Raw genomic sequence first — 109,867 nt, 5'->3', positions numbered from 1 at the left:
CCGGCACGGTCTTCATCGAGTGCGACAGGCAGTAGAAGGCGATGGCGTAGCCGATGCTGGTGACGATCGACGGGACCCAGCGACTGAAGCCGTCCGACGCCTTCAGGGCCGAGGTGGCGATGACTTCCGCCACGATGGCGATGCCGAGCCAAGCGTAGCCGTTCATGCAGCCTCCGGATTTCGCTGAAGCGAACACGATGGCTTGTTTTGGCGTCCGCGGCCAAGCCTTGCGTATCGGTTCGGGCGGGTGGAAGCATAGCGAGGTCGGGGTCACATGCGCCCGCTCCCAAGAGGCGGGCGCCTCAGAGCTCGGGAGGGCCTGCAAATGGGCAGACCAGGTTCCGGTACCGCCCGCGCCATCGCCATCGTCGGCGCGGCGGGATCCGGCAAGACAACCCTCATGGAAGCCATGCTGTTCGCCGCCGGCGCGATACCGCGCCAGGGCGAGGTGGGCGCCGCCAGCGTCGGCGACGCCACCCCGGAGGCCCGGCATCGAGGCCAGTCCATAGAATTCAATATCGCCGGCTTCGAGTTCATGGGCGACCGCTACGCGGTCATCGACTGCCCTGGCTCCCCGGAGTTCTCCGGCACGGAGGACTTTGTGCTGCCGGCGGTCGATCTGGCGATCATCGTCGTCGACCCCAATCCGACGCGGGCGGGCCTGCTGCAGCCGATCTTCAAGGAGCTGGAGGCGCGGCGCGTGCCGCACGCGGTGTTCGTCAACAAGATCGACCAGGCGCACGGCGGGCTCGACGAACTGCTGGAGGCCCTGGCGCCGGCGTCGGGCAATCGGCTGGTGGCTCGGCAGATCCCGTTGATCGACAAGGAGCACGTCACCGGCTTCGTCGACCTGGCGCTGGAGCGGGCCTATGTCTACCGGCCCGGGCAGCCGTCGCAGCAGATCGACCTGCCGCAGGACGTCGCCGCGCTGGAGGCGGACGCCAGGTTCCACATGCTGGAGCAATTGGCCGACTTCGACGACGAGCTGATGGAGCAGCTGCTCTCCGACCTCAACCCCAGCCAGGACGCGGTGTTCGGCGACCTGGTGGCCGACCTGGCGCAGGGACTGATCACCCCGGTGTTCTTCGGCTCGGCTTCAAATGGGTTCGGCGTCCGGCGGCTGCTGAAGGCGCTGCGCCACGAGACGCCGGACGTCGTGGCGGCGGCCGCTCGGATGGGCCTGGACGGGCCCAGCGCCTATGTCTTCAAGACCTCCTATGCCGGCCAAGCGGGCAAGATCGCCTATGCGCGGGTGATGCAGGGGGAGCTGGCCGACGGGCAGGAGCTGACGCTCAGTGAAGGCGACAAGAGCCGGGCCGGAGGGCTGGTCAGCTTCACCACGCCGACCGGCAAGAAGTCCGACAAGGCCGGGACCGGCGAGGTGGTCGCCATCGGCAAGCTGGAAGCGGCGATGCCGGGCATGGTGATCTCGATGGACGGCAAGGCGCGAAGCCTGGCCGAGCCGGCCTTCCCGCCGCAGACGCTATTTTCGATGTCGATCTCGGCCAAGGACCGCAAAGACGACGTGCGGCTGTCGGCGGCGCTGAACAAGCTGGCCGAGGAGGACCCAGCCATCGTCATCGCCCTGGACCCGACGACCCAGGAGACCATCGTCTCCGGCCGCGGCGAGGCGCACCTGCACGTGCTGCTGGAGCGCTTGAAGCGGCGGTTCAACGTCGAGGCGGCGACCAGCCGGCCGAAGGTCTCCTACCAGGAATCGTTGCGCAAGCCGGTCACCCAGCGCGGCCGGCACAAGAAGCAGACCGGCGGTCACGGCCAGTTCGGCGACGTGGTGCTGGAGATCAAGCCGCGGGCGCGCGGCGAGGGCTTCGCCTTCTCGCAGAAGATCACCGGCGGGGTGGTGCCCAAGCAGTGGATCCCCTCGGTCGAGCAGGGCGTGCGCGACGCCATGGAGCGCGGGGCCTTCGGGTTCCCGGTGACGGATGTGGAGGTGGTGCTGGTCGACGGCTCTTATCACAGCGTCGACTCATCGGAGATGAGCTTCCGGGCGGCCGGTCGGCTGGCGATGAGCGAGGGCCTGCGGGCCGGCGCGCCCTATCTACTGGAGCCGGTCGAGAAGCTGACCATCCACGCGCCGCAGGCCTCGACCTCGAGGATCACCCAGGCGGTGTCGGCCCGGCGCGGGCAGATCCTCGGCTTCCATCCGCGCGAGGGCTGGAATGGCTGGGACGAGATCGAGGTGTGTCTACCGCGGGCCGAGCGACAGGACCTCATCGTCGAGCTGCGCGGCCTGACCCAGGGACTGGGCGAGTTCACCGCCGAGTTCGATCACATGGCCGAGCTGCCCGGGCGATTGGCCGAGCAGGTGACCAAGGGCGAGCAGCCGGCGGCTTAGGGGAAAAAGCAGATCCTCCCCTTCTGGGGGAGCATCTTAGCTCGGCTAGTGCTTGCCGCGGTCGCGGCCGAAGTTGGGCTCGGCGCTTTCCTGGCCGGCGGCGATGATGCCGCGGCGGATTTCGCGGGTGCGGGTGAAGAGCTCGAACAGCTTGTCGGCCTCGCCCCAGCGGATGGCGCGCGATAGCGCCTGGAGGTCCTCGGTGAAGCGGCCGAGGATCTCCAGCACCGCGTCCTTGTTGGCCACGAACACGTCGCGCCACATGGTCGGATCGGAGGCGGCGATGCGGGTGAAGTCGCGGAAGCCGCCCGCCGAGAACTTCATCACCTCGGCCTGGGTGACTTCCTCCATGTCGGCCGCGGTGCCGACGATGTTGTAGGCGATCAGGTGGGGCAGGTGGCTGGTGACGGCCAGGACCAGGTCGTGGTGCCCGGCGTCCATCTGTTCGACATTGGCGCCGAGCGCGCGCCAGAACTCGGCCAGCCGGCCGACGGCCTCGACATAGGCGTCGTCCTGGCGGGCTTGCGGCGTGAGGATCACCCAGCGGTTCTGGAACAGCTCGGCCAGGCCCGCGTCGGGGCCGGAGTGCTCGGTGCCGGCGATCGGGTGGCCGGGGATGATGAAAGCGTCAGCCGGCAGCGCCTTGGCCAGGGCGTCGGAGACGCTGCCCTTGACCGAGCCGACGTCGGTGACGGTGGCGCCCGGCCTCAGCGCGCTGGCGGCGGCCTGGGCGGCCTCGCCCATGGCCAGCACCGGAACCGCCAGGACTACGAGGTCGGCGTCCTGGACCGCCTCGGCGATGTCGCCGGTGACCTCGTCGGCGTAGCCGAGCTCAACGATACGCTGGCGGTGGGCTTCGCTGGCGTCGGCGACGACGACAGTCTCGACGGCGCCGGCCTCGCGGGCGGCGCGGATCACCGACGAGCCGATCAGACCGCAGCCGATCACCGCCATGCGCGGATAGATGACGCTCACGCGGCAGGTCCCTTCATGAACTCGGTTAGGGCCTCGACCACGGCGCGGTTGTGCTCTTCGCGGCCGATGGTGATGCGCAGGTGGTTGGGCAGTCCGTAGCCGGCCACGTATCGCACGATCAGGCCCCGCGCGCTCAGGAAGGCGTCGGCCTCGGCGGCGGTCCTGCCGGGCGTCGTCGGGAAGCCGACCAGCACGAAATTGGCCGCCGAGGGCAGTGGCTCGAGGCCGAGGCCGCCGAGCTGCTGGGCGAGCCAGGGCCGCCACTGGTTCACCAAGACCAACGAGCGCCGCTGGAAGTCGTCGTCGCCGAGCGCGGCGACCGCGGCCAGCTGGGCCGGAATGTTGACGTTGAACGGCAGGCGGATGCGGTCGATGGCGCCAGCCATCTCCGGCGGCATGTAGGCCCAGCCGACCCGCAGCGCGGCCAGTCCGTGCAGCTTGGAGAAGGTGCGGGTGACCACGACGTTCTCGAACTCGCGGACCATCGCCATGCCGTCTTCGTAGGCCGGGTCGTCGCAGAACTCGGCATAGGCGCCGTCCAGGCAGAGCACGACGCCGGGCGGCAGGGCCGCATGCAGGCGGCGGATCTCCTCCGCCGAGTTCCAGGTGCCGGTTGGGTTGGCCGGGTTGGCTACGAAGACGATCCGAGTGCGCGCGTCGACCAGCTTGAGCAGCTCGTCGACGTCGATGCGGTAGTTGGGTTCGGGGGCCATGCGGACCTGCGCCTGGCAGGCGCGTGCGCCGATGGCGTAGGCGCCGAAGCCGAACTCGCCCTGGACGATGTTGTCGCCGGGCTCGAGGAAGGTCTGGTTGATCAGCTGGAAGATCTCGTCCGAGCCGCAGCCGAACAGCAGGCGCTCGGGTTCCAGGCCGTACGTGGCGGCGAGCGCCTCGCGCAGGATGGTCGAGCGGCCGTCGGGATACATCTGCAGCTGGTCGAAGGCCGTGGAGAACGCCTCACGCGCCGCTGGACTGGAGCCCAGGATGTTCTCGTTGGCCGACAGCTTCAGCGGATGCTCGACCCCGTCGATCTTCGACTTGCCCGGCACATAGGGAGCGATGTCCATGATCCCGGGCTTGGGAACCGGACGCGAGGCGGTGGCGCGATCGAAGGTGATGTCGGACATAGGCTCGCGGCTTGCGGAGGAACGGCCTGCTCTTACACGTCGAGCGGCGCCGGCGCAGCCCCGATGACCCCGGTCAGCCGCCCAGGCGCGCGGGCCAGGCGTTCGTCGCCGGCCTGATAGAAGCCCATCAGGGCGTAGAGCTTGAGGCCGCCGGTTTCGGCGATCAGGTCGCCTGCGACGCCGTCGCGGCCGAGGGCGTCCTCGATCGCCTGGGCCGAGCCGCCCGCGTCGGTCACCCAGTAGGTGACGTCGGCGCCGGTGGGCTCCACCTCGACTTCGGCGACGGCCAGGGCGCTGAGCGGGCCCCAGGCCGACAGGCATGGCAGGGCGGCGAACACCTTGAGTTTCGGCTCGGCCAGCAGGCGGCCCCACCAGGGAGTTTCGGAGGTCAGCGACAGGATGGCCACGCCGCCGGGGGTCTTGGCCGCGGCGATGGCGTCCTCGGGTTTGGCGACCTGGCGCAGGGCCGGGGCGGCGCCGAAGCGCAGGCGCGCGCCCTCGACCGCGCGGCCGCTGTCGCGTCCGCCGAACACGGACAGATGGAACGGTCCCTGACGCGAGAGGCTGTCGCCGATCAGTTCGCGCCAGATGCGGACCACTAGGCTGGGGCGGGCGGACTTGCGGCTGCTGTCGAGCAGGCGGCGCAGGAGCTGGGCCTCGCGGCCGGGGCGCAGGGCGAACTTGTCGGCGTCGCCGGCCGCCGCCTTGGCGGCGGCGACCTGCACGGCCAGGCCCGCCCGCTCGTCCACCAGGGCCAGCAGCTGGGCGTCGATCGCATCGATACGCGCGCGGACGGCCTCGAGGCTGGGCGCGGCGGTCTTGGGATCGGCCTGGGCCATACTTTCCCCCGAAAACGAAGGTTCGGCGCATAGGTCATTGCGGACGAAGGCGCAATAGGCCCCTTCGCCGCAAAAAAGTTGCATCCGATACCGGTTGTCGCCGGAGGCTTGGCGGCCGGTTACTTCGGCTTACGGAAGACCAAGGTGAACTGGTCGGTCTTGCCGCGGATGGAAGGGTCGAAGACGCTGGCCGTGTGCGGATCGGCCGGGTCGGCGAGCAGCTTGCTCTCGGACTCCAGCTTGAAACCGGCCGCCTGCAGATCCTTCTTCGCCGCAGCGATGTCGATGCGGTGCAGGCTGCTGGTGGCGCTGATCCCGGTGTCCGGCAGGGCTGCGTGATCGACCACCAGCAGGACCCCGCCCGGCTTCAGCGACTTGAACAGCTCGGCGTTGACCTTGGCGGCCGTGTCGGCCGGAAAGCCCTTCAGATAGAGGTCGTGGTAGTTCTGGACGGTGATGATCGCATCGAGGCCGTCGGGCAGGTCCAGCGCCCCGAAGCTGGCGTCCAGCGGGGTGACGTTCTTGTATTCGCCGGCCACCTTCTTGAGGTTCTCGCCGTAGGACGCCTGGAACTTGATGAACTCGTCCGGCTGATAGGCGTAGACGTGGCCGTTCGGCCCGACCGCCGCCGAGAGGATGCGGGTGAAGTAGCCGCCGCCGATCACGAAGTCGGCCACCTTGTCGCCCGGCTTCACGCCGGTCATGGCCAGCAGTTCGCCCGGCTTGCGGGCGGCGTCGCGCGAAACGTCCGTGGCCGGACGAGCCGGATCGGCGAGCGCGGCGGTGATATTGGCCGGTGTGGCGGCCTGGGCGGCGCCGGCGATCAGGGCGGCCAGGGCGAGCCCGGCCATAAGGCCCTTGCGCTGAATCATTGGGGTATTCCTCCTTATTCTGGGCGGCAACCTAGCGGCGCCAGCGCTGCCGTGAAATATCAAGGGTCGCTGCGGCGACGAGGGCGGGGAAAATGACGATCAATCGGCGGGGTCTGCTGTCCGGTGCTGCCGGGGCGGGGATTGTCCTGGCCGGCGGCGCGTCGGTCTTCGCCCAAACGAAGGAGCTTGCCTCGATCACGCGCGGGGCTGTCCCGATTTCGCAGGCCGAGCGGCTGGCGCGGGTGGCGAAGGCCCAGCGGCTGATGAAGGCGCAGGGACTCTCGGCCCTGGTCATCGAGCCAGACGCCTCGCTGACCTACTTCACTGGCGTACGCTGGTGGCGCAGCGAGCGGGTGACGGCGGCGATCATTCCGGTCGAGGGCGAGCTGCTGATCGTCACCCCGCACTTCGAGGAGCCCTCGGTGCGCGAGAGCCTGGCGGTCCCCGGAGAGGTGCGGGTCTGGCAGGAGGACGAGGACCCGGCCGCCGTGGTGGCCGGCTGGCTGAAGGAGAAGAAGCTGGCGGCGGGGAAGATCGGCGTCGAGGAGACGGTGCGCTTCTTCGTCAGCGACGGCCTGGCCAAGCACTTGCCGGACGCCAGGTTCGTCTCCGGCGCTCCGGTGGTGCGGGGCTGCCGGATGATCAAGTCGCCCGCCGAGATCGCCCTGATGCAGGCGGCGGCGGACGTGACGGTCGCCGCCTATCGCTACACCCACGGGAAGATCGAACGGGGCATGACGCCGTCGGACATCGGCGCGATCATGAACAAGGCGACTCGCGCGCTGGGCGGGCAGCCGGAATTCGAGCTGATCCTGCTGGGCGAGGCGGCCGCCTATCCGCACGGCTCGGAGAAGCCGCAGGCGGTGCGCGACGGCGAAGTGGTGCTGATGGACTGCGGGTGCACGGTGGAGGGCTATCAGTCCGACATTTCGCGCACCTTCGTGTTCGGCGAAGCGACGGCGGCCCAGCGCAAGGTCTGGGGCGAGGTGGCCAAGGGTCAGCAGATCGCCTTCGAGACCGCCAAGGTCGGGACGCCCGCGGGAGCGGTCGACGACGCCGTGCGCCGCTACTACGAGGGCCTTGGCTATGGTCCTCGCTACAAGCTCCCGGGCCTTTCGCACCGCACCGGCCACGGCATCGGCCTGGACGGGCACGAGCCGATCAACTTCGTTCACGGCGAGGCTACCAAGTTGGCGCCGGGCATGTGCCTCTCCAACGAGCCGGGGATCTATCTGCCCGGCCAGTTCGGCGTGCGGTTGGAGGACTGCCTCTACATGACCGAGGCCGGGCCGCGATGGTTCTCCAAGCCGCCGCCGTCGATCGACCAGCCGTTCGGATGATCTGCTGACAGGTTCTGGCGCCAGGGGCGTTGATGATGCGTTTTGTCATCGCCGATCGGGAGCACGCACATGGGCAAGCACATCGCTTTTATCGTCATCGACAGCTTCGCCGACTGGGAGCACGCGCATCTCAGCTCGGCGGTGCGGACCTATTTCGACGGATCGACCTCGTTCCACACGCCTGGCGGCAAGCCGGTGACCTCGATGGGCGGCATGACCATCGATCCGGGCGCGGCCATCGAGGACCTCAAGCCGGCCGACTACGACGCCCTGGTGGTGATCGGTTCGGAGGTTTGGATGAGCCCCGAGGCGCCCGACGTCTCGGCGGTGCTGCAGGCGGCGGACAAGGCGGGCAAGGTGGTCGGCGCGATCTGCGCCGGCACGCTGGCGGCCGAACGAGCGGGGCTGCTGGATAGTCGCCGCCACACCTCGAACGGGCTCGACTTCATCCAGGGCAACGCCAAGGCCTATGGCGCGACCGCCACCTACGTCGATACGCCCGCCGCGGTGCGCGACGGCAATCTGGTCACCGCCGCCGGCTCGGCGCCGGTCACCTTCACGGTGGAGGTGCTCAGCGCCCTGCATCCCAAGCACGTCGAAGGCCTGGCCGAGTTCAAGGCGATGTGCGCGGCCGAGCTGGCGGCTTAGTAGACCCGCGGCGCGGGGCCGATGGCGACCGGACCGAGCGTGGTCTGGCCGGCCTGGAAGGTGACGCTGGCGCGGGCCGCGTCGCCGGCTCCCTGGCGGGCGGCGGCGACCGCAGAGGCCGCCATCGCCGCTTCGGGACGGATGACCCCGGTCTCGGCCATCGCGCCCAACGCCTTGGGCGCTTCACGCAAGGTGACATCTAGAGAGCCGCTCAGCCGGCCGTCATAGCCGACGCCGAGCGTGCCGGCCTGGGCGCCGATCACCGCCTCGCCGGCGGTGATCCCGGCCTGGCGCACGGTCATCTGACCGCCCGCGGCCGACCAGTTGCGCACCGATGTCGGCCAGTCTGAGCCTTTGAAGCTGCCGATCTTCGAGAGGATCGAGTCCCAGGTGATCGAGATCGGTTTGTCGCCAGCCAGGCGGGCGAACAGCCCTGAAAGCCGCGCCTTGCCGGCGTCGACCTTGAAGAACACGGCGGCCTGATCGTCAGGGCCGGGCCGGAAATGGAACTCGACCTTGTCGGCGGCCGATAGCGCGAAGGGCTGGGCCCCGGCGGCCGGGGCGAAGGTCAGCTTGGTCCCTTCAAACGAGAGATTGGGCAGCGGCTGGTCGAGCTTGGTCAGGCTGGCGTGGATGACGTCGCCCTTGACGTTGACGGCCCCGCCGATCGGCCGCGTGAAGGTGAGGCCCTGCGGCGTGGCCACCACCCAGCTGGTCAGGCCATGCATGAAGGCCTGGCCCTCCAGCACCGGCGCGGTCAGCGCCCACCCGGACGGCTCGCGGATGCGGGCGTCGGCCATGCTGACATTCAGTCGGAACGGGTAGCCAGTGATCCGCCGCTCACTCCACGAAAGCTCGTATCCGGCGCTGCGCAATTGCTCGGCGGCGGCGTCGATACGACGACCGGCCTCGCCCCGCGCATGGATCCAGAGGCCGCTCCAGGCCACGGCCGCGACGCCCGCCAGGGCGAACGGAATGATCAGGCCGGCGCGGCGGGGTTTGCGGTGGTGCGCGGGATCGGGCACACGGGGAGCAGAGGGAGCGGATTTTTCGCGGCGGGCCATGTCGATTGAGCGTTGGGTCTTCGGTTACGGGTCGCTGATGTGGCGTCCGGGCTTTAAGTACGTCGAGCGCCAGGCGGCCACCCTACACGGGCGTCGCCGCGCCTTCTGCATCTATTCAGTGCACCACCGCGGCACCTATCAGCGGCCGGGCCTGGTGTTGGGCCTTGCGCCCGGCGGCGCGGTGCGCGGCGCGGCCTATCGAGTCTCCGAAGAGCACTGGGAGGAGGCCTACGCCTATCTCCGCGAGCGCGAGCAGCCGACCGAGACCTATATCGAGGCGCGCGCCAACATCCGGCTGGCCCACGGGCATCGGGTCGAGACCCTGGTCTTCCTGTCCGACGTCCATCACCCGCAGTGGGCCGGCGCCCTTAGCCTGGAGCGGCAGGCCGAGCTGATCGCGGGCGCTACGGGCCTGTCGGGACGCAATGTCGACTATCTGCGCGACTTGGTCGTGCACCTGCGCGAGCAGGGGGTGCACGACGCTTCGATGGAGAAGCTGCTGGGCATGGTCGAGGCCCGCGAGCTGGCGGGCGGCTAAGCTAGAGCGGCAGCAGGGCCGTGGAGGCGCTCTCCAGCCGATCCTGCAGCAGGCGCATGAACTCGGCGCGCTTGAGCCCCGGCTGGATGGGCTCGCAATATTCGAAGACGATGACGCCCGGCTTGCGCAGGAAGCCGTGCTTGGGCCAGTGGACGCCGGCGTTGGTGGCGACCGGGTGCACCGGCACGTCGATCTCGCGATAAAGGGCGGCGATGCCCGGCTTGTAGTCGGGGGCGGCGCCGGGCGCGGTGCGGGTGCCTTCCGGAGCGATCATCACCTGGCGGTTCTCGGCGAACCGCTCCTGGCTGTCCTTGACCAGCTTGCGCAGGGCGGCCGAATGGCCGGCGCGGTCGACGACGATCATCTTGGCTCTCATCGCGTACCAGCTGAAGAACGGGATCCACATCAGCTCCTTCTTCATGACGAAGCAGGCGTCAGGCATCAGGGCGAACTGGGCGAAGACGTCGAACATGCATTGGTGTTTGGGGGCCAGCAGGGCCGCGCCCGTCGGCATGTGCTCGCGGCCGCGCACCTCGACCTTGACGTCGCAAACCACCCGCAGCAGCCAGATGATGCCGTTGGCCCAGCCGCGCATCATCTCGGTCGTCCAGTTGCGCGGGGCGGGCAGGACGATGATGGCGCAGCCGACCGCGACCAGGACGGACCACAGATAGAACAGGGCCACGAAGAGCAGGGAGCGCAGGGCGGTCAAGCAGATCAGCCTTTCTTGGCGGCGGCAGGTTCGTCATCGGCGCGAGGGCCCAGGGCCAACAGCGCCTCCCGGCCGAGAATGGCCAGATACTTGGAATACTCGATCACCATCAAGCGCGCCCCGCCGGTGGTGCGCCACCAGCGCCGGGCGTTCAGCACGCCGGTCGCCACCGGATAGGCGGTCAGGCGCTTGTTGGGCATGGCGCCGTGCAGCTCCAGCATGGCGCGGGGCATGTGGTAGTCGGCGGTGACGACGATCAGGCTGTTGAAGCGCATGGCCCGCGCCCATTCCTGGGTCTCACGGGCGTTGCCGACCGTGTTGGCGGCGTCGAAACCGAGATCGACACAGCAGTCGTAGAGGCGGCGGGCGGCGCGGCTGACGACCCGGATGTCTTCGCGGGAGGCCTCGCGGTTGACGCCGGAAACCAGCATCCGCCGGCCCTTGCCGTCTTCCAGCAGGCTCATCGCCGCGCCGATGCGGTCGTTGGAACCGGCGCCGGTCAGGGCGACGATGCCTTCGGCCGCGGCCGGCTCGTGCGCCGGGGTCGAGCGCTGGATGCGCTCGGCGAAGGCCAGCAGGCCGGCCGCCCAGATGACGGCCACGACGAGCAGGGCGGTCAGGCCTTTCACGCCAGCTCCCGGATCAGGGCCTGGGCGGTGAGGCGCGCGGCCACGGCGGCCACGGCGCCGGCGGCCAGCGGCGCGGGCAGCACGAACAGCAGGTCGGTCCAGGCGATGGGCAACACCGGCGTCAAACCCTGGCCTCCGCCAGCCAAGCGCAAAAGGGCGCCCATGATCGCCGCGCCGCCGGCTCCGAACAAGCCCGCGGTGGCGGCCATGCGGGCGAAGCGCACCTGGAACAGGCCGGCGATGAAGCCGTCCTCGGCGCCGGACAGGTGCAACACCTCGACCACCTCGCGCCGGGCGGCCAGGCCCGCGCGGGTGGCGAAGGCGACCACGGCGGCGGCGGCGATCGAGATCAGGCCGAAGACTCCGAGGCCGGCCCAGCGCGCCATCTGCGCAGCGCGCTGGATGTCGGCCATCCAGACCGAATGGTCGTCGACCACGGCGTCCAGGCCCTGGGCCTTCAGCGCCTGGTCGAGGGCCTTGGCGTCAGCGGGCGCCTCCCGGGTCAACTGAACGGCCACCAGCCGCGGCACCGGCAGGTCGGAGAGGTCGGCGTCGCCCAGCCAGGGGGCGACCAAGGCCTCGGCCTTTTCCCGCTCGAGGGCGCGGGCCTCGGCGACGCCGTCGACCCCGGCCAGGGTCTCGGCGGCGCGGGCGGCCGCGCCGTCGGGGGTTTCGTTGGCCTTGGGGCGGACGATGACGGTGGCCTGGCCTTCCAGCTGATCGGTCCAGTCGCTGGCGGCGCGGCCGGCGGCCAGCAGGGCCAGCAGGGTCAGGCAGGCCAGGAAGCACAGCACCGCGACGACGAAGGTCAGCGAGCCGTCGCGGGAGTCGGTCTCGGGCAGGAACGGCGCGGGGCGCCAGCGGGCGACGTCGAAATCGCTCATGGCCGCGGCCCCGGTCTCGTCAGCCGTCCAGCGTCCAGGTGGAGGACCGGCATGCCGGAACGGACCACGAGGTCCTGGTCATGTGTGGCGAACAGCACGGTGGTGCCCAGGCGGTTGAGCTCGACGAACAGCTTGAGGATGCGCAGGGCCATGTCGGGGTCGACATTGCCGGTCGGCTCGTCGGCGAGCAGGATCTCGGGCCGGTTGACCACGGCGCGGGCGATCGCCAGGCGCTGTTTCTCGCCGCCGGCCAGGGTGGCGGGCATGGCGTGCATGCGGTCCTTGAGGCCCACCCAGGCCAGCAGTTCGGCCACGTCGTCGCGGTAGGTGTCGGGCTTGCGGCCCTCGATGCGCAGCGGCAGGGCGGTGTTGTCGAACACGGACAGATGGTCGAGGAGCTTGAACTCCTGAAACACCACGCCGATGCGGCGGCGCAGGAAGGGCTGATTCTGGCGATCGACGATGGAGACGTCCTGGCCGAACAGGTGCACCAGTCCCTTGGACGGCTTGGCGGCCAGAAACAGCAGTTTCAGCAACGAAGTCTTGCCTGCGCCCGACGCACCGGTGACAAAGTGGAACGATCCCGGCGCGAGGGAGAAGGTAAGGTCTTTCAGGGTCTCGGGGGCACGGCCATAGCGCATCGACACATCATCGAAGCGGACAACGGCATGTTCGGCGTCAAGGGCGCCTGTGGCGTTCGCGTTTCTGGACATGGGGGCCGAAATCGGCGACCTCGGATGAGGTTGCTGGAGCGTCCGATTCGGCTGTCATGATACTGACCTGTCCAGACTGCGCCACCAGCTATTTCGTGGACGATTCGAAGATCCCCGCGGATGGCAGGGTGGTGAAATGCGCCAGTTGCGGCGCGCGCTGGACTGCGACTCCAGAGGTCTCGCTGGAACTGCAGACCTCCGAGGAGGAGGGCGCGGTCGCGGTCGAGCCGGCCGAGCCTGATCTCGACGACAAGCCGATCCGCGAACTGACCGGCGAGGACCTGCCGAAGGCCTTCCGCGCCAAGGCCGACACCGAACGGCGGGTGCGCGAGGCGGCGGCGACGGGCGTGATCTGGGCCGGCATGGCCGCGGCCCTGGTGTTGATGATCGCGCTGGCCATCATCTTCCGGGTCGACGTGGTGCGGTTGTGGCCGCGGACGGCCAGCGCCTATGCCGGCGTCGGCCTGCCGGTGAACAGCCTGGGCCTGGTGATCGAGGGCGTGCGGTTCGAACCCTCGCTGCAGGACGGCCATGCGGCGCTCTCGGTCTCGGGGATGATCCGCAACATCGAGAACGAGCCGGTGGTCACCCCGCCGCTGCGCATCAGCCTGCTGAACGCCGAGGGCAAGGCGGTGGCGACCAAGATCGCCCGCCCGGCCGACGCCCGCATCCCGCCCGGCGAGACGCGCCACTTCGCCATCGCCCTGCTCGACCCGCCGGCCAGCGCCAAGGAGCTGGAGGTGGCGTTCGCCCCGCGCGAGCCGGTGAACCTGAAGGTCAAGCAAGGCGACCCGCCCGCGGCGGCCCATCAGCCGGCGCCGCCCGCCCTGCGCTCGGCCGCCGAGCCCGCGGCCGCCCCCGCTCCGGTCGAAGCCCAGCCGCTGGCGCCGGGCAGCCCCGACGCCCTGCCTGCCCATGACTGAAGCCCAGAACAATCGCGCGCCGACCATCCTGCTGACCGAGCAGGAGGTGGCCGAGCGGGTCGAGGCCCTGGCGCTGGCCATCGCGCCGCAGATCGACGACGAGACAGTGGCGGTCTGCCTGCTGACCGGCGGTCTGTGGTTCGCCTCGGATCTGACCCGGGCGCTGGCGCGGGCCGGCCGCTATGTGCGGTTCGACGCCCTGTGGCTGGCCTCCTACGGTGACGAGCGCGCCAGCCTTGGCCGCTGCGAGGTGCGGGCCGATCTGCAACGGCCGCTGGCCGGGCGCACGGCGCTGGTGATCGACGACGTCATCGACACCGGGCTGTCGTTGTCGGAGGCGCATCGGCTGGTCAACGACGCCGGCGCCAAGCGGGTGCTGACCGCCGTGTTCGCCACCAAGCCGTGGCCCACGCCGCGGGCAATCGTCCCGGACTTCGTCGCCTGGGAGGCGCCGCCGCGGTTCCTGGTCGGCTACGGGATGGATGCGGCCGGGGCGCTGCGCGGCCTGCCGTTCATCGGAGCGCTGGACTAGGCCGCCGCCGCGGCGCGGATCGCCAGCATCTCGGCGCGGGCGCAGGCCCTGGCCACCGCCAGCATCAGGCCGGCCGGCTGGATCGGCTTGGGGTGCACGTCATCGAAGCCCAGGGCCAGCAGCCGGTCGCCTTCGCCGGACATCGCGTCGGCGGTGAGCGCCAGGACCGGCACGCCGCGCTCGCCCGCCTCGCCGGCGCGGATGCGGGCCAAGGCCTCGACCCCGTCCATGCGCGGCATGTGCACGTCCATCAGCACCGCGCCGAAGCCGCCCGCGTGGAGCTTGTCCAGGCAGTCGAGGCCGTCGTCGGCGGTTTCCACAATCGCGCCGGCGGCTTCCAGGATGGCCCGGGCCACGGCCTGGTTGACCTTGTTGTCGTCGACCACCAGCAGCCGGCGGTTCTCCAGGCTGACCACTTCGGCGGCGTGGCCCGTCTCGGCCGGCGCGTCGGCCTCGGCCAAGGGCAGGGTGACGCGGAAGGTCGAGCCTGAGCCTGGCTCGCTGACGACCGAGATCTCGCCGCCCATCATCCCGGCCAACTGGCGGCAAATGGAGAGGCCAAGCCCAGTGCCGCCGAACCGGCGGGTGGTCGAGGCCTCGGCCTGAGAGAAGGCCTGGAACAGCTTTTCCTGCTGGTCTTGGCGCATCCCGATGCCGGTGTCGGCGACGACGATCTCGAGGCCCTGGGGAGCCAGCGGCGCCAGGCGCACGCTGACGGAGCCCTGCTCGGTGAACTTCAGGGCGTTGGAGATCAGGTTGAGCAACACCTGGCGGACACGGACCGGATCGCCCGCGAGCCAGGCTGGAGTGTCCGGATCGATTTCCAGCACCAGTTCGAGGCCCTTCTGACGGGCGGTCTCGCTCCAGAGCAGATAGATCTGGCGGCCGAGCTTCTCGACGTCGAAGGCGACGCTCTCCAGCTCCAGCTTGCCGGCCTCGATCTTCGAGAGGTCGAGAATGTCGTTGAGGACGGCCATCAGGCCGTCGCCCGATTGGACGATCATGTCGAGGTAGTCGGCCTGCTGACGGCTGAGCGGCGTGGCGGCCAGGGCGTGGGCCATTCCGATGACGCCGTTCATCGGCGTGCGCAGTTCATGGCTCATCATGGCCAGGAAGGCCGACTTGGCGCGGCTGGCCTCGAGAGCCTCGGCTTGGGCCTTCTCCAGCGCCAGCGCGTTGAGGCGCAGATTACGGCTGACGTGCACGACGCAAATGCCCAGGGCGAGCAAGGCGCCGGCTACGAAGACCAAGCCGCGGCCGGTGAAGCCGCCGAACAGCAGCGGCGTGATCGCCAGCGCCGCTGCGGGGAAGGGCACGATGGCCAGGAACGCCGCGCGGCTGAGGGCGGCGTACTTCACGCCTTCAAGCAGGATGCCGAAGATCACCAGCACGGCGCCGAAGCGGGTGGCTTCCGAGCCGTAGATCCAGCAACCCGCGGCCATGCTGGTCCAGATGACACTGAAGGCCACCGCGGGCGACAGGCGCTCCCAGCGGGTCTTACTGCGATCGCTGCGAACATTGCGCGTGAAGCTGTAGTGGCTGGCGAACAGGACCAGTTCGAGGACGAGCGAAGCCGCGACCCAACCGGCCAGCGCCTTCCAGCCGAACTCCAGGGTCAGCAGCAGTCCGACGAGGCTGACCAGGATGAGGCGGCTGAAGCGGCTTCGCTTGCTCTGGGCGAGCGTGGCGCCGTCCCGCCCGTCATCGAGGATGTCCTTCAATGCCACGGTCGCCGCTCCCGAACTTCGAGTGCGACACTTTGGCCGATGGAAGTTCAGGAATGGTTAGCCGCCGAAAAACCTTACTGCCAGGGCGCCGGGGTCTCGCGGGCCAGCATGTCCTCGTAGGTCGGGCGCGGGCGCACCACTGCATAGGCGTCGCCGTTGACCAGGACTTCGGGGACCAGCAGGCGGCTGTTGTACTCGCTGGACATCACCGCGCCGTAGGCGCCGGCGCTGAGGAAGGCCACCAGGTCGCCGGCCGCCAGCGGCGGCATCGCCCGTTCGCGGGTGAAGGTGTCGCCGGTCTCGCAGATCGGGCCGACCACGTCATAGACCACCGGCTCGCCGGCGCGCGGCTTGACCGGGACGATCTCGTGATAGGCGTCGTACATCGCCGGGCGGATCAGGTCGTTCATGGCCGCGTCCAGCACTGCGAACTTCTTGCCTTCCGGCCGCTCGTGGATGTGCTGCACCTGGGCCAGCAGGACGCCGGCGTTGGCGGCGATCATGCGGCCAGGCTCAAAGGCGTAGCCGATGTCCAACCCGTTCATGGTCTTGGCGATCATCCGGGCGTAGTCGGCCGGCGAGGGCGGATCGGGCTGGTTGAAGTAGGGCACGCCCAGGCCGCCGCCCAGATCCAGCCGCTGCACCGAAAGCCCTTCGCCGCGCAGGCGCTCGACCAGGCCCCGCATCTTGGCGAAGGCCTGGGCCATCGGCTCGAGGTCGCTGATCTGGCTGCCGATGTGGCAGGTGACGCCGACCGGGTTCAGGCCTGCGTCGTTGGAGGCGTTGGCGTAGAGCCGCTCGGCCTCGGAGAACGAAACGCCGAACTTGTTGTCGGACTTGCCGGTGGAGATCTTCGCGTGGCCGCCGGCCGAGACGTCGGGATTGACGCGAATGGCGATGGTGGCGCGGGTGCCCAGCGACTGGGCGACCTGGCTGGCCAGTTTCATCTCCGGCTCGGACTCGACATTGATCTCGGCGACGCCGGCCTTCAGGGCGAAGGCGATCTCCTCGGCGGTCTTGCCGACCCCGGAGAAGACGATCTTGTCGGCCGGGACGCCGGCCGCCAGGGCGCGGCGGATCTCGCCTTCGGACACGGTGTCGGCCCCGGCCCCAAGCCGGGCCAGAGTGCGCAGGACCGCGAGGTTGGAGTTAGCCTTCACCGCAAAGGCGATCAGCGGATCGCCGCCGTGGTCGCCCCTTATGCCCTCTGAGACCAGGGCGTCGCGCAGGACTGTGAAATGCCGCTCCAGCGTGGCGCTGGAATACACATAGACTGGCGTGCCGACCGCAGCAGCGATGGCGGTCAGGGACACGCCTTCACAGAAGAGCTCGCCCCCCTTGAGCTCGAAGTGGTTCATCTCGGATTCGCGTACGGGTCGGGTAGGGCGCCTTGCGGGGCCGAAGCGGTGGGGTTCTGGGCGGAGTCGACCGGCAAGGTGCGCGGCGGGGCGGGAGCGTCAGTGCGGTTGCGCGGGTCGACAGTGCGCACGGCGCGGGCCGGGTCGGGACCGGCGTCGGCGCCGGATCCACCGGAGCCCCACATCGGACCGGGACGCTCAAGGGCGCCCATCTTGCCGCAGCCGCCGAGGGTCGCAGCGCCGATCAGAGCGATCGCGACGAGGGGACGAAGGGTCATCACAGCATCTCCTTCCAACGCGCGATCTGGGCGCGGACCTGATCCGGCGAGGTTCCGCCGTAGCTCTTTCGGCTGGCGGCGGAGGCTTCCGGCGTCAGCACGTCGTAGACCGCCGCGGTGATCCGCGGTTCGATGGCTTGCAGTTCGGCGAGCGGCAGGCCCGGCAGATCGCAGCCAAGGCTCTCGGCTTTCTTCACCGCCGCCCCAGTCACATGGTGGGCGTCGCGGAAGGGCATGTCCAGGGTGCGGACCAGCCAGTCGGCGAGGTCGGTGGCGGTGGAGAAACCGGCGCCGGCCGCCGCGGCCATGCGCTCGGTGACCGGCTCCAGATCAGAGACCATCCCGGCCATGGCGGCGAGCGACAGCTCCAGCGCGTCGAAGGCCTCGAAGGTCGGAACCTTGTCCTCCTGCATGTCCTTCGAATAGGTCATCGGCAGACCCTTCATGACCACGGTCAGCTGGGTCAGCGAGCCGAGCACCCGGCCGACCTTGGCGCGGATCAGCTCGGCGGCGTCCGGGTTCTTCTTCTGTGGCATGATCGACGAGCCGGTGGTGAAGGCGTCGGTCAGCTTCACGAAGCCGAACTGCGGCGTCATCCAGATGACGATCTCTTCGGCCAGGCGCGAGAGGTGGGTGGCGCAGATCGTGGCGGCCGCCAGGCTCTCCAGCGCGAAGTCGCGGTCGGCGACGCTGTCCAGCGAGTTGGCGGTGGGCGCCGCGAAGCCTAGCGCCTGAGCGGTCGCGTGGCGGTCGATGGGGAACGGCGAGCCGGCCAGGGCCGCCGCGCCCAAGGGGCATTCGTTCATCCGCGCCCGGGCGTCGGTGAACCGCGAGGCGTCGCGGCCGAACATCTCCACATAGGCCATCAGGTGGTGGCCGAAGGTCACCGGCTGGGCCGGCTGCAGGTGGGTGAAGCCCGGCATCAGGGTGGCGGCGTGCGGTTCGGCCTTGGCGACCAGCGCGCGCTGCAGGTTGCGGACCTGCTGGATGGTGCGGTCGCAGGCGTCGCGGACCCAGAGGCGGAAGTCCAGCGCCACCTGGTCGTTGCGCGAGCGGGCGGTGTGCAGGCGGCCGGCCGCCGGGCCGATCAGCTCGCGCAGCCGCGCCTCGACGTTCATGTGAATGTCTTCGTATTCGTCGCGGAACGGGAAGGTCCCGGCGGCGATCTCGGCCTCGATGGCGGCAAGCCCGCCCTGGATGGCCCCCTCGTCCTCGCTTGTAATCACGCCTTGCTTGAGCAACATCGCCGCGTGCGCACGGGACCCGGCCAGGTCCTGGGCCGCAAGCCGCTTGTCGAAGCCGATGGAGACGTTGATCGCCTGCATCAGTTCGGCCGGTTTGGACGAGAAGCGTCCACCCCACATGGCCTGGCCCCCGCCTTGGGGGTCTTGCGGCGGAACGCCGGAAGCAGTCGAGGAAGAGTTCGTCATATGACCGAGAAGTCTGGTGAAAAAGCCGCGGGCGAACCCAAGGCGTTTCCGTTGAAATGGGTGCTTCGGGGCGTCGCCTTGGCGGGCGTCGCCGCGGTTCTCTACATCATCGTCCAGGCTTCCATAAACCCCCAGGGCGAAAGCGACCTGAAGTCGGCCGCCAAGGGAGAGATGGCCAAGTTCGTGATCCCGGCCGAGGCCGCCCCGGCGCCGGCCACCAGCTTCAAGGACGCCGCAGGCCAGACCAAGCGCATCGCCGACTTCCGCGGCAAGGTGACGGTGGTCAATCTCTGGGCCACCTGGTGCGCGCCATGCGTGATCGAAATGCCGACCCTGGCCAAGCTGGCCGCCAGCTATGAGGGCAAACCCGTCCAGGTGGTGGCGATCAGCATCGACAAGGCTGAGGACGGCGAGAAGGCCAAGGCGTTCATCGCCAAGCATTCGCCGTTGACCTTCTACCATGACCCGGACATGGCGCTGCCGTTCGCCTTCAAGCCGCCGGCGGCAGGCATGCCAACGACGATCATCTATGGCGCGGACGGGGTGGAGCGGGGCCGGCTGTCGGGCGAAGCAGATTGGTCGGGCAAGGACGCCAAAGCCCTGATCGACAAGGTGCTGGCCGAAAATTGACCCGCGTTCTTGGTTGACCGTTCGGCTCAGCCGTGTGCAAAAATTTGCCCCGCAATCCGGACTTGGGCCTGCAGAAGTTCATCCCCCCCGCCTTTGCGGACCGAACCAGCCTTCCCAGATGACTGAGATTGTTTCAGGGCGCGCCCCCGCGCGTCCTCTTCGGAACGCTTGTTTCAGGGAGACAAACGCGCATGGCCACCGGGACGGTCAAGTGGTTCAACACCACCAAAGGTTACGGCTTCATTCAGCCTGACGACGGGGGGAAGGACGTCTTCGTCCACATCTCCGCGGTCGAACGTGCGGGCCTGCGCGCCCTCAACGAAGGTCAGAAGGTCGAATTCCAGGAACGCGAAGAGCGCGGCAAGGTCGCAGCTGTCGACCTGAAGCCGGTCTAGACTTCGCACTTCTACTGAGACATCGCGGGCGCCGGCTTCACCCTAGCCGTCGCCCGTTTTGTTTTTACGCCATTTCCCGCTGGCGCGACCGCTGACCGCCCTCAGGGTCGGTCATTACGCGCAGGAGACTGACCAGGGCCGACCTGGCTTCCTGCGGCAGTCGCTCGAAGGCGCTCAACAACTCAAGCGCGCCGGGCGTGCGCATGCGGCTCAGCAGATCGACATCCCCATCGCCCGCAGGCGTATCGAGGACGTCCATCAGGTCTACAACCCGGCATCGCAAGGCTCTTGCAATCTGGACGAGCCGGGAGAACGAGATCCGGTTGGCGCCGTTCTCGTACTTCTGAATCTGCTGGAAGCTTACGCCACACTGTTCGGCAAGGGCCTCCTGGGACATGCCGATCGTTCGCCGCCGAATCCTGACCGCGGCTCCGAGGGCCACGTCCATGGGGTCGGGGGTCTTGTTCGAAGGTTCAGCAGACATTGTGGTCTCCTCACCCAAACCGTCCGCCACGGAGTGAAGGCTCCGAGGTTCGCTTTGGATTCGAGCAAGTTAAGGCCCATAATTCTGCTTTGAAAAGAGTACTGATCGCTGAAACCCTACACAATGCTGAGCGCGCTCAACGAACGTGTTTGCCGACAGGCGAGTACTCGCGGGCCGAAAGCTTCACTCTGCGAATAAATCAGAAGCTGCGCAGGGGCTCAGGCGGGCGCGAGGGCCGTCCAGATGGCCCTTAGCGACCTGAGGTCGTCGGAGACGTCGCCTTTCAGGTTGTGGCGCCGGTTGAAACGCAGCCCGACCAGATCGCCCCGACGCCAGGTCACACTCGCGTCAAACGCGAGACCTTCGTTCACGTGCAGCAGGGTGAGGTCGCCGGGAAGCGGCTGCTGAGGCGGCAGGCGGACCTGGGCGCCGTGCTCCGAAAGGTTGCGAATCCCGCAGTCCACGCTGATCGAGTGGTGAGGGCCAAAGCAGAGCCGCGCGCGCAGTAAAGTCCGCTGCCGCAGTACGGCGCGTCGTTCGATCCCATTGGGCGTCGGCGGCTTCATACAGTGCAGCTTCGTTGCGATTGTTTGCCTTCCTGTAAATGCCGGGGCGGTGGTCTTCGCCGGGGCCGCGGGCCGACGACCGACCTGTCTGGGAAGAGCTGGCCCTGCGCGTGCTGCAGCGCCTGCGGCGAACAGAGCGAACTCTGGGCGCCGGGGTGGCGATCGCCTAGCGTTTCCGCATCCAGAACGAGGCGCCGTAGGGGTGCAGGCCCTTTAGCGGCGCGACATCCATCACGGCCTTGGCCTGGGCTGCAAGCTGCGGGTCCTGCCCTGCGAACCAGCAGGGGAACAGGATCTCGAACGTCTCGCCCCCGAACAGCAGGGCCGTGGCCAGTAGGTACTGCTCGTTCCAGATTCGCCCGACGTGACCGCTGATGTAGTCGTCTGGAAGGTACACGTCGTGGATCTGGACGATCACGCCGGGCTTCAGCCGAGGCAGGATGTCGAGGAAGAAGACCGTGACGTCCGAGCCCTGGAAGGCGCGGTGCGAGGAGTCGAGAAAGAAGATGTCGCCCGGCTCCAGCGCTTCGAACATCGCCAGATCGCAATCCTCCAGCGGCTGGCGAAGGACCTCATCGCAGAGCGTGTCGATCTCGTTGCGTGGCTGCGGGTCGATGGAGGTCAGGCGGGTCCGCAGGCCGTAGCGGCTCACCGCCCGGCGGGCGAACTTGGTGGACACCCCGGAACCGACCTCGACGAACCTGGCCGGATCGGAGCGCCGCAGCATCTGCGTCAGGATCATGGAATCCAGCGGCGGAAACCAGCCGTTCAGCCAGAACGGCGCCGCGTCCTGGTAGCTGCCGCCCCAGGGCACGTCGGCGAAGTCGCCGGCGATCTCGCCGAACTCGGCCAGCAGGGATGCATAGCGCTCGCGGCCGGCGGCGATCATGGCCTGGAGTCCGGGGTGTGACGGGCGGCCCGATCCATAGCGCACCGAGAACCGGTAGTCGTAGTCGACGACCTTCTGGGCGCGCTCAGCCTGATCGGTGGAGAACGGCGCGGCGGCGGCCGGGTTCTCGATCCGGCGCACGGCGGCGTCCAGATCGGCCTGGGCCGGCGCCCAGCCGCCCTCGGCGGCCCGGCGCAGCAGGGCGAGGGCTTCCTCGCGCCGCCCCAGCTTGAAGCAGGCGATTCCCAGATACTGCTGAGCCTGGCGATTGCCCGGCGCCGCAGCCAACACGCGCTGTAGCAGCAGTTCAGCATGGTTCAGGAAGTGCTCGCGAAGCCGCTGCACGGCGACCTGAAGGTCGCGCTCCTGTAGCGGCGCCAAGGCTTCGTCCGGCATATCCGCCCCCCATGCAGTCTGCGCCGGCAACCTAGCGCCACCAGCGCGCGTGGCTAGGGGGCCTGTGGTCAGCCGGTCTGCAATTGGGTGCGTTTGAACCACTGCTTGTAGATGGTCCCGATCAGGAGGCCGACGACCAGATAGAGCAGCACAGCGGCGGTCACCCGCTTGTCGCCGAAGGTGGTGTTGGCGATCAGAATGGCGATGCCGGGGTGGCGAACCGAGCTGGCCACCGCCAGGGTGGCGCGATCGACAGCGGCCGGCCCGCCTAGCATGTGCCCGCCGAACAGGGTGATCGCCGTGAGCAGCGCCATCGCCAGGATCGTCCCGTTGCCGATCAGGGTCATGAGCGCAGGCCAGACCACCGCCAGGATCGGCACGAAGACCGCGAGAACCAGCAGCATGGAGATCTTGTAGACGAGCGGCGCGGCGCGCTCGGCGAAGGCCGGCGCAATGCGCCTTATGACGACGCCGACCGCCAGGGGGATGAGGACCCCGGTGACCACGGTGGAAGCGATCAGCTTGATCGGGAGCGGGCGACCCCGCCCGAACAGGAACGAGGCCATGTCGTACACCAGCGGCACGGCGACGATGGTCAGCAGCGCGATCGCGACATAGACGCCATAGGCGTATTCCTTACGCGCCCCGACGCCGAGCTCCTGACCCGGGACCAGCGGCGGGACTGGCGAGATCGCCATCAGCATGATCCCAGCCTTCACGACCGGATCCAGCGGCAGGAACCAGATCAGCACGGCGGCGGCGGCGGGCGGAATGACCTGGACGGCCAGGATCGCCCGGGCGAGCAGGGTGGGCCGACGCAGAACGTACATCAGGTCGCCGGGATCGGCCTTCAGTCCCACGGTGAGCACCAGCGCGCCGAGACTTGTCGACAGCAGGAGCGGAAGGAGTTGTTTGACGGCTTCCATGGCGGGCGACCTCAGGGATGCGGGCTCAGATGCAGGTGCGCGAACACCCCCGCACGGGGCGCTGGGATCAGGGCAGGCTGCGGACCATGTCGGCGACGATGGCGTTCGCCTTGGCCTGATCGGAGTCCCCCTGGTCCATCCGCCGCTGCGAGGTGGCGCGCCAGGCAAGTTTGCCGCTGGCCCGGTCGATCAGGTCCAGCATCAGCGTGCCTTCGGTGTAGTTGATGGTGCGCACATCGACGTCCATCGGCGCGCCGTACATGCCCCAGCCGAAACCACCGATGCAGCCGCGGAGGCCGCAAGGCCCGACGCGGTTGGGGGCGCCGAAGCTGCTGACCTGGGTCTCGCTCCGGTTCTGCAGGCCAATGTGAAACTGCACCAGCAGGGTGGCGGAGGAGGGGTCTGCGGCCTGGGTGAAGCCGCGGCCCTGCAAGGCGGTGTCGACCGCGGTCTTGATGCGCCCCTGAACGATGTCGTTGTCGATTCGGGGATCGCCGGAGCCCGGCTGCGCGTCGGGCGCCCAGGCGTAGGTAGAGCCCGGCGTGACGCGGATCGTGTCGGATTGGAGAACAGACACCCTGCCGCCGGGGCTTTCGCATGCCGTCAGGGCCAGGCAGGCGGCGACCGCGCTCACCGTCAGGGCCGTCGTTTTGAAGATGCCGCTAAGCATTGGTAGCCTTCCCATCCGTCGATGTGATTGCGGCAGAGTCTCGATCTCGACCCTGAGGCGAGCAATCAGGTCAAACCCTCGACCTCATTTGCCGGGCGACCCGAGCGCAGCGATCACTCTCCGATGGACGAGTTTCCGTCGTGGACGAACCGCCGGCTGGCGTCGCTATGGTGGATGAGCATGGCCAGGCTGGGGCCTTCGCGGCCTCTCGTGTACTGCAGCAGCGCCTGGTCGTTGTCCGCCGCGCCCGTCGCCAGGGCGTGTTCGATGTCAGGGCCGGCAACGGTGCGGAAACCTGAACGCCGCAGATAGACCAACAGCTCCTCTTGCGGCCCGTACACTGCGCGCAAATGGCGGCCCACCGGCTTCGCGCGCAGGCCGCCGTCGTTGTCGAATACGGCTACGCGCTCGCTGGGCTGTATGAAGTCGGGTCCGGGCCTGGTCACCCGCTCGACGAATTCGACCACCGCCTGCCTGGTCGCCCCATCGTTCCAGGATGGTAGCGGATCGCTAGTCGCCGACTGGGCGTTGGAGGGGCCGCCGAAGAGCACGGCGCCGATGGAAAAGGCTGCGAGTTGCCGGCGGACAAGCATGTCAGGCGCCCTCCTTGCGCTCCTGCGGCGCACTGAAGCTCTCAAGATCCTTTTCCAGGAAGTAGTTGAGGGCGGTGCGGATCAGGGCGATCGAGGCCAACTGGCCAATGTCGTCCCAGCTCGGAGATATGGCGGTGCGGGCGATGTCGGCGCCGAGCGCGAATTCCAGGGCCAGGATGATCCAGCGCGCGAACCGCACCCAGACATCGCGGCGCGCGAAATGGATCGAGATGGAAAGCGGGCGGGCCACGATGTAGCGCACCGACATGAAGGTCGCTTCGACCGTGCCGACGGCGATGCAGAGCACGCAGATCAACTCGGCGACCAGAGCGACCTGGCTGGCGATATCGTGGAGGATCGCTTCCATGCGCCGAGGCAAGCCCGGCTGGTGCGCCGGCGCCATCGGGGAATCCCTGAGGCGGCGGTCAGAGGCGCCCGGCGCCGCCAGCAAGCAGGACGCCTCGTCGGTCTACTTGACTTGCTTGGCCGCCGCCTTCTGGACTTGGCTGGCCTCGGAGCGGGTGATCACGCCGTCGCCGTCGGGATCGAAATTGGCGAAGCGGTTGGAGGTAAAGGCGTCGATTTCGACGGGCGTGACCGAACCGTCATGGTTGGCGTCGATGGCCTGGAACCAGCCGCCCTTGCCAATCATGTCGGTGTTCTTGGCGCCTCGCTCCTCAAGCTCCATGCGGGTGTTCAGCGCGCCGCGATCCCACTCCTGCTGGGTGACCTGGCCGTCGTGGTTGTAGTCCGCGCGCATCAGGAAATTGCGCCGTGAGTCCTGGTACTCGGAGGGCGTGATCTTTCCGTCTTTGTTGGCGTCGGCGAGCAATTCCTGGGCCCCGGCGACGGAGGCCGTCAGGGAGGTGAGCGCGGCGAGAATGAGCATAGGCTTCAGCATGACGAGCCTTTCGGACGTTCGTTTCATATGGATGGATGCTCTGCGCCGGCCGATGCGACCGAGCCATGGGGCGCCGACCTGAAGGCGGATTCTCATGGACCTGATGCGGCGGCCGGCAGGGTGGAGCGCTGACCTAGGGCTGACACCTGAGCTCCCCAGCGGGAAACGCCCGATGGGTCGTGCGGACCTCCGCGGCGAAGATCGCGCCCTGGCCAACGGAGCACCTCGCGATGAAGCTCACCCATCTCCTGGCGGCCGCCGCCATGATGGTTCCAACCGCCGCCGCGGCGGAGGAATCAGGCACGGAGCTGGCTAAGAAGCTGGCCAATCCGGTCTCCGACCTCGTCAGCCTGCCGTTCCAGTTCAACTACGACTGCTGCTATGGCCCCGCCGATGGGGAGCGGGTGACCCTGAACATCCAGCCGGTCGTTCCGCTGCACCTGAACGAGGACTGGAGCCTCATCATCCGGACGATCGTTCCGATGATCTCACAGAGCGCGACGGTTCCGGGCGTGCGCGACCAACTCGGCCTCTCGGACATCACCCAGACCTTCTTCTTCTCGCCGAAGCCGTCGAAGGGGCTGACCTGGGCGGTGGGGCCGGCGATGTTTTATCCGAGCGGTACGGACGGATTTAGCGGGCACAAGTGGGCGGCCGGACCCGCGGTCCTGGCGCTGAAGCAGGATGGCCACATCACCTACGGGCTGCTTGCGACACAGCTGTGGTCGTATGCGGGCAGCGAGAACGACCAGGACATCAACACCACCCTGCTGCAGCCGTTCTTCAACTACACCTTCCCCAACACCACCGGCCTCACGGTCAATATGGAGTCCACCTACGACTGGGAGCGCAAGCAGTGGACTGCCCCGATCAACGTCGGGGTTACGCATATCTACAAGCTGGGGAGCCAGCGAGTTCAGGCTGGCTTCATGGGCCGCTACTACTTCGATAGCCCGAATGAGGGCCCCGACTGGGGCCTGCGCTTCGTGCTGACCTACCTGATCCCGTCCTAGCTGCGGACTACGCAGCGGAAGCCGACGTGGCTGGTGGAAGTGTCCACCGGCTGGGCGTGGCGGGCGGCGGGCCGATAGCGCCGGCAGTAGTGCGGCGAGCAGAGGTGCGAGCCGCCCTTCAGCACCTTGCGGGGGATGCGGATCTCAGGCTGGGCAGGGTCGAAGCTGGCGAGTTTGGCGGCCTCGGCGCGGCTGGCGGCGCAGCAGCCCTTCACCGGCTCGGCGCTGTTGGTCGACCACCAGTCGGACGTCCACTCCCAGGTGTTGCCGATCATGTCGATGAGGCCGTAGCCGTTCGGCGGGTAGGACCCGACCGGCGAGGTGCGCGGATGTCCGGTCGCGTCGAGGTTCTCGTACGGGAAGCGTCCCTGCCAGGTCTTGGCCATCGGCTTGCCGCCCGGTTCGAAGTCGCGGCCCCAGGCGTACTCGGCGCCGTTCAGCCCGCCGCGGGCGGCGAACTCCCATTCGGCTTCGGTGGGCAGATCGGCGCTGCGCCATTGGGCATAGGCCTCGACGTCGGCCCAGGCGACGTGGACCACGGGATGGTCCCAGAGACCCTCCAGCGAGCTGCCCTGACCCAGTGGGTGGCGCCAGTCCGCCCCGGCCATGTACCGCCACCAGTTGCGGATGTCGGTGAGGTTCACCGGGCCGCGCGTGGGCACGAAGACCAGCGAGGAGGGGGCCAGCATGGCCGGGTCCGCGCCCGGATAGTCCGCAGGGTCGGCCGGCCGCTCGGCGGTGGTGACCCAGCCTGTAGCCTCGACGAAGGCGGAAAAGTCCTGGTTCGTCACCGGCCGTTCGTCGATCCAGAAGCCCTCGACCTCGACCTGTCGGGTCGGCGCTTCTTCAGGGTAATGGACGTCGGAACCCATCCGGAAGCGGCCTCCCGCCACCCAGATCATGCCTGGCTGGGTTTGTTGGTTTCGCTCGACCTGGGGCATTTGAACGGTCCTGTCGCGTACTGTCGATACGAGGACTACAGCATCGCGGACCTGGGCTGGCGACCGGGCGAAACCCTGAGAGCCGACCCCGCGCCCGGGGGAAGGACGCGGGGCCGTTCCAAGGAGGTCGGACGTGTCGCCCGACAGGCCGGAGCATTTCCGGGGGAAGTAATGAACTCCGGCGCTGACAGTTAGATCACCGACATAGGCGCAATGCGATCAGGCTGAATCCCTACAGAAGGCTCCGTGCCAACCCGATCAGAACGCCTCGCCGATGTAGAAATAGAAGGCCTGGGCGTCGTCGCCGAAGGCGTAGTCGAAGCTCGCATTGACGCGGTGTGATTTCGAGGCCTTGAGGCGTAGGCCGACGCCGACGGAGGGCAGCAAGGGCGAACCGAGCTTGCCGAAGGACGGCGCGACGCTGCCGACCCCGGCGAACACCACCGCTCCCAGTCGCCAGAAAAGGTCGCGGCGATATTCCACCTGCACCGCAGCAAGGCTCTGGTCCCGGTATCGCCCAGGATCGTAGCCGCGCAGGTCATTGTTCTGGCCGAACAGGCAGAGATCGTAGAACGGGGCGTGATCGGTGACGTCGCAGAGCGCCACTCGGCCGGCGATCACCGACTTGTCCGAGATGGGGCGATAGAAGTTCGCGGCGGCTTCGAAGCGCCGATAGTCGTCGTCGCCTCCTAGCGCCTCGGAGGCCACCAACCACTGGCTCGTGGCGTAGACGCCGGTGCGCGGCGCGAACTGACTGTCACGGGTGTCGTACTCGCCGGCCAGGCCAAGCGCAGAAGACACGCTGTCCAGCTCCAGTTGTGGAATCTGCATGTCGGGGAACGGCAGCTGCGAGAAGTCGGCTGTGGTCTTCAGGCCGATGCCCCGATAACGGGCGCCCAGATAGGCGTTCGGACGGACGCGAAATAGGGCTTCGGCGACCAGGCCTCCGCCCCGCTGTTCGATCGGGATGGCGCGGTTGCGTGAGCCCGCCCCCGATCCGATGCCGTAGAAATCGACATGGAATTCGCCGCCGCCGCCGCCGAGGGTCAGGCGGATCGAGTCATCGCGGAGGTTGGCCTTCTGACCCGCCACTGCGGCCCAGCTGTCGGTGTCGGTGTAGAGCCCGCCTACGCCGGTGATCCAGGGCGGCGAGGTCTTGGACGGCGAGTAGAGCGCCAGCCCCCCGAGCGCCAGGCCGTTGCCGATCGCCGGGTTGGAAACCGGGATCGGCATGACCACGAAGCTGCGGGCCGGTTGCGTTCCGGGTTCGGCCTCCTCCGCCGCGACGGAGCTGGCCAGTACGCACGCGGCGGCAGCCGCCGTCACTAGGCCGCGCATTCACCTACCCAGGGCGATCGACGACCACGTAGACGACATTGTCGCCCTCGTACTGAGGCGCGTAGTAGACGCCGCCGCAGGAATAGTAGGTGAGCCCGGAATAGGGATAGGGCGAGCAGGCCGGCGGCAGGCTGGCGTAGCGGGAGCCGGTGATGACCGCCGAGGTTACGGCCGCTGCAGTGCCGAACGCCATGCCGGCCGCGACGGGGTGATAGTCGCCACCCCCCCAGCCCCAGCCGTTGTCATTGTCGACGTTCACGTTGACATTGTTGCCGACGTTGACGTTGCCGGTGTTCACCCGATTGCCGCCGCGATTAACCGTGTTGCCGCCGCGGTTGCTGACCGCCGCCTGGCGGTTGACGTTGGCGCCGCTGCGATTGCCCGCCGCCGCTTGGCGATTGACGTTCCCACCGCCGCGGTTGGCGGCCGGCTGGCGCTGGGGCGGGGGGCGAGATGCGGCGCGAGCTCCGCCGCCGCCGCCGCCGCCCACGCTGGAGCGGGCCGCGCCGCGGGTTCCACCGCCGCCGCGCGCGTCGGCGACCGCGGGATAGATGACCATCGCCGCCGCGGCGAGGGCCAGGGATGTGACGTGAGCCTTCCACATGGTTCGGTTCCTCACTTATCCAACGCCGTCATACGGATCGGCTTGGCGTCGGCTGGGGCCTGGAAGGCGAAGGTGGCGTTGTTGAAAGCCGGCTTGGTGTTCCAGGTCAGATCGGCCGTGTACTGGGGCCGGGAGTCGTCCTCGCGATCGATGATCACGATCCGCCGCGGGGTCGGGTTGGGGCCCTGGCTGATCCAGATCTGCCAGTCCACGTCGGGGCCGCGGAAAGCGTACTGGTCGGTGGCGACGCCGCCGATCGTCGCGGTGCCGACATGGAACGCTGACTTCAGTTGGTCGGTCTTGTCGCCGCCGGGCTCGCTCCAGCGGAACAGGTCGGTCAGCGGCAGCTCGATGCCGTACTTGTCGGAGACCGCTGTAATGGTTTCCTTGATCGTCGGCGGCGCGTCCACCTGCGCATAGTAAGAGGTCTTCGGCGAGTACAAGGTCAGCTTCTTGCCATCGTAGAAGAGGCGCCGATTTTTGTAGTCGCTGGTGCGCTCGACGACGAAGTTGTTCGGGCGCTGCACCTTGAAGTTGGACTTTTCAGCGAATTGGATCTTCTCGCCATCGTCGAGGATGATGTCGGAGGTGGAGTTGGCCGTGACCTCGAAGGCGGTGAGCGTGCCCAGATAGGCGCTCATCCGCTTCAGCGCTTCGACCGCCTCAGGTTCGATTTCTTCGCTCGGCGTCGGCGTCGGCGGTTGTTGCGCGAGAGCTCCTCCGCTGTACAGCAATCCGGCCGCGATGGCCGCGATCGGAAGTTTGAATGCCAACTTCATTGAGGATGCTCCTTGTCCTTGCGGGATTCTCCGGCGGCCAATCGGGGGCGCGCGTCGAGGCGGCGGGGAGACGGCGGGCGCCAGGCGCCGGAGAGCGCCGGCGCATTGGGCCAGTAGAGGTGCAGGCAGAGGCTGAAGGGGCCGGGCGGAGCCGGCAGCCAGTTGCCGGCCTCGAGTGCGTCGGGCGGGGCGTGCTGGATGAGCAGTTCCAGCGATCCGTCAGCCGCGAAGGTGAGGTCGTCCCTGTCGCTCAGGGCCAGGCGGCGCTGCTTGAGTTCGTCGGAACGCGGCGCGCGGCCCAGCTTGAGCGTCCAGAAGCCGTCGACCGGCGGCGCCTCGCCCGCCGCGAACTGCAGCCCATACCGCTCGGAACCGGTGAGCGGCAGACCGTCCGCGTCGGTGTGGCAGGTCAGCCGCAGGCTGTCCTCGGGAGCCGCTGCTCCGAGCCGCTCGGCGGCCGCGCGGGCGAGGTCGGCGGGCAGGTCGCCGCTGCTGGGCGCGGCCCAGAACCAGCCGTCCACCCTGTCAGTGTCCTCGGTGCGCGCGTGGCGGACGCGGGCATGACCATCGAGCAGCCCATGGGCGAGGGCCTCCTGCACCGACTGGCCGGCGGGTGGGCGGAACTCCTCGCCGGCAATGACCCCGATCCTCGCCAGTGAAGAGATTATCGCCCGGACGTCGCCGGACGGAGGATGTCGCTCCAGCAGCATCGCCAGCCGGTGGAAGTAGCGCTGCGGATCCAGCCCGTAGACCCAGTCCGACGAGGACCTGTGCGGCGCCTCAACCGTCGCCAGCCGTTGAATCGGAAACGGCTCGCCTTCCAGGGGCGTGATGCTCTGACCGGCCAGCAGTTGGTCGGCGTCGTCTCGATCGTCAGGCGTGCGGAGGGCCAACCGCACGACGATCCAGGCGAGATTGGTCTGCAGGCGGCGCGCCGTGAAGCCTGACGGCAGGGCGTGGCTCCAGTCCGGCCCGATCAGCGCCATCTTCGGCGCGACGGGTTCCAGTTCACGAGCCTCAAGACGTTCCTGAAGTCGTCCCCAGGCGTCGTAGATCGTGACCGAGCAGTGGCGGGCCTCCAGATCGGGCAGGGTCAGCCGCACGGGCCCCTGCGAGAGGTCGACCCAGGCGCTCGACCGGGCCATGTGCGGGTCGTCGCCGGCCAGGCCTGGGGCGATGGCGGAGCTGTCCTCAGGCAGGCGCAGAACCTGGTTCAGCCCGATCGGATGCGTCCTGCGAACCGCGTCGACTAGAACCACGGGGAAGCCGAAGACGAACCCGTCGGCCGCGATCCGCCTGGCGTCGGCCAGCGTCATGTCCGGTTCCGGCGTGCCGATCACTGGCGCCTCCTTTGAAGGGGGAGCCTCTCAGCGCGGTGATCGCCCTGCCATCGGGTCAAACCCGAACGCGGCACGCAGCAGTATTGGAGTTAGGCCTGAATTAGATTGTGCTTGATGGCGAAACGTACGAACTCAGCCGCCGTCCGAACCCCTGCCTTACGCATCGCGGCGGCGCGGTGACTCTCCACCGTCTTCACGCTGATCGCCAGTCGCCTGGCTATGTGCTTGTTGGAATTGCCTTCTGCGATCAGCTGCGCGACCTCCAGCTCTCGCATGGTGAAGCTCTCCAGCCGCGAGCGTTTTCGCTCATGCACCGCCGCCTCTAGCAGCAGTTCGGAAACGAAGGACGAGAAGTAGGGGCGGTTGGCGCCCAGCGCCGAGATCGCCGCCTCGAGATGCTGTTCGCTCTCAGTCTTCAGCAGATAGCCGCGGGCTCCGGCAGCGAGGCCGCCGCTCACGGTCTCGTCGTCGTCATGCATGGTGAACAGCAGCACGTTGGTCTGGGGCGACTCCAGCCGCAGACGGCGGGTCACCGCCAAGCCGTTCATGATGGGGAGGGAGACATCGATCACCGCGACGTCGGGCTTTTCCTGCGTGCCCAGCTCAAGCGCAGCCTGGCCATTGGAGGCCTCCGCGCAGACCTCCCAGCCGGGGTGGCTTTCTATCATGTCCCGGACGCCGCGACGCACGATGTCGTGATCGTCGGCGATAAGAATCCTCAGCATAAACAGCCCTCGATGCTAACACCTAAGGGATACACCTAATGGATGTGGCGACGTATCCGTAAGATCACCCATATACGTTTTCTTGGCGATGTGTATTGTAGACAACATTGCTGGGTCGGGGGAACCGGGCGCCGATAGCATTCCAACAAGGCAATAGCCTCGGGAGATGTTGGGAGCTCGGACTGCATGACTCAATTACCGCCAGATAAGCTTGACCATAAGCTTGACCATAAGCTTGGCCATAGGCCGGATCTGTATCAAAGCAACTCAAGTATGGCGTTGGCGTTGGCGGAATACTGCGCCGGAGCCGCCAGGCTGGTATCCACCACAAGCGCATTCCGCAGGGCCATGGGCCTGGCGCGACGGACGGTCGATGGCCGTCTGCTGGAAGATGTCTTCGGGGGTGAAGACGCGCGGCGATTGCAATCGCTTATCGACCATTGTCTGCAGCGGCCGGATCGCGGTCGAGGCTCTGCATCCGGCCATGACCTGAGAGGGCGCCGCATCACCGCGCACCCGATCGGGGGCGGCCGGGCGCCGCTACAGGTAGTGCTGTCCATCGAGCCGCCAGCGGCCTCCGAAACACTGTCGCAGCATCTGTCGACCAGAAATCAGCGCCTGTTCGACCGCCTGGGCCCGATCAGTTCGGGCCTTCTATATGTGTACGACGTGCATCGGCGGCGCGCGCCGTACATGCATCCCGAGCTTGCCGAGCATCTCGGCCTGCCCGCCAAGGGGGTGGACCTTGAGGACGTGAAGGGGCGGGTGCATGCGGACGATATTCCGGTGCTGTACGCGCACATCAAGGCCATGGAGTCCCTGAAGGACGACGGAGTGGTCGAAGCAAGGATGCGTGTGCGCGGCTCGGAGGGCGAGTGGCTGCTGATGCAGTCCCGCGCCCGGGTGTTCGCCCGCGGCGCGGATGGAAGCGTGCGCCGGGTGATCGGCGTGGCCTCGGACCTCACCCAGGTGTCGGCCCAGGCTCAAGCGCTGGAGCGCGCCGAGGTCGCCTTGGCTACGGCGGAGGCGGACGAGCGACGGCGGATCGGGCGGGAACTGCACGACTCGACCGCCCAGCATCTGGTCGCCGTCGGTCTGTCACTGGCCGCGCTGGAGCGCCGGACCGTGTTCAGGGAAAGCGACCAAGCCATACTTCGCGACATCCGCAACTCGCTGTCGGCCGCGCACCGGGAGATCCGCACGTTCTCCTTCATGCTGCACCCGCCCGAGACCGAGCGCCGCCCGTTCCAGGAACGGCTGCGTGTGTTCGCTGACGGATTCGGCCGTCGGGCGTCCCTGCTGATTTCCGTCAGCTCTCGCGGAGAGCCGCGTCAGCTGTCCGTGTCCGTGGAGGTCGCGCTGTTCCGCATCTTCCAGGAAGCGCTGATGAACGTGCATCGTCACGCCAGCGCGCGCAGCGTCTCGGTCCTGCTCGACTACCGGAGCGACAGGGTCGCCCTGGTGATCGAGGACGACGGCGTCGGCATCGCCGACAGCCAATCGCTCGAACGCGACGAGGAGACCGGCGTCGGGATCGCGAGCATGCGGGGACGCCTCATGCAACTCGGCGGCCAGCTCGATCTGGCGAACGGACAGGGCGGACTTCGCCTGTCCGCGGAGCTGCCGATGATCGCCAGCCGCTCGTGGGTCCCTGAAGCGGGCGCTGGCGAGCCGCTGGGAGAGCTCCCGCGCCGGGCGTCCGCGTCCGTGGAGCGGAAGATCGGTTCGTCGCTGAAGCTGCACGCGGTTCCGGCCCTACTCGCGCGCGGACACTGAGGCCGGGTTCAGAACAAGCCGGGAATGAGCCGGAAGCGGGTGCGTTCGGCATAGGCGCGGTAGTCCGCGTCCAACATCAGGTGCCGTTCCTCGCGGGAGATCCGAGCCAGCTGGAGCATCCACGCGGCCAGGTAGATGGCGATGCTGCGCGGGGTCGGATTGTGCAGCAGGTAGCCGATCTGAGCGATGATGTAGCCCAGATACATGGGGTGGCGCACGATCGCGTAGGCCCAATTGGACTGCACGCCGCGATTGGCCGGTGCGATGCCGAACCGGCGGTTGAGGCTGACCTTGGCCCCGACGCTGATGACGCCGCCGCCGACGATCAGGGCGCCGGCCAGCCAGGTTGCGATCGGTTCGCCGCCCGGTCGAATGGCCAACGGAAGCATGGTGCCGCTCAGAGCCAGCGCCCAGTCAAACGGGCTTTCGGTGACGCTGATCGCCTTGCGGCGGATCAGGACGAAGAAGGCTGTCAGGCCCTCAAGCGCCACAAAGGCCCAGTTCACCCAATCGTCCGAGTGGATGTTGGCCAACGCGAACATGGCGAACAACGCCAGGAGGATGGCGCGTTCGCCCCAGTCGATAATTGCGTCCTTCACGCTTGCTCCTCGGCGCATTCCGCTTGAGCGGGCCGGCCCGCTCGGCTGAAGGGGTGGGCCAACTGGCCCAGATAGGTGGCGGGTATCGGTTCGCTCAGGCCGTACTTTGCGGGCATGGCCGTGTCGCGCGGCAGATTCAGCGTGCCGAACAGCCGATCGAAGATCACCAGTTGGCCCCCAAAGTTCCTGTCGTAGGCGGCCGCTTCATCGGCGTGATGCCAATGGTGATACTGCGGCGAGGCGATCAGCCATTTGAGCGGACCGAAGTCGACATTGATGTTCGAGTGCAGCAGCACCGCGTGCCAGCGGTAGATGAGGGCGTAGGCCAGGACCGGCAGGCCGCCGAAGCCAAGGAGCACCGCGGGGGCGGCGATGATGACGCTGTTGATGATCTGATCCACCGGATGCACCCGATAGGTGGCGATCCAATCCAGATGTTCGCTGCTGTGGTGGATCTCGTGGAACCGCCATAGGGCGGGGAAGGTGTGGAACAGGCGGTGGGCGAGGTAGAAGCCCAGGTCCGAGATCAGAAGCACCTCGATGAACTGCAGCCATTCAGGCTGGCTTCGCACGGCCTCACGCAGAGAGTCGGGAACCAGCATCGTCGCGCCGAACGCCACGGCGACGAGCACCACCGTCGAGCCGAATTTGATCAAGGCGCCGCTGACGAAGACGTGCAGGGCGTCGACGCGCAGCCGGTCGAGGGAGCGCGGCGCGCGGCGCGTTGGCCGCAGGTGCTCGAGCGGGGCGAACACCAGGGCCAGCGCCGCCAGTGTCAGCAGTTCGTTCAGCGTCATCGCGTCCTCACGACCGAACGCTCACCATGCTGAACAATCGTTAAGCGCGACCTACGCCAAGAGCCATTAAGGCCCAGCTTGCCGGCCCGGCTCAGTCGGCGATCAGGCCGAACTCCCGCATCGCCGGGAGAAAGTTGACGTTGTCGTGGTTGTCGCGCGTCAGCTTGAGCAGGGCGAAGCGCTGTAGGTCAGAGAGGGCGGCCCAGTCACGTCGGCGCGGCGCCGGCGTTCCCACCGACCGGGCGTAGTCGACGACCGCTCCCGGCACTTCGGCAAGGGTTTCCCAGAGCGGAGCCGGCGGATCAGGCAGGGACTTTGCCTCTTCCCCCGAGCGTTCGGCGACAAGGCGGATCAGGTCGGCGCGATAGTCGCCAATCTCCTGCGGCGTGCGGCAGGGGGACTCGAGCAGGAGCTTGCGGTCTGCGAGCGTGAAGCGGCTCCACTGGCGCAGCGTCAGCTTGATCTCGCTGCGATCCAGCTTCAGCCGCACCGCCATGGGAATGCAGCGCAGGCTGGCCACGAAGTCGTCCTCGAAGGCGAATAGATGGGTGTCGTTCATGAGCCTGCCTGGGCCACGCTGTCGGTGAAGGAGGGGAGTTGGGCGAAGGCGTCGGCGCGGGCGGCGACCTCGCCGACGATGAGGACGACCGGCCCCTCGCAGTGCACGGCGGCCAGGGTCTCGCCCAGATCGCAGAGCTGGCCCGGCAGGGCGCGGGCCTCGGGCCGCCCGGCGTTCTCGACCGCGATCGCCGGCGTGTCTGGGCGACGTCCCTGCTCGATCAGGCGGGCGGCGACGGCGGGCAACTGATCGCGGCCCATATAGAGCGCCAGAGTGACTTCGGGATCGGCGGCGGCGGCCCAGCCGGAGCGGGTCATGGCGCCGTCCTGCGTGGTGGCGGTGGCGAAGATCACCCGCCGCGCCTCGCCGCGATGGGTCAGCGGAAAGCCGAACTGGGCGGCCGCGGCGCAGGCGGCGGTCACGCCGGGCACCACCTCGGTGCTCACGCCATGGGCGTGGAGAAAGGCCCGCTCCTCGCCCACCCGACCGAAAACGGACGGGTCGCCGCCCTTCAGGCGCACGACATCGAGGCCCCGGCGCGCCAGACGCAGCATCAGTCGGTTGATGGTCTCCTGCTTCATGCTGGTGCGTCCGGCGCGTTTGCCGGTCTGGATCTTGAGGCAGGCGGCCGGGGCCAGGGCCACGACCTCGGCCGAGACCAGCGCGTCGTAAAGCAGCGCCTGAGCGCCCTCGATCGCGCGGGCGGCGCGCAGGGTGAGCAGGTCGGCGGAGCCGGGGCCTGCGCCCACCAGCTTCACGGTCCCGAGCGCCTGGTCATGCGGCATTGGCGATCTCCGGTCTTGGGGCAGCGGCGAGCAGGCGGGCGATCTCCGGCCGGCAGGAGCCGCAATTGGCGCCGGCCCCCGTGGCGTCGGCGACGGCGTCCAGGTCCGACGATCCCGCCGCGATGGCCTTGCCGATGGCGGCGGCGCGAACGTTTCGACAGGCGCAGATGACCGGTGAGGTGTCGGTCGGGCGACCCGGCGCGCGGCCGATCAGCAAGGCGGCGCGGTCCTGCATGCTCAGAGGCTCGGCCCCGAACAGCTCGGCTAGCCAGCCGCGTGGCGGCAGCACGCCGCTGGCGGTGGTGAAGAGGACGCGGTCCAGTTGGTCGCCGGTAAGGAAGGCTTCGCGCAGCGATCCGGCCGCCGGATCCTCGTAGCGCAGGACGTCACTCGGCGCGCCTTGCAGCAACAGCCTGCGCAGGGCCTCGCGCTCCTCGGCGTCGCCGCGGCCGGCGAATTCGTGGAGGTGGCAGCCGGCATGCGGAATGCGCCGCCAGACGAGGTCCAGCTTGGAAGGCGGCGTCCAGGCCTCCCGCGAGAGGTAGAAGCCGCGCCAGGTTTCGCGGTAGGGCCGCACGCGCGCCGGAGTGTGCTTGAACTCCGGCTGGCCAGAGCGCGGATCAGTGCGGGCGGCGACCAGGGGATTGGCGCGGCCGCTGGGCGCGTAGCCCTCGGTCCAGTGCATCGGCATGAACACGCTGCCCGGCCGCTGGCGGTCGGTGACGCGGGCCAGGGCCACCGCTTCGCCCTGGAGCGTCTGCACGCGGGTCAGGCCGCCGTCGACGACGCCGACGACGGCGGCGTCGGCGGGATGCACCTCGACGAACGGCTCGGGCGTGTGCCGCCAAAGGTCGGGGGCCAGGCCGGTGCGCGTCAGGGTGTGCCAATGGTCGCGGATGCGGCCGGTGTTGAGCGCCAGCGGGAAGGCCGCGTCGGTCGGCTCGGCCGGACCGGCGGCGGGCGTCGGGAGCATCTGAGCGCGGCCGTCGGGCGTCTGGAAGCGGCCGTCAGCGAACAGCCTCGCCGTGCCGCCGGCCTCGGTCACCGGCCACTGCACGGGCTCAAGCGCGTCATAGTCGGCCGGGGTCAGGCCGAGCAGGCCCGAGAGATCAAGCAGTCGGCCGGTGTTCTCGTAGGCGGTCAGGCGCGCCCACTCGCGGAACACCTGGGCGTTCGAGCGCCAGGAGAAGGCGTCGACGAAGCCCATGGTCTGGGCGACGTCGGCGATGATCCGCCAGTCGGCCCGGGCCTCGCCGGGCGCCTCGAACAGAGCACGTTGGCGCGAGATACGCCGTTCGGAATTGGTGACCGTGCCGTCCTTCTCGCCCCAGGCCAGGGCCGGTAGCTTTACGTCGGCGAAGGCCATGGTGTCGGTCTGGGCCATGCAGTCCGAGACCACCACGAATGGGCAGGCGGCCAGGGCGTCGCGGACCTTGCCGGCGTCCGGCATGGAGACGGCCGGATTGGTGGCCATCACCCAGATCGCCTTGATCTTGCCGGCGGCGACCGCCTCGAACATCTCCACGGCCTTCAGGCCGGGCTTCTCGGGCACGTTCGGGGCGCCCCAGAAGCGGGCGACGCGGGCCCGGGATTCCGGGTCGAATTCCATGTGGCCGGCCAGGGTGGTGGCCATCCCGCCGGTCTCGCGTCCGCCCATGGCGTTGGGCTGGCCGGTGATTGAGAACGGGCAGGCGCCGGGCTTGCCGATCCGGCCGGTGGCCAGGTGCGCGTTGATGATCGCCAGGCCCTTGGTGACGCCCTGGGCGGACTGGTTCGAGCCCATCGAGAACAGACTGACGGTCTTCGGCGTCTCGGCGAACAGTCGGTAGAAGGTCTTCAGGTCGGCCTCGGCCAGGCCGCAGTCGGCGGCGACGGCCATCACAGACTGATCGTCACGGGCGAGCTGGGCCTCGACCTCGGCGAAGCCGGAGACGTGGGCGGCGATGTAGCCGCGGTCCACAGCGCCGCGGCGCAGGAGATCGGCGAGCAGGCCGTTCCAGAGCCGCACGTCGGTCTGCGGAGCCAGGGCCAGGTGCAGGTCGGCGACGTCGGCGGTGTCGGTGCGGCGGGGGTCGATGACCACGTGCCGCTGGCCGCGGGCGCGAGCGGCTTCCATGCGGCGGAACAGCACCGGATGGGTCCAGGCGGCGTTGTGGCCGGCGAACACCACCAGGTCGGCGAGGTCCAAGTCCTCGTAGCAGCCGGGCACGAGATCGGCGCCGAAGGCGAGCTTGTGGGCCACCACCGCCGAGGCCATGCAGAGCCGCGAGTTGGTGTCGATGTTCCCGGAGCCGATGAAGCCCTTCATCAGCTTGTTGGCGGCGTAATAGTCTTCGGTCAGCAGCTGGCCCGAAACGTAGAAGGCCACAGAGTCAGGGCCGTGCCGCGCGATGGTCTCGGAGAACCGCCGGGCGACCAGGGCGGTAGCTTCGTCCCAACTGGCGCGGCGCTCGCGGATCATCGGATGCAGTAGCCGCCCCTCGAGCCCGACGGTGGCGGCGAGCGCGCCGCCCTTCGAGCACAGCCGCCCGAAGTTGGCCGGATGGGCCTGGTCGCCGACGAGGCTCAGCTCGCGCCCGTCCGCTCGGCCTGCGACCCCGCAGCCGACCCCGCAATAGGGGCAGGTGCTGCGCCGCTCGCCCATCGGTCAGACCCGCCCCAGCAGCAGGCGTCCGTCCCGGACCTCCAGCGGCACGACCGGCGTGCAGCCCTTGCCGTGGTCAGCGCCCATCGGTTGGCCGGTCGAGAGGTCGATGTTCCAGGCGTGCAGCGGGCAGGTCACGGCGTGCCCGTGGACGATGCCTTGGCTGAGCGGTCCGCCCTTGTGGGGGCAGGCGTCCTTCAGCGCGAACACCTTCCCGTCGCCGGTGCGGAAGATGGCCACGTCGCCGCCCGGGGTCGGCACCCGACGCGCGCCGCGCAGCGGGATGTCGGTCACCGCGCCCACATCGGTCCAGGCGATGGGGTCTTTCACGAGAGCGTTCATGCGTGGGCGAACTCCATGCGGCGGCTGAGCGGGTTGAACTCGTCGGTGTGACGGCCGGCGACCCGTTCGGCCCAGGGGTCGATGCGGAAGAAGCGCTGCGAGTAGGCGAAGCGGTCGTATAGGGCCTTGCGGTTCTCGGGGTCCTCGACCTGGGCCTTGATGCTGTCGAGGCCGACGCGGGCCATCCACTTGTAGATCCGCTCGAGGTACCAGCCCTGCTCGCGATAGGCCTGGGTGACCGCACAGATCACCCACATGGCCTCCTCCTCGGTGGCGACCTTGGTCAGCAGCTCGGTGCCTTGGATGTGCAGGCCGGCCGCGCCGCCGACGTGGATCTCGTAGCCGCTGTCGACGCAGATCACGCCGATGTCCTTGCATGTGGCCTCGGCGCAGTTACGTGGGCAGCCGGAGACCGCCAGCTTGACCTTGGCCGGGGTCCAGGAGCCCCACATGAACTTCTCAAGCCGCATGCCGAGTCCCGTGGAGTCCTGGGTCCCGAACCGGCACCAATCGGAGCCGACGCAGGTCTTCACCGTGCGCAGGCCCTTGGCGTAGGCGTGGCCGGAGACCATGCCCGCGGCGTTGAGATCGGCCCAGACCGCCGGCAGGTCGTCCTTCTTGACGCCCAGCAGGTCGATGCGCTGGCCGCCTGTTACCTTCACCGTGGGGATGGCGAACTTGTCGACCACATCGGCGATAGCCCGCAGTTCGTCGGACGAAGTCATGCCGCCCCACATCCGCGGCACGACGGAGTAGGTGCCGTCCTTCTGGATGTTGGCGTGGACGCGTTCGTTGATGAAGCGGGACTGCTTGTCGTCGCTGTAGTCGCCCGGCCAGGCGCAGAGCAGGTAGTAGTTCAGCGCCGGGCGGCAGGAGGCGCAGCCGTCGGGGGTGGTCCACTCCAGGGCCTGCATCACGGCCGGCATGGATTTCAATGAGTTAGCAACGATCTGGCGGCGGGTCTCGTCGTGGCCGTGGCGGGTGCAGCCGCACACCGGCTTGGGACCGGTCTGGGCCTTGAAGCCATCGCCGAGCGTCAGCATCAGCAGCTTTTCGACCAGCGGCGTGCAGGAACCGCACGATGCCGAGGCCTTGGTGACGGCGCGCACCTCGTCGAGCGAGGACAGGCCCTGCTCGGCGATGGCCCCGGTGATCTCGCCCTTGCACACGCCGTTGCAGCCGCACACCTCGGCGTCGTCGCCGAGGGCCGCAACGGCCGCGCTAGGGTCCAGGCCTCGAAGGCCCTCCGTCGCGGTCTGGCCAAAGATCAGCGTCTCGCGGATATCGGCGACCTCGGCGTTCTGCCGCATGAGGTCGAAGTACCAGGCGCCGTCGGCGGCGTCGCCGAACAGCACTGCGCCGGCGACCTTGCCGTCCTCAAGCACAACGCGCTTGTAGACCCCGCGGCCGGCGTCGCGGAACACGATGTCCTCGCAGCCCTCGCCGCCGGAGAACTTGCCGGCCGAGAACACGTCGACGCCCGAAACCTTCAGCCGGGTGGAGAGCACCGAGCCTTCGTAGGCGGCGTCGCCGCCGGTCATGTCGGCGCCCAGCGCCTTGCACATCTCCCAGATGGGGGCGACCAGGCCGTAGCATTGGCCGCGGTGCTCGACGCACTCGCCCACGGCCGAAATCCGGGTGTCGGAGGTCCGCATGGCGTCGTCGACCACCACGCCGCGGCCGACTTCCAGGCCGGCGGCCTTGGCCAGCGATCCGTTCGGGCGGATGCCGACAGCCATGACCAGCAGGTCGCAGGGCAGGGTGCGGCCGTCCTTGAGCTTCAGGCCGGCGACCTTGCCGTCCTGACCGACGATCTCCTCGGAGACCGCGCCGAGCTCGGTCTGAACGCCCTTGTCGGCCAGGGCGCTGGCCAGCAGGAACCCGGCCGAGGCGTCGAGTTGGCGCTCCATCAGCACGTCGACCAGGTGAACCACGGTGGCCGCCATGCCGCGGCGGACCAGGCCGTAGGCGGCCTCGATCCCGAGCAGGCCGCCGCCGATCACCACGGCCCGCGCGCCCGGCTGGGCGGAGGCGGCGATCATCGCCTCGACATCGTCGAGGTCGCGGAAGGTGACCACGCCCTTCAGGTCGCCGCCGGGCAGCGGCAGCCGGATCGGGTCCGAGCCGGTGGCCAGGATCATCCGGTCGTAGGGGACTTCCAGCCCGCCTTCGGCGCGGACCAGGCGGGCCTCGCGGTCGATGGCCTGGACCGCGCGGCCGGCGTGCAGGGTGATGGCGTTGTCGCGGTACCAGGCCTCGTCGTTGATGACGATGTCGGCGAAGGCCTTCTCCCCGGCCAGCACCGGCGAGAGCATGATGCGGTCGTAGTTCACCCGCGGCTCAGCGCCGAAGATGGTGATCTCGTAGCGGTCGGGATCGCGCTTGAGGATCTCCTGCACCGCCCGGCAGCCGGCCATGCCGTTGCCGACGACGACCAGGCGTTCCTTGGGATCCTTGGTGGCTTTGGTCATGAAGAACTCTCCGAGGATCAGACGCGCGAGGCCGAGCCGGCGGTTTCGGCCGTCCAGGTCCGGCGCCAGCGTCCCTTGACGCCGGTCAGGCAGCTGAGGGCGATCAGGGCGAGACCGGCGAAGGCCAGCAGGCCGATCTGGTAGGAGCCGGTGGCCTGCTTGGCCCAGCCGAGGCTGGCGGCGAGGTAGAAGCCGCCGACGCCGCCGGTCATGCCGACCAGGCCCGTGACCACGCCGATCTCCTTGCCGAAGCGCTGCGGGGCCAGCTGGAACACCGCGCCGTTGCCGGCGCCGAGGGCGAGCATGGTGAACAGGAAGACCGCCAGGGCGACCCAGACGCTGGGCGCATGGAAGCTGGCCAGGGCCAGGCCGACCGCGGCCATGGCGTAGACCACGGTCAGGGTGCGAATGCCGCCGTGCCGGTCGGCAAGGGCGCCGCCTACCGGCCGGATGAAGGAGCCGGCGAACACGCAGGCGGCGGTGAAGAACCCGGCGGTGACCGGCGTCAGGCCGTACTCGGCGTTGAAGTAGATGGTCAGCGAGGAGGAGAGGCCGACGAAGCCGCCGAAGGTGACGCTGTAGAGCAGCATCAGCCACCAGGCGTCAGGCTCCTTCAGTACGTCGAGATACTCGCGCAGCGCCTTGGGCGCGGGGCGACCCGGGGCGTCCTTGGCGAAGATCAGGAAGACCACGAAGGCGAGCGCCAGCGGCAGGCACGCCAAGCCGATCACGTTGCTCCAGCCGAAGGTCTGGGCGAGGCCCGGGGCGAACAGGGCGGCCAGCGCCGTGCCGGAGTTGCCGGCCCCGGCGATGCCGAGGGCCAGGCCTTGGTGCTCGGGGGGGTACCACCGCGAGGCGAGCGGCAGGGCGATGGCGAACGAAGCGCCGGCGACGCCGAGCAGAATTCCGAGGGCCAGCACCTGATGATAGCTGTCGACCCCCAGCATCCAGGCGGCGGCTAGGCCGGCGAGCACGGTGAGCTGGGCGATGATCCCGGTCTTCTTGGGCCCGATGTGGTCGACCAGCACCCCCGCCACCAGTCGCAGCAGCGCACCCGACAGCACCGGCACGGCGACCATCATGCCCTTCTGGGCCGGATCCAGGTGGAAGTCCTTGGCGATCGCGACGCCCAACGGGCCGAGGATCACCCAGACCATGAAGCTGAGGTCGAAATAGAGAAAGGCGGAAAGCAGAGTCGGCGTGTGGCCGGCTTTCAGGAACGCGCGATTCAGCATGGCTCAGGCCCCGTGCAGGAATGGACGGAAGCGGCGGCGTCGCCGTAGGCGGGAAGGGCTCTGCATCGAGCCATTTCCAAGGAGCCGCGAACGCCGTTGTCCTGGGCCTGAGCAGGAGGGGAACACCGCCTCCGGCCGGCGTCATCCCTTGGCCAAGCGTGGCTGGAGCAGATTTATGCTGCAGCGCAAAAACGAGGCGCCGTCAAAATGTGCTGATCGATTTTCAGGCGGCGGAGGCGGCGGCGTCGTAGAGATCTGGGCGATAGACGCCCTGCGCGGCGGCGATGTCCGACCCCACCTGGCCCCAGCGGCGCATTTGCTCCAGCAGCCATTCGGCCTTGGCCGGGTCGGGCCGGCTGGCGCCGTCACGGTGGAAGACCGCGTGGCGCACGCCGGCGGCGACGGCGTCCGGCGAGACGTCCAGGTACTCGGGGCGGGCCAGCAGGAGAGCCAGCGATCGGCGGTTCTCCGGCGCGTCGGCCCAGGCCAGGCCCTGGAGCAGGGCGCGGATGATCGCCTGCAAGGTTTCAGGATGGGCCTGCGCCCAGGCCCTGGTGGTCGCAAACACCTTGTCCGGCGCGCCGGCGTGGATTTCGGCGGCTCGGGCGGCGATGACCCCGACGCCGGCCTCCACCGCCACCGCGTTCCATGGCTCGCCGGCGCAGAATCCTTCGATGACCCCGCCCGCCAGCAGATCGGCCATGCGCGGCGGCGGCGCGATGGTCAGGCGAACGTCGCGATCCGGATCGATCCCTGCCTGAGCCATCCAGAGGCGCAGCAGGTAGTTGTGGGTGGAGAACGGGTAGACGACGCTGAAGGTCAGCGGGCTGGCGTCCATCTCGCGGCGTTGCGCCACCAGGCCGGCCAGGCCCTGAGCGGATGGATCCGCCCCCAGGCCAAGCCGGCGGGACACCGTGACCGCCGAGGCGTCGCTGGCCAGGGCGACGGGCGCGACCATCTCGGTCCGCTCGCTGCCCACCCCGAGCGTCTGGGCCAGCACCATCGGCGCCAGCATGTGCGCCCCGTCCAGCGCCCCGAAGGCCACTTTGTCGCGGATGGTCGCCCATGACGCTTCGCGCGAAAGCTCGACGTCCAACCCTTCGGCCGCGAAGAAACCCAGCGCGTGGGCGACGATCAGGCCGGCGGCGTCGCTCAGCGGCACGAAGCCTAGTTTCAGGCGCTGGCTCACGATCCGCCCCCTCTCAGCACGCCTGCGAAGGCCAGGAGGTCGGCGGCCACCGCGCCCAGCGGGCGGCCGGTGTCCATGGAGAGTTTGCGCAGCAGCTTGTAGGCCTCCTCCTCTTCCAGTCCCCGCTCCTTCATCAGCAGGGCCTTGGCGCGTTCGATGGTTTTGCGCGAGGCAAGGTCCGCCTTGGCCTTGTCGAGGTCGCGGCGCAATTGGTTCATGACCTGGAACCGGCTCATCGCCACTTCGAGGACGTCGCGGACCCGGCCGGGCGCCAGGCCATCGACGACATAGGCCGCCACCCCGGCCCGAACCGCCTCCTCGGCGAGGCCCGGCTCCGAGCGATCGACAAACATCACCACCGGGCGGGGATTGGTCAGGCTGGCCTCGCGCAGGCTGTCGATCACGTCGCGGTCGGGGCTCTCGGCGGCGACCACGACCACATCGGGGGCGAAGGCGATGGCCTCGGCCTCGTCGTAGATCGCCGAATGGCGCACCTCCAGCGGATCGACGCCCGCCAACCCGTCGGCGACGAGGGCCGCCCGGGCTGAATCGGGATCGATGACGAGGACGCGCATGGCGAGGGACTAAGGGCGCCCGGGCAACCGGGGCAGGGTCCATGGGCCGATTGACCCGGCCGAGGACGGCGACGCCCAATTCCTGCTCACTCGACGCCGCTATCTTGGGCGCCTTCGTGGGCGGCGAGCTCGGCCAGCAGGGCCTGTCGTTCCTCCGGCGTATTGGCCCCGCGCAGGCGGGCTGCGGCCTTCGGCGGGCAGGACAGGCGAGCGGCTCCGGCCCGTTCGAGCAGCCGGCCCAGCGGCCAGTCGGCCTCGGCGTCAGGCGCCAGGGCCTCAAGTCGCATCATGAATGGCAGGTGCAGGCCCTCATAGGCCGCAGCCGGGGCGTCCGAGGCCAGCAACGGCGCGACATCCTCGACCCGCAAGGTCGGAGCATCGACGGCCAGGACCAGGATGTGCTCGCAGCCGACGGCGTTCAGCGCCGTGGCGCCCGCCAGCACCCCGCCAACGGGGCCGCCCAGCGGCGGTTGGTCGGCGATCCAGTCCAGCCCGTAGTCCTGAGCGCCCACGGTGATCACCGCCTCGGCGCCGAGCACCCGCGCGATGTCGGCGACCCGGTCCACCGCCCGGCGGCCGAGCCACTCCATGGCTCCTTTGTCTGCGCCCATGCGGCTGGAGGCTCCGCCGCTGAGGATCATCGCGCCCAATCGCATAGGGCCACCAAGCCGCGCGCGGGGGCGGGGTCAATCCCCGACTTGGCGCCCGCGGTCGGTGGAACCGAGCTGGGGAATGAAATCAGTGGGCCAGCTTGTTCTTGTAGATCTCGCCGTTCTTCATGATGACGACCAAATTCCGCCCCGGGTCGGCGATCAGCTTGATGTTGGCGATCGGATCGCCGTCGACCAGGATCAGATCGGCCAGCGCGCCCTGCTCGACCACGCCAAGCCTTCCCTTGTACGGGGAGCGCAGGCCAGAGAGCGACAGCAGTTCGGCATTGACCGAGGTGGCCCGCTGAAGGACTTCGGCCGGCGTGTACCAGCGCGTAAGCCCGGTCAGCATCTCGCCCTGGCGGCGCGCCAAGGCCTCCGAAAACAGCACGTCGGTGCCGAAGGCGACCTTCAGCTTGTACTTCTTGGCGAGCGCATAGATGCGGTCGGTGCCGGTGATCACTTCCTGCATCTTGTCGTACTGGTCGGTGCCGGGAGGAAACACCCCGCCGAAGTACTCTTGCAGGATCGGCTGGGTCGAAAGCCAGACGCCCTTCTCGGCCATGTACTTGACGGTGGCGTCGTCGACCAGGTGGGCGTGTTCGATGACCTTGACGCCGGAGTCGACCGCGCGGCGGACCGCCGCCGGGGTGTAGGCGTGGACCATGACGTAGGTGCCCCAGTTTCCGGCGGCGTCGACCGCGGCCTGGATTTCCTCGGGGGTAAAGGTGGAGACGTCGAGCGGACTGTGGGGCGAGGCGACGCCGCCGCCAGCGGTCAGCTTGATCTGGCTGGCGCCGCGCATCAGTTGTTCGCGCACGCGCTGGCGCATCAGGTCCGGACTGTCGACGATCATCGCCCCGCCCAGCTCCTCGATCCGCGACAGCGGTTGGGATCCGTCGCGGGGGATCTCGGACAGGGGGCGGAAGTCGCCGTGTCCGCTGGTCACAGTGATCATCGCCCCTGACGGCCAGATCCGCGGGCCGGGGACGACGCCGGCGTCGATCGCCTGCTTGAGGCCAAAGCTGGGGCCGCCGACGTCCCGAACGGTGGTGAACCCGCGCATCAGCGTCGCCGTCGCTTCGGCGCTGGCCTGGATATTGTTGAAGCCGATGTCGCCGAACATCAATTGTTCGGGCGTCGCGCGGATGAGCATCGTGTGCCAGTGGGCGTCAATGAGGCCGGGCATGAGGGTTCTGCCCTGCCCGTCGATGACCTGAGCGCCCGGCGCCTCGGCGTCGGCGCCGACGCCGGCGATCGTGTTTCCCCTGACGAGCACGGAGGTCGGCGCGGAGAGACTGGTCGACCTACCGTCGAAAACCCTGACGTTTCGGAACAGCACGTCGCCCGCCATGGCGGCCGTCGGGGCCAGGGCTACGCAGGCTGCCAGGAGGACCTTCCAAAGGCTGAACATGGCAGCTGCGAGCCTCTCCAAACCAACCGGCGTCCCTCAAGTTCAAGCTTGGGGAGACGACGAAAAATGGAACGCAGGGGAGGGCCTGTCTCTCAGGTGGAACCCTCAGCGGCTGCAGGCGGCCTGAGCTTCGCGGCGGGGCGGCGACATCTGCGAAGACCTGTGGCCCTCCGGCGCTATTTTGCCGTGCGCGCCAGCCGATGCGACTACCAAAGCGGCAGCACGCCCCCAAGCCGCCGCCGAAATCGCCACCGGATCGATCATTTTCTGAGCGGCTTGATTTTCTCGCGCATATGCGTTTGCGCGGGACAATTATCGTGCTGTTCTTGATCTATTAGCGCAGCTTTTCATTACAAATTTTGGGTGTTGAGACGGAAAGCAGCGTCAAGTGGCGAGTTTCAATAACCTGTGGGGGCGTAAGATGAAGAAGACCGCGAAGTCGCTGATGGCGATGATGCTGGCGAGCGCGATCGCGTTGCCGGCGGTTCCGGCCTATGCGGAGCCGACACCTGAGATGGAGGCCGCCGCGCTGGCGGGCGTAGAGGCGCGCGCCAAGCTGAGCCAGGAGATGGTGGACTCGGTGTTCAGCTTTGCCGAGCCGGGCTTCCAGGAGGTGAAGACCTCGGAGTACATCACCGGCATTCTCGAGAAGAACGGCTTCAAGATCACCCGCGGCGTCGCCGGCATCCCGACTGCTTGGACGGCGACCTGGGGGACGGGCGGCCCGAAGATTGCGCTGGGCAGCGACATCGACGGTCTGCTGGGTCTCTCGCAGTACCCCGGCGATCCGAGCATCAAGCCGATGGTCCCGGGCGCGCCCGGGCACGGCGAGGGGCATAACTCCGGCATGCCGCTGATCGTCGTGGCCGCGCTCGCGGCCAAGGACGTGATGGAGAAGAACAAGATTCCAGGCCAGCTGATGATCTGGCCGGGCGTCGCCGAAGAGTTGCTCGCCACTAAGGCCTTCTATGTGCGCGCGGGGCTGTTCAAGGACGTCGACGTCTCGGTCTTCACCCACGTCAGCCGCGATTTCTCCACGCAGTGGGGGCCGGCCGGCAACAACGGCATGGTCTCGGTCGAGTACACCTTCCATGGCAAGACCGCCCACGCCGCGGGCCAGCCCTGGTCGGGCCGCAGCGCCCTGGACGGCGTCGAGCTGATGGACACCGCGTGGAACATGCGCCGTGAGCACCTGCCGTTGACCCAGCGCTCGCACTACGTGATCACCAACGGCGGCGGCCAGCCCAACATCGTCCCCGGCGTGGCCTCGGTCTGGTACTATTTCCGCGAGAATTCGTTCCAGTCGATCCGCGAGCTGTACGAGCTGGGGAACACCATCTCCGAGGCGGCGGCCATGGGCACGGGTACGACCGTCGAGCACAAGATCCTCGGCTATGCCGCGCCGAACTTCGGCAACAAGCCGCTGGCCGAAGCCGCCTACGCCAATATCAAGAAGGTCGGCATGCCGAAGTGGTCGGCCGACGACCAGGCCTTCGCCAAGGCGGTCCAGACCACGCAAGGCTTCAAGCTTGAGCCCCTGGCGACCGAGATCTCGCCGCTGACCACGCCGGAAAGCCGCGGTCCTTCGATGGGCGGCGGGTCCGACGACATCGGCGACATCATGTGGACGGTGCCGACCATCACCATCCGCTATCCGTCCAACATCCCCAACGCCATCGGCCACAACGTGACCTCGGCCATGGCGATGGCGACGCCGATTGCGCACAAGGGCGTGGAGGTCGGCTCCAAGGCCGTCGCCCTGACCATCCTCGACGTGATGACCACGCCGAAGCTGGTCACTGATGCGAAGGACTACTTCAACAACGTGCAGCTGAAGGATCAGAAGTACGATCCGGTCCTGGCCGCCACCGACATGCCGGCGATCCACCTGAACACCGAAATCATGAACCAGCTGCGGCCGAAGATGGAGCCGTTCTACTACAACCCCAAGAAATATAAGACTTATCTGGATCAGCTGGGCATCAAGTACCCGGCTGCCGCTGCAGCGAAATAGGCGGCGAAGGCGTCCCGTCGAGTTCGGATCCGAAGTTCAGGGGAGGCGTCCCGCGCCTCCCCTGAATGCTGTCTAGACCTTGTCCTTGAAGACGATGGGCGGCGTGCCGCGACGGGCCACCTCTCGCATCACGAAGCTCGACCGGATCTTGGCCACGTGCGGCAGGGTCGAAAGCTCCTGGCGATAGACCCGGTCATAGTCCTCGAACGACGCCACGTTCAGCATGATCAGGAAGTCGGTGTCCCCGGAAACGAAGCCGCAGTAGGAAACGGAGGGGCATTTCACCACTTCGCGCTCGAACTCGTTGAGCGCCTTTTCGGCCTGGGAGCTCAGCTCGATGGCGACGAAGACGACCACGCTGTAGCCGAGCAGCGGCATGTTCAAATTCGCCGAATAACTGAGCACCGCCTGGCGCTCTTCTAGGTTCTTCCGCCGTCGCGCCACCGCGGTGCTGGAGAGGTTGATCTGCTCGCCGAGTGAGACGTCGGAGGCCCTGCCGTCGTCGCAGAGCTCCTTCAAAATCCGATAATCCACGTCATCAAGGTCAAGGTGTTCGGATTTCGACATTGCGACTGCAACTCCGTGCATAAATCGGCGGCAGAAACACATTTTGCGCGTGGATAATCCACCTTTCGCAGGTCGATCTCCGATCTCAAGATAATCTAGTTCCTAAGACGAGCAAGGGAACGGCAAGCCTTGGGAGAGGGTGTTGCCGACCTAAAGCGCAGCTCGTGCGCCGCGGTTGTTGCGCGGTTCTGTGAGGGGGCGCTGGGGATCAAGAAAGCAGGGGTGAATACAGCAAGGCTGCAGTCGCCATGGGCGAGCGTTCCCAGCGGCTGAAACCCTAGGGGTGGGGAAGAACCAGTCCGGAAAATCAAGCGATCCGCCAGCTCGTGTCTGGCGGAAGTGGAGCCGCGTTGCCTGGTCGATGCGATCCAGAGTTGAGGTTGAGAGTCTTCTAAGTATCGAATTTTACGAAATAAAATCCATTCGAGGGTGGCGATGAAATTCTCAAGAAACGTCCGACTGACGGCAACTGCTCGGCGATATGCGTTGGCCACGGTGAGCGCCGCGGCTCTACTGAGCTTCGCCCAGGGCGCGTTGGCCGACGAAGCCGCCGCAGGCGCTGACATCGAAGAGGTGGTGGTCACGGGCTCGCGCATCGCTCGCGACGGCTTTGACGCCCCGACCCCGGTCAACGTCCTCGGCGCGCAGGAGATCGCCGCCTCGGCGCCGGCGAACATCGCCGATTTCGTGAACACCCTTCCGTCGGTGGCCGGTTCGATCACCGCGGCCAACTCGTCGGGATCGCTCAGCAACGGCGCCGCGGGGATCAGCGCGCTCAATCTTCGCGCGCTTGGCACCGGTCGGACGCTGGTCTTGTTCGACGGTCAACGCTCCGTCGTGTCCGCCGCGACCGGCCAGGTCGACACCAACACCTTCCCGCAGTCGCTGATCGAGCGGGTCGAAGTCGTGACCGGGGGCGCCTCGTCCGCCTATGGCTCCGACGCCGTCGGCGGCGTCGTCAACTTCATCCTGGACAAGGACTACACGGGCCTCAAGTCGTCGCTGGAATACGGCGAGACCACCTATGGCGACGGCGAGAACTGGAAGTACAACATCACGGCCGGCGCGCCGTTCGACGAGGGCAAGGGTCATGCCCTGTTCAGCGCCGAGTGGGCAGGCCAGAGCGGCGTCCAAACCATCGACCGCGACTGGAACAAGAGCGGCTTCTTCGCGGTGCGCAACACCGACCTGTCGGCGGGCGCCCCGTACTACATCACGTCGAAGAACGTCGGCATCAGCGCCTATACGCCCGGCGGTCTGATCACCAACACGGCGCTGCGCGGCACCTATTTCGGGGTCAATAGCAGCGTCAACCAACTGGCCTTCGGCGCGACCACCGGCCAATGGATGATCGGCGGCGACTGGAAGTACTCGATCTCCGACATGCTGGGGTCCAACACCCTGATCCCCGAGGAGGATCGCAGTAGCTACTTCGGCCGCGTCAGCTACGAGGTCGCGCCGAATATCGAAGTCTTCGGCCAGGCGTCCTACGCCAAGTACGAAGGCCTCAGCTACTACATCAAGCCGACCCAGACCGGGATCGTGATCCAGCGGGACAACGCCTTCCTGCCGGCCTCGGTGCGGGCGCAGATGACCACGCTGGGCCTCACCTCGTTCCAGATGGGCACCAGCAACGTCGACATGCCCGCGTCCGGCAGCCAGATGTCGCGCGAGACCGAGCGTTACGTGGTCGGCGCGAACGGCGACTTCTCCGCCTTCGGCCTCGATGTCGATTGGGACGCCTACTACCAACACGGCAAGACGACGACCCACGAGCAATTGACCCCGACCTGGAACAACGCCCGCCTGGCGCTGGCCACCGACGCGGTGGTCAATCCGTCGAACGGCCAGATCGTCTGCCGATCGACCCTGACCAGCCCGACCAACGGCTGCGTGCCGCTCAACCGCTTCGGCGCGGGCGTCGCCAGCCAAGAAGCGCTGAACTATGTGCTTGGCACGCCCTATCGGGACCAGGAGTTCACGCAGGACGTCGCGGCCTTCAACCTGACGACCAACAGCATCGAGGGATGGGCCGGACCGATCTCGTTCGCGACCGGCGCCGAGTTCCGCCGCGAGGAAATGGGCGGCTTCGTCGAAGCCCAGTACATGTCGGGCTGGAAGTACGGCAACTTCCGCGTCACTAGCGGCAAGTACGACGTCAAGGAAGCCTATGTCGAAACCGTCGTGCCGCTGTTCGAGGGCATGGACTTCAACGGCGCGTTCCGGATTACCGACTACTCGACCTCCGGGACGGTGCAGACTTGGAAGGCGGGCCTGACCTACGCGCCCATCGAGGACATCCACTTCCGGGTTTCAGCGTCACGGGACATCCGCGCCGCGAACATGAGCGAGCTCTACGACGCCGGCACCGCGCGCTCCAACTCGGTGAACATCAACGGTGTCTCGGTTCCGTTCGTTCAGAACCTGCAGGGCAATCCGGACGCCCAGCCCGAAGTGGCCGACGGCTACGGCGTGGGCATGGTCGTCTCGCCGCACTGGATTCCCGGCCTGCAGGCCTCGATCGACTACTACGACATCAAGGTTGACGGCGTGATCAGCTTCGTCACCGCCCAGCAGGTCGCCGACTACTGCTACATCCAGAAGGTCGCGTCCTACTGCGACCAGCTGGTGTTCAACGGCGCCGGCGTGCTGCAGACGATCAACCTCTACTACGACAACCTGAACAGCATGACGGCCAAGGGGCTCGACATCGAGGCCTCCTACCGCACCAGCCTCGCTGACCTGGTCTCCTGGGGCGCCGGGGACCTCGCGCTGCGGGCCATGTTTACCCACTACATCGAGAACGTGACCGACGACGGTGTGACGGCCATCGACCTGGCGGGCGCGAACACGGGCGCTACACCCGACTGGATCTACCGCCTGTCGGCCAACTACGACCTGGAGCCCTGGTCGTTCAACGTCACGGGCCGCGGGATCAGCGAAGGTAAGGTCAGCAACGCCTATACCGAGTGCCTCTCGAGCTGCCCGGCCAGCGTCGCGCCCTACTACACGATCAACGACAACAGCGTCGAAGGCACGCTCTACTGGGACGTCTCGGCCACCTACGACTTCGAGGTGTCCAGCGTGAGCGGCGAGGCGTTCATCTCGATCAAGAACCTGTTCAACACCGACCCGGTCCTGGTGGGCAATCCGGCCAGTCTCGGAGCGGAGAACACCCCCGGCTACCCGCAGACCAACCGCAGTCTCTACGACACCAATGGCCGAACCTTCCGGGTCGGCATCCGGCTGGAATACTGACCACTTCCCCCCGACGGCCCGCCTCGCAACCTAGTTGCGGGGCGGGCCAAGGGCGGGCTCAACATTCGACGACGTTGACGGCCAGCCCGCCCAGGCTGGTTTCCTTGTATTTGGAGCCCATGTCGTGGCCGGTCTGGCGCATGGTCTCGATCACCGCGTCCAGAGAGACCACGTGCCGGCCATCTCCCTGCAAGGCCAGATAGGCGGCATTGACGGCCTTTACCGCGCCCATGGTGTTGCGCTCGATGCAGGGGATCTGGACCAAGCCGCCGATCGGATCGCAGGTGAGGCCAAGATTGTGTTCCATGCCGATCTCGGCGGCGTTCTCGATCTGGCCATTGGAGCCCCCGAGGGCTGCGGTGAGCCCGGCCGCGGCCATGGAGCAGGCGACGCCAATCTCGCCCTGGCAGCCCATTTCGGCGGCCGAAATCGACGCGCGGGTCTTGTACAGGAACCCGATGGCCGACGCGGTCAGCAACAGGGCCATCGAACCCTCGCGCGTGGGGCTGGGCGTGAAGGTCTCGTAGTACTTCAAAACTGCCGGCAGCACGCCAGCCGCGCCGTTCGTCGGGGCGGTGACGACCCGGCCGCCGGCTGCGTTCTCCTCGTTCACGGCCAAGGCGTAGAGGCTGAGCCATTCGAAGATCGCCGACGGGCTTTCAATGGAGCCCCTCGCAGCGAGTTTTTCATGAAGCTGCTTGGCTCGCCGCTGCACCTGCAGGCCGCCGGGCAAGACGCCTTCCTGGCGACAGCCGCGGTCGATGACGGCGAGCATGGCCTCCCGAACGGATTCCAGGAACGCCTCGGTGTCGCGCGGTCGGCGCCAGGCTTGCTCGTTGGCCATCACTATCTGGGCGATTGATAGGCCGGTGCGTTCGCCAAGCTCGAGCAAATCGGCGCCCGAGCTGAACGGGTAGGGCAGGACGCGATTGGCGCGGACCGGCGCCTGGCCCTCCTCGGTGATCGCTCCGCCGCCGGTCGAGAAGTAGGTTCGAGACACCGATCGCCCACCGCCGAAGCGGCCCTCGAAGCGCAAGGCGTTGGGGTGACCGGGCAGGAATTCGCCCCTGCGGAACACGATGTCGGTCGCGGGATCGAACGGGACCAGGGTCTCGCCGTCCAGGCGCAGGGCGCGGCTGGCGGTGACTTCGCCGACGATGGCTGGAATGGCGGCAGGGTCCACGGCTTCAGGCGCCCAGCCCGCCAGGCCCAGGACAATCGCCACGTCGGTGGCGTGGCCTGCGCCCGTCAAGGCGAGCGAGCCGAACAGCTCACACGAGATGCTGATCGGCGCGCCCTCGAACTGGACCAGTCCGGCGAAGCGCTTGGCTGCGCGCATTGGACCGACCGTGTGGGAGCTCGATGGCCCCACCCCGATCGTAAAGAGGTCGGTGACGCTGAAAGCGGGGCTGGAGACGGGCGTAGACAAGAGCATGCGCAAACCTTCGCGAGCCGGTGGACCGGCTGGTTGCGCCCCTTCTGTCTGCCTTGCCTGAGATCGTTATCCCGTCGGCGGGCGCAGTTGCGCCTCTTTCCAGAAGTCCGTTGCTGAACGGTCCTTTTGCCTGAGAGATTCCGGGGCGGTTGCTCCTTCGGCGCTGGCTTTCGCCAGGCTCTCCCGTGTCAGCGACCTAGCTCTGCCGAAGCCGGGGTCGAACTGTCAAACACCTGGCGGCACGCATACCCACTTTTCGGCGGCCTGCCTCAGAACTGAGCAGCGCCCTCGAGAACGCAGCGAACCGCCTCGTGAGCGATCACCACGCCAGGGGCTCGTGGGCGGCCGCGACTTGCTCTAGCTTCCCCCAAGGAGGCCCTGTGGTCCGCAAACCAGAAGACGCACCGTGGTCGGTCGCCTGGACGGGAGAGCAGGCTTTTCGGCTGCAGCCGTCGCGCGACTTCCCGGGGAAGATCGAACTCGACCAAAAACAGGCGCGCGGTGATGGAGAGCCGATCTTCGCCTCCATTCACGTGACGCGGCAGCGCCGTGGAATGGCGGACTTCCTTTGCCATGTCTGCGGGGAGCCGACCCAGCCAAACGACCGATTCATCTTCCCCACGGCGTCAGGCGGTCTGGTCTCGATGGATGGCGGAGCCCAACAGTACGGGTGCAATGTTCCGCCTATGCACGGCGCCTGCGCCAAGCAGGCGAGATCACTTTGTCCCCACCTGTCGCGCCTGGACGAGCTCCCGTTGCGGTGTGATTCAGATGCGGGCCGCCTGATTGAGCGCACAGATGTGACGCCGGGGCTTGAGGGTATTGCAGCGAAGCTCCCGAAGAACGTCGAGGTCGTCCTCTCGTGCTATCGGCTGTACGGCCCGAGCTTCACGCGCAAAGTCACGGAAGCCCGCGCTCGGTGGGCGGCGGCGGCTCGTAGGAAGCGTCTCCAGCGGTCGTGAGCGCGCCATAGGCAACTGACCGCACGGGAATGGCGCCACGCTCATTCGGGCGCCCTGGCTGCCCGAATTTCTGACGCTCCCATTTCGGGATCAGCCCCCTCGTCACATCTGCAGGCTCATTCAGAAAATAAAGCAAAGCTTTCAGAAACTTAAGCGAACGTCCGCAACCTATGCCAATAAATATACTGATCATGAACCAGACATGAACCGAAAGCTTAAGCTAAAACAAATAAAAATATGAACTAATACTCATGAAGTTGGTTCTTGCTGCCTAGAGGGACGACAACAATGCCGTTCGCGGCCGAGCTTGAGGACAACACCATGAAGCCGATTGTTATCATCCCCGCCCTGGCGGCCGCCCTGCTCTTGGGTGGAGCCACCGCCAGCGTCGCGCAATCGTCAGGGGCCTATGGCCACGGCGCTGCGGCTGTGAGCCCAGAGGGCGCGGTGGCTCGCGGAGCTACCGGGGCCGACGCCAGTGACCGCGCCGGCCGCAGGCGCGGTCACCCCGACCGTCCAGTCTCGACCGCGCCGGCGACTTCGACCTACGGCTCGGGCGCGGTCTACACTGATCGCACCGCCTCGAGGGCCGCCGTCAGGTCCGGCGGGTCGGCCACGGGACCCGACGCCGCCAGCGCAACAACGGTGGACGCCTATGGCGAAACCACGAGGGACGGCTCTAGCGCCGACATCTACGGCGCCTCCAGCGCAACGACCGGGCCGCGCTAACCCGACAAGGGGACGGCCAGTGTGAGGCTGGCCGCCCCCTTGCCCCCTACGAGGTGTCGACATGCGAAGTTTCACCACTTCCATCGCGGCTGCTCTCATGTTTTGCGCCGGTCCAGCGCAAGGGGCGGCAGCTCAGGATCTCACGATCGAACACGATTGCGAGGTCGTGCGGATGGCGCCTGACGGATCAAGGACGGTCACATCGCCTCTCCGTCCGAAGGCCAGGTCCGGCGCTAGCGGAGGCCCCGCTGCCGCTTCGGTTTCCACCCGAGGCTTCGGCTCGTCCTCTTCCAGCAGCTCGGTAAGGGCGTCGTCCCGATCGGGCGCCGAAGGCGGAAGCGCCTTCGCCACGTCGACCACGGATAACGGCCGCCGCGCGGTCACCACCACTCGCAACGCAGACGGCTGCACCGTCGTGATCGACGAACGGCCGAACCGAGGAGACATTCCATGACCACTCGCAGAATTCCGGCGCTGCTCGCCGCCACCACCTTGGCCCTTGGCCTGACGCCCGGCTTGTCGGTCGCCCAGACGCTGCAGGGCGGTACGTCTGGCGGGATTAGCGGACCTGGCGTCGGCGCTTCGACCTATGGCTCGGGCTACACCGATGGCGCGTCGATCGGCGTGACTGGAGGCGGCGCCGCCAACGCCGGGGACGGGACGGCCGCCACCCGCTCGGTCGCCAAGCTCAACGAGCGTCGCGCCATGCAGAATTCGGTCGCCACTGCGCGGGATGAGGATGAGCGGGCCAGGTCGCGCACCCACACTGTCGTGCGCCAGGGCGAAGAGGTCCGCTCGCGAACCACCTCATTCTACAAGGCGCGGGGTGAAAGGCCCCAGCACGAGACCGTGGTCACGGTCGTGAAACCGGATGGCGCGGCTCCGCGCTAACGGCGACCCGGCCGAGCGAGGCGCTAGGGAGAGCGTGCGCCTCGCTCACCGGCGCCGGTCTGCGCGCTAACTCTCCAGCGCCCCAATCATCTCCACCCGTGTCGCATGCCGTCCGCCCTCGAACTGGGCGGCCAGGAACGCATCCACGATATCGAGCGCCAGCCCTTCGCCCACCACGCGCACGCCAATCGCAAGCATGTTGGCGTCGTTGTGCTGGCGGATCATGCGGGCTGAAAAAGTGTCGCCGCAGACGCCGCAGCGGATGCCCTTGACCTTGTTCGCGGCCATCATGATGCCCTGGCCAGTGCCGCATAGGATGACGCCAAACCGGCAATCGCCCGAGGCGACGAGCCGCGCCGCCGCTTCGCCGTGCTTGGGGTAGTGCGTGCTCTCCGCCGTCGTCGGTCCGATGTCGACCACCTCCCAGCCACGCGCCGCGATATGAACGGCGATGGCCTGTCGCAGCTGAATGGCGGTGTGGTCGCTGGAGAGGACGATGCGGTTGCTGGCTGTCATGGAGAGGTCGTCCTGTTTCCCAAGGCAAGCTGGCGGCCTAGCCCAACGACCGGTCCGAGGTGCGTCAAAACCGATCTTAATTCGAATCCGAACCGCGGCAGGCCTCCCACACTCGGCGCTGCTATCCAACTTGGGCAAGGAAGTGCAAGTGGCCGCGCCGCCAGCCCGCTACTTCAGCATCGTCGTCGGGCGAAGCGAGGAACACATGCGACGTCCGCTGCACCCTGGCGCGATTCAGCGGGAGATATCGCACATGATCCGAGTTCTTGGAGCCATCCTCGCCATAGGCCTTGCGGCAACACCTCCATCCGCGATCGCCCAACCTGCGCCCGCCGACGCCGTGGGCCAGGCTCCGGCGCCTCTATATATCTGCATCTACAGGGTCGGGCCGGCGTGGCAGGCCGGCAAGCCGTTGTCGGCCCAAGACCTCGGACCGCATACCGCTTTCATCAAGCGCCTGCTCGGGGAGGGGCGGCTCTTCGCGGGCGGCCGCATGCTGGATATGGACGGGGGGATGGCGATCGTCCGCGCCGCCAGCGCCGAGGAGGCCCGCGCCATCTTTGCAGTCGATCCCGGTCTCACCAGCGGCCTATTCGTGGCGGAATTCCACACTTGGCAGGCCGGATTTGACTCCGGAAAACCGCTAAGACCATAGGCCAACGCAGGAGTGATGGGCGAACGAATGCCGCTCTGATCCTACGGAGTCCGTTGAACCCCGAACGCGCGGGCGTGGCCCTGGCGATGCGGATCGCCAAGGCTGTCTCCGCGGCTGGCATTACTTTAGGGTCCTCGGCGCATGGCGCGCATCGTCCCTCTCTGGAATTCCCCGGAACTCAGCGTCTACCGCTTCGATCATCCGGTTGAGCACGAAGACCAGCCCTTCGAGGATGTCGCCGACGCGTTCAGGGCGAGCTTCGTCGAGGCCGGCACGTTCGATCTCGAGGTCGGGAACGGGCGCTGGCGCGTCGCGCCGGGCGACGTGATGCTGAGCCATCCCGGCATGCGTTTCCGCTCGAGCTTCCAGGGTAAGGGCTTCAACGACACCTGTCTGTCCATCGTCTACAAGGCCGCCAGCGACGACCGATTTGATGTCGCCGAGCGCTGGTCGAAGCTCGATCGCCCGGTGCTGGCCGCCAGCAATCGGCTCGGCTACCTGCGCTGGGGACTACGGCGCGCGGTCGAGACCGGCGAGGCGATGTTCGCAGAATATTGTGCGACCGAGGTCTTTCGTGAGGCGCCGGACGGCGCTCCCGCCTCGCTGTTCAGGGAAAAGAAATTCACCTGGTACGCCGAGCGGGTTCACCACATCCGTCATCGCCTGGACGTCGAGTTCGCCGACGATCTCAGCGTCTCCGAGCTCGCCTGTTCGGTCGGCATGAGCATGTTCCATTTCACGCGTGTCTTCACGGCGCTCATCGGGGTCCCGCCCCACCGCTACAGGCTCGAAGCCCGCCTCAGGGCGGCGCGCTCGATGCTACGGCAAGGGCGCGGGGTCACCGAGGCTTGCTATGCGTGCGGGTTCAACAATCTCAGCCACTTCAGTCGCAGTTTCGCCCGTCGGTTTGGCGCAAATCCCTCGCGCGTTGCCGGCTGAACTTTGGCAAGGAAGTGCAAGCGAAGTGGCCGCCGCCTCGCTAATTCAGCCCCCTCATCGGTCCAGACGAGGAAGATATGCGACGTGTACTCCTGTATTCGCTCTATGCCGCGATGGTTGTCTTGAGCGCCGGACCGGCCGTCGCAAGTGAGGACGACCGACAGGCCGTCGCCGCCCTTGATACCGCCTTCCAGGCCGCCGTTGAGCGCAATGACGCTGACGCGATGAAGAAAATCCTTCACCCGGACTATATCCTGGTTGTCGGCGACGGACGGGTGCGCACAGGTGAGCAGCTGATGCAGTTGGCGCGGACCCGCGAAATTGAGTGGGAGCATCAGGTCGAGGACGGCGGCACGCAGACTGTTCGGCTGTTCGGTAGCGACACTGCCGTCGTCACCGCGCGGCTGTGGCTCAAGGGCGTGCGCGGAGGCCAAGCCTTCGACCGCCGGCTCTGGTTCAGCGACACCTACGTCCGGACGCCGCAGGGGTGGCTCTATGTCTTCGGCCAGGCCGGCGGCGATCTGCCGATGACGGCCGCGAACGGCTGGAAATAGTCCGGACGGGCAGGACATCCGCTGAGATCGGTCAGGTTCGATCTGGCCAGCCCCTGGCGGATCAATCGTCAGCCTTTGACGCTGCGACGCTGCGGGTCGAACGGTCGCCATCTTGGCTTCGAAAACGGGTGTCTGGCGGCCCGGGAGGGACTCGAACCCCCGACCTTCGCTTTAGGAAAGCGCTGCTCTATCCTGCTGAGCTACCGGGCCGACCGGTGGGGGTGATAGCGCAATGCCATTCAAGTGGGAATGGCCGCGAGTGGGGTTCGACCTATGGGTTTCTTGAGGGTGTTTCGCCTGCTGTATGTGCAGGTGCTGGTCGGCATCGCGCTGGGGATCGCGGTCGGGGCGATCTGGCCTGACATCGGGGTGGCGCTGAAGCCGCTCGGCGACGGGTTCATCAAGCTGATCAAGATGGCGATCGCCCCGGTGATCTTCTGCACCATCGTCGCGGGCATAGCCCGGATGAGTGACATCAAGGCCTTCGGCCGCCTGGGCGGCAAGACGCTGATCTATTTCGAGGTGGTCTCGACCCTGGCACTGGTCATCGGCCTGATCGTCGGCAACCTGGTGCAGCCGGGCCGGGGGTTCAACGTCGATCCGGCCACCCTCGATCCCAGCATTGCGGCCGGGTACGTCGAGAAGGCCCACCACGGCCAGAGCCTGTCGGAGTTCGCTCTAGGGCTGATCCCCGACGCCTTCTTCGGCGCCTTCGCCGAGGGCGCGCTGCTGCAGGTGCTGGTGATCGCCATCATCACCGGCTTCGCCTGCTCGCGGCTGGGGGCGTTCGGCGACAAGGTCGCCGGCGTGCTGGAGGACGTCTCGAAAGTGTTCTTCTCGATCATCCAGGTGGTCGTGAAGCTGGCGCCGGTCGGCGCGTTTGGGGCCATGGGCTTCACCATCGGCAAGTACGGCCTGGCCGCGCTGCTGAAACTCGGCGCCCTGGTGGCGACCTTCTATGCGACCTCGCTGCTGTTCGTGCTGGTGGTGCTGGGGCTGATCGCCCTGGCCGCGGGCTTCTCGATCTTCAAGTTCCTGGCCTACATCCGCGAGGAGCTGCTGATCGTGCTGGGCACCTCCTCCTCGGAATCTGTGCTGCCGCAGATCATGGAGAAGATGCAGCGGCTGGGCGCGGGCAAGACCACCACCGGGCTGGTCATACCCACCGGCTACTCGTTCAATCTGGACGGCACCAACATCTATATGACCCTGGCGACGCTGTTCCTCGCCCAGGCGACCAATATCGACCTCTCCCTGACCCAGGAACTGAGCCTGCTGGGGGTGGCCATGCTGACCTCCAAGGGAGCCAGCGGCGTCACCGGGGCGGGGTTCATCACCCTGGCGGCGACCCTGGCCGTGGTCCCCGACATCCCGATCGCCTCGCTGGCGCTGCTGGTCGGGGTCGACCGGTTCATGAGCGAGTGCCGGGCGCTGACCAATCTGGTCGGCAACAGCGTCGCGACCATCGTCATCGCGCGATGGGAGGGCGACCTCGACCGGGAAACCCTGGCGCGCGAGCTGGAGCGGGGGCCGACTCCGGCGCTCGCCGCGCCGGTCGCCGCGGCAGAATCCGACTAGGTGGCGAATTCTTTACCTTGGCAACTGTAGATTGCCTTGCGCTCTGAGCCATCGCTAAGGCAAGCTTCGACTCAAGGGCTAGTGTTTCCGGTCTAAAGGACCACGCCATGTTGAAGGCGGCCAAGCGGGACGGAGTTTCACGGGATCCCGTCTTCACCCTCGTTGAGGTGATTGAAGCGCTCTCGGCCGCGCGCTCCGTTGAAGATGTCGCCGCCTGCGTTCGCTCCGCCGCGCGGCGGATTTCCGGGGCTGACGGCGTCACCTTCGTGCTCCGCGACGGCGAAGAGTGCCACTATCTCGACGAGGACGCTGTCGGGCCGCTGTGGAAGGGCCAGCGCTTTCCTCTGACGGCCTGCATCTCCGGCTGGGCGATGCTGCACGCCCAGACCGCGGTGATCCCCGACATCTACGCCGACCCGCGCATCCCGCACGACGCCTATCGTCCGACCTTCGTCAAAAGCCTGGTGATGACGCCGGTGCGGGCGCAGGACCCGATCGCGGCGATCGGCGCCTACTGGGCCGATCACCACGTCCCAAGCGAGGGCGAGCTGCTCCAGCTGGAGGTCATCGCCCGCGCGACGGCGACGGCCCTGGTCAACGCCCAGGCCTATGCGGCTCTGAACGAGACCTTGGAGCGCCGCCAGTTCCTGCTGCGCGAGCTGGATCACCGCTGCAAGAACACCCTGGCCGCGGTTCAATCGATCGCCGACCAGACCCTGCGTCGCAGCGCTTCGCCGGAACATTTCGTCGAGGCGTTCAACGGTCGGATCGGCGCGCTGTCCCGCGCCCACGAGTTGCTGACCCGAGGCTCCTGGGGAAGGGCGGGGCTGGCGGACGTGGTGGGCCAGGCCCTGACCCCGTTCTGCGGCGTGGGCGGCCTGCGCATCGCCGTCTCCGGCCCCGACGTGGGGCTGGAGCCGGAAGCGGCGGTGGCCATGCACATGACCGTTCACGAGCTGGCGGTGAACGCGACCAAATACGGCGCGCTCAGCGTTGAGGGCGGCCGGCTGGACGTGAGTTGGAGCCTCGACCGCGCCAAGGAGCCGACGCTGGAATTCAGCTGGATCGAGCGCGGCGGACCGCGGGTGAGCGAGCCGGCGTCCCGCGGGTTCGGTTCGCGGCTGATCGAGCAGGGCATGGCCAAGGAACTGGGCGGCGAGGCGCAGATCATGTTCGATCCGGAAGGGGTGCGGTTCCGGCTGCGGGCCCCGCTATCGACCCGAATGTCGCTCGCATGACCCTGCCGCGCGTGATCCTCGTGGAGGACGAACCGCTGGTCGCCATGATGATGGAGGACCTGCTGACCGACCTTGGGTGCGAGATCGCCGGCTCGTTCGGCTCGCTCGGCGCGGCGCTGGCCTGGCTCGCGCTCCAGGAGGCGCCGCCGGACGGCGCGGTGCTGGACGTCAATCTCGGCGGCGGCGAGACAGTCTTTCCCCTAGCCGAGGCGCTGCGGGCGCGCGGCGTGCCCTTCGTATTCGCCACCGGATACGGGGTCTTACCGAGTGACGGGTACCCTGACACTCCGTTAATCCATAAGCCGGTAGATCAAGATCAACTGTGGCCGGTGGTCCAGGCGTTCGCCGCCGCCGCCTGACGCAGCATTGACGGGCCGATCCTGGCTCAACGGGTCTCTGGATGCGCGAGCGCTCAGACAATTGCCGCCCACCAGGCTTCTCGCGCCGGCTGATGCTGGCCGGCCTGGCGAGCCTGCCCGCACTGCCGGCGCTGGCCCAATCGGCCATGGTCCCTGCAGAAGGCTGGCTGGCCTATGAGGCGGGCCTGCGCGCGCGGCTGGCGGACGCCGGCGGCGGGACGTTCCAGCCCGCGACCGAGCGCGAGCTGCTGCGGCTAACCAACGCCGTGCGGGCCGAGGCCGGTGTCGGCGCCTGCGACTGGTGCGACGAGCTCTCGCTCGCCGCCCGGGCCCACGCCGCCGATCTTGTCCAGCGCGGTTACGTCGAACACCTGTCGCCCGAAGGCTTCGATCCCACCCACCGCGTCGGCTTGCTGGCGCGGCGGATGATCGGCTCGGCCAGTGAGAACATCGCCTATCGCCGCGCGGTCGATCCGGCCAGCGCCGCCGACCTGATGGGCATCTGGCGCAAGAGCCCGCCGCACTGGACGAACCTGCTGCGGCCGAGCCACGCCAAGATCGGCTTCGGGTCGGTGATCCGGGGCGACCGGACCTACACGGTCGGGCTCTATGCGCGGCCTGATGGCGAGCTTGGCGCGCCGCTGCCCTTCCGGGTCCTTGGCGAAGCGCAGCTGTCCCAGGCGCTGATGGCGGCCTCGCCGCGGATCGAGAGCTTCGCCCTGGCCGATCCGATGGACGAACAGGCGCGCCTGGCGATGTCGGAAAGCGCTACGGGACGCCGGCTCGCACCAGGCGTCTATCAGCTGCGGCCGCGGCGTCGATTGGACGAGCGGCGCTATGAGGTCCTCTGGGGCCCGATCTTCGTTCGGGTCTAGGCGACCATCGCCGCCAACTCTGCGTGGATGCGAGGCCATGCGGGCGAGGTCGGGTCGATCAATTCGAAGTGCCCGGCGCCCTGGAAATCGATGACCTCGGTCGGGTCGCCAGCGGCGAGGGCGGCTGCGCCATAGGCTGCGCCGAAGCGGCTCGGCACGATGTGGTCCAGCGCGCCGCTGATCACGACCTGGGGCGCTCCTAGGGGACCAAAGCGCGGCGGCGAGGTGTCGGCATAGACGTCGCCAGATCTAGCCGGCGCGCCGACCAGGGCGTCGATGGTTCCAGGCCCGCCGCATTCGTCCGGGCCGTCAGCGTGATAGGCTTCCAGGTCGATGATCCCGGCCAGCGGGACGGCGCCGCGCACCTGCAGTGGGTCGGCCGCCCATAGCGGGCTGGCTGCCGGCAGGCGGCCGCGGCCCAGCGCCCAAACCGCCAGATGGCCGCCGGCCGAGTGTCCGGTCAGCACGACCCGCGTAAGGTCGAGGCGGTGCGGCGCGGCCAGCGTCCGAACATGGTCGACCGCCTGGGCGATGTCCGAGAAGGTTCCGGGATAGCCGCCGCCCTGATGCCCGATGCGCCGGTACTCGACGTTCCAGACGGCCAGGCCCTGGGCGCGCAGATCCGCGGCCATGTAGTCCATCATTTCCAGCCCCGGCAGGTCGGCCCGCCAGCAGCCGCCGTGGATCACGATAACCAGCGGATGGGGGCCGGCGCCGGACGGCAGCCAGAGTTCGCCGAACTGCAGAGGTTCGGCGCCATAGGCGATCTTCAAGTCCGCCGGACTCCTTGGACGCGCCAACAGGTCGAGATAGCCGATGGGGGCGGCGGTCATGCGAGGCTCCGAAACGAAAACGCCCGACCTTTCGGCCGGGCGTTTCGAACTTTCAATATCGAACGGTGAGGGCCTTAGGCCGCCACCGCCTTCACCAGGCTCTTGTTGAGGATGGTGATGGCCGCGTCGCGGTCGATGCGCTCGATGGCCGCGACTTCGCGGGCCATGCGGTCCAGCGCCGATTCATAGAGCTGACGCTCCGAATACGATTGCTCGGGCTGATTTTCGGCGCGGTGCAGGTCGCGGACGACCTCGGCGATCGAGATCAGGTCGCCGGAGTTGATCTTGGCTTCGTATTCCTGGGCGCGGCGCGACCACATGGTGCGCTTCACGCGGGCGCGGCCCTTGAGGGTGGTCAGCGCCTGGTTCACGACGTTGCCCTCGGCCAGCGAGCGCAGGCCGGCGCCGCGAGCCTTCGCGGTCGGAACGCGCAGGGTCATCTTCTCATGGTCGAAAGTGATGACATAGACTTCGAGGGAATAGCCGGCGACTTCCTGGGTTTCGATCCCCTGTACCTGGCCAACGCCATGGGCCGGGTAGACGACGTGATCGCCGACCGAGAATTCCAGACCGCTCTTGCTCATTCGCTCAAGTCCTTTCGACTCGTCCGAACCCGGTTAAGAGGCATTAACCATTCCACCACAGAGCAAAGGTCGCCATCCGCAAAACTGAGCGGCGAGTTACCCTGTAGGAACGGAATTAGACCTCTAGAACACCCTTCGCCTTTGGCGGCGTACGTAGGCCGGGAACGGCTCTTCTGCAGAAACTGACAGGGCGCGCATGAACGCTCTCGCCACCGTCAGCGCTCCCTTTAGCATAAAAATCAGGCGATAGAAAGGCTTGGCCCGGGAACCGGGCGCTTGTGCAACCTTAGGAGCCGCGGCCGGGCTTCTCGCTGAAGTACTTTTCGAACTTGCCGGTCTCGCGTTCGAACTCTTCGCGGTCAGCCGGAGGCTCGCCCTTCACCGTAATGTTGGGCCACACCTTCGCATAGTCGGTGTTGATCTTCAGCCACTTAGAATCCGGATCGTCCTCGGTGTCCGGCTTGATGGCGTCCACCGGGCATTCAGGCTCGCAGACGCCGCAGTCGATGCATTCGTCCGGATTGATGACGAGGAAGTTCTCGCCCTCGTAGAAGCAGTCGACCGGGCACACCTCCACGCAGTCCATGAACTTACATTTGATGCAAGCATCCATGACGATGTAGGTCATCGCGGGGTACAGCTCCGGCCGGTCTAATCGGGCGGCGGTTTTTCCGGCTCCGGCCGTGCAAAGTCAATGCCCTGGACCCGCAACTTATCTGCAAGGGCCATCAGGTGGCCGGCGACGGGGTCAGTTTGAGCACCGTCTCGGTGGCCTCTTCGACCGCGTGGCGCGAGTAGCTGAGCGGGACGTACTCGCCCTTCGCCCACAGCGGGAACAGGTCGCGGAAGTGGGCGCTGCCCGGCGATCCGGACTGGCCAGGCGTGTTGATCACCTTGCTGTTGTCCCAGGCGCCGACGTCGAGAACCATCCTGAACGAGGCCCCGGCCGCGACCCGGAAGTCGTTCGGCCGCCAGCTGGCGGCCAGCGGCGAGAGGCTGGTCCCGGACATGGGCGCGGTTCCGCTGGACCAGGCGCCCTGCTCGGCCGCGGGAACCAACGCGGTCAGGGCATGGTCGAAGCGCGCCTGATGCAGCTTGCCCCAGGCCCAGGCCTTGGGATCGGGGCCCAGCTGGCCGGCGACCTCGTTGTAGGCGGCCAGCAGGCTCTCGCGCAGGATGGCGTCGCGGGCCGCTGCGGGATCCGTCCCCAGGCTGGCGTCCGGCTTCTCAAGCAGCGCCATCACCGCGGCGATGTCGCCGCCGCCGATCGCCTCGCGGGCTGCGGGCGGCACGGCGCGGCCGACCGTCGCGCGGCCGAGGTGCTTGGCGATCCACACCTCGTAGAGCGCCGCGCCGGCGCTGTCGGCGCTTGCGCGCCCGTCCCAGCCGCGGATCAGGTCGAGGGCGGCCGTGAGCTTGGCGTCGTCGCTCTTCAGCGGAGCCAGCAGCGCCTGCATCCGGCGCGAGGTGACATTTGTCGGGTCGGTCTGCAGGGCCATAGCGTCGGCCAGGGTCAGTTTGTCTTTGGCGGCCAGCACCTCGGCGATGCGCTCCATGCGCGCGGGGTTCGACCACTCGAAGCCGACCTTGCGCTCGGCATAGGGGAAGTCGGGCGGCAGGTTCAGCTGGTTGGCCGAGGCGAACCATCCCGAAGCGGGGTTATGGGCGCTGGGCAACTCGCCGAGCGTCAGGAAGCCTTTCCACTCGTAGCGGCCGTCGCCGGGCACCGGAAGCAGGCCGTCCCAGTTCGGACGCTGCGGGACCTTGCCGGCGGCGACCCAGCCGATGTCGCCCTTGGTGTCGGCGAAGACCTGGTTCTCGGACGGCGCGCCCCAGTCGGCCAGAGCGTTGCGGAAGCTGCCCCAGTCCTTGGCGGTCATGTAGCCCATGGAGCCGAAATAGGCCGAGGTCCCGGGCTGGCCCCAGACGCTGCGCACCGCGAAGGCCCGGCGCTTGGCGGGATCGGCGTAGACGACCGGTCCGTGGCGGGTAAAGCGCAGCTCCACCTTACGCGGGGCGGCCTCGCCCTTGACCGCGATCTCCTCGGTGAGCGTGGTCATGTCCGCCCAGCCGCCGGCGTAGCGGTAGCGACTTGGGGCCTGGGGATCGGTCTCGTAGACGTAGAGATCTTCCTGGTCGGCCGGGAAGATGGTCAGGCCGAAGGCGACCGTTCCGTTGTGGCCGATGGAGACGCCCGGAAGCGCGGGCTCGCCGGCCCCGATCACCGAGAAGCCCGGCGCTTCCATATGGACGATGTAGCGCAGCGACGGGGCGCTGTGCTCGCGGTGGGGGTCGTTGGCCAGGATCGGGCGGCCGCTCGCGGTGCGGCTGCCGGCCACGGTCCAGTTGTTTGAGCCGATCGCCTCCGGCGGGATCTCCAGCATGGCGAGCTTGGCCTGCGAGCCGCTGAAGCGAACCCCGCGGGTCGCCAGCTCATAATCGCCGAGCACCTCGTCGCTGATGTCGCAGGGGTCGAGGCCCTCGGGGACCTTGGTCTCCCACTTGGGCTCGATGTTCCTGTAGAGCTTGGCGGCCTCGATACCCGCGGCGCAGGCGATGCGGGCGCGGCCGACCTCGTTCGGGACGTTGCGGGTCAGGCCGTGACTGCGGATTCGGACCACATCCTGGGCGGTCCAGCGGTCGGGTTTGGTCCCCGCGATCTGGAACTCCCGCGGCAGCGGCCGCTTGCCGGTGGCGATCTCATCGACATAGGCGTTGAGCCCGGCGACGAAGGCTTCGGTGTTGTCCTTGGCGCCTGCGCCATAGGCGGTCCATTCGCGATCCATGTCACCGCGGAACAGGAACAGGCGCGCGGCCCGATCCTGGGCGACGTAGTCGGGACCAAAGTCCCTGGCCAGCAGGCCGAGCCCGCGCTTGCGCCAGAGGTCGACCTGCCAGAGCCGGTCGCGGGCGACGTTGTAGCCCTGCAGGAAAAAGGCGTCGCGCACATCGGCGGCATAGATGTGGGCGATGCCCCAGCGATCGATGCGGATTTCGGCGGGCTTTGCGAGGCCAGAAACGCTCAGCGCTTCTTCGCGGGGTGCGGCGTGAGCGGCGGAGGCGGCGAGGGCGGCGAGGACGACCGCGGAGACCAGACGTTGCATAAAGCCACGCTAGGTCTCCGGCGCGCTCCTGGCTAGGCGTCCGTGGACTGACGTTCCAGGTAGGCGCCGAGGCTGTCGAGCAGCACGCCGGTGCCGTGCTCGCGGAACTCGGGCTTATCGTGGCCGTCGAAATAGGCGCCCATCTCGGTATAGGTCATCCGGGCGCCTTTGCCCTCGGGGCGGAATTCGATGGTCGCCAGCGACAGTGAGATCCGCGTCGCGTCCATGTCCATGATGTAGCTGAAAGCGATGCGCTCACCTTGGACGATCTCCTGGAAGCGGGCGTCGAAGGTGAAGATCGGGCCGCCGGCCGGACCGCCGCGGTTCAGCTCTCGGCCGCCGACCTGGAAATCGAGCTGGTAGTTCGGATCCGGATTGCTGGGGTCGCCGAACCACTTGGATTTGGTCTCAACCGAAGCCCAGGCCTCGAACACCCGGCCGGGGGCGGCGGGGTAGGTGCGTTCGATCACGAAGGTGGCGTGGGTGACGGTGCGGGCGGTCATCTCGGGCTCCTCGTCAATTAAGTTTGCACTTAAGTATCGGGCGGGCGCTGGATGATCAAGTGATGACTTAAGTGTTTCGCTCGCGGATCGGCGGCTTGGAGGCGTCGATCAGGGCGGCGCGTTCGTCGGGCGTCAGCGGCCGCCACTTGCCTTCGGGCAGGTCGCCCAGCTGCAGCGGGCCGACCCGCACGCGCACTAGATCGACGACCCGCAGTTCGACCAGCTCGGCCATGCGGCGGATCTGACGGTTGCGGCCCTCCTTCAGCACGATGTTCAGCTTCTGCTCGCTGATCTGCCGAACCTTGGCCGGGCGCAGCTTACGGCCGTCGAGCTCCAGGCCGTGGCGCAGCAGGGCGATCTTCTTGTCGGTGATCACCCCGGTCAGGAGCACGTTGTACTCCTTGTCGAGCTCGGACTCAGGGCCGATCAGGGCCTTTGCCAGGACCCCGTCTTCCGACAGCACCAGCAGGCCGCGAGACTCCCGGTCCAGGCGCCCAAGTGGCGCGAAATTGTTGCTGGCGTTCGGAATGACGCCGGCCTCGCCCCACAGGGCGTCCTTGGTCAGCAGGGTCGCGGCCTCGATCTGGTCGTCCTGCGGCAGCGAGGAGACGATGCCGATCGGCTTGTGCAGCACCACGCTCAGGCTGGAGCTGAGCTGCTCCTGGGCGCCGTCGTTGAGCACCAGGGTCTGGCCGGGCAAGATCTTTCGGCCGGCGTCGTCGACTCGCTCGCCGTCGATGAACACCAGGCCCTGGGCGATCAGGCCCTCGGCCTCGCGGCGCGAGCACACGCCGCTCTGCGCGAGCCACTTGTTGACGCGCTGGGGTTCGGGGTCGTCGTAGCGGCGGGTCCAGGCCATGCCCCTCTCTAGTGCGTGGCCTGCGCCAGGCCAAGCGATTGCAGGCGATCGGGCCGGCTGTTACTTAAGGATGTGCTAAACCAAAATCCCAAGCTCGACCTGCTGTTCCAGGCCCTCGCCGATCCTGGCCGGCGCAGCATGATCGATCGGCTGAGCCGCGGGCCGGCCTCGGTCAGCGAACTGGCCGCCCCGCTGGACATGAGCCTGTCTGCGGTCGTCCAACATCTGGCGGTGCTGGAGCAGAGCGGCGTAGTGCGCACCGAAAAGATCGGCCGGGTGCGCTCCTGCAGCCTGGAGCCGGAGGCGCTCAGTCTCGTCGAGCAATGGGTGAACGAGCGACGGACCGGTTGGGAGCGGCGGTTCGACCGCCTGGGCCAGTTCTTGGCGGCCAGCGCCGACGAGGACTAGTCGACGTCGAACGGCGAATAGAGGGTGCGGGCCTCTTCGGCCGGGCCGCGGCGTTCGCCCAGGCCCTCGACCGCCACAGCGATCAGTCGGCCGCCGAGAGCGAAGACCAGCCGGTCGCCCACCTTCACCGGCCGCGCACACTTGTCGATGCGGGTTTCGGCGCCGCCGCGGGTCAAACGCACCTTGCCCTCGTCGAGGAACTTGGCCGCCAGCGAGCGGGTCTTGAAGAACCGCGCGCGCCAAAGCCATACGTCGGCCCGGCAGCCGCCCTCGCTCACGTCTGCACCGCCTTGGCCTTGCGGCGGCGCTTGCGGGGACGCCGGGCCGGAGGCGGCTGATCCTTCAGCGCCGCCAGGGCGGCGAACGGCGAATGCGTCGGGACAGGCGCAGCGGGGGCGGGCTTGGGCTTGTCGCCGCGGCGGCGCCAGACGACGACCTCGCCAGGCTTGGCCTTGGTTGTGGGGACGAAGTTCAGCGCTCGCAGGATGTCGCGGGCCTCGGCCTCGCTCCAGCCGAGCTCTTCGCGGGCCTCGTCGGTGAGCTGGCCCGGCTTGGCGGCCGAGCGCAGCAGCGCGTCGAGCCGCTCCAGGCTCTCGACCGGAACGCCGTAGCGGCCGACCGCCTGCAGGCCGAAGGCGGCGAGCGTCGTGGCGCCGGGCGGCGGTTGCGGCAGCAGGTTCGGGCGGCCGGCCTGCGGTCGGCCTTCGCTCGGCGTGAAGCCCTGGGCGAAGGCCTGAGCCGCGGGCTTGAGCAGGGCCGGCAAGTAGAGGCTGAAGGCGCCCAGCCGCAGGCCGAGGGACTTCAGGGCGCGTCGTTCGACCTGGCTCAGCGCCTTGGCCTCGGCGCGCACCTGGTCGCGATCCAGAACACCGCCGGCTTCCAGCAGTCGGTAGGCCAAGCCGCGGGCCAGGCCCTTGACCTTGCCGGACGCGACCGCGGCCTCGAGCCGGCGCAGATGGCCTAGGCGGCGGCCAGCCTCGGCGGCGAGGAAGGCTTCCAGCCGCCGTGCGGCGCGCTCCCTGGCCTGGGCCGGCCCCAGTTCGCCATAGAGGCGGACCCGCGGCGCGAAGGGCGTGCCGCCGGCGATGGCGGCCGCAGCCTCGCCGCGCCAGAGCACGACGCCGTCGGGGGTGAAGGCGAAGGCCTCGTCCGGTTCGGCGGCCAGTTGGCCTAGGCGCTTGGCGATTTCGGGGGCGACCGCGGTGATCGCGGCCGCGCGCAGGGCCTTTTCCTCCTGCACTGAGGAGCCGTGGGCCGGCTCGAAGGCCACGCCTTGCAGCTTGCCGACATACTGGCCCTCGACCGTGACCACGCCGTCGGCGGCGACCCCGGCCAGCATCTCGCCGCGCACATGCAGGGCGCGCATCAACACGCTGGTGCGGCGGTCGACGAACCGCGCCATCAGCTTCTCATGGAGGGTGTCCGAGAGCCGGTCCTCGAGCAGGCGGGTCTTACCCTGCCAGGCGCCGGGATCGGCCAGCCAGTCGGGGCGGTTGGCGACATAGGCAAGGGTCCGGACGCTGGCCAGGCGCGCCGACAGGGTGTCGATCTCACCGTCGATGCGGTCCAGATGCCGGTACTGGCCGGCGATCCAGTCTTCCGGAACCTTGCGGTCGCGGCTGGTCAGCCAGCCGAAGAACTCGCGGACCAGGCGGATGTGCTCCTCGCCGGAGGTCTTGCGGAAGTCCGGCGTCTGGCAGACGTCCCAAAGCCGGGCCAGGGCCGAGCGATCGCGCAAGGTGCGGTCGATCACCTCCGGCTCGTCGGAAAGCGCGTGCAGGGTCTTCTCATCCAGCGCCTCGGCCGACAGCTTCAGTCCCGGGCGGCCGGGCGGAGTGGTCAATGAGCGCAACAGGCCCTTTAGCGACCCGAATTCCAGGGCGGCGTTGCGCCACTCGGCGGCGGCCACCGCGTCGAAATGGTGCTCCTCCACCGACTCGATCAGGTCGGCGTCCATGTCCTCGCATTCGCCGGTGACGCCAAACGTGCCGTCGCGGGTGAAGCGGCCCGCCCGGCCGGCGATCTGGCCAACCTCGGACGGGTGGAGGAATCGGGTGCGGCGTCCGTCGAACTTGCGCAGGCCCGCGAACGCCACGTGGTCGACGTCCATGTTCAGGCCCATGCCGATGGCGTCGGTGGCGACCAGGAAATCGACCTCGCCGGACTGGTAGAGGGCGACCTGGGCGTTGCGGGTGCGGGGGCTCAAGCTGCCCATGACCACGGCCGCGCCGCCGCGCTGGCGGCGGATCAGTTCGGCGATCGCGTAAACCTGGTCGGCAGAAAAGGCGACGATGGCCGAGCGCCGCGGCAAGCGGGTCAGCTTCTTGGGGCCGGAATAGGTGAGGCGCGAGAACCGCTCGCGGGTGACGATCTCGGCGTCGGGCAGCAGAGCGCGGACCAGCGGGGCCATGGTGCCGGAACCCAGCAGCATGGTCTCGAAGCGGCCGCGGGCGTGCAGCAGCCGGTGAGTGAAGATATGGCCGCGCTCGGGGTCGGCGCAGAGCTGGATCTCGTCCACGGCCAGGAACTCGACCTGGCGGCTCAGCGGCATCGCCTCGACGGTGCAGACGAAATACTGCGCCCGGGCCGGGACGATCTTTTCCTCGCCGGTGATCAGGGCGACGCAGGACGGGCCGCGCAGCTTGACGATGCGGTCGTAGATCTCGCGGGCCAGAAGGCGAAGCGGCAGGCCGATCATGCCGCTGGCGTGGCCGAGCATCCGCTCGACGGCCAGGTGGGTCTTGCCTGTATTGGTCGGGCCCAGCACCGCCACCAACTTGGGCGGGCCCGCGTCCGACAAACGCGCGCTCATGGCCCCAAGGTGGGGCGCGAATCGCCGCTGGGCAAGCGGGGCCGCGCTCCCCTCGAGCGAGAGGAGCGCAGCGCCGGCCTACTTCTTCGCCGAGGCGACGTAGTTGTCGATCACCTGGTCGAGAACCGTCAGCGGGGTGCCGCCTGAGAGCAGGCCAGCGTCGTGGAACTTGCGGATGTCGAACTTGCGGCCCAGGGCCTTCTTGGCCCGCTCGCGCCCGTTCATCCACGTGATCTTGCCGACCATGTAGCTGGAGGCTTGGCCCGGCCACACGCAATAGCGCTCGATCTCGGTGATCGCGGCGGCCTCGGCGTCGCCGATGCTGTCGATGTAGAACTTGAGCGCCTGTTCGCGGGTCCAGCGCTTGTGGTGCATGCCGCTATCCACCACCAGGCGCACCGCCCGGAAGATGGCGTCGTGCAGCATGCCGATGTGGCCGAGCACATCGTTGTCGTACATGCCCATCTCGACCGCCAACTGCTCGGCGTAGAGCGCCCAGCCCTCGCTGTAGCCGGAGAAGCCGACCACCTTGCGGATCAGCGGGAGGTCGCCGGCCTCGTTGTTCAGCGCCAACTGCAGATGGTGGCCAGGAAGGCCTTCATGATAGGTCAGGGTCGGCAGGGTCCAGGCCGGCACCTCAGCAGTATCGCGCAGGTTGATCCAGTAGATGCCCGGCCGCGAGCCATCCAGGGTGGGCGAGTAGTAGTATCCGCCCGGCGCGCCAGCCTCGATGGCTGGGGGCACGCGGCGAATCTCCAGCGGAGCTTTCGGCAATTGGCCGAACCACTGGGGCAGCTTCGCGCTGACCACCTTCGCCTGCTCGTTGAGCTTGGCAAGCAGCTCTTCCTTGCCCTTGTCCGTGTTCGGGTAGACCTGCTTGGGATCGATCGCCATCTGACGATAGCGCTCGCCGACCGTGCCCTTGCTGTAACCGGCCTTCCGCATGAGGACGTCGGCTTCGGAGCTGAGGCTACGGACCAGTTCTAGGCCAGTCTTATGCACTTCATCGGGCGTGATGTTCGAGGTCGTGTAGTTGCGCAGCGAGACGCGGTAGTACTCGTCGCCGTCGGGCAGGCGCCACACGCCGGCGTCGTGCACGGCCTTGGCGCGCAGGCCTTCGAGCAATTCGGCCTGCCGCTGCATGGCGGGGCGGACTTTGTCGACATAGAGGCCCTGGGCCGCCTTCGACCAGTCGCCCTCGATCTTCTTCTCCTGGGTCCGGCGCACGATGCTGGCGACCAGCGGGGCCTTCTCCGGCTCGTAGGCCAGGAACGCTTTGAGCTGGGTCAGCGCCTTGTCGAGCGCGAAGTCCGGCGGAGTGACGCCGAGAGCCACGTCACGGCGAGCGACTTCGACTTCCTGATCGAGCACGCGGCCGAAGGCTTCCATCCGCGCCATGTAGGCGTCGGCGTCGGGCTTGGCCTCGATCACATGCTGGGTGTCGAGGAAGTCGGGCATCGACTGGTAGGACCCGGTCAGCTGCGAGATCACGTAGGGCGCGCCTGAGCTCTGGCCGCCGTACTGGAACTTGCGGTAGCCCTCGTCCTGCACCGCCAGCACGAAGTCGACGGTGTCGTAATTGACCGCGTCCATGCCGGTCAGCTGCTTGCGGTCGATGGAGCGCAGGGCCTTCAGGTCACGGGTGGTGTTGGCCTTGTTCTCGGCCAGGGCGGTCAGCGAGTAGTCGGAGAGTTCAGACTTGGTCCAGGCCAGGGCGCCCTTGTCGAGGCCAAGCGCGGTGGGCAGCTCGGGCGAGCGACGGAAGGTCTGCTCCATCGTCTGGTCGAAGAAGGCGTACATCTTGGCGGCTTCGCCGGTGGGGGCCGCGGCGAGCGCCAGCTTCGGCGCAGCGGCGGCTGCGCCGAGCGCGGCCGCGCCGGCCAGGAGTTCACGACGGCTCTGCATGGAAAGGGCTCCCCCACTGTAACAAACGCGAGCTCAGTTACACTGGTGGCGAGGCTGAGCCTCGTTAATTCGCGCTAATCTAGGGTGCGGCGGTAGCGCGCCATGGCCAGGGCGGTGACCACGCAGACAAAGGCCAGCAGGGCCAGCAATTCGCGCCACATGTCGCCGATGCCCTGGCCCTTCAGCAGCGCCCCACGCACCACCCGCAGGAAGTGGGTCACGGGCACGATCTCGCCGAGCGCCTGGGCCCAGGCGGGCATGCCGCGGAACGGGAACATGAAGCCCGACAGCAGGATCGAGGGGAGGATGTAGAACACGCTCATCTGCATGGCTTGCAGCTGGCTGCGGGCGACGGTGGACATCAGGAAGCCGAGGGCCAGCGAGCCCACGATGAACAGCGCCACGCCCAGCGAGAGGCCCAGCCAGCCGCCGACCATCGGCACGTCGAACAGGAAGCGGGCCAGTAGCAGGATGATCGCGGTCTGCACCAGTCCCACCAGGACATAGGGGGCGAGCTTGCCGGCCATCACCTCGATGGGTTCGACGGGCGTCGCCAGCAGGCTCTCCATGGTGCCGCGCTCGGCTTCGCGGGTGACCGAGAGCGCGGTCATCATGACCAAGGTCAGCGAAAGAATGATGCCCAGCAGGCCGGGAACGATGTTGTAGGCGGTGACCGCTTCGGGATTGTAGCGACGGTGGACCACGACCTCGAACGGTCCAGCCGCGGCGGCGCGCGGGGCCACCGCGCCCTTCAGGTCATGAACCAGGGCCTGGGTCGGCAGGGCGGCCAGCGCGGCGACCGCCGGGCCGGTGGCCGACGGATCGGCGGCGTCCACCTCGACCAGAAGTTGGGCCTGGTCGCCGCGAGCGACGCGGCGGGTGAAGTCGCCGGGGATGGTGATCGCGAACTGCACGTCGCCACGGCGGACCAACTCGTCCAGTTCCGCTGGCGTGCGGGCCTGGGCGACCAGATCGAAATAGGCGCTGTTGCGCAGGGCCGAGGCGACCGAGCGCGCGAAGACGCTGTCCTCCTGAACCAGCAGGGCGGTCGGGAGGTGGCGTGGCTCCGCATTGATGGCGTAACCGAACAGCAACAGCTGGACGATCGGGATGGCTAGCATCATCGCGTAGGTCAGCCGGTCGCGCGTGAGCTGCTTGAACTCCTTGATCATCACCGCCAGGACGCGGGTCGCCGAGAAGCCATTCATTTGAAGTTGTCCTGCGAGGTCTCCATCAGGCGGATGAAGACGTCCTCCAGGCTCGGTTCGACCTGCGTCCAGCGGAACGGCGGGCGGCGATAGGGGGCGATGGCGGCCTCCAGGGCGGCGCGGTCGGTCCCCGAGACGTGCAGCGACTGGCCGAACGGCGCGGCCATGTCGACGCCGGGCAGTCTGGCGATCTCGCCGGAGAGCCGGTCGATGCCTTCGCCCTCGCCGTTGAAGGTGATCAGGTGGGTGTCGGCGATCACCTGCTCCGTCGTGCCGCGGGCGATCAGGCGGCCATAGCTGATGTAGGCGATCTCGTGGCAGCGCTCGGCTTCGTCCATGTAGTGGGTGGAGACCAGCACGGTCAGCCCCTGCGCGGACAGGGCGTGGATCTCGTCCCAGAAGGTGCGCCGGGCCTTGGGATCGACACCGGCGGTCGGCTCGTCGAGCAACAGCAGCTTGGGTTCGTGCAGGGTCGCGGTGGCCAGGGCCAGGCGCTGCTTCCAGCCGCCGGAAAGCAAGCCCGCCAGCTGGGCGCGGCGTTCGATCAGGCCCAGGCGCTCGAGGGCCTCATCGACCCGCTGCTTGCGGCGGTCAAGACCGTGGATGCGGGCGGAGAACTGCAGGTTCTCCTCGATGGTCAGGTCCTCATAGAGCGAGAATTTCTGGGTCATGTAACCGGCCCGACGCTTGATCAGATTGGCCTGGGTGATGATGTCGAGGCCGAGCGCCGTGCCCTCGCCGCTGTCGGGGGTGAGCAGGCCGCAGAGCATGCGCAGGGTGGTGGTCTTGCCCGAGCCGTTGGGGCCAAGGAAGCCGCAGATCTTGCCCTCCTCGACCTGAAGCGAGACGTCCTGGACGACGTGCTTGCCGCTGAAGCTCTTGTTGAGCCCGCGGACGTCGATAGCCAGGGTCACGCGGGCGGTTCCAGCGGCTGGACGTCGACCGGCTGGCCTGGATTGAGCCGGGCCGAGGGCCGGGCCTCGACCAGGAACACCATGCGGTCGCGGGCCTCGCGGCTGTAGATCACCGGCGGGGTGAATTCGGGGCGCGGGCTGATGTAGCTGACCTTGGCGGTCAGGCCGGCCTGGCAGCCGTCACAGGAGAAGTTCACGACGGAGCCGATCCTGTAGGCCGAGATGTCGGCCTGGGGCACGAAGAAGCGAACCTTGATGCGGTCGTCCGGCAGCAGCGACAGGATTGGCTGGTTGGCCGTGGCCCACTCGCCGCGCTGGAAGAAGACCTCTTCGACACGGGCCGCGCCCGGCGCGGTCGGGGCGATGTCGGAGAGCCGGGCCTGGGCGGCCTGAAGGCCCGCGCCCGCCTGCTGCACGCGGCTGTCGGCGGCGCGGACCTGGTCTTCGCGAGCGCCGAGCGCGGCGGCCTGGCGCTGGCGCTTGGCGGCGGCGACCTGGGCGGCGGCGGCGTCATGCGCGGCCTGGGCGTCGTCCAGCCGCGCCTTGGCGTAGATGCCCTGCTGCACCAGCGGCTGGACCCGGCGCAGCACCGAGGCGGCGTCGCGCAGCGTGGCTTGTGCGGCCGCGACGTTGGCGTCGAACACCGCCAGTTCGACCGGGCGCTGGCCCTTGCGAGCGTCGGCGGCTTGGGCCTGCGCGGCCTCGACCTCCGCCCCGGCCTGGTCGCGGACGGCGCGGAGCTGGGAAGGGTCGACCACGAACAGCTTCTGGCCGGCGGTCACCTGGTCGCCGCGCTGGACGAACATCTGATCGACGCGGCCGGCGATCGGGGAGGCGAGATAGAGCGGCTCGCCCTCGACATAGCCCGACAGCACAGGGGTTCGCGTCAGTCGCGGCACGGCCCAGAGGACCGTGACCAGGACGGCGGCGGTCAGCAGCAGGCCAGCGACCAGCAGGCGTTGCGGCCTCATGCGGCGGCCTCGGTCAGCATGCCGCGCAGCCACAGCTCGACGTGCTGCTGGGCGAGGGAGGGGATGTCGAGCGGCTCGGCGCCAATGGGCGTGAAGGTCTCGCGCCAGATCACCCCCAGCAGCATCGGCGAGATGAGCGAGACGGCGTACAGGCGCGCGTCGCCGGGGCGCAGCTCCCCCCGGGCCTGGGCCGCCTCGATGGCCGCGGTCATGGCGCCGAGCGCCGGGTCGATCAGCTTTTCGTACCAGGCGCGGGCAAGCTCGGGGAAGTTCCGCGACTCGCCGATCACCACCTTGATGATGCCGCCGATCGGCGAGGAGACCGCGACCTGCGAGATCACCTGGGCGAAGGCGCGCAACAAGTCGGGGAACGAGTTGCTGTTGGCGGCGATCACCCCCTGGACCAGGCCGAGGTTGGGCGCGACGCCCTGCTCGATCACCGCCCGGAAGATGTCCTCCTTTGTGGAGAAGTAGAGATAGATCGCGCCCTTGGATACGCCGGCCCGGGCGGCGATGTCGTCGAGGCGCGCGGCGGCGAAGCCCTTCACGGCGAAGATCTCGATGGCGGCGGCGACGATCTCGTCGGGGCGGTCGGCCTTGCGGCGCTTGAACTTGGGTTGGCCGGGGCGCATCGGACATCTCTAATAACTGACCAGATAGTTATTAAAATGGATAACGATGGTTGGCAAGCGGGCGCCGGTGACCGGCCTCCGGGCGCCGCACTGTTGAAAATTCGCATCGCACGGGAACCGAATGGCGAACGGCGCAACCTTTGGCGCATAACCCCGTTTGGCGCGGCGGAGCCTGTTCGCGACAAGGCCGAAAGGCACTTCGTGGGCTCCGACCGCATCCAGGCTCATGGGGAGGCACGGGAGCAGTTATGAAAATCACCAGGAATCATGGGGCGGCGTTGAGCGCCCTGGCGATCGCGACCTTCGGGCTCGGGGGCTGCGCGACGGAAAAGTACGTCAACGAGCAGGTGGGCGCGGTCGGCGGCAAGGTCGCCGAGCACGGTACGCGGCTGACCGCCGTCGAGGGCACGGCCCAGGAAGCGCTCGAGCGCGCCAAGGCGGCGGGCAAGCTGGCCGAGGGCAAGTTCCTCTATTCGGTGGTGATGTCGGATGACGCGCTGAAGTTCCCGAGCGGCCAGGCGACGCTGTCGCCCGAGGCGCAGACGCGGCTGACCGCCCTGGCCGAACGGCTGAAGAGCGACAACCGCAACGTCTATATCGAGGTGCAGGGCCACACCGACGACACCGGCGCCGCCGCGAACAACATGCGCCTGGGGGCCGAGCGGGCCGAGGCGGTGCGCGTGTTCCTCAATCGGCAGGGCGTGGCCCTGAACCGGCTGGCGACCATCTCCTATGGCGAGGACGCCCCGGTGGCGCCCAACAACACCTCGGCCGGACGCGCGGCGAACCGCCGGGTCGTGGTGGTGGTGCTGTCCTAGAGGTTGTTTCGGGAGCTCCGCCCTGCGCGGCGGAGCTTTCCGAGTCTGCTCACCGAACGAAGTTCGCTCGCCGGGCGAGCTCCCGGAACACGGGCGAAACGAAGGGTGACCGAATCAGCGACTCGCGCCGATTCAGTGTTTGTTCCCTACCAGCTATTGTACCTGAAGCTCGTTGGACCACAATTCGGCTCGGCCCTGCCTGGGCGGCGCGGTCGGACCGCCGGACGGAAAGAGTCTCAATTCAACAACTAACGGCGCCGCCGCCTTGACGCCGGACAGGCCTTTCGACTATATCGCCGGCTCCTCGCGCGGGTCCGCCCGCCGCACATCTCTTTCTCGCGTAGGTCATAAAGCCATGTCGCGTCGTTGCGAACTCACCGGTGTCGGTCCCATGGTCGGCCACAACGTCAGCCACTCGAACATCAAGACGAAGCGCCGCTTCTTGCCGGCCCTTTCGCCCGCCACGCTCCAGTCGGACGCGCTGGGCCAGTCCTTCAAGCTGCGCATCACCAACGCCGCGCTGCGCACCCTGGACTTCAAGGGCGGCCTGGACGTGTTCCTGGTCGGCGCTCGCGACGAGCAGCTCTCGCCGCGCGCCCTGAAGATCAAGCGCCAGCTGAAGGCGAAGCTCGCGACGCAAGCCGCGGCCTAAGCCCCACAAGGCTTTCAGAATTTCGGAAAGGCCGTCCTTCGGGGCGGCCTTTTTGTTTGCCCGCAGTCCTGTCAAGCTGGCCGTTCCAGCATCGCCTGACGGAGCTGCGCCATGAACACCCAAGTCGCCCTCGCTCTCAGCGCCGTTCTCGCGCTCGTCGCCTGCTCGCCCGAGCCGGCCAAGCAGGAACCGGCCGCCTCGCCCGCGGCGAAACTGTCCGCGAATCCGGTGGCCCGGTTCAAGATCGGAGCGCTGGACGCCGCCGCGCTGCTGGACGGGACGATCAAGGTTCCCAACGACGGCAAGACCTTTGGCCTCGGCCGTCCGCCCAACGACGTCGCCGCGGTGCTGCAGGCCGCCGGCCTGGCGACAGATTCGCTGGAGCTCAGCATCCAGCCGCTGATGGTCCGCAGCGGCGATCAGGTGCTGTTGTTCGACACCGGCGCGGCGCGGGTCGACTTCGCCCAGGGCGGCCGGCTGATCGAATCGCTGCGCGCAGCAGGGATTGAGCCGGCCCAGGTCACCGACATCTTCATCTCCCACGGCCATCCGGACCATGTTGGCGGGCTGACGGGACCCGACGGCGCGCTGGCCTTTCCGAACGCGACGATCCACATCTCCGCACCGGAGTGGGCGGCGATGAAGGCCAATCCCAGCCAGGCGGGGCTGGTCAGCGTCATGACCCCGAACGTCACCGCCTTCCATCCGGGCGCAGTGATCCTGCCTGGGCTGGTCAGCGCGCTCGAGGTCACCGGCCACACGCCCGGCCACAGCGCCTATGAGATCAGCTCCGGCGGCGAGCGGCTGATCTATATCGGCGACACGGCCCACCACTCGGTGATCTCGGTCGGCAAGCCGGAGTGGACGATCGACTACGACGGCGACGCGGCGGCGGCCCAGGCCAGCCGGCGCAACTTCCTGCAGCGGGCCGCGGCGGAAAATCTGCGGCTCTACGCGGTGCACTTCCCCTATCCGGGGCTGGGCCGGGTGAAGGCGCAGGGCGAGGGATTCGTATGGGTTCCCGAGGCTCCGCGGGCCTAGGGCGTCGATCGGCAGGGCGAGGCTCGGCCATCCCGATAACCCCCGAATCTGCCGATCGGCCATCGGCCCCCCTGCCGATAGGGCGGGTTTTGCTGCCGATAGCGGGGCGATCGGCAGGTTCTGCGCCAGGAATGGCAGGAAGCCGCCGATAGCGGGAAGACAGCCTAGGCTAGGGCGTCCAGTCGAACGCCAGCAGCAGGGTGCGCTGGACGCTTTGGAAGTTGTCGTCCGACAGCAGGTAGAATCGCACCGATCCGTCGTTGGCCGGCACCGCGGCCAGGGCCTCGAAGTTGTCGACGCTGTAGGGGCGGGCCAGGTCCAGGCGGCCGAGCTCGGCGCCCTTGGCGTCCTGGATGGTTAGGGTCACGCGGCTGCCGCGCAGCGGATCCCAGGCGCGCAGAAGCCAGGCGGTGCGCGCCTGCGGCAGGCGGGCGACGGCGACCAGGCCAAAGCCCTCCGGCTTGGTGATGGATGGGCCGGGCGTGCAGCCGGACGCGAGCTTGCAGGTCCAGGTCTGGCCGCTGTCCTCGCCGCCGACCACATAGGCGTCGGGACCGGCGGCAGGGTCGGGGCCGAGCGCCTCCATGCCGCCGTTGGCCGGGAAGGTCGCGTCGGGCGAGGGGACCGGGCGCGGCGGGCCGCCGGCGGCCGGATAGATCCAGATGCGGTGGCGCTGCTCGAAGCTGACCAGCATGTCGCCATTGGCCAGCAGGGCGAGGCCTTCGGAGTCGGCCTCCTGCTTGCCGGGCAGCGGCTTGCCGTCCTCGCCAGGCAGGGCGGTGAGCTTGGCGTCCTTCAGCCCGACCAGGCGACCGGACGCGTCGAGCACCAGACGGGCGTGGACCAGGTCGCCTTCGTCGCTGACGATGGTCAGGTCGCGGCCGTTCGTGATGGCCATGTCCGAGAGGCCGTGAAGGCGGGCGGTGTCGGGCGAGGAGAGCGCCAGGCCGCCGGCGAAGCGGAAGGCGCCGATATGGTCCTGGGCCGCGTCCTGCGGATTGAGCGGCACGGGCGTGGCGACGACGCCGATGGCCGGGCCGGCAGCGACCGGCCGATCGGGCCGGGGCGCGGCCTGGGCGCAGGCGGTTAGGGCGGCGGAGACCAGCAAGATGCTCCCCCACTGGGGGAGCTGGCGGCCGAATGGCCGACTGAGGGGGACTTTGAAGGACATGAGAGCAGTCCCCCTCCGTCTCGGCGCAGCGCGCCGATCCACCTCCCCCAAGAGGGGAGGAACTGGCGTCGCCCGACCGAGCCTCACGCCACGGCTCTCCGGACTTCCTTGAAGGTCGAGCGGCGGGCGGCGCCGCCTTGCGGGCCTTGGGTGCTGGGCGGCGGCGCGAGCAGGTTGGCGTTCTTGCGGGTGACCTTGCGGACCTCCTCGTCGAACAGCTCGGCCAGCTGGTCGACGATGACCCCGGCCAGTTGCTCGACGTCGACGATGGTCACCGCGCGGCGATAGTAGCGGGTCACGTCGTGGCCGATGCCGATGGCGATCAGCTGCACCGGGCTCTTGTTTTCGATCTCGGTGATCACCTCGCGCAGGTGGCGCTCGAGGTAGTGGCCGGAGTTCACCGACAGGGTCGAGTCGTCGACCGGGGCCCCGTCGGAGATGACCATCAGGATGCGGCGCGCCTCCGAGCGGCCGATCAGCCGCTGGTGCGCCCACATCAGCGCCTCGCCGTCGATGTTCTCCTTCAGCAGGCCCTCGCGCATCATCAGGCCGAGGTTGCGGCGGGCCCGGCGCCAGGGGGCGTCGGCGGCCTTGTAGATGATGTGGCGCAGGTCGTTGAGGCGGCCGGGCTGGGCCGGCTTGCCGGCCTTCAGCCAGTCCTCGCGCGAGGAGCCGCCCTTCCAGGCTCTCGTGGTGAAGCCGAGGATCTCGGTCTTGACCCCGCAGCGCTCCAGCGTGCGGGCCAGGATGTCGGCGCAGACCGCGGCGACCATGATCGGGCGACCGCGCATCGAGCCGGAATTGTCGATCAGGATGGTGACCACCGTGTCGCGGAACTCGGTGTCTTCCTCTTCCTTGAAGGCCAGCGAGGCGGTCGGGTCGGTGATCACCCGGGTCAGCCGCGCGGTGTCGAGGATCCCTTCCTCCAGGTCGAAGCTCCAGGAGCGATTCTGCTGGGCCATCAGCTTGCGTTGCAGCTTGTTGGCCAGGCGCGAGACCACGCTGGAGAGGCTGGCCAACTGCTGGTCCAGATAGGCGCGCAGGCGGGTCAGCTCCTCGGCGTCGCAGAGCTCCTCGGCGGCGACGATCTCGTCATGGGCGGTGGTGAACACCTTGTAGGTGGCGACCTTGGCGTCGCCCTTCAGGTCGGGACGGGCGGGCTGCTCGCCCTCGCCCATCTCCGGCGGCTCGTCGGTGTCCTCGGCGTTGGGATCATCCTCCGCCTGCATCATCTGGCTGTCGGCGTCCTCGCTCTCGCGATGGCTCGCCTCGTTCTCGTCCATGGCGGTCTGCTGGGGCGACTGGCCTTCGCCTTCGCCCTCGTCGCCGTCGTCCTGGCTCTCGGCCTCGCCGTCCTCGCTGTCGCCTTCCTCGTCGGCCTGATCGGGGGCGTCGCTGAGGTCATCGCCCATCGACAGGTCGCGCAGAATGGTGCGGGCGATCTTGGCGAACGCCTTCTGGTCGCCGAACGCTTCGACCAGCCGGTCGAGATCGGCGCCGGCCTTGCTCTCGACCTCGGCGCGGAAGAGGTCGACCAGCGGCTTGGCCATGGCGGGCGGCGGCTCGCCGGTCATCCGCTCGCGGGCCATCAGGGCGACCACGTCGGCCATCGGCGGGTTGGCCAGGGCCTCCAGCTGGTTCAGCGGCTTCTTGGCCCAGGCGTGCTCGTGCACGGCGCGCAGGTTGGCCTTCACGCCGCCCAGCGCGTTGGCGCCGACCGCCTCGATGCGGGCCTGCTCCAGGGCGTCGTAGATCGGCGCGCCGAGCGCCGAGGCGGGCCGGCCCTTGGCGTGGGCGGCGATGTCGTGGTGGGCCAGGCGCAGGGCCATCTGGTCGGCCAGGCCGCGGATGCGCGCGGCGTCGGCCGGGGTCAGGTCGCGCGGCGGATGCGGCAACACCGCGCGGTTGCCCGACAGCTGCGGGCCCTCGCCCGAATAGACGACTTCCAGGTCGGGCTTCTCAGCCAGCGAGCGCGCGGCGAAGGCCAGGGCGCGCTTGAAGGGCTCGACGGGGCTTTCCGGGTTCTTGGCCATGGGGCTTCATTTAGAACGACGGTTCGCGGTGCGCGAGAGGGAAGTGGGGGTGACGTTGGGGGAGATAGAAACCGGGGACGCCGTGGCGTCCCCGGTCTGCGCGAAGGGGGGCGTGCTTTTCGTGGGGTTCGTGGTTGAGGGCGGGACTCTAGACTGGGTCCCGGCCTCCCCCCGGATGAGCGGGGAGGTAGCTCCTTTTCCTCCCCCATCCTGATGGGGAGGGGGACCGCGCGGGGAGACTAGGCGCCGAGCTTGCCGCTCGCCCCCTCCACCACGCTGCGCGTGGTCCCCCTACCCCGCTCGCAGGGGAGGAAAGGATCGCGGTCCCGGCCTTCGCCGCCCTGATCCGGGTTCTGGGGTGCAACATCTAGGGGGCTCACCGGATACCGCCATGCTCCAGGCGGAGCTTTGCTGCAGGCCAAGCGGCGCTGCCGCGGCCTCCGATGGGGCCGGGACTTTGGGGCGTCGGCGATGGGAAAGCCGGCCATGAAGACAACCAGCAACTGGCGTGCGGCCTTGATGTTCGGCGCGGCCATGGCGCTCGCGCCCGGCATCGCGCTGGGCCAGAGCGAACCGCTCAAGGGACTGATCATCTCGCACGACGGGTCGACGATCGTCGTCCGCAGCAGCGCCGGCGACACGCCTGTCGCCCTGACCCCCTCGACCAAGGTCCGCGGGACCTCCGGCGCCCTGGGCATCCGGGGCGATGACCGCGCCCAGACCGACCTGATCCGCGGCCTGCCGGTCGAGATCGTCACGACGCAGGAGGGCTCGGTCCTGACCGCGTCGGAAGTCACCTTCAAGAACAGCGACCTGAAGACCGCGCAGCAGATCGGGGCGGGCCTGGCCAGCACCGATGAGCGGGTCACCGAGAACTCCGAACGCATCGACAATATCGGCATGCTGACGGCGGCGGGGCGCACGAAGGTGTACTTCCCGGTCGGTAGCGCCGCGATCTCGGAGCAGGGCAAGAAGGATCTGCAGGCCATTGCGAGCGACGCCAAGGCGATCAAGGGCGCCTACCGAGTGGCGGTGGTCGGCCGGGCCGACCCGTCGGGCAACGCCGCCGCCAATCAGCGGCTGAGCGCGGCCCGGGCGGCGGCCGTGAAGACCTACCTGATGCAGTCGGCCGGCATCACGCCTGAAAAGTTCATTCCCGCGGCCGCGCTGGGCTCCGCGCCAGTGGCGCAGGATCCCGATCCGCCCAAGGACGCGGCCGACGCCCGCCGGGTGACCGTGACGCTCGCGGTCAACAAGTCGGCGAAGCCGCAGTAGCGCCGGGGCGGGCGGCAAGCTCAGCGCCCGGTCTCGCCCCCTCCACCGGCTTCGACGGTCCCCCTCCCCCATCAGGATGGGGGAGGAAAATGAGCCAGGGAGGAAAAAACCCGTCAGGTCTGGACGGTCACCTTGAGGTAGGTCGCCGGGATCTCGGTGCGGGTGGCGTCGCCCTTGTTCTGGGCCGTGAACAGGGCTTCGAGCTCGGCCTGCAGGTCGGCGCGGCGGCCGTCCTTCTCGGCGGCTTCGAAGGCGTTCATGGTCGGGCCGTAGAAGTCGCGGAACACGGCCAGGAGGTCGGCCGGCGAGCCCGGATAGCGGAAGGTGTAGGTGGCGCGCTCGCAGGTGATCTTGTCGGCGGCGATCCCGGCCTGGCCGAAGCGTTCGCGAACATTGTCCTCGACGCCCCAGGTGACCGGGCTGATGAAGCCTTCCGGCGGCGGCGGGGTGTAGGCGCCCGAGATTTTCAGGACCTGGGCCACCAGGGTTGGGTCGCCGGGGATCCAGTTGCCCATGACGATGCGGCCGCCCGGCTTGGTGACGCGGACCATCTCCTTGGCGACGTCGAACGGCTTGGGCGCGAACATCGCGCCGAAGATGCTGACCGTGAGGTCGAAGCTGTCGTCGGCCACGCCCTCGAGGTTGGAGGCGTCGCCCTCCTGGAAGCTGAGGTTCGACAGGCCTTCGGCCTCAGCGCGCTTCTGGCCGGCCGCGACAAGGTTGGCGGCGATGTCGATGCCGGTGACCTTGGCGCCGCGGCGGGCCGCGGGGAGGGCGGTGGTGCCGTCGCCGCAGCCGAGGTCGAGGACGTCCATGCCGGGGCCGACGCCCAGTCCCTCGATCAGCTCATCGCCGCTTTCGCGCATGTTCGCGGCCAGGCGGGTGAAGTCGCCTTTTTCCCAAAGGGCTTTGTTCGGATTCATGGTCGGAGGCTCCCTCAGTAGCGGCGCTGTTGATAACAGCGATATGCGACCGAGGGAATTGGGGGCTCGGCCTGAGCCCGGAGCCTAGCTGCGCCCTGGGATGGTCAGGCCGCGCTGGACGGCGGGGCGGGCCAGGCCGCGCTCCAGCCACGCCGGGACGTGGACGAGCTGGTCGAAGCCGACGATCTCGCGGGCCTCGTAGAAGCCGATCAGGTTGCGCACCCAGCCGAGCAGCGAGATGTCGGCGATGGTGTAGTCATCGCCCATGATCCACGTGCGGCCGGCCAGGCGGGTCTCGAGCACCTTCAGCAGGCGCTCGGACTCGGCGCGGTAGCGCTCCAGGGGGCGCTTGTCCTCGTATTCGCGGCCGGCGAACTTATTGAAGAAGCCGAGCTGGCCGAACATCGGGCCGACGCCGCCCATCTGGAACATCAGCCACTCGAGGGTCTCGTAGCGGGCGGCCGGGTCGGCGGGCAGCAGCTGGCCGGTCTTCTCGGCCAGGTAGATCAGGATGGCGCCGGACTCGAACAGGGCCAGCGGCTTTCCGCCCGGGCCGTCGGGGTCGAGGATCGCCGGGATCTTGCCGTTGGGATTGAGCGACAGGAACTCCGGCGTCTTCTGGTCGTCGGTTCCGAAGTTGACCAGGTGCGGCTCGTAGGGGAGGCCGATCTCCTCCAGCATGATCGACACCTTCACGCCGTTGGGCGTGGGCAGGGAGTAAAGCTGCAGGCGGTCTGGATACTGGGCCGGCCAGCGGGACGTGATCGGGAACTCGGCAAGGGCTGGCGACACGGGACTCTCCTGCAACTGTGGAGAGCGCATGTATGGGTGTTGACCGCGCGCCGCTAGCCCCCGGTGAGCGAGAGCAGGTTGCCGTCAGGATCCTTGAACCAGCAGACGCCGGCGCTCCCGCCGGGCGGGGTCCAGACGCCGTCGACGTCCTGCTCCATGCCAGGGAAGCGTTCGAAGGCGACGCCCCTGGCGTGCAGCAGCGCGATGGCGGCGTGGATGTCGGTGATCTCGGGCCAAGGTAGCAGGTTCGCGGGGCGGGCGCTCGGCGGAACGGCGCCGCTCTGCCCGCGTTCGGTCCTCAGCAGATGAGGAGATTCCTATGTTGAAATGGGCGCTTATCTTCGCCGTCGTCGCTCTGATCGCCGGCGCTCTCGGGTTTGGCGGCGTCGCCGGCGCGGCGGCCGGGATCGCCAAGATCCTGTTCTTCGTGTTCCTGATCGGCTTCGCGGTGTTCCTGGTGCTCGGCTTCATGGCCGGGCGGAAGATCACCTAGGCCAAGTTCCTCCCCCGCCTGGGCGGGGGAGGAGATCAGCGCGTCAGTCCGCCGCCTTCGCCAGGTAGGCCTTGGTCTGGCTGTCGACCAGGTCGACCAGGTTGCCCATGGCGATGTTCACGTCGACCAAGTGCAGACCCCAGTCCGGGGTGACCGCGCCGGGCTTCAGGATGTCGATGCGCGGGTCGGCCGGGTCGCCGTTGACGCTCACCGCCAGATAGTTGAATCCGCCGGCGTTGACGCAGCGCGCCGACAGCAGGCCGGGGACCGAGACGAACGGGGTCTCGACATTGACGCCCTTGGCCCAGTCGGCCGGGGCGTTGCCGTTGGTGGCGGCGGCCAGGTAGCTGCGCAGCTCGCCCTTGCCGCCGGTGAGGTCGGCCGGGTTCACGCAGGCGGCCTCCATCGGCGAATTGGGCTCACGCGGCTTGCCGAACCGGGAGTTGGCCGGCGGCGGGGCGGCTTCCAGGAAGCTGACATAGGCCAGCGCGCAGCCGGTCTGATCGGCCGAATGGCAGAGCGGGATCGACTTGAAGGCCCCGGTGTCCTTGCCCTTCTCGACCGGCAGGTTGGTTCCGAGCAGCAGGGCCGAGACGAGCTGCTTCTGAGCCGGCTTGCCATCGATCTCGCTAGCGATGAGCTGGGTGAGGACGCCCGAGCCCTGGCTATGCCCGATCAGCACCACGCCGCGGCCCTTGTTCTCGTGGGCCAGGTAGTGGTTCCAGGCGTCGACCACGTCGGTGTAGCCGGTGTTGGGGCGCGGGCCGGCGAGGGCGGCCGCGGCCGGGCCGCCGACGATGGCGGCGCGCAGGGCGGTCAGGGTGAACTGCCGGTACATCGGCGCATAGACCCGGCACTTGGCGCCGAAGCGGGCCAGTTGCTGGTCGACCACCCGGCGCTCTTCGGCGTTGGGGGTCATGTCGGAAATCACGCCCGGGTCCATGGAGACGGTCGGATAGACGTAGAAGCAGTCGATCGGCGCGTTGGGATTGGCCGCCCAGGTCTCCTTGGCGACCGAGCCGTCGGCCTTGACCACGGTGGCGGTGTTGTCGACGGCGCAGGCGTCGGCGCGGCCCGGCCAGCAAAGCCAGTTCTCAGCCTTCGAGTAGTCGTTACGGGCCGGAGCAGGCTGCGACTGGGCGGCGGCGGGCGCGGCGATCGCGGAAATCATAAGGCCCGCGGCGCTGGCCGCGAGTAAGGCACGGAACATGTTTCCCCCAAGGAATCTATTATTCGCAATGGGGCGGAACATGGCGCGGGGGATGGGGTCGGGTCCAGTGCCGCAAGGAATTTTCCTCCCCCGGTTCGCAGGGAAGGAAGGATTTACGCGCGGAGCTTTTCCGGCGCGGCGGGTTCGAGAGCTTCGTCGATGGCGGTCAGCAGGCGAGTGGTCTCGATCGGCTTGGGGATGAAGCCGTTCATGCCGGCGGCGAGGTACTCGGCCACCTGATGGCTCATGACATTGGCCGAGAGCGCCAGGATCGGGGTGGGCGCGAGACCGCGCTCGGCCTCCAGCCGGCGGATGGCGGCGGTGGCTTCAACGCCGTTCATCACCGGCATCTGCACGTCCATCAGGATCAAGTCGAACTGGCCGGCGAAGAAGGCGTCGACCGCTTCGGCGCCGTTGTCGGCCAGGGTGAGGTCGATCTCGAACGGCTCGAGCATGGCGGCCAGCACCAGCTGATTGGTCGGGTTGTCCTCGGCGGCCAGGACGCGCAGGCGACCTTCGCGGGCGGCGGCGACATGGCCGGCCGGGGCCATGGCGGGGGCGACGGCGGCGCCGCGGCGTTCCAGCGGCAGCAGGACGGTGAAGGTCGAGCCCTGGCTTTCGTGGCTGTCGACGGTCATGGCCCCGCCCATCAGGTCGACCAGTTCGCGGCTGATCGCCAGGCCGAGCCCGGTGCCGCCGAACTTGCGGGTGGTGGTGGCGTCGACCTGGCTGAACTTCTCGAACAGATCGGCGTGGCGCGATTGGGGGATGCCGATGCCGGTGTCGCGCACGGCGATGCTGAGCGCCGAGCCGACGCGGCTCACGCGAACCACGATCTGGCCCTGGGCGGTGAATTTCACGGCGTTCGAGGCGAGGTTGGCCAGCACCTGGCGCAGGCGCACGCCGTCGCCGTACCAGACCCCGCGCGCGGCCTCGTCGATCTCGATGCGGAAATCGACGTCCTTCTGACAAGCGAGGTTCTCGAACGGACCGCAGGCGGCCTGGACGGCGGCCACGAGATCGAACTCGTGGTTGTCGATCTCCAGACGGCCGGCCTCGATCTTGGAGATGTCGAGGATGTCGTTGAGCACGGTCAGCAGGGTCTGGCCGGACTCGCGCACCACCTCCAGCCGCTCGCGCTGGCGCTCGGCCAACGTGTCGCCGGACATGATCTGGGTCATGCCGAGAATGCCGTTCAGCGGGGTGCGGATCTCGTGGCTCATATTGGCCAGGAACTGGGACTTGGCGACGCTGGCGGCGTCGGCCTGGTCACGGGCCTGGACCAGTTCGGCCATGGCGCTCTGCAGGGCGCGCTCGTTGCGGGTCATCGCCTCCAGCACGGTGCGAATGCGGGCGGCCAGGACCAGGACGGCGAGCAGCAGGGTTCCGACGCCCAGCACGTAGAACAGGGTGGCCCGCTGCATGGCGGCCGAAGCGACGGCCTTGGGCGTCCAGGTCAGGGCGCCGATCTGGCGGCCGTCGGCGGCGAGGATCGGCAGGCCGCCGCCTAAGCGGACCGCGGTCAGGCGCACGTCGCTGACCCGTAGGTCGCGGGCCAGGTTGGCCAGGAACGGGCCGTCGATGCGCCGGGCGGTGACCAGCAGGTGGTCGGCCTCGGGGCGCGGCTGCACCCTCGAGGTCTCGGGCACCACATTGGCGACGACCACCAGGTAGAAGGCGTCGTCCCCATGGATGATCCCGGTCTTGGTGACGGTGCCGGCCAGGCCGCGGCGGCGGGCCTCGCCGCGGGAGCGCTCAAGTTCGCGCAGCGAGGCGACCAGCGGCGCGGCGCCGCGCAGAATGGCCTCGTCGGCCTGCGGCCGAATGCGGCTGCCGTCACGCCAGGCGTAGACCGGCCGGTCGGCGCCATCGAGCACGAAGGAGGCGGCGTGGCGCATGTAGGTTTCGAAGTAGCTGCCGACATAGAGGTCGGCCCACTCAGGATCGACGCGCGGCGACAGGCGGGTATAGGCGTCGTCCCAGATCGAGGCCGAGATGACCTGGCCCACCAGCTCGTGCTCGCGCTCGCGCATGTAGTTGGAGATCAACGCCCGCTCTTCGAGCGCGTTGGCCTTGTCGACGGCCTGGGCGGAATAGTGCAGCAGGCCAAGGCCGCCGCCGGCCAGGACAACGATGATGGCTGCGGCCAGCGCACCGATCCGATTGATCGCGCGCCGGTTGCGGGTCAGGCTGGATCTCGCGACGCCGGGCATGGCCGAGGTATCGCGAGACCCCCGCTATCAAACTGTGAATTCTACCCCAAGTGCGACAACCCGCCCCAGGGTGTTACGTGCGCGTCAGCTTAGGCGACGCGCACGCGCGCCGTGGATTCCGGCAGGTCCTGACCGAAGGCGCGCTGGAAGAATTCGGCCACCGCGCCGCGTTCGAGTTCGTCGCACTTGTTCAGGAAGGTCAGGCGGAAGGCGAAGGCCAGGTCGCCGCCGAAGATCTCGGCGTTCTGGGCCCAGGTGATCACGGTCCGCGGGCTCATGACGGTCGAGATGTCGCCGTTCATGAAGGCGTTGCGGGTCATGTCGGCCACGCGGACCATCGCGGCGATGGTGCGCTTGCCTTCCGGCGTGTCGTAGTGCGGCGACTTGGCCAGGACGATCTCGGCTTCGACGTCGTGCGGCAGGTAGTTCAGCGTGGTGACGATCGACCAGCGGTCCATCTGACCTTGGTTGATCTGCTGGGTGCCGTGATAGAGGCCGGTGGTGTCGCCCAGACCGATGGTGTTGGTCGTGGAGAACAGCCGGAAGAACGGGTTCGGGCGGATGACGCGGTTCTGGTCGAGCAGGGTCAGCTTGCCCTGGGCTTCCAGGATGCGCTGGATGACGAACATCACGTCCGGGCGGCCGGCGTCGTACTCGTCGAACACCAGGGCCACGGGGCGCTGGATCGACCAGGGCAGGATGCCTTCGCGGAATTCGGTGACCTGCTTGCCGTCCTTCAGGACGATGGCGTCCTTGCCGACCAGGTCGATACGCGAGACGTGGCTGTCGAGGTTGACGCGGATCAGCGGCCAGTTGAGGCGCGCGGCGACCTGCTCGATGTGGGTCGACTTGCCGGTGCCGTGATAGCCCTGGACCATCACGCGACGGTCGTAGGCGAAGCCTGCGCAGATGGCCTTGGTGGTCTCCGGGTCGAACTTATAGGCCGCGTCGATATCCGGAACGTGGGCGTCGCGCTCGGAAAACGCCGGCACGGTCATGTCGACGTCGACGCCAAAGGTGTCGCGGACGGACACTTTCTTGTCCGGCACCAGGGCGATGAGCTTGTCGTCTTGCGTATTGGCAAAAGAGGTCATGGCGCGGTTCGATTACAAGGTTACGGGGCCGATGCAAACGGCTGTTTGTGGCTGACGTAGCGTCCAAAAGCCGGAGCCCGTCGTCTTAGACGGATTTGTGCAAGGCGTGCAGTCCGCTTGGCAAGAAATGGTGCAGTCCGCTCGCGCAGGCGCGTAAGGTTGCGCGCAAGAGCCGGATCGCCGGCCGAGTTCGGAGGAAACCATCATGGGCCAGGCGCTTGCCGACGCCGTCACCGTCACCCCTCAGGAGAGCGGGTTCGGGGCGCACGTCACCGGTCTTGACCTGTCGCGGCCGCTGGATGGCCCGACCCTGAAGGCGGTGCGCGGCGCCTGGGCCCGGCATGGGGTGCTGGCCTTTCCTGACCAGCCGCTGAGCCTGGAGCAACTCGAAGCCTTCACCCTGGAGATCGGGCCGTTCGGCGTCGATCCGTTCATTAAGCCGATGGACGGCCATCCCAACGTGCTGGAGCTGCGGCGCGAGCCGGACGAGAAGGCGACCAATTTCGGAGCCGGCTGGCACTCGGACTGGAGCTTCCAGAAGGAGCCGCCGGCCGCCACCCTGCTGCGCTCGGAGGTGACCCCGCCGGTGGGCGGCGACACCCTGTTCGCCGACTGCACGCGGGCCTACGAGGCGCTGTCGGACACGATGAAGGCGATGCTGGCGCCGCTGCGGGCGGTGCATTCGGCCACTCGCGCCTATGGCGCGCAGGGGGTGTTCGCCAAGGAGACCGAGAAGCGGACGATGGAGATCATCGTCTCGCCGGAGGCCGACAAGACGGTCAGCCACCCGCTGGTGCGCACCCATCCGGTCACCGGCCGCAAGGCGCTGTTCGTCAGCCCGGTCTACACGGTGGGAATCGAGGGCATGACGCTGAAGGAGGGCCACGCGGTTCTCGGCTTCCTGTTCGCGCACATGACCCAGGAGGAGTTCCTCTATCGCCACAAGTGGCGGCAGGGGATGCTGCTGATGTGGGATAACCGCTGCACTGTCCACTTCGCTGAGGGCGGCTATGACGGCCACCTACGGGTGATGCACCGCACGACGGTGGCGGGGGACGCGCCGGTCTAGGAGCCGCCGGCTCCAAAGACCCGGACGCCGAGGACCGAACCTTTCCGGGCGCGCCGCATTTTATCTTTAGATTGAATGATTTCTCCCACGGCGTGGGAGGCGCCGTACGGCCATGACCGATGAACCGCGCACCGCGTCCGAACTGGAGCGGTTGTGGGAGTCGGACGATGCCCGCGCCGTGCTCGAAGCGATCATGCGCTTCACGCCGGGAATTTCGGTAATCGCCAGCTCTCCCGACCGCGTCCTCTATGTCAGCGAATTCGCCAGCCGCCTGATCGGCCGCCCCCGCTCCGAACTGGAAAACGTCCGTCTCGAAGAACACTTTTCGACGTTTGTCGCGGTCGACGACGACGGCCGACGTCTGCGGGACGAAGAGCGCCCGGTGGTGCGCGCGCTGGGAGGCGAAACCGTAATCCGCGAGGAAGGCGCAATCCTAGTCGGGGGCGTGCCCATTCCGGTCGTTTGCAACGCCGCTCCCATGCACGAGGCGCAGGGTCGGATCATCGGGGCCGTCCTTGCCTGCAGCGACGTGCGACACGAGAAGCGCCTGGAGCGGGACCTCAGGAATTTCGCGGCGGAACGCGAGGTGCTGTACCGGGAGCTGACACATCGCGTGAAGAACCACCTGCTGATCATGGCGGCGGTCACTTCGCTGGAAAGCCGCGAGGCGAGCCTGACGTCGGCGGAGGTCGCGGTGCGGACCGGTCAGCGTCTCCAGGTCCTGGCCTCGGTCTACGACCGCATGACCCAGCGCGATTGCGGAGCCAGCATCGAGACGCGCGGTTTTCTCGAGGATCTCTGCGCGCCCTACCGATCGAAGTCGGTGAGCATTGAGGTGAGCGTGTCGCCGCCGGACCTGACGATGGCCTCCGACCGGGCGTCAACCTTCGGCATGCTGGTCAATGAAGCGCTCTGCAACAGCTACAAGCACGCCTTCCCGGACCGCAGCGGCGAGGTGCGGGTGGATCTGCGGCGCGACGACGGGCGACTGTTGCTGAGCGTGGCGGACAACGGGGTCGGCCGTGGCGCACCCGACCCGAACCGGCCCTCGCACGGGCTCAAGCTGATGGCGTTGCACGCTCGCCAACTGGCGGGCCGCCTCGAGGTCGCCGACGCGCCCGGCGGCGGCACGGTGGTGAGCGTCGTCATGCCCGTGGAGGCATGATGGGGGCGCGGGCCCGCGGCCGAAGCCGGGACGCCCTCAAGGTCAGGCCATCTTGGCCTTCTTCAGGGCCTGGTAGGCCTTGATGACGCGCTGGAGCTTGTTCTCGGTTGAGCGGTCGCCGCCGTTGGAGTCGGGGTGGGTGCGCTTGACCAGCTCGATATAGCGGGCGCGGATGGTCGGGCCATCGGCGTCCTCGTCGAGATCGAGGTCAGCCAGGGCGTGACGTTCGATCTTGCCAAGCCGGCGGCCGATCGCGGTCTCCGCCTTCGGTTGCGGGTGGGAGCCGGCGCCGAACAGGCTGAACGGGTCGGCATAGCCCTCGCCCTTGCCGAAGTTGTGGGCGGAGGCCGCGGCCTCGCGCGAAAACTTGCTGGCCTTGAACTGCCAGGTCGGCCGGTCGCCGGTGGAGCTCTGAGCCTGGCGTTCGCGAATCTCGCCCTCGCTCATGCCGGCGAAGAAGTTCCACTGCTTGTTATATTCGGCCGCGTGCGGCTGGCAGAACCAGTAGTGCTCGTTGAGCATCTCGCGGGACTTGGGCGCGCGCGCCGTCGCCGCCACCCGGCAGCCCGGATGGTCGCAAGCCCGTTCCCCGGGCTTGAGCGCAAAGACATCGTCGTTCCGGACGTCGTCCTCCGCGGAGGGGGGACGGACCCGGATATCGACGAACTTAGGCTTGTATTGAAACGCGCCGGCCATGGCCCGAGTATGCTGCTCCCAGAGTCCCTTTCAAGAATTGAACATCACTCCGATGGGCGCCATATTTGAGGCCATTCACCACAAACTCACCGCGGCGTTTTCGCCCACCCGTCTGGAGATCGAGGACGATTCCGATCGGCACGCCGGCCATTCGGGCGCGACGCCGGGCGGAGAAAGCCATTTCAACCTGCTGATTGAATCCACGGCCTTCGCCGGAGCGTCCAAGGTGGTGCGCCAGCGGATGGTCTACAAGGCGCTCGCCGAGGAACTTGCCGGACCGGTGCACGCCTTGTCGCTCAAGGCCCTGGCGCCGGGCGAGAATAGCTAGGAAGCTGTAGAGAGACCTCGGAGGTCGCCTTAGCCGGCCGGCCTCCGCCAACGAAAAGTGAGCGCCATGTGTGTGAGCGCTCACACTAGGACAGGAAAAATTGAGCGGGTTCTGGTCGCTAGACCGGATTCCAGGAACGCGCTCTGGGAGGCGATTTTGAAGACCACGATTACCGTCAACGGCGAGAAGCGGACGCTCGACGTCGATCCGCGCACCACCCTGCTGGACGCTCTGCGCGAGCATCTGGGCCTGACCGGCTCGAAAAAAGGCTGCGACCACGGCCAGTGCGGGGCGTGCACGGTGCTGGTGAACGGGGTGCGAATCAATTCGTGCCTGTCGATCCTGGCCATGCACGACGGCGACCAGGTGACGACGATCGAGGGTTTGGGCACGCCCGAGCGGCTGCATCCGATGCAGCAGGCCTTCCTGGAGCGCGACGCCTTCCAGTGCGGATATTGCACGCCGGGCCAGATCTGCTCGGCGGTGGGCATGCTGCAGGAGGCCGCCGACGGCTGGGCCAGCAAGGAAACGCAGGACCTCGAAGCCCAGGTGGCGCTGACCGACGCGGAGATCCGCGAGCGGATGAGCGGCAACATCTGCCGCTGTTCGGCCTATCCGCAGATCCTGGCGGCGATCCGAGACCTGGCCGGAGAGGTCGCATGAAGCCCTTCACCTACGAGCGCGCCGCCGACGCCCTGGCGGCGGTCAAGGCGGTGGCGGAGAACCCGGGCGCCAAGTTCCTGGCCGGCGGCACCAACCTGCTGGACCTGATGAAGCTGGAAATCGAGCGGCCGACCCACCTGGTCGACGTCGGGCGGCTGCCGTTCGCCGGGATCGAAGCGACCGCCGAGGGGGGGCTGAAGATCGGTGGGGCGATGACCAACAGCAAGCTGGCCGCCCATCCGCAGGTGCGTGAGCGCTATCCGGTGCTGGCGCGGGCAATCCTGTCGGGCGCTTCGGGACAGCTGCGCAACAAGGCGACGACGGCGGGCAACCTGCTGCAGCGGACCCGCTGCGACTATTTCTACGACACCACCAAGCCCTGCAATAAGCGCCAGCCGGGATCGGGCTGCAGCGCCCTGGACGCGCCGAACGCCTATGGCGCGATCTTCGGGGCGAGCCCGGCCTGCATCGCCACCCACACCTCCGACATGGCGGTGGCGCTGACGGCGCTGGGGGCGAGCGTGGAGACCCTGACGCCTGAGGGCGGGGCGCGGACGATTTCCGTGGCCGACCTGCACCTGCTGCCGGGCGAGACGCCGCAGGTGGAGACGCAGCTGGCGGACGGAGAGCTGATCACCGCGGTGGTGCTGCCGCCGCCGCCGCAAGGCGCGCAGGTCTATCACAAGGTCCGGGACCGGGCCTCCTACGCCCATGGCCTGGCCATGGTGGCGGTGGCCGGGGGGCAGGTCGCCCTGGGGGCGGTGGCGCACAAGCCCTGGCGGGCGAGCCATATGGAAGACGCGCTGGCGGCGGGCGCTTCGCCGGCCGAAGCGGCGGAGGCCGAGCTTGGCCGCGCCGAGCGGACCGAGCGCACCGCGCTGAAGATCGCTCTGGTCGGCCGACTGGCCGCCGCGGCGGCGGACGAGGCCAAGACCCGGAGGACCGCATGAGCTCCGTCAAAGATTGGGCCGAGCCCAACCCCGTCACCCAGAACCGTAGCGGCCTGATCGGCAAGGGCGTCGACCGCTATGAAGGGGCGCTGAAGGTCACCGGGACCGCGCCCTACGCCTACGACACCGAGGCGCCGTCGCCGCCGGCGATCGGAGTGCTGGTGACGGCTTCGATCCCGCGCGGCCGGATCGCGGAGATCGATGCTTCGGCGGCGGAAGCCGCGCCCGGGGTGCTGCTGGTCTGGACGCACAAGAACGTGCCGGCGCAGGCGCCGCGGGGCACGCGGGCCAACCCGCGCAGCCAGCGGGCGTCGACCCCGGCCCTCGCCAACGACCGAGTCGAGTATTTCGGTCAGAGCGTCGCCATCGTCGTGGCCGAGACCTTCGAGGCCGCCCGGGCGGGCGCCGAGCTGGTCAAGGTGCGCTACGAGGCAGAGCCGGCGGTGGTGGACTTCGAGGCCAGCTTCGAGCAGGCGAAGCTGCCGCCGGACGAGGAGGACGTGCATATCGGCGACTTCCCGGGCGCCTACGCCGCCGCGCCTGTCAGCGTCGACGAGACCTATTTCAGCCCGCTGCAGAACCACGTGCAGATGGAGCCCTGCGCCACGATCGCCTGGTGGGAAGGCGAGAAGGTCACCGTCCACACCTCGATCCAGATGGTGAAGGGTGGGCAGCACGCCCTGGCCGAGACCCTGATGATCCCGAGCACCGACGTGCACCTGCTGACCCGCTATATCGGCGGCGGTTTCGGCGGGAAGGGGCAGTCCTACGACGACCTGACCTTGGCGGCGCTGGGTGCGCGGGCGCTGGGGCGGCCGGTGAAGGTGGCCTACACCCGCCAGCAGATGTTCCACGGCACCATCCACCGCCCGGCGGTGAGCATGCGGGTGCGGCTTGGCGCGCAGCCGGACGGACGGCTGACGGCCTTTGCGGTGGAGGCGGTGACGCACTGCGCGCGCGGGGCGATCTTCACCGAGCACGCGGCCAATTTCTCACGCAACCTCTACGCCGCGCCCAACCGCCTGACCGGCCATCGGCTGGTGCAGATGGACCTGCCGCACGCTGGCCCGATGCGGGCGCCGGGCGAGGCGCCGGGCATGCTCAGCCTGGAATGCGCGATGGACGAACTGGCTGAGAAGCTGGGCCTCGATCCCATCGAGCTGCGCATCCGCAACGAGCCTGATGTCGATCCGGAGACCGGCAAGCCGTTCTCGATCCGCCAGCTGGTGCGCTGCATGACCGAGGGCGCGCAGCGGTTCGGCTGGGAGCGGCGCAATCCGGTCCCCGGCCAGGTGCGCGACGGCCAGTGGCTGGTGGGCATGGGCATGGCGGCCGCGATCCGCGGCAACTTCCTGCTGCCGGCCAAGGCCGGGGTGCGGATCGACGCCGACGGGACCATCACCCTGCGCCAGGGCATGACCGACATCGGCACCGGGACCTATACGATCCTGGCGCAGATCACCGCCGAAACGATGGGCGTGCCGCTCGCCCAGGTGAAGGTGGAGATCGGCGATTCCAACTTCCCGCCGGCGCCCGGATCGGGCGGCCAGTTCGGGGCGGCGACGGCCGGTTCGGCGGCGTTCGAGGCGGGCATGAACCTACGCCGGGCGCTGACCGAGCTGGCGGTGGGCGATCCCAACTCGCCGCTCTATGGCGGGCCGGCCGAGTTCGTGACCTTCGAGAACGGCGTCATCGCCATCGAGAACCGCAGCGAGACCCTGGCGGCGCTGGTCGCCCGGGCCCAGCCCGAGGGCGTCTATGTCGAGGGCTCGATCAGCCCGGCGGCGGACGCGCGCGACTATTCCCAGCACACCTACGGCGCCCACTTCGCCGAGGTGGGGGTCAACAGCGTGACCGGCGAGGTGCGGCTGCGGCGGATGTTCGGGGTGTTCGCGGCGGGGCGGATCCTCAACGCCAAGACCGCCAAGAGCCAGATGACCGGCGGGATGATCTGGGGCGTCGGAACGGCGCTGACCGAGGTCAACGAGATCGATCCGCGGTTCGGTTCGCTGGTGAACCAGGACATGGCCAGCTACCTGGTGCCGGTCCACGCAGACATCGTCGAGCTGGACTCGATGTTCCTGGACGAGGCCGACGACAAGGCCAACCCGATGGGCATCAAGGGCGTCGGCGAGCTGGGCATCGCCGGGGCAGGGGCGGCGGTGGCCAACGCCATCTACAACGCCACCGGCGTGCGGCTGCGGGACTATCCGATGACCCCGGCCAAGGTGCTGGCGGGACTGATCGCGAAGGGGATGTAGGGCAGCGATTGCGATTGCTCCCCCACTGGGGGAGCTTTCAGCCGAATGGCTGACTGAGGGGGACTTGTGACTGAAATTGAGAGCAGTCCCCCTCCGTCTCGGCGCAAGGCGCCGAGCCACCTCCCCCAGGAGGGGAGGACCTAGAGATTGCTCAGACCGTCTTCAGCCGCAGTTCGCCAAGGATGCGGGCGAGGTCGCCTTCGCGGAAGGGTTTCTGCAGGACCGGCGAGCCCTTGTCGGCGTCGCGCAGGCCGGCGTCGCCGTAGCCGGTGGCGAAGGCGAAGGGCGCGCCTTTCGCGCGGAGCAGGTCGGCCAGCGGGAAGATCGGCTGGCCGCCAAGGTTCACGTCGAGCACCGCGCAGTCGAGCTCGGCGCTGTTGGCCAGCTCCATGGCCTCGTCGAGCCGCGAGGCGGGCCCGACCACCTTGCAGCCCAGGTCCTCCAGCATGTCCTCGATGAGCATCGAGACCATCATCTCGTCCTCGACGACGAGGACGCGCAGCCCTGCCAGATCGGTCGTAGCGGTCATTCCGAGGGCTCCAAGACGTGCAATGGCAGGTCCATTCGACAGGACACCCCTGCCGGATGATAGTCCAGCCTGACCCGGCCAGCGAGTTCGCCGGCCAGACCACGCTCCAGGAGGCGGCTGCCAAAGCCCTTACGGGCGGGCTTGGCCACTTCCGGGCCGCCAGACTCAATCCACTCGATCACCAGTCGTCTGTCCGGTTCCCGACCTTGGAGGTGAAGCTTCAGCGTCACGTGGCCGTCGGGGACCGAAAGCGCACCATACTTCAATGCGTTGGTGGCAAGTTCGTGAATCGCCATGCCGAGGGCGACGGCCGCCTTGGGCTTGAGCTTGACGTCCTGGTCGCCGAGCAGGGTGAAGCGCGCGCCGCCGCCCTGACGGCCGCCGCCATGGGGGCGAAGCTCGGCGGCGAGGATGTCGAACAGGCCGGCGCCGTGCCAATTCTGGGCGGTCAAAAGGTTGTGCGTTTGCGACAGCGCCATCAGCCGGGCCTCGAAGGCGCTGCGGAACGCCTCGACGCTTTCGGCGCCCATGAGGGTCTGTCGGGCGATCGACTGAACCGAGGCCAGGGTGTTCTTCACCCGGTGGTTCAGCTCGTTGAGCAGCAGGCGCTGGCGGTCTTCGGCCAGACGGCGCTCCTCCACCTCGGCGAGGGCGGCCTGGTGCAGGCGGACGTTGTCGATGGCGATGGCGGCCTGGGCGGCGACCCCGGCCATCAGATCGGCCAGCCGCTCGGTGAATCGGCCGGGCTCGGGGTGGCCGAACAGCATGGCGCCGACGACCATGCCGGAGCGCGAAATCACCGGCACGGCCAGATAGCTGCGCACTGGCAGGTGGCCGACCGGCATGCCGCGGAGCGGGGCATTGCGGCCATAGCGCGGGTCGGCGGTGATGTCGTCCGAGCGGAAGACGCCCTCGCCATCGAAGGTCGGGGCGAAGACATCGGTCTTGCGGACCATCGGGAAGTGGTCGAAGGCCGAGCGCGGCGCGCCGGACAGGGCGTAGAGGTTCAGCCCGTGATCGGCCTGGCTTTCATCGGTGTAGAAGAAGGCCCCGAAAGCGGCGCCGGTCAGCTCCACCCCGCCGTCGACCACGGCCTGCACGATGTGCTCAAGGTCGCCGCCGGCCCCGATGGCCGCGGCGATGCGGTTAAGGGTGTCGGCGCGCACGGTCTCCTCGGCCAGCGCCGTGCGCAGCGCCGTCAGCCGCGCTTCGAACGCCGTCAGATCGATGGATGAGGTGTCGGACACGCTCATCTTATCGGCTGCCTCCCCAGGTCGCGTATTCGCGTGAACCAACCGAAAGTCGTTTTGCCGGTCCGGTCAAGTGATTGCCGATTTGAGACTATTACTCAGTCGTAGTCTGCGGGGGAGATACCTTAAGGGCGGTGATCTGGTTGCGCTCCCGCCGGACCACCTGGAAGCGATGACCATGGAAGGTCCAGGTCTGGCCGACCTTGGGGATGGTTTGCGCCTCGTGGATGACCAGGCCGGCGACCGTGACGGCGTCGTCGTCGGGCAGGCGCCAGTCCAGCGCGCGGTTGAGGTCGCGGATCGCCACCCAGCCATCGACCACCACCGAGCCGTCGGTCTGGCGGCGCACGCCTTCCAGGGCGCTGTCGTGCTCGTCCTCGATCTCGCCGACGATTTCTTCGAGGATGTCTTCCAGGGTGATCAGGCCCTGAAGAGCGCCGTACTCGTCGACCACCAGGGCGAAGTGGATCTGGCGCTTCAGGAAGCCGGCGAGCTGGTCCTTCAGCGAGGTGGTCTCTGGGATGAACCAGGGCTCGCGGGCCAGGGCCGGGATGTCGAGGTCGCCCAGGGCGCCGCCGTTCTTGGCCATGGCGGCCAGGACGTCCTTGGCGTGCAGCACGCCGACCACGTTCTCCGGCTCGTCGCGATAGAGCGGCACGCGGCTGTGGCCGCTTTCCAGGAGCTCGGCCAGCAGTTCCTTGGCCGAGAGCTCTGCGTCGATCATCGAGATCGAGCGGCGGTGGACCATCACCTGGGTGACGTCCATCTCCGAGAGGTCGAGCACCCCGCCCAGCATGTGGCGGTCGCGGGCCTCCACCAGGCCCTCCGAGTGGTGATACTCGACTGCCCCGCGGATCTCCTCGTGGGCGGCCAGGACGTCGGTCTCCATCGACAGCTTGATGCCGAACGGGCGCAGGGTGTGGCGCACGATCCACTGGGCGCCGTTGGCCAGCGGGCCGAAGATCCGCACCACCCACCAGGTGGGGATCGACAGGGCGCGGGCGACGTCGTCGGCGCGGGCGATGGCCAGGGTCTTGGGCAGGATCTCGCTGAACACGACGATCAGCACGGTCATCACCACCGTGGCGATCAGCGCGCCGACCGGACCGGGGAAGGCCGCCGTCAGGCTCATGGTGGTCAGGGCCGAGGCCCCGATGTTGATGACATTGTTCGAGAGCAGGATGGCGCCGATCATCTTCTCCTGATCGGCCATCATCTCGTTGACCCGCTTGGCGGCGCGGTCGCCTTCACGCTCGAGCTGGTGCATCCGGCCGCGGCTGGCGGCGGTCATCGAGGTTTCGGCCGCGGAGATGAGGCCCGAGAGCGAGAGCAGGACGACCAGCGCGGGCGCCAAGCCCGCGAGGACGGCGACGATCGTCACGGGAGCGCCCCTTCGGAGACCAGGAAGTCGCGCACGGCCACGCCGCTGACGTCCTTGGCGACGAAGGCCTCGCCCAGGGCGCGGGCGAGGATGAAGGTCAGCTTGCCGTCCTCGGCCTTCTTGTCCTGGCCCATGTGGCGGACCAGGGCGGCGGCGTCGAAGCCACGGGAAGCCACCTGCGCCAGGCGGGTTGGCAGGCCGACCGCGGCGATGGCCGCTTCGGCGCGCTCGGCGTCCTGGCCAGGGCAGAGGCCCTGGGCGGCGGAGAAGCGGAAGGCGATGGCGCTGCCGGCGGCGACGGCCTCGCCGTGCAGAAGGGCTTCGCCATAGCCGGTCTCGGCCTCCAGGGCGTGGCCGAAGGTGTGGCCGAGATTGAGCAGGGCGCGGCGGCCGGCCTCCTTCTCGTCCTCGGCGACGATCTCGGCCTTCATCTCGACCGAGCGGGCGACGGCGTAGGTCAGTGCGTCGAGATCGCGGGCGACCACGGCCGGGCCGTTGGCCTCCAGCCATTCGAAGAAGGCGAAGTCGCCGAGCAGGCCGTACTTGATGATCTCGGCGTAGCCGGCGCGCATCTCGCGGTCGGGCAGGGTGGCCAGCACGTCGAGGTCGGCCAGCACCAGCCGCGGCTGGTGGAAGGCGCCGATCAGGTTCTTGCCGCGGGCGGTGTCGATGGCGGTCTTGCCGCCGACCGAGGAGTCGACCTGGGCCAACAGGGTGGTGGGGATCTGGATGAAGTCGACGCCGCGCTTGTAGATCGCGGCTGCGAAGCCGGCGAGGTCGCCGACCACGCCGCCGCCGAAGGCGACGATCAGGTCGCCGCGGTCGAGCTCCAGGGCCAACAGGCGGTCGGAGACGTCGGCCAGGCCCTCCCAGCTCTTGGTCGGCTCGCCTGGCGGCACGACCACGGGATGAGCGGCGATGCCGGCGGCTTGAAGGGCGGCGGAGAGACGCGGGCCGTGCAGGCTCCACACCGTCTCGTCGCTGACCACGGCGACGCGGCCGCGCTTCAGGAACGGGGCGATCAAGGTTCCGGCCTTGTCGAGCAGACCCTGACCGACCAGCACGTCATAGGCGCGATCGCCCAGGCCGACGGGGACTATGCGGCTCATTTCGGCGGTTCCTCGAGATAGGCGCCCAGCGCGCGGATCACCTGATCGACGGCGACATGGTGGGCGGTGTCGCCCGTCTCGACCATGATGTCGGCCTGGGCATAGACCGGGTAGCGCTTCTCCGAGAGTTCAGTCAGCACCTCCAGCGGGTCCTTGCCGGAGACCAGCGGGCGGTTGTCCTTGCGGGCGATGCGGCGGGCCAGGATGTCGAGATCGGCCTTCAGCCAGACCGAAATCGAGCGTTCCTTGATCAGGCGGCGGGTCTCTTCGTTCATGAAGGCGCCGCCGCCGGTGGCCAGCACATGGGGCGGATCGTCCAGCAGCCGGGTGATCACCCGGCGCTCGCCCTCGCGGAAGGCGGGCTCGCCCATGTCGGCGAAGATGTCGGAGATGGACCGGCCGGCGGCGGCCTCGATCTCGACGTCGGCGTCCTTGAACGGCAAATCGAGAGCGTTGGCGAGGCGGCGGCCGACGCTCGATTTGCCGACCCCCATCAGGCCGACGAGGGTGATGGTGCGGGCGCGCAGCGGTGTGTAACGGTCCATGAACGGCGCAGGTCTTACACGAGCATCAGGCATTGCGCCAACTAACGGCGTAGCAGGGGTTTAGGCGCGGCGATGAACGGCTGGGTGGAAGCCTTCCTGGAGATGATGGCCGGCGAGCGGGCCAGCGCGCGCAATACCATCACCGCCTATGGCAAGGACCTGGCCGACGCCGAGGCTTTCCTGAAGGCGCGTGGCAGCGATTTGTCCAAAGCCGGCGCCGAACAGATCGAGGCCTATTTCGCCGCGCTGAGCGACCGCGGCCTGTCGCCGGCCACCGCGGCGCGGCGGCGCTCGGCGGTGCGGCAGTTCTATCGGTTCGCGCTGGGCGAGGGCTGGCGCACGGACGATCCCTCGCGCCGGGTCGATGCGCCGAAGAAGGGCCGGCCGCTGCCCAAGGTGCTGAGTCGGGCCGAGGTCGACGCGATCATCGCCGCGGCCGGCGCGCGGGACGGGGCGCAGGGCCTGCGGCTGGCCTGCATGATCGAGCTGGCCTACGCCTCGGGCCTGCGGATCTCGGAGCTGACCGGACTGCCGCTGTCGGTGCTGGCGCGCGACCCGGCCTATCTGATCGTCAAGGGCAAGGGCGGCAAGGAGCGGCTGGCGCCGCTGAACGCCGCGGCGCGGGCGGCGGTGAAGGCCTATCTGGAAATCCGCAAGGCGTTCCTTCCGAAAGGTGACGCGGCCAATCCCTGGCTGTTTCCGTCGAGTTCGAAGGCCGGGCGGCTGACCCCGCGCCGCTTCGCACAGTTGCTCGACGAGGCGGCGGCCGACGCCGGGATCGAACCGGCGCGGGTCAGCCCGCACGTGCTGCGCCACGCCTTCGCTACCCACCTGCTGGAGGGCGGGGCGGACCTGCGGGTGGTGCAGAAGCTGCTGGGCCACGCCGACATCGCCACCACCCAGATCTACACCCACGTGGCCAGCGAGCGGCTGGCCGAGGTGGTGCGGACCAAGCATCCGCTAGCGAAGAAGTAGACGGCGTCTCCATTTCCTCCCCCGCTGCACAGAGGAGGAAAAGGAGAACCCGGCGTCGCCACGAAGTCGGGGGAAGGGTAGGGTTGCACCGCAAGGGATTGGGCTGGCTTGACGCAGACCCCACGATGGCCGTTCCTCGCACTTGTGAGGCGAAGCCTTCGGGCCTAGTTTCCGCCGCTTCCGCAAACGGAAAGAGAAGATTCCTCGTATGGCCGCACACTATCTCGAGTTCGAGCGCCCCATCGCCGACCTCGAAGCGAAGATCGAGGAACTTTCCAAGCTGTCGGAGACGACCGGTTCCGGCGCTCTGGACGCGGAGATCGACGCCCTGCGCGCCCGCGCCCAGGAAGTCCGCCGCCAAGCCTATTCGAAGCTCGACGCCTGGCAGAAGACCCAGGTCGCCCGCCATCCCGACCGTCCGCACTTCGTCGACTATGTCGGCGGCCTGATCGACGAGTTCGTGGAGCTGCGCGGCGACCGCAAGTTCGCCGACGACCAGGCGATCATGGGCGGGCTGGGCCGGTTCCGCGGCCAGCCGGTGGTGGTCATGGGCCACGAGAAGGGCCGCGACACCGTCGGCCGTGTGAAACACAATTTCGGCTACGCCCGGCCCGAAGGCTACCGCAAGGCCATCCGCCTGATGGAGCTGGCCGAGCGCTTCCACCTACCGGTGATCAGCTTCGTCGACACCCCGGCCGCCTATCCGGGCGTCGGCTCGGAAGAGCGCGGGGTGGCCGAGGCCATCGCCCGGTCGACCGAGAAGTGCCTGATGCTCAACGTGCCGATGATCGCCGTGGTCACCGGCGAGGGCGGCTCCGGCGGGGCGCTGGGCATCGCCTGCGGCAACCGGGTGCTGATCCTGGAGCACGCCATCTATTCGGTGATCCCGCCGGAGGGCGCCAACTCGATCCTGTGGCGCGGCGCGCGCACGGCGGAAGAAGCGGCCAAGGCGATGAAGATCACCGCCCAGGACCTGATCGGCATGAAGATCGTCGACCGGATCATCCAGGAGCCGCCGGGTGGCGCGCACGCCGACAAGGAAGCCACGCTGAAAGCGGTCGGCGACATGGTCGAGGAGGAGTTGAACAAGCTCTCCAAACTGTCGGCCGAGGCCCTGAAGAAGCAGCGCGCCGACCGGTTCTACGCGATCGGCCGCAGCGGCCTGCAGTAGGTCGCCCGCCAAATCGGCTTGCCTGACGCGGCGTCGGCGGGTTCATTGTCTTCCAAACAATCGTTTGGGAGAGCGCCCATGGCCCTGAAGACCCGTTTCACCGAACTCGTCGGCGTCGAGCATCCTGTCGTCCAAGGCGGCATGCAGTGGGTCGGCCGCGCCGAGCTGGTGGCGGCCGTGGCCAACGCCGGCGGCCTGGGCTTCATCACCGCTCTGACCCAGCCGACGCCGGACAAGCTGCGCGAGGAGATCGAGCGCTGCCGGTCGCTGACCGACAAGCCGTTCGGCGTGAACCTGACCATCCTGCCGGCGATCAATCCGCCGCCCTACGCCGAGTATCGCCAGGCGATCATCGATTCGGGCGTGAAGATCGTCGAAACCGCCGGCAACAAGCCGCAGGAACACGTCGACGAGTTCAAGAAGCACGGCATCATCGTCGTCCATAAGTGCACCAGCGTGCGCCATGGCCTGTCTGCCGAGCGGATGGGCGTGGACGCCATCTCGATCGACGGCTTCGAATGCGCCGGTCACCCGGGCGAGGACGACGTCCCCGGCCTGATCCTGATCCCGGCCGCCGCCGACAAGATCAAGATCCCGATGATCGCCTCGGGCGGCTTTGGCGACGCGCGCGGCCTGGTCGCGGCCCTGGCGCTGGGCGCCGAGGGCATCAACATGGGCACCCGCTTCATGTGCACCAAGGAATCGCCCATCCACCAGGCGATCAAGGAACAGATCGTCGCCAACGACGAGCGGGCCACCGACCTGATCTTCCGCACCATGCACAACACCAGCCGGGTGGCGCGCAACGCGGTCAGCCAGCAGGTGGTGGCGCTGGAGAGGCAGGGAGCCAAGTTCGAGGACGTGCGCGAACTGGTGGCCGGCACCCGCGGCCGCAGCGTCTACGAAGTGGGCGACAACGACGCCGGCATCTGGTCGGCCGGCCAGATCCAGGGCCTGATCCACGACATCCCCTCGTGCGAGGAGCTGATCAGCCGCATCGTCCGCGAGGCCGAGGAGATCATCCAGGGCCGTCTGGCCCGCTTCGTCGGCGGCAAGCAGGCGGTCCCGGCCTAAGCGCCGACCAGACGCATCGCTGAAAAGAAGATCCCGCCGGCGCTGAGCGCCGGCGGGTTTTCCTTGCTCTCCATGTCGCCGCCTGCCCCCCGAAGGGAGCAGGCGGAACCTGGTCCTAGTAGCGCAGCGTCGCGCCCATGAAGAAGTAGCGGCCGCGGTTGTCGAAGCTGGACGAACCCGTACCGATGCCTTGGAAGGTTTCCGGCAGGTAGGGAGGGTTCTCGTCGGTGATGTTGAGAACGCCGGCCCGCAGGTCGATGTTCTCGTTCAGCTGATACCGGACCTTGAGGTCGTGGTTGTAGTAGTCGCCCGTGTAGTACGGATCCAGACCACTCGGGGTGAAGGCCGTCGTCGAGGCCATCGAACCGATGAAGTGCGTGGTCCAGGTGACCGCGAACTGGTCGTAGGTCCACTGCACGGTGCCCTGGGCCTTCCACTCCGGCGTCGCGTTGGTGATGGTGTTCGCGAACTGGGTGTAGGCCTGGCCCGGAAGACCCTGTTGGGCCCAGCGGTACATCCAGGTGCCGTCCAGACGGAAGGCCAGCTGGCCCCACGCCTTGTTGAAGGTCTGCTCCAGGTCGAGGCCGTACTGGATCGAGGCGTCGTAGCCTTCGACCTTCACCTTGGCGACGTTCTGGTTGGTCAGGATGACCTCGACCACGCCGCCGGGGACAGCGCCGCCGTTCGTGCCGGTCGGATCACGGATGATCAGAGCGCAGAACGGGTTGGAGGCGTAGGCCTCGGTCGACTGGTAGCAGAGGTCCTGCAGCAGGGTGTTGATCGGGATCGTGCCGACCTGGTCGGCGATGTTGTACTTGAAGAAGTCGAGCGAGAACTGGAGGTTCGGAACCCAGCGCGGCTGGACGACGACGCCGAGGTTGTAGGTGTTCGCCGTTTCCGGACCGAGGTCCGGGTTGCCGCCTTGCAGCAGCGGCAGCGACGGGCGGCCGGTGCCGAAGTTCGAGACGAAGGTCGTCGGGTTGTAGCCGGCGATGGCGGCCGAGCAGGTCGCAAGACGCAGGGTCTTGTTGGCGGCGCTGGCGACGGCGTAGGCGTCCTTGTCGCAGGGGTCGATGGCCGTGCCGGTGAAGTTGCGGCTCTGCGGCGAGTACAGCTCGACGATGTTCGGCGCGCGGACGGCGGTGCCTTGCGAGGCGCGGAAGCGGACGTCCTCGACCGGGGCCCATTCCAGGCGAACCTGGTACTGGTCGGTCTTGCCGATCGACGAGTAGTCGGACAGGCGGCCGGCGACTTCGAAGGTCACTTCTTCGGCGAACGGCAGGTCCTTCAGGATCGGAACGCGCAGTTCGGCATAGGCTTCCTTGGTGTCGTACTCGCCTTCACGGGTGCCGATGGCGTTGAAGAACAGCGCGCCGGTGGCGCCCAGGGCGTCCTGAGCGAAGAAGCTCTCTTCCTTGCGGTATTCGGCGCCCATGGCGAAGCCGAGCGGGCCGGCCGGCAGTTCGAACAGCTCGGTGGCGACGTTGGCCGCCACGACGGTCTGCTTGACTTCCTGGTCGGTGACCGAGCTGGCGTTGGTCCAGTTGACCGCGGCCTGGCTGGCGCCGTTGATCAGATCCCACGGCACGCAGCCGTTGGCGCGGGCGGTGACGTCGCGGCAGACGACCTGGCCGTTGACGAGAACTGCGTCGGTGGCCTGCTGGACGCGCAGGACGTTCGGGACGTTGTAGGACGTCGTGGAGCCGGTGGTCTTGCCGTACTGGGCGTACCAATCCCAGTTCCAGTTCAGGCCGACGGCGTCGAAGTCGCCTTCCATGCCGCCGACGAGGCGCAGGGTCTCGCGCTCGGTCTTCACGTCACGGCCGCCGAACTCCATCCAGAACCGGCCGACGTTGGCGGTCTGAGTGGCGACGCCGAGGGTCTTGCCGGCCGCGAGCCATTCCGTGCGCAGGGCGGCGGCGGTGGAGCCGGCGCCGTTCAGGAAGGCGTTGTCGCCCTTCAGGGTGACCGGCATGGTGCCGCCGCCCTGGGCGTTGGAGAACGCCGGCTGGAAGATGCCGTAGCCGTCGACCTTGGAGTAGGTGACGTCAACGAAGGCCTTGATGTTGTCGGTCAGGCGGTAGTCGGAGTAGCCGCGGATGGTGCCGCGCTGCGACTTGGCCTGCAGGGCGTTGAGCGCCGCCGAGTACCACAGGGCTTCGTCCTGGCAGGTCGGCTGCACGGTCGGGGTGGCGCAGGCCGGGGTCAGACGAACGACCTTGGACGGGTCGCGGTAGTCAAGGGTGACGGCGCGGGCCAGGGCGGTGTTGGTCGAGTTGACCAGCTGGAAGGTCGCAGTCGGCGCGGTGTTGGTCCTGCTGGCCGGGATGACGTTCTGCGGGTTGGCCAGGGTGTTGCGGCGGATGCCGGGGTAACCCCACTCCCGATCCTTCTGCATGATCGGCTCTTCGCGTGAGACTTCGGCGCCGACCAGCACGTTCAGGCGGTCGTCGAGCAGCTTGGTCCCGTACATGCCCGAGATGCGGAAGGTCTCGCCGTCGCCTTCCTGCGA

107 protein-coding genes, 1 tRNA gene and 1 riboswitch (2 of these 109 cut by a window edge) are annotated in these 109,867 nt (G+C 68.2%); of the genes, 37 read left to right on the top strand and 71 right to left on the bottom strand.

The features are described 5' to 3' along the window. On the bottom strand, positions 1–166 hold the beginning of the coding sequence (locus AC1DQJ_RS07905) for a DMT family transporter (RefSeq protein WP_477601959.1). 167 nt of this gene lie to the left of the window's left edge; 166 of the gene's 333 nt are visible here — the first part of the coding sequence; it begins with the start codon at positions 164–166; its stop codon lies beyond the left edge, outside the window. 159 nt (positions 167–325) lie between these two features. Between AC1DQJ_RS07905 and AC1DQJ_RS07900 the strand changes: the two genes are divergently transcribed. Further along, positions 326–2,356, top strand: coding sequence for an elongation factor G (locus AC1DQJ_RS07900; protein WP_477601957.1), 2,031 nt, complete (start codon positions 326–328; stop codon positions 2,354–2,356). 45 nt (positions 2,357–2,401) lie between these two features. Here AC1DQJ_RS07900 and AC1DQJ_RS07895 read toward each other — a convergent pair whose 3' ends face one another. The 4 genes from AC1DQJ_RS07895 to AC1DQJ_RS07880 all read right to left on the bottom strand — a co-directional run bounded on the left by AC1DQJ_RS07895 (position 2,402) and on the right by AC1DQJ_RS07880 (position 6,169). After that, the gene (locus AC1DQJ_RS07895) at positions 2,402–3,331 is read right to left on the bottom strand and encodes a prephenate/arogenate dehydrogenase family protein (protein WP_477601955.1); all 930 of its coding nucleotides are present in this window, start codon (positions 3,329–3,331) and stop codon (positions 2,402–2,404) included. After that, entirely contained in the window at positions 3,328–4,458 is a 1,131-nt protein-coding gene (gene hisC, locus AC1DQJ_RS07890; protein WP_477601953.1) for a histidinol-phosphate transaminase, read from the bottom strand. Before hisC ends, AC1DQJ_RS07895 begins: the two co-directional genes overlap by 4 nt. 32 nt (positions 4,459–4,490) lie before the next feature. Continuing rightward, the gene (locus AC1DQJ_RS07885; RefSeq protein ID WP_477601951.1) at positions 4,491–5,297 is read right to left on the bottom strand and encodes a chorismate mutase; all 807 of its coding nucleotides are present in this window, start codon (positions 5,295–5,297) and stop codon (positions 4,491–4,493) included. A 119-nt stretch (positions 5,298–5,416) separates the two neighbouring features. Continuing rightward, positions 5,417–6,169: a class I SAM-dependent methyltransferase gene (locus tag AC1DQJ_RS07880; RefSeq protein WP_477601949.1), complete on the bottom strand. Its 753-nt coding sequence runs from the start codon at positions 6,167–6,169 to the stop codon at positions 5,417–5,419. Between the two features lie 92 nt (positions 6,170–6,261). Between AC1DQJ_RS07880 and AC1DQJ_RS07875 the strand changes: the two genes are divergently transcribed. Both AC1DQJ_RS07875 and AC1DQJ_RS07870 read left to right on the top strand, forming a co-directional pair. Beyond that, positions 6,262–7,509 carry a M24 family metallopeptidase gene (locus tag AC1DQJ_RS07875; protein WP_477601947.1) on the top strand — a complete coding sequence of 416 codons (1,248 nt, stop codon included), beginning with the start codon at positions 6,262–6,264 and terminating at the stop codon, positions 7,507–7,509. Between the two features lie 69 nt (positions 7,510–7,578). Continuing rightward, a complete protein-coding gene (locus AC1DQJ_RS07870; protein WP_477601945.1) occupies positions 7,579–8,157 on the top strand; it encodes a DJ-1/PfpI family protein in 579 nt (192 codons plus the stop codon). On the opposite strand, the gene AC1DQJ_RS07865 is transcribed toward AC1DQJ_RS07870, so the two are convergent. Then, a complete protein-coding gene (locus tag AC1DQJ_RS07865; protein ID WP_477601944.1) occupies positions 8,154–9,182 on the bottom strand; it encodes a DUF2125 domain-containing protein in 1,029 nt (342 codons plus the stop codon). The genes AC1DQJ_RS07870 and AC1DQJ_RS07865 overlap by 4 nt on opposite strands. A gap of 37 nt (positions 9,183–9,219) precedes the next feature. Here AC1DQJ_RS07865 and AC1DQJ_RS07860 point away from each other — a divergent pair, with 37 nt between their 5' ends. Beyond that, positions 9,220–9,759, top strand: coding sequence for a gamma-glutamylcyclotransferase (locus AC1DQJ_RS07860; RefSeq protein ID WP_477601942.1), 540 nt, complete (start codon positions 9,220–9,222; stop codon positions 9,757–9,759). A gap of 1 nt (position 9,760) precedes the next feature. Here AC1DQJ_RS07860 and AC1DQJ_RS07855 read toward each other — a convergent pair whose 3' ends face one another. From AC1DQJ_RS07855 to ftsE, 4 genes are read right to left on the bottom strand one after another with little or no spacing between them, the layout of a single operon-like run. Then, a complete protein-coding gene (locus AC1DQJ_RS07855; protein WP_477601940.1) occupies positions 9,761–10,471 on the bottom strand; it encodes a lysophospholipid acyltransferase family protein in 711 nt (236 codons plus the stop codon). A 5-nt stretch (positions 10,472–10,476) separates the two neighbouring features. After that, the gene (locus AC1DQJ_RS07850) at positions 10,477–11,100 is read right to left on the bottom strand and encodes a YdcF family protein (protein ID WP_477601938.1); all 624 of its coding nucleotides are present in this window, start codon (positions 11,098–11,100) and stop codon (positions 10,477–10,479) included. Further along, positions 11,097–11,984: a cell division protein FtsX gene (locus AC1DQJ_RS07845; RefSeq protein ID WP_477601936.1), complete on the bottom strand. Its 888-nt coding sequence runs from the start codon at positions 11,982–11,984 to the stop codon at positions 11,097–11,099. The genes AC1DQJ_RS07850 and AC1DQJ_RS07845 overlap by 4 nt, the downstream gene beginning before the upstream one ends. Beyond that, complete coding sequence (gene ftsE, locus AC1DQJ_RS07840; protein ID WP_477601934.1) at positions 11,981–12,697, bottom strand: cell division ATP-binding protein FtsE; 717 nt, start codon at positions 12,695–12,697, stop codon at positions 11,981–11,983. Before ftsE ends, AC1DQJ_RS07845 begins: the two co-directional genes overlap by 4 nt. Before the next feature lie 56 nt (positions 12,698–12,753). On the opposite strand from ftsE, the gene AC1DQJ_RS07835 reads away from it, so the two are divergent. Both AC1DQJ_RS07835 and AC1DQJ_RS07830 read left to right on the top strand, forming a co-directional pair. Further along, positions 12,754–13,620 carry a DUF3426 domain-containing protein gene (locus AC1DQJ_RS07835; RefSeq protein WP_477601932.1) on the top strand — a complete coding sequence of 289 codons (867 nt, stop codon included), beginning with the start codon at positions 12,754–12,756 and terminating at the stop codon, positions 13,618–13,620. Continuing rightward, on the top strand, positions 13,613–14,152 hold the full coding sequence (locus tag AC1DQJ_RS07830; RefSeq protein ID WP_477601930.1) for a phosphoribosyltransferase: 540 nt from the start codon (positions 13,613–13,615) through the stop codon (positions 14,150–14,152). The genes AC1DQJ_RS07835 and AC1DQJ_RS07830 overlap by 8 nt, the downstream gene beginning before the upstream one ends. Here the strand turns inward: AC1DQJ_RS07830 and AC1DQJ_RS07825 are convergent. From AC1DQJ_RS07825 to argH, 4 genes are all read right to left on the bottom strand, one after another. Further along, positions 14,149–15,879, bottom strand: coding sequence for an ATP-binding protein (locus AC1DQJ_RS07825; RefSeq protein WP_477601928.1), 1,731 nt, complete (start codon positions 15,877–15,879; stop codon positions 14,149–14,151). The genes AC1DQJ_RS07830 and AC1DQJ_RS07825 overlap by 4 nt on opposite strands. Positions 15,880–15,953: 74 nt before the next feature. Beyond that, positions 15,954–17,237: a diaminopimelate decarboxylase gene (lysA, locus tag AC1DQJ_RS07820; RefSeq protein WP_477601926.1), complete on the bottom strand. Its 1,284-nt coding sequence runs from the start codon at positions 17,235–17,237 to the stop codon at positions 15,954–15,956. Beyond that, entirely contained in the window at positions 17,234–17,515 is a 282-nt protein-coding gene (locus tag AC1DQJ_RS07815) for a hypothetical protein (RefSeq protein WP_477601925.1), read from the bottom strand. The genes lysA and AC1DQJ_RS07815 overlap by 4 nt, the downstream gene beginning before the upstream one ends. Then, on the bottom strand, positions 17,515–18,945 hold the full coding sequence (gene argH, locus AC1DQJ_RS07810) for an argininosuccinate lyase (protein ID WP_477601923.1): 1,431 nt from the start codon (positions 18,943–18,945) through the stop codon (positions 17,515–17,517). The genes AC1DQJ_RS07815 and argH overlap by 1 nt, the downstream gene beginning before the upstream one ends. On the opposite strand from argH, the gene AC1DQJ_RS07805 reads away from it, so the two are divergent. Next, positions 18,946–19,575 (top strand): TlpA family protein disulfide reductase, encoded by a 630-nt coding sequence (locus AC1DQJ_RS07805; protein WP_477601921.1) that lies wholly within the window; start codon positions 18,946–18,948, stop codon positions 19,573–19,575. A gap of 191 nt (positions 19,576–19,766) precedes the next feature. Beyond that, entirely contained in the window at positions 19,767–19,970 is a 204-nt protein-coding gene (locus tag AC1DQJ_RS07800; protein WP_477601919.1) for a cold-shock protein, read from the top strand. A 64-nt stretch (positions 19,971–20,034) separates the two neighbouring features. Here AC1DQJ_RS07800 and AC1DQJ_RS07795 read toward each other — a convergent pair whose 3' ends face one another. The 8 genes from AC1DQJ_RS07795 to AC1DQJ_RS07760 form a co-directional block, all read right to left on the bottom strand. Then, a complete protein-coding gene (locus AC1DQJ_RS07795) occupies positions 20,035–20,454 on the bottom strand; it encodes a helix-turn-helix domain-containing protein (RefSeq protein WP_477601917.1) in 420 nt (139 codons plus the stop codon). Positions 20,455–20,672: 218 nt separating this feature from the next. Next, complete coding sequence (locus AC1DQJ_RS07790) at positions 20,673–21,020, bottom strand: PilZ domain-containing protein (RefSeq protein ID WP_477601915.1); 348 nt, start codon at positions 21,018–21,020, stop codon at positions 20,673–20,675. A gap of 166 nt (positions 21,021–21,186) precedes the next feature. Further along, positions 21,187–22,305 (bottom strand): class I SAM-dependent methyltransferase, encoded by a 1,119-nt coding sequence (locus AC1DQJ_RS07785; protein ID WP_477601913.1) that lies wholly within the window; start codon positions 22,303–22,305, stop codon positions 21,187–21,189. Positions 22,306–22,373: 68 nt separating this feature from the next. After that, positions 22,374–23,231 carry a bile acid:sodium symporter family protein gene (locus AC1DQJ_RS07780; RefSeq protein WP_477601911.1) on the bottom strand — a complete coding sequence of 286 codons (858 nt, stop codon included), beginning with the start codon at positions 23,229–23,231 and terminating at the stop codon, positions 22,374–22,376. Positions 23,232–23,298: 67 nt separating this feature from the next. Continuing rightward, positions 23,299–23,901: a DUF4136 domain-containing protein gene (locus AC1DQJ_RS07775; protein ID WP_477601909.1), complete on the bottom strand. Its 603-nt coding sequence runs from the start codon at positions 23,899–23,901 to the stop codon at positions 23,299–23,301. Between the two features lie 113 nt (positions 23,902–24,014). Beyond that, positions 24,015–24,494 (bottom strand): hypothetical protein, encoded by a 480-nt coding sequence (locus AC1DQJ_RS07770; RefSeq protein WP_477601907.1) that lies wholly within the window; start codon positions 24,492–24,494, stop codon positions 24,015–24,017. A gap of 1 nt (position 24,495) precedes the next feature. After that, entirely contained in the window at positions 24,496–24,897 is a 402-nt protein-coding gene (locus tag AC1DQJ_RS07765; protein WP_477601905.1) for a DUF1622 domain-containing protein, read from the bottom strand. 66 nt (positions 24,898–24,963) lie between these two features. After that, entirely contained in the window at positions 24,964–25,395 is a 432-nt protein-coding gene (locus AC1DQJ_RS07760; protein ID WP_477601903.1) for an EF-hand domain-containing protein, read from the bottom strand. Positions 25,396–25,625: 230 nt separating this feature from the next. Here AC1DQJ_RS07760 and AC1DQJ_RS07755 point away from each other — a divergent pair, with 230 nt between their 5' ends. Continuing rightward, the gene (locus AC1DQJ_RS07755) at positions 25,626–26,408 is read left to right on the top strand and encodes a hypothetical protein (RefSeq protein ID WP_477601901.1); all 783 of its coding nucleotides are present in this window, start codon (positions 25,626–25,628) and stop codon (positions 26,406–26,408) included. Here AC1DQJ_RS07755 and AC1DQJ_RS07750 read toward each other — a convergent pair. The 6 genes from AC1DQJ_RS07750 to AC1DQJ_RS07725 all read right to left on the bottom strand — a co-directional run bounded on the left by AC1DQJ_RS07750 (position 26,405) and on the right by AC1DQJ_RS07725 (position 32,135). Beyond that, on the bottom strand, positions 26,405–27,310 hold the full coding sequence (locus tag AC1DQJ_RS07750) for a formylglycine-generating enzyme family protein (RefSeq protein WP_477602191.1): 906 nt from the start codon (positions 27,308–27,310) through the stop codon (positions 26,405–26,407). The two genes, AC1DQJ_RS07755 and AC1DQJ_RS07750, sit on opposite strands and share 4 nt — an antisense overlap. Positions 27,311–27,607: 297 nt before the next feature. Continuing rightward, on the bottom strand, positions 27,608–28,687 hold the full coding sequence (locus AC1DQJ_RS07745) for a BamA/TamA family outer membrane protein (RefSeq protein ID WP_477601899.1): 1,080 nt from the start codon (positions 28,685–28,687) through the stop codon (positions 27,608–27,610). A 4-nt stretch (positions 28,688–28,691) separates the two neighbouring features. After that, on the bottom strand, positions 28,692–29,291 hold the full coding sequence (locus AC1DQJ_RS07740) for a hypothetical protein (protein WP_477601898.1): 600 nt from the start codon (positions 29,289–29,291) through the stop codon (positions 28,692–28,694). A gap of 11 nt (positions 29,292–29,302) precedes the next feature. Beyond that, entirely contained in the window at positions 29,303–30,070 is a 768-nt protein-coding gene (locus AC1DQJ_RS07735; protein ID WP_477601896.1) for a DUF2092 domain-containing protein, read from the bottom strand. Further along, positions 30,067–31,410: a DUF1214 domain-containing protein gene (locus tag AC1DQJ_RS07730; protein ID WP_477601895.1), complete on the bottom strand. Its 1,344-nt coding sequence runs from the start codon at positions 31,408–31,410 to the stop codon at positions 30,067–30,069. The genes AC1DQJ_RS07735 and AC1DQJ_RS07730 overlap by 4 nt, the downstream gene beginning before the upstream one ends. Positions 31,411–31,499: 89 nt before the next feature. Continuing rightward, a complete protein-coding gene (locus AC1DQJ_RS07725; protein ID WP_477601893.1) occupies positions 31,500–32,135 on the bottom strand; it encodes a response regulator in 636 nt (211 codons plus the stop codon). Positions 32,136–32,408: 273 nt separating this feature from the next. On the opposite strand from AC1DQJ_RS07725, the gene AC1DQJ_RS07720 reads away from it, so the two are divergent. Next, the gene (locus AC1DQJ_RS07720; RefSeq protein ID WP_477601891.1) at positions 32,409–33,911 is read left to right on the top strand and encodes a sensor histidine kinase; all 1,503 of its coding nucleotides are present in this window, start codon (positions 32,409–32,411) and stop codon (positions 33,909–33,911) included. Between the two features lie 8 nt (positions 33,912–33,919). Here AC1DQJ_RS07720 and AC1DQJ_RS07715 read toward each other — a convergent pair whose 3' ends face one another. The 12 genes from AC1DQJ_RS07715 to AC1DQJ_RS07660 form a co-directional block, all read right to left on the bottom strand. Next, positions 33,920–34,510: a methyltransferase family protein gene (locus AC1DQJ_RS07715; protein ID WP_477601889.1), complete on the bottom strand. Its 591-nt coding sequence runs from the start codon at positions 34,508–34,510 to the stop codon at positions 33,920–33,922. Continuing rightward, positions 34,507–35,307, bottom strand: coding sequence for a sterol desaturase family protein (locus tag AC1DQJ_RS07710; RefSeq protein WP_477601887.1), 801 nt, complete (start codon positions 35,305–35,307; stop codon positions 34,507–34,509). The genes AC1DQJ_RS07715 and AC1DQJ_RS07710 overlap by 4 nt, the downstream gene beginning before the upstream one ends. A 91-nt stretch (positions 35,308–35,398) precedes the next feature. Next, the gene (locus AC1DQJ_RS07705; RefSeq protein WP_477601885.1) at positions 35,399–35,866 is read right to left on the bottom strand and encodes a nitrate reductase associated protein; all 468 of its coding nucleotides are present in this window, start codon (positions 35,864–35,866) and stop codon (positions 35,399–35,401) included. Further along, positions 35,863–36,651, bottom strand: coding sequence for a uroporphyrinogen-III C-methyltransferase (cobA, locus tag AC1DQJ_RS07700; RefSeq protein WP_477601883.1), 789 nt, complete (start codon positions 36,649–36,651; stop codon positions 35,863–35,865). Before cobA ends, AC1DQJ_RS07705 begins: the two co-directional genes overlap by 4 nt. Beyond that, positions 36,641–39,295, bottom strand: coding sequence for a nitrate reductase (locus AC1DQJ_RS07695; RefSeq protein ID WP_477601881.1), 2,655 nt, complete (start codon positions 39,293–39,295; stop codon positions 36,641–36,643). The genes cobA and AC1DQJ_RS07695 overlap by 11 nt, the downstream gene beginning before the upstream one ends. 3 nt (positions 39,296–39,298) lie before the next feature. After that, positions 39,299–39,637 (bottom strand): nitrite reductase small subunit NirD, encoded by a 339-nt coding sequence (gene nirD, locus AC1DQJ_RS07690; protein WP_477601879.1) that lies wholly within the window; start codon positions 39,635–39,637, stop codon positions 39,299–39,301. Then, the gene (gene nirB, locus AC1DQJ_RS07685; protein ID WP_477601878.1) at positions 39,634–42,108 is read right to left on the bottom strand and encodes a nitrite reductase large subunit NirB; all 2,475 of its coding nucleotides are present in this window, start codon (positions 42,106–42,108) and stop codon (positions 39,634–39,636) included. Before nirB ends, nirD begins: the two co-directional genes overlap by 4 nt. Before the next feature lie 17 nt (positions 42,109–42,125). Next, complete coding sequence (locus AC1DQJ_RS07680; RefSeq protein WP_477601876.1) at positions 42,126–43,343, bottom strand: nitrate/nitrite transporter; 1,218 nt, start codon at positions 43,341–43,343, stop codon at positions 42,126–42,128. Between the two features lie 223 nt (positions 43,344–43,566). Beyond that, on the bottom strand, positions 43,567–44,532 hold the full coding sequence (locus tag AC1DQJ_RS07675) for a CmpA/NrtA family ABC transporter substrate-binding protein (protein WP_477601874.1): 966 nt from the start codon (positions 44,530–44,532) through the stop codon (positions 43,567–43,569). Then, positions 44,529–45,107: an ANTAR domain-containing response regulator gene (locus tag AC1DQJ_RS07670; RefSeq protein WP_477601872.1), complete on the bottom strand. Its 579-nt coding sequence runs from the start codon at positions 45,105–45,107 to the stop codon at positions 44,529–44,531. The genes AC1DQJ_RS07675 and AC1DQJ_RS07670 overlap by 4 nt, the downstream gene beginning before the upstream one ends. 86 nt (positions 45,108–45,193) lie before the next feature. After that, positions 45,194–45,748 (bottom strand): molybdenum cofactor guanylyltransferase, encoded by a 555-nt coding sequence (mobA, locus tag AC1DQJ_RS07665; protein WP_477602189.1) that lies wholly within the window; start codon positions 45,746–45,748, stop codon positions 45,194–45,196. Positions 45,749–45,845: 97 nt separating this feature from the next. Beyond that, positions 45,846–47,171 carry a metal-dependent hydrolase family protein gene (locus tag AC1DQJ_RS07660; RefSeq protein ID WP_477601870.1) on the bottom strand — a complete coding sequence of 442 codons (1,326 nt, stop codon included), beginning with the start codon at positions 47,169–47,171 and terminating at the stop codon, positions 45,846–45,848. 421 nt (positions 47,172–47,592) lie between these two features. On the opposite strand from AC1DQJ_RS07660, the gene AC1DQJ_RS07655 reads away from it, so the two are divergent. Continuing rightward, positions 47,593–49,185 (top strand): peptidase dimerization domain-containing protein, encoded by a 1,593-nt coding sequence (locus AC1DQJ_RS07655; protein WP_477601868.1) that lies wholly within the window; start codon positions 47,593–47,595, stop codon positions 49,183–49,185. 72 nt (positions 49,186–49,257) lie between these two features. Here AC1DQJ_RS07655 and AC1DQJ_RS07650 read toward each other — a convergent pair whose 3' ends face one another. Next, a complete protein-coding gene (locus AC1DQJ_RS07650) occupies positions 49,258–49,752 on the bottom strand; it encodes an Lrp/AsnC family transcriptional regulator (RefSeq protein ID WP_477601866.1) in 495 nt (164 codons plus the stop codon). A 495-nt stretch (positions 49,753–50,247) separates the two neighbouring features. Here AC1DQJ_RS07650 and AC1DQJ_RS07645 point away from each other — a divergent pair, with 495 nt between their 5' ends. Then, on the top strand, positions 50,248–53,010 hold the full coding sequence (locus tag AC1DQJ_RS07645) for a TonB-dependent receptor plug domain-containing protein (protein ID WP_477602187.1): 2,763 nt from the start codon (positions 50,248–50,250) through the stop codon (positions 53,008–53,010). A 58-nt stretch (positions 53,011–53,068) separates the two neighbouring features. On the opposite strand, the gene AC1DQJ_RS07640 is transcribed toward AC1DQJ_RS07645, so the two are convergent. Continuing rightward, positions 53,069–54,445 (bottom strand): L-serine ammonia-lyase, encoded by a 1,377-nt coding sequence (locus tag AC1DQJ_RS07640; protein WP_477601864.1) that lies wholly within the window; start codon positions 54,443–54,445, stop codon positions 53,069–53,071. A gap of 108 nt (positions 54,446–54,553) precedes the next feature. After that, positions 54,554–54,642: riboswitch (glycine riboswitch) on the bottom strand. A 183-nt stretch (positions 54,643–54,825) separates the two neighbouring features. On the opposite strand from AC1DQJ_RS07640, the gene AC1DQJ_RS07635 reads away from it, so the two are divergent. The 3 genes from AC1DQJ_RS07635 (at position 54,826) to AC1DQJ_RS07625 (ending at position 57,027) form a co-directional block, all read left to right on the top strand. Then, positions 54,826–55,407 (top strand): hypothetical protein, encoded by a 582-nt coding sequence (locus tag AC1DQJ_RS07635; protein ID WP_477601863.1) that lies wholly within the window; start codon positions 54,826–54,828, stop codon positions 55,405–55,407. Between the two features lie 321 nt (positions 55,408–55,728). After that, a complete protein-coding gene (locus tag AC1DQJ_RS07630; RefSeq protein ID WP_477601862.1) occupies positions 55,729–56,136 on the top strand; it encodes a hypothetical protein in 408 nt (135 codons plus the stop codon). Positions 56,137–56,586: 450 nt separating this feature from the next. Beyond that, positions 56,587–57,027 (top strand): hypothetical protein, encoded by a 441-nt coding sequence (locus AC1DQJ_RS07625; RefSeq protein ID WP_477601861.1) that lies wholly within the window; start codon positions 56,587–56,589, stop codon positions 57,025–57,027. Between the two features lie 66 nt (positions 57,028–57,093). On the opposite strand, the gene rpiB is transcribed toward AC1DQJ_RS07625, so the two are convergent. Further along, positions 57,094–57,543, bottom strand: a complete 450-nt coding sequence (rpiB, locus tag AC1DQJ_RS07620; RefSeq protein WP_477601859.1) for a ribose 5-phosphate isomerase B — start codon at positions 57,541–57,543, stop codon at positions 57,094–57,096. 130 nt (positions 57,544–57,673) lie between these two features. Between rpiB and AC1DQJ_RS07615 the strand changes: the two genes are divergently transcribed. The 3 genes from AC1DQJ_RS07615 to AC1DQJ_RS07605 all read left to right on the top strand — a co-directional run bounded on the left by AC1DQJ_RS07615 (position 57,674) and on the right by AC1DQJ_RS07605 (position 59,691). Continuing rightward, on the top strand, positions 57,674–58,198 hold the full coding sequence (locus AC1DQJ_RS07615) for a YciI family protein (protein WP_477601857.1): 525 nt from the start codon (positions 57,674–57,676) through the stop codon (positions 58,196–58,198). Positions 58,199–58,339: 141 nt separating this feature from the next. Further along, positions 58,340–59,137, top strand: a complete 798-nt coding sequence (locus AC1DQJ_RS07610) for a helix-turn-helix domain-containing protein (RefSeq protein WP_477601855.1) — start codon at positions 58,340–58,342, stop codon at positions 59,135–59,137. Between the two features lie 77 nt (positions 59,138–59,214). Beyond that, positions 59,215–59,691, top strand: coding sequence for a nuclear transport factor 2 family protein (locus tag AC1DQJ_RS07605; protein WP_477601853.1), 477 nt, complete (start codon positions 59,215–59,217; stop codon positions 59,689–59,691). 133 nt (positions 59,692–59,824) lie between these two features. Here AC1DQJ_RS07605 and AC1DQJ_RS07600 read toward each other — a convergent pair. Next, a tRNA-Arg gene (locus tag AC1DQJ_RS07600) sits at positions 59,825–59,901 on the bottom strand. A gap of 63 nt (positions 59,902–59,964) precedes the next feature. Between AC1DQJ_RS07600 and dctA the strand changes: the two genes are divergently transcribed. The 4 genes from dctA to AC1DQJ_RS07580 all read left to right on the top strand — a co-directional run bounded on the left by dctA (position 59,965) and on the right by AC1DQJ_RS07580 (position 63,741). Then, the gene (gene dctA, locus AC1DQJ_RS07595) at positions 59,965–61,269 is read left to right on the top strand and encodes a C4-dicarboxylate transporter DctA (protein WP_477601852.1); all 1,305 of its coding nucleotides are present in this window, start codon (positions 59,965–59,967) and stop codon (positions 61,267–61,269) included. Positions 61,270–61,376: 107 nt separating this feature from the next. Then, on the top strand, positions 61,377–62,507 hold the full coding sequence (locus AC1DQJ_RS07590; protein ID WP_477601850.1) for a sensor histidine kinase: 1,131 nt from the start codon (positions 61,377–61,379) through the stop codon (positions 62,505–62,507). After that, positions 62,504–62,866, top strand: coding sequence for a response regulator (locus tag AC1DQJ_RS07585; RefSeq protein WP_477601848.1), 363 nt, complete (start codon positions 62,504–62,506; stop codon positions 62,864–62,866). The genes AC1DQJ_RS07590 and AC1DQJ_RS07585 overlap by 4 nt, the downstream gene beginning before the upstream one ends. A 41-nt stretch (positions 62,867–62,907) precedes the next feature. Further along, positions 62,908–63,741, top strand: a complete 834-nt coding sequence (locus AC1DQJ_RS07580; protein WP_477601846.1) for a CAP domain-containing protein — start codon at positions 62,908–62,910, stop codon at positions 63,739–63,741. Here AC1DQJ_RS07580 and AC1DQJ_RS07575 read toward each other — a convergent pair. From AC1DQJ_RS07575 to AC1DQJ_RS07550, 6 genes are all read right to left on the bottom strand, one after another. Further along, complete coding sequence (locus AC1DQJ_RS07575) at positions 63,738–64,574, bottom strand: alpha/beta hydrolase family protein (RefSeq protein WP_477601844.1); 837 nt, start codon at positions 64,572–64,574, stop codon at positions 63,738–63,740. The two genes, AC1DQJ_RS07580 and AC1DQJ_RS07575, sit on opposite strands and share 4 nt — an antisense overlap. 74 nt (positions 64,575–64,648) lie before the next feature. Continuing rightward, positions 64,649–65,158 carry a CarD family transcriptional regulator gene (locus AC1DQJ_RS07570; RefSeq protein WP_477601842.1) on the bottom strand — a complete coding sequence of 170 codons (510 nt, stop codon included), beginning with the start codon at positions 65,156–65,158 and terminating at the stop codon, positions 64,649–64,651. 286 nt (positions 65,159–65,444) lie between these two features. After that, complete coding sequence (fdxA, locus tag AC1DQJ_RS07565; RefSeq protein WP_477601840.1) at positions 65,445–65,786, bottom strand: ferredoxin FdxA; 342 nt, start codon at positions 65,784–65,786, stop codon at positions 65,445–65,447. A 100-nt stretch (positions 65,787–65,886) separates the two neighbouring features. Beyond that, on the bottom strand, positions 65,887–68,262 hold the full coding sequence (locus tag AC1DQJ_RS07560) for a penicillin acylase family protein (RefSeq protein WP_477601838.1): 2,376 nt from the start codon (positions 68,260–68,262) through the stop codon (positions 65,887–65,889). Between the two features lie 32 nt (positions 68,263–68,294). Further along, positions 68,295–68,765, bottom strand: a complete 471-nt coding sequence (locus AC1DQJ_RS07555; protein WP_477601836.1) for an SRPBCC family protein — start codon at positions 68,763–68,765, stop codon at positions 68,295–68,297. Between the two features lie 67 nt (positions 68,766–68,832). Then, entirely contained in the window at positions 68,833–69,624 is a 792-nt protein-coding gene (locus AC1DQJ_RS07550; protein WP_477601834.1) for a pseudouridine synthase, read from the bottom strand. A 72-nt stretch (positions 69,625–69,696) separates the two neighbouring features. On the opposite strand from AC1DQJ_RS07550, the gene AC1DQJ_RS07545 reads away from it, so the two are divergent. Beyond that, complete coding sequence (locus AC1DQJ_RS07545) at positions 69,697–70,032, top strand: ArsR/SmtB family transcription factor (protein WP_477601832.1); 336 nt, start codon at positions 69,697–69,699, stop codon at positions 70,030–70,032. On the opposite strand, the gene AC1DQJ_RS07540 is transcribed toward AC1DQJ_RS07545, so the two are convergent. From AC1DQJ_RS07540 to AC1DQJ_RS07510, 7 genes are all read right to left on the bottom strand, one after another. After that, positions 70,029–70,310, bottom strand: coding sequence for an RNA-binding S4 domain-containing protein (locus tag AC1DQJ_RS07540; protein WP_477601830.1), 282 nt, complete (start codon positions 70,308–70,310; stop codon positions 70,029–70,031). The genes AC1DQJ_RS07545 and AC1DQJ_RS07540 overlap by 4 nt on opposite strands. Beyond that, positions 70,307–72,844 (bottom strand): helicase-related protein, encoded by a 2,538-nt coding sequence (locus tag AC1DQJ_RS07535; protein ID WP_477601828.1) that lies wholly within the window; start codon positions 72,842–72,844, stop codon positions 70,307–70,309. Before AC1DQJ_RS07535 ends, AC1DQJ_RS07540 begins: the two co-directional genes overlap by 4 nt. A 78-nt stretch (positions 72,845–72,922) precedes the next feature. Then, positions 72,923–74,749, bottom strand: a complete 1,827-nt coding sequence (locus AC1DQJ_RS07530) for a DUF885 domain-containing protein (RefSeq protein WP_477601826.1) — start codon at positions 74,747–74,749, stop codon at positions 72,923–72,925. A 74-nt stretch (positions 74,750–74,823) separates the two neighbouring features. Continuing rightward, entirely contained in the window at positions 74,824–75,957 is a 1,134-nt protein-coding gene (locus AC1DQJ_RS07525) for an ABC transporter permease (RefSeq protein WP_477601824.1), read from the bottom strand. After that, entirely contained in the window at positions 75,954–76,871 is a 918-nt protein-coding gene (locus tag AC1DQJ_RS07520) for an ABC transporter ATP-binding protein (RefSeq protein ID WP_477601823.1), read from the bottom strand. The genes AC1DQJ_RS07525 and AC1DQJ_RS07520 overlap by 4 nt, the downstream gene beginning before the upstream one ends. Then, positions 76,868–77,842 carry an HlyD family secretion protein gene (locus AC1DQJ_RS07515; protein ID WP_477601821.1) on the bottom strand — a complete coding sequence of 325 codons (975 nt, stop codon included), beginning with the start codon at positions 77,840–77,842 and terminating at the stop codon, positions 76,868–76,870. The genes AC1DQJ_RS07520 and AC1DQJ_RS07515 overlap by 4 nt, the downstream gene beginning before the upstream one ends. Continuing rightward, positions 77,839–78,474: a TetR/AcrR family transcriptional regulator gene (locus AC1DQJ_RS07510; protein WP_477601819.1), complete on the bottom strand. Its 636-nt coding sequence runs from the start codon at positions 78,472–78,474 to the stop codon at positions 77,839–77,841. The genes AC1DQJ_RS07515 and AC1DQJ_RS07510 overlap by 4 nt, the downstream gene beginning before the upstream one ends. A 248-nt stretch (positions 78,475–78,722) precedes the next feature. Here AC1DQJ_RS07510 and AC1DQJ_RS07505 point away from each other — a divergent pair, with 248 nt between their 5' ends. The 3 genes from AC1DQJ_RS07505 to AC1DQJ_RS07495 all read left to right on the top strand — a co-directional run bounded on the left by AC1DQJ_RS07505 (position 78,723) and on the right by AC1DQJ_RS07495 (position 80,985). Then, positions 78,723–79,292: an OmpA family protein gene (locus AC1DQJ_RS07505; protein ID WP_477601817.1), complete on the top strand. Its 570-nt coding sequence runs from the start codon at positions 78,723–78,725 to the stop codon at positions 79,290–79,292. A gap of 355 nt (positions 79,293–79,647) precedes the next feature. After that, complete coding sequence (rpmB, locus tag AC1DQJ_RS07500; protein WP_477601815.1) at positions 79,648–79,944, top strand: 50S ribosomal protein L28; 297 nt, start codon at positions 79,648–79,650, stop codon at positions 79,942–79,944. A 111-nt stretch (positions 79,945–80,055) separates the two neighbouring features. After that, complete coding sequence (locus AC1DQJ_RS07495; protein ID WP_477601813.1) at positions 80,056–80,985, top strand: MBL fold metallo-hydrolase; 930 nt, start codon at positions 80,056–80,058, stop codon at positions 80,983–80,985. 169 nt (positions 80,986–81,154) lie between these two features. Here AC1DQJ_RS07495 and AC1DQJ_RS07490 read toward each other — a convergent pair whose 3' ends face one another. Both AC1DQJ_RS07490 and cobT read right to left on the bottom strand, forming a co-directional pair. Next, on the bottom strand, positions 81,155–82,093 hold the full coding sequence (locus tag AC1DQJ_RS07490) for an esterase-like activity of phytase family protein (RefSeq protein ID WP_477601811.1): 939 nt from the start codon (positions 82,091–82,093) through the stop codon (positions 81,155–81,157). A gap of 146 nt (positions 82,094–82,239) precedes the next feature. Next, positions 82,240–84,189 (bottom strand): cobaltochelatase subunit CobT, encoded by a 1,950-nt coding sequence (gene cobT, locus AC1DQJ_RS07485; RefSeq protein WP_477601810.1) that lies wholly within the window; start codon positions 84,187–84,189, stop codon positions 82,240–82,242. A gap of 486 nt (positions 84,190–84,675) precedes the next feature. Between cobT and AC1DQJ_RS07480 the strand changes: the two genes are divergently transcribed. Further along, positions 84,676–85,464, top strand: a complete 789-nt coding sequence (locus tag AC1DQJ_RS07480; RefSeq protein ID WP_477601808.1) for an OmpA family protein — start codon at positions 84,676–84,678, stop codon at positions 85,462–85,464. A 113-nt stretch (positions 85,465–85,577) separates the two neighbouring features. On the opposite strand, the gene AC1DQJ_RS07475 is transcribed toward AC1DQJ_RS07480, so the two are convergent. Both AC1DQJ_RS07475 and AC1DQJ_RS07470 read right to left on the bottom strand, forming a co-directional pair. Continuing rightward, positions 85,578–86,387: a class I SAM-dependent methyltransferase gene (locus AC1DQJ_RS07475; protein WP_477601806.1), complete on the bottom strand. Its 810-nt coding sequence runs from the start codon at positions 86,385–86,387 to the stop codon at positions 85,578–85,580. An 84-nt stretch (positions 86,388–86,471) separates the two neighbouring features. Beyond that, positions 86,472–87,179, bottom strand: coding sequence for a glutathione S-transferase N-terminal domain-containing protein (locus AC1DQJ_RS07470; RefSeq protein WP_477601804.1), 708 nt, complete (start codon positions 87,177–87,179; stop codon positions 86,472–86,474). A gap of 319 nt (positions 87,180–87,498) precedes the next feature. Here AC1DQJ_RS07470 and AC1DQJ_RS07465 point away from each other — a divergent pair, with 319 nt between their 5' ends. After that, complete coding sequence (locus AC1DQJ_RS07465; protein ID WP_477601802.1) at positions 87,499–87,672, top strand: DUF1328 domain-containing protein; 174 nt, start codon at positions 87,499–87,501, stop codon at positions 87,670–87,672. 43 nt (positions 87,673–87,715) lie between these two features. Here AC1DQJ_RS07465 and AC1DQJ_RS07460 read toward each other — a convergent pair whose 3' ends face one another. From AC1DQJ_RS07460 to cobS, 3 genes are all read right to left on the bottom strand, one after another. Continuing rightward, positions 87,716–88,882, bottom strand: coding sequence for a DUF3089 domain-containing protein (locus AC1DQJ_RS07460; RefSeq protein ID WP_477601800.1), 1,167 nt, complete (start codon positions 88,880–88,882; stop codon positions 87,716–87,718). Between the two features lie 113 nt (positions 88,883–88,995). Further along, complete coding sequence (locus AC1DQJ_RS07455) at positions 88,996–91,095, bottom strand: ATP-binding protein (protein ID WP_477601798.1); 2,100 nt, start codon at positions 91,093–91,095, stop codon at positions 88,996–88,998. Positions 91,096–91,184: 89 nt separating this feature from the next. Further along, positions 91,185–92,189, bottom strand: a complete 1,005-nt coding sequence (gene cobS / locus AC1DQJ_RS07450) for a cobaltochelatase subunit CobS (protein WP_477601796.1) — start codon at positions 92,187–92,189, stop codon at positions 91,185–91,187. Positions 92,190–92,394: 205 nt separating this feature from the next. Between cobS and AC1DQJ_RS07445 the strand changes: the two genes are divergently transcribed. Together AC1DQJ_RS07445 and AC1DQJ_RS07440 are read left to right on the top strand one after the other, a co-directional pair. Further along, positions 92,395–93,258, top strand: a complete 864-nt coding sequence (locus AC1DQJ_RS07445; protein ID WP_477601794.1) for a TauD/TfdA dioxygenase family protein — start codon at positions 92,395–92,397, stop codon at positions 93,256–93,258. Between the two features lie 112 nt (positions 93,259–93,370). Beyond that, positions 93,371–94,423, top strand: a complete 1,053-nt coding sequence (locus AC1DQJ_RS07440) for a sensor histidine kinase (RefSeq protein ID WP_477601792.1) — start codon at positions 93,371–93,373, stop codon at positions 94,421–94,423. Between the two features lie 42 nt (positions 94,424–94,465). On the opposite strand, the gene AC1DQJ_RS07435 is transcribed toward AC1DQJ_RS07440, so the two are convergent. Beyond that, positions 94,466–95,119 carry a DnaJ domain-containing protein gene (locus AC1DQJ_RS07435; RefSeq protein ID WP_477601790.1) on the bottom strand — a complete coding sequence of 218 codons (654 nt, stop codon included), beginning with the start codon at positions 95,117–95,119 and terminating at the stop codon, positions 94,466–94,468. A gap of 52 nt (positions 95,120–95,171) precedes the next feature. Between AC1DQJ_RS07435 and AC1DQJ_RS07430 the strand changes: the two genes are divergently transcribed. The 4 genes from AC1DQJ_RS07430 (at position 95,172) to AC1DQJ_RS07415 (ending at position 99,321) form a co-directional block, all read left to right on the top strand. Next, positions 95,172–95,447: a BolA family protein gene (locus AC1DQJ_RS07430; protein WP_477601788.1), complete on the top strand. Its 276-nt coding sequence runs from the start codon at positions 95,172–95,174 to the stop codon at positions 95,445–95,447. A gap of 156 nt (positions 95,448–95,603) precedes the next feature. Then, complete coding sequence (locus AC1DQJ_RS07425) at positions 95,604–96,110, top strand: 2Fe-2S iron-sulfur cluster-binding protein (protein ID WP_477601786.1); 507 nt, start codon at positions 95,604–95,606, stop codon at positions 96,108–96,110. Beyond that, positions 96,107–97,060, top strand: coding sequence for an FAD binding domain-containing protein (locus AC1DQJ_RS07420; protein ID WP_477601784.1), 954 nt, complete (start codon positions 96,107–96,109; stop codon positions 97,058–97,060). Before AC1DQJ_RS07425 ends, AC1DQJ_RS07420 begins: the two co-directional genes overlap by 4 nt. Continuing rightward, entirely contained in the window at positions 97,057–99,321 is a 2,265-nt protein-coding gene (locus AC1DQJ_RS07415; RefSeq protein ID WP_477601782.1) for a xanthine dehydrogenase family protein molybdopterin-binding subunit, read from the top strand. The genes AC1DQJ_RS07420 and AC1DQJ_RS07415 overlap by 4 nt, the downstream gene beginning before the upstream one ends. Positions 99,322–99,472: 151 nt before the next feature. On the opposite strand, the gene AC1DQJ_RS07410 is transcribed toward AC1DQJ_RS07415, so the two are convergent. The 5 genes from AC1DQJ_RS07410 to AC1DQJ_RS07390 form a co-directional block, all read right to left on the bottom strand. Then, positions 99,473–99,850, bottom strand: coding sequence for a response regulator (locus AC1DQJ_RS07410; RefSeq protein WP_477601780.1), 378 nt, complete (start codon positions 99,848–99,850; stop codon positions 99,473–99,475). Beyond that, on the bottom strand, positions 99,847–101,103 hold the full coding sequence (locus AC1DQJ_RS07405; RefSeq protein ID WP_477601778.1) for a sensor histidine kinase: 1,257 nt from the start codon (positions 101,101–101,103) through the stop codon (positions 99,847–99,849). Before AC1DQJ_RS07405 ends, AC1DQJ_RS07410 begins: the two co-directional genes overlap by 4 nt. A gap of 91 nt (positions 101,104–101,194) precedes the next feature. Beyond that, the gene (locus AC1DQJ_RS07400) at positions 101,195–102,475 is read right to left on the bottom strand and encodes an HlyC/CorC family transporter (protein WP_477602185.1); all 1,281 of its coding nucleotides are present in this window, start codon (positions 102,473–102,475) and stop codon (positions 101,195–101,197) included. Positions 102,476–102,477: 2 nt separating this feature from the next. Continuing rightward, entirely contained in the window at positions 102,478–103,590 is a 1,113-nt protein-coding gene (gene aroB, locus AC1DQJ_RS07395; protein WP_477601776.1) for a 3-dehydroquinate synthase, read from the bottom strand. Next, positions 103,587–104,168 carry a shikimate kinase gene (locus AC1DQJ_RS07390; RefSeq protein ID WP_477601774.1) on the bottom strand — a complete coding sequence of 194 codons (582 nt, stop codon included), beginning with the start codon at positions 104,166–104,168 and terminating at the stop codon, positions 103,587–103,589. Before AC1DQJ_RS07390 ends, aroB begins: the two co-directional genes overlap by 4 nt. Before the next feature lie 39 nt (positions 104,169–104,207). Between AC1DQJ_RS07390 and AC1DQJ_RS07385 the strand changes: the two genes are divergently transcribed. The 3 genes from AC1DQJ_RS07385 (at position 104,208) to AC1DQJ_RS07375 (ending at position 107,355) form a co-directional block, all read left to right on the top strand. Beyond that, positions 104,208–105,110, top strand: coding sequence for a site-specific tyrosine recombinase XerD (locus AC1DQJ_RS07385; protein ID WP_477601772.1), 903 nt, complete (start codon positions 104,208–104,210; stop codon positions 105,108–105,110). A 208-nt stretch (positions 105,111–105,318) separates the two neighbouring features. Next, positions 105,319–106,281, top strand: coding sequence for an acetyl-CoA carboxylase carboxyltransferase subunit alpha (locus AC1DQJ_RS07380; protein WP_477601770.1), 963 nt, complete (start codon positions 105,319–105,321; stop codon positions 106,279–106,281). 78 nt (positions 106,282–106,359) lie between these two features. Continuing rightward, positions 106,360–107,355: an NAD(P)H-dependent flavin oxidoreductase gene (locus AC1DQJ_RS07375; RefSeq protein WP_477601768.1), complete on the top strand. Its 996-nt coding sequence runs from the start codon at positions 106,360–106,362 to the stop codon at positions 107,353–107,355. A gap of 115 nt (positions 107,356–107,470) precedes the next feature. On the opposite strand, the gene AC1DQJ_RS07370 is transcribed toward AC1DQJ_RS07375, so the two are convergent. Continuing rightward, positions 107,471–109,867 carry the 3' portion of a TonB-dependent receptor plug domain-containing protein gene (locus tag AC1DQJ_RS07370; RefSeq protein ID WP_477601766.1) on the bottom strand. The gene runs 540 nt beyond the window's last position, so 2,397 of the gene's 2,937 nt are visible here — the last part of the coding sequence; the start codon falls outside the window, past its right edge — the gene reads right to left on this strand; the stop codon is at positions 107,471–107,473.

It is taken from the genome of Phenylobacterium sp. P4_E10 (assembly GCF_056401675.1).
The sequence above is the reverse complement of the archived record's forward strand: the minus strand, read 5'-3'. Positions and strand labels throughout refer to the sequence as shown.

What these genes read in the sequence shown, in the direction of transcription:
- AC1DQJ_RS07900 (WP_477601957.1), top strand. Translation starts at nt 326, where the DNA reads ATGGGCAGACCAGGTTCCGGTACCGCCCGCGCCATCGCCATCGTCGGC.
- hisC (WP_477601953.1), bottom strand. Translation starts at nt 4,458, where the DNA reads ATGTCCGACATCACCTTCGATCGCGCCACCGCCTCGCGTCCGGTTCCC.
- AC1DQJ_RS07885 (WP_477601951.1), bottom strand. Translation starts at nt 5,297, where the DNA reads ATGGCCCAGGCCGATCCCAAGACCGCCGCGCCCAGCCTCGAGGCCGTC.
- AC1DQJ_RS07880 (WP_477601949.1), bottom strand. Translation starts at nt 6,169, where the DNA reads ATGATTCAGCGCAAGGGCCTTATGGCCGGGCTCGCCCTGGCCGCCCTG.
- AC1DQJ_RS07875 (WP_477601947.1), top strand. Translation starts at nt 6,262, where the DNA reads ATGACGATCAATCGGCGGGGTCTGCTGTCCGGTGCTGCCGGGGCGGGG.
- AC1DQJ_RS07870 (WP_477601945.1), top strand. Translation starts at nt 7,579, where the DNA reads ATGGGCAAGCACATCGCTTTTATCGTCATCGACAGCTTCGCCGACTGG.
- AC1DQJ_RS07860 (WP_477601942.1), top strand. Translation starts at nt 9,220, where the DNA reads ATGTCGATTGAGCGTTGGGTCTTCGGTTACGGGTCGCTGATGTGGCGT.
- AC1DQJ_RS07845 (WP_477601936.1), bottom strand. Translation starts at nt 11,984, where the DNA reads ATGAGCGATTTCGACGTCGCCCGCTGGCGCCCCGCGCCGTTCCTGCCC.
- ftsE (WP_477601934.1), bottom strand. Translation starts at nt 12,697, where the DNA reads ATGTCCAGAAACGCGAACGCCACAGGCGCCCTTGACGCCGAACATGCC.
- AC1DQJ_RS07835 (WP_477601932.1), top strand. Translation starts at nt 12,754, where the DNA reads ATGATACTGACCTGTCCAGACTGCGCCACCAGCTATTTCGTGGACGAT.
- AC1DQJ_RS07830 (WP_477601930.1), top strand. Translation starts at nt 13,613, where the DNA reads ATGACTGAAGCCCAGAACAATCGCGCGCCGACCATCCTGCTGACCGAG.
- lysA (WP_477601926.1), bottom strand. Translation starts at nt 17,237, where the DNA reads ATGAACCACTTCGAGCTCAAGGGGGGCGAGCTCTTCTGTGAAGGCGTG.
- AC1DQJ_RS07815 (WP_477601925.1), bottom strand. Translation starts at nt 17,515, where the DNA reads ATGACCCTTCGTCCCCTCGTCGCGATCGCTCTGATCGGCGCTGCGACC.
- argH (WP_477601923.1), bottom strand. Translation starts at nt 18,945, where the DNA reads ATGACGAACTCTTCCTCGACTGCTTCCGGCGTTCCGCCGCAAGACCCC.
- AC1DQJ_RS07805 (WP_477601921.1), top strand. Translation starts at nt 18,946, where the DNA reads ATGACCGAGAAGTCTGGTGAAAAAGCCGCGGGCGAACCCAAGGCGTTT.
- AC1DQJ_RS07800 (WP_477601919.1), top strand. Translation starts at nt 19,767, where the DNA reads ATGGCCACCGGGACGGTCAAGTGGTTCAACACCACCAAAGGTTACGGC.
- AC1DQJ_RS07795 (WP_477601917.1), bottom strand. Translation starts at nt 20,454, where the DNA reads ATGTCTGCTGAACCTTCGAACAAGACCCCCGACCCCATGGACGTGGCC.
- AC1DQJ_RS07790 (WP_477601915.1), bottom strand. Translation starts at nt 21,020, where the DNA reads ATGAAGCCGCCGACGCCCAATGGGATCGAACGACGCGCCGTACTGCGG.
- AC1DQJ_RS07785 (WP_477601913.1), bottom strand. Translation starts at nt 22,305, where the DNA reads ATGCCGGACGAAGCCTTGGCGCCGCTACAGGAGCGCGACCTTCAGGTC.
- AC1DQJ_RS07780 (WP_477601911.1), bottom strand. Translation starts at nt 23,231, where the DNA reads ATGGAAGCCGTCAAACAACTCCTTCCGCTCCTGCTGTCGACAAGTCTC.
- AC1DQJ_RS07775 (WP_477601909.1), bottom strand. Translation starts at nt 23,901, where the DNA reads ATGCTTAGCGGCATCTTCAAAACGACGGCCCTGACGGTGAGCGCGGTC.
- AC1DQJ_RS07770 (WP_477601907.1), bottom strand. Translation starts at nt 24,494, where the DNA reads ATGCTTGTCCGCCGGCAACTCGCAGCCTTTTCCATCGGCGCCGTGCTC.
- AC1DQJ_RS07765 (WP_477601905.1), bottom strand. Translation starts at nt 24,897, where the DNA reads ATGGCGCCGGCGCACCAGCCGGGCTTGCCTCGGCGCATGGAAGCGATC.
- AC1DQJ_RS07760 (WP_477601903.1), bottom strand. Translation starts at nt 25,395, where the DNA reads ATGCTGAAGCCTATGCTCATTCTCGCCGCGCTCACCTCCCTGACGGCC.
- AC1DQJ_RS07755 (WP_477601901.1), top strand. Translation starts at nt 25,626, where the DNA reads ATGAAGCTCACCCATCTCCTGGCGGCCGCCGCCATGATGGTTCCAACC.
- AC1DQJ_RS07750 (WP_477602191.1), bottom strand. Translation starts at nt 27,310, where the DNA reads ATGATCTGGGTGGCGGGAGGCCGCTTCCGGATGGGTTCCGACGTCCAT.
- AC1DQJ_RS07745 (WP_477601899.1), bottom strand. Translation starts at nt 28,687, where the DNA reads ATGCGCGGCCTAGTGACGGCGGCTGCCGCCGCGTGCGTACTGGCCAGC.
- AC1DQJ_RS07740 (WP_477601898.1), bottom strand. Translation starts at nt 29,291, where the DNA reads ATGTGGAAGGCTCACGTCACATCCCTGGCCCTCGCCGCGGCGGCGATG.
- AC1DQJ_RS07735 (WP_477601896.1), bottom strand. Translation starts at nt 30,070, where the DNA reads ATGAAGTTGGCATTCAAACTTCCGATCGCGGCCATCGCGGCCGGATTG.
- AC1DQJ_RS07725 (WP_477601893.1), bottom strand. Translation starts at nt 32,135, where the DNA reads ATGCTGAGGATTCTTATCGCCGACGATCACGACATCGTGCGTCGCGGC.
- AC1DQJ_RS07720 (WP_477601891.1), top strand. Translation starts at nt 32,409, where the DNA reads ATGGCGTTGGCGTTGGCGGAATACTGCGCCGGAGCCGCCAGGCTGGTA.
- AC1DQJ_RS07710 (WP_477601887.1), bottom strand. Translation starts at nt 35,307, where the DNA reads ATGACGCTGAACGAACTGCTGACACTGGCGGCGCTGGCCCTGGTGTTC.
- AC1DQJ_RS07705 (WP_477601885.1), bottom strand. Translation starts at nt 35,866, where the DNA reads ATGAACGACACCCATCTATTCGCCTTCGAGGACGACTTCGTGGCCAGC.
- cobA (WP_477601883.1), bottom strand. Translation starts at nt 36,651, where the DNA reads ATGCCGCATGACCAGGCGCTCGGGACCGTGAAGCTGGTGGGCGCAGGC.
- AC1DQJ_RS07695 (WP_477601881.1), bottom strand. Translation starts at nt 39,295, where the DNA reads ATGGGCGAGCGGCGCAGCACCTGCCCCTATTGCGGGGTCGGCTGCGGG.
- nirD (WP_477601879.1), bottom strand. Translation starts at nt 39,637, where the DNA reads ATGAACGCTCTCGTGAAAGACCCCATCGCCTGGACCGATGTGGGCGCG.
- nirB (WP_477601878.1), bottom strand. Translation starts at nt 42,108, where the DNA reads ATGACCAAAGCCACCAAGGATCCCAAGGAACGCCTGGTCGTCGTCGGC.
- AC1DQJ_RS07680 (WP_477601876.1), bottom strand. Translation starts at nt 43,343, where the DNA reads ATGCTGAATCGCGCGTTCCTGAAAGCCGGCCACACGCCGACTCTGCTT.
- AC1DQJ_RS07670 (WP_477601872.1), bottom strand. Translation starts at nt 45,107, where the DNA reads ATGCGCGTCCTCGTCATCGATCCCGATTCAGCCCGGGCGGCCCTCGTC.
- mobA (WP_477602189.1), bottom strand. Translation starts at nt 45,748, where the DNA reads ATGATCCTCAGCGGCGGAGCCTCCAGCCGCATGGGCGCAGACAAAGGA.
- AC1DQJ_RS07660 (WP_477601870.1), bottom strand. Translation starts at nt 47,171, where the DNA reads ATGTTCAGCCTTTGGAAGGTCCTCCTGGCAGCCTGCGTAGCCCTGGCC.
- AC1DQJ_RS07655 (WP_477601868.1), top strand. Translation starts at nt 47,593, where the DNA reads ATGAAGAAGACCGCGAAGTCGCTGATGGCGATGATGCTGGCGAGCGCG.
- AC1DQJ_RS07650 (WP_477601866.1), bottom strand. Translation starts at nt 49,752, where the DNA reads ATGTCGAAATCCGAACACCTTGACCTTGATGACGTGGATTATCGGATT.
- AC1DQJ_RS07640 (WP_477601864.1), bottom strand. Translation starts at nt 54,445, where the DNA reads ATGCTCTTGTCTACGCCCGTCTCCAGCCCCGCTTTCAGCGTCACCGAC.
- AC1DQJ_RS07630 (WP_477601862.1), top strand. Translation starts at nt 55,729, where the DNA reads ATGAAGCCGATTGTTATCATCCCCGCCCTGGCGGCCGCCCTGCTCTTG.
- AC1DQJ_RS07625 (WP_477601861.1), top strand. Translation starts at nt 56,587, where the DNA reads ATGACCACTCGCAGAATTCCGGCGCTGCTCGCCGCCACCACCTTGGCC.
- rpiB (WP_477601859.1), bottom strand. Translation starts at nt 57,543, where the DNA reads ATGACAGCCAGCAACCGCATCGTCCTCTCCAGCGACCACACCGCCATT.
- AC1DQJ_RS07610 (WP_477601855.1), top strand. Translation starts at nt 58,340, where the DNA reads ATGGCGCGCATCGTCCCTCTCTGGAATTCCCCGGAACTCAGCGTCTAC.
- AC1DQJ_RS07605 (WP_477601853.1), top strand. Translation starts at nt 59,215, where the DNA reads ATGCGACGTGTACTCCTGTATTCGCTCTATGCCGCGATGGTTGTCTTG.
- dctA (WP_477601852.1), top strand. Translation starts at nt 59,965, where the DNA reads ATGGGTTTCTTGAGGGTGTTTCGCCTGCTGTATGTGCAGGTGCTGGTC.
- AC1DQJ_RS07590 (WP_477601850.1), top strand. Translation starts at nt 61,377, where the DNA reads ATGTTGAAGGCGGCCAAGCGGGACGGAGTTTCACGGGATCCCGTCTTC.
- AC1DQJ_RS07585 (WP_477601848.1), top strand. Translation starts at nt 62,504, where the DNA reads ATGACCCTGCCGCGCGTGATCCTCGTGGAGGACGAACCGCTGGTCGCC.
- AC1DQJ_RS07580 (WP_477601846.1), top strand. Translation starts at nt 62,908, where the DNA reads ATGCGCGAGCGCTCAGACAATTGCCGCCCACCAGGCTTCTCGCGCCGG.
- AC1DQJ_RS07575 (WP_477601844.1), bottom strand. Translation starts at nt 64,574, where the DNA reads ATGACCGCCGCCCCCATCGGCTATCTCGACCTGTTGGCGCGTCCAAGG.
- AC1DQJ_RS07570 (WP_477601842.1), bottom strand. Translation starts at nt 65,158, where the DNA reads ATGAGCAAGAGCGGTCTGGAATTCTCGGTCGGCGATCACGTCGTCTAC.
- fdxA (WP_477601840.1), bottom strand. Translation starts at nt 65,786, where the DNA reads ATGACCTACATCGTCATGGATGCTTGCATCAAATGTAAGTTCATGGAC.
- AC1DQJ_RS07560 (WP_477601838.1), bottom strand. Translation starts at nt 68,262, where the DNA reads ATGCAACGTCTGGTCTCCGCGGTCGTCCTCGCCGCCCTCGCCGCCTCC.
- AC1DQJ_RS07555 (WP_477601836.1), bottom strand. Translation starts at nt 68,765, where the DNA reads ATGACCGCCCGCACCGTCACCCACGCCACCTTCGTGATCGAACGCACC.
- AC1DQJ_RS07550 (WP_477601834.1), bottom strand. Translation starts at nt 69,624, where the DNA reads ATGGCCTGGACCCGCCGCTACGACGACCCCGAACCCCAGCGCGTCAAC.
- AC1DQJ_RS07535 (WP_477601828.1), bottom strand. Translation starts at nt 72,844, where the DNA reads ATGAGCGCGCGTTTGTCGGACGCGGGCCCGCCCAAGTTGGTGGCGGTG.
- AC1DQJ_RS07530 (WP_477601826.1), bottom strand. Translation starts at nt 74,749, where the DNA reads ATGCAGAGCCGTCGTGAACTCCTGGCCGGCGCGGCCGCGCTCGGCGCA.
- AC1DQJ_RS07525 (WP_477601824.1), bottom strand. Translation starts at nt 75,957, where the DNA reads ATGAATGGCTTCTCGGCGACCCGCGTCCTGGCGGTGATGATCAAGGAG.
- AC1DQJ_RS07515 (WP_477601821.1), bottom strand. Translation starts at nt 77,842, where the DNA reads ATGAGGCCGCAACGCCTGCTGGTCGCTGGCCTGCTGCTGACCGCCGCC.
- AC1DQJ_RS07510 (WP_477601819.1), bottom strand. Translation starts at nt 78,474, where the DNA reads ATGCGCCCCGGCCAACCCAAGTTCAAGCGCCGCAAGGCCGACCGCCCC.
- AC1DQJ_RS07505 (WP_477601817.1), top strand. Translation starts at nt 78,723, where the DNA reads ATGAAAATCACCAGGAATCATGGGGCGGCGTTGAGCGCCCTGGCGATC.
- rpmB (WP_477601815.1), top strand. Translation starts at nt 79,648, where the DNA reads ATGTCGCGTCGTTGCGAACTCACCGGTGTCGGTCCCATGGTCGGCCAC.
- AC1DQJ_RS07495 (WP_477601813.1), top strand. Translation starts at nt 80,056, where the DNA reads ATGAACACCCAAGTCGCCCTCGCTCTCAGCGCCGTTCTCGCGCTCGTC.
- cobT (WP_477601810.1), bottom strand. Translation starts at nt 84,189, where the DNA reads ATGGCCAAGAACCCGGAAAGCCCCGTCGAGCCCTTCAAGCGCGCCCTG.
- AC1DQJ_RS07480 (WP_477601808.1), top strand. Translation starts at nt 84,676, where the DNA reads ATGAAGACAACCAGCAACTGGCGTGCGGCCTTGATGTTCGGCGCGGCC.
- AC1DQJ_RS07475 (WP_477601806.1), bottom strand. Translation starts at nt 86,387, where the DNA reads ATGAATCCGAACAAAGCCCTTTGGGAAAAAGGCGACTTCACCCGCCTG.
- AC1DQJ_RS07465 (WP_477601802.1), top strand. Translation starts at nt 87,499, where the DNA reads ATGTTGAAATGGGCGCTTATCTTCGCCGTCGTCGCTCTGATCGCCGGC.
- AC1DQJ_RS07460 (WP_477601800.1), bottom strand. Translation starts at nt 88,882, where the DNA reads ATGTTCCGTGCCTTACTCGCGGCCAGCGCCGCGGGCCTTATGATTTCC.
- AC1DQJ_RS07455 (WP_477601798.1), bottom strand. Translation starts at nt 91,095, where the DNA reads ATGCCCGGCGTCGCGAGATCCAGCCTGACCCGCAACCGGCGCGCGATC.
- cobS (WP_477601796.1), bottom strand. Translation starts at nt 92,189, where the DNA reads ATGACCTCTTTTGCCAATACGCAAGACGACAAGCTCATCGCCCTGGTG.
- AC1DQJ_RS07445 (WP_477601794.1), top strand. Translation starts at nt 92,395, where the DNA reads ATGGGCCAGGCGCTTGCCGACGCCGTCACCGTCACCCCTCAGGAGAGC.
- AC1DQJ_RS07440 (WP_477601792.1), top strand. Translation starts at nt 93,371, where the DNA reads ATGACCGATGAACCGCGCACCGCGTCCGAACTGGAGCGGTTGTGGGAG.
- AC1DQJ_RS07435 (WP_477601790.1), bottom strand. Translation starts at nt 95,119, where the DNA reads ATGGCCGGCGCGTTTCAATACAAGCCTAAGTTCGTCGATATCCGGGTC.
- AC1DQJ_RS07430 (WP_477601788.1), top strand. Translation starts at nt 95,172, where the DNA reads ATGGGCGCCATATTTGAGGCCATTCACCACAAACTCACCGCGGCGTTT.
- AC1DQJ_RS07420 (WP_477601784.1), top strand. Translation starts at nt 96,107, where the DNA reads ATGAAGCCCTTCACCTACGAGCGCGCCGCCGACGCCCTGGCGGCGGTC.
- AC1DQJ_RS07415 (WP_477601782.1), top strand. Translation starts at nt 97,057, where the DNA reads ATGAGCTCCGTCAAAGATTGGGCCGAGCCCAACCCCGTCACCCAGAAC.
- AC1DQJ_RS07410 (WP_477601780.1), bottom strand. Translation starts at nt 99,850, where the DNA reads ATGACCGCTACGACCGATCTGGCAGGGCTGCGCGTCCTCGTCGTCGAG.
- AC1DQJ_RS07405 (WP_477601778.1), bottom strand. Translation starts at nt 101,103, where the DNA reads ATGAGCGTGTCCGACACCTCATCCATCGATCTGACGGCGTTCGAAGCG.
- aroB (WP_477601776.1), bottom strand. Translation starts at nt 103,590, where the DNA reads ATGAGCCGCATAGTCCCCGTCGGCCTGGGCGATCGCGCCTATGACGTG.
- AC1DQJ_RS07390 (WP_477601774.1), bottom strand. Translation starts at nt 104,168, where the DNA reads ATGCCTGATGCTCGTGTAAGACCTGCGCCGTTCATGGACCGTTACACA.
- AC1DQJ_RS07385 (WP_477601772.1), top strand. Translation starts at nt 104,208, where the DNA reads ATGAACGGCTGGGTGGAAGCCTTCCTGGAGATGATGGCCGGCGAGCGG.
- AC1DQJ_RS07380 (WP_477601770.1), top strand. Translation starts at nt 105,319, where the DNA reads ATGGCCGCACACTATCTCGAGTTCGAGCGCCCCATCGCCGACCTCGAA.
- AC1DQJ_RS07375 (WP_477601768.1), top strand. Translation starts at nt 106,360, where the DNA reads ATGGCCCTGAAGACCCGTTTCACCGAACTCGTCGGCGTCGAGCATCCT.